113 protein-coding genes and 2 pseudogenes (2 of these 115 only partly in view) are annotated in these 111,484 nt (G+C 63.8%); 66 read left to right on the top strand and 49 right to left on the bottom strand.

Annotation, left to right across the window (positions count from 1 at the left end; genetic code table 11):
* The 3 genes from OOJ09_RS11175 to OOJ09_RS11165 form a co-directional block, all read left to right on the top strand.
* Positions 1–794 carry the 3' portion of a putative bifunctional diguanylate cyclase/phosphodiesterase gene (locus OOJ09_RS11175; protein WP_269905265.1) on the top strand. 736 nt of this gene lie to the left of the window's left edge, so 794 of the gene's 1,530 nt are visible here — the last part of the coding sequence; its start codon lies off the left edge, out of view; its stop codon occupies positions 792–794.
* Positions 795–995: 201 nt separating this feature from the next.
* A complete protein-coding gene (locus OOJ09_RS11170) occupies positions 996–3,047 on the top strand; it encodes an elongation factor G (protein WP_269905264.1) in 2,052 nt (683 codons plus the stop codon).
* An 836-nt stretch (positions 3,048–3,883) separates the two neighbouring features.
* Positions 3,884–4,381 carry a methyltransferase family protein gene (locus OOJ09_RS11165; RefSeq protein WP_269905263.1) on the top strand — a complete coding sequence of 166 codons (498 nt, stop codon included), beginning with the start codon at positions 3,884–3,886 and terminating at the stop codon, positions 4,379–4,381.
* An 81-nt stretch (positions 4,382–4,462) separates the two neighbouring features.
* On the opposite strand, the gene OOJ09_RS11160 is transcribed toward OOJ09_RS11165, so the two are convergent.
* Together OOJ09_RS11160 and trxB are read right to left on the bottom strand one after the other, a co-directional pair.
* Positions 4,463–5,359, bottom strand: coding sequence for a LysR family transcriptional regulator (locus tag OOJ09_RS11160; protein ID WP_269905262.1), 897 nt, complete (start codon positions 5,357–5,359; stop codon positions 4,463–4,465).
* An 80-nt stretch (positions 5,360–5,439) separates the two neighbouring features.
* Positions 5,440–6,414: a thioredoxin-disulfide reductase gene (trxB, locus tag OOJ09_RS11155; RefSeq protein ID WP_269905261.1), complete on the bottom strand. Its 975-nt coding sequence runs from the start codon at positions 6,412–6,414 to the stop codon at positions 5,440–5,442.
* A gap of 252 nt (positions 6,415–6,666) precedes the next feature.
* Here trxB and OOJ09_RS11150 point away from each other — a divergent pair, with 252 nt between their 5' ends.
* On the top strand, positions 6,667–7,146 hold the full coding sequence (locus OOJ09_RS11150) for an Lrp/AsnC family transcriptional regulator (protein ID WP_269905260.1): 480 nt from the start codon (positions 6,667–6,669) through the stop codon (positions 7,144–7,146).
* A gap of 243 nt (positions 7,147–7,389) precedes the next feature.
* On the top strand, positions 7,390–8,184 hold the full coding sequence (locus OOJ09_RS11145; protein WP_269905259.1) for a glycosyltransferase family 2 protein: 795 nt from the start codon (positions 7,390–7,392) through the stop codon (positions 8,182–8,184).
* A 24-nt stretch (positions 8,185–8,208) separates the two neighbouring features.
* On the opposite strand, the gene gmhB is transcribed toward OOJ09_RS11145, so the two are convergent.
* The 4 genes from gmhB to OOJ09_RS11125 all read right to left on the bottom strand — a co-directional run bounded on the left by gmhB (position 8,209) and on the right by OOJ09_RS11125 (position 11,680).
* Positions 8,209–8,859, bottom strand: a complete 651-nt coding sequence (gmhB, locus tag OOJ09_RS11140; protein WP_269905258.1) for a D-glycero-beta-D-manno-heptose 1,7-bisphosphate 7-phosphatase — start codon at positions 8,857–8,859, stop codon at positions 8,209–8,211.
* Positions 8,852–9,424 (bottom strand): D-sedoheptulose-7-phosphate isomerase, encoded by a 573-nt coding sequence (locus OOJ09_RS11135; protein ID WP_269905257.1) that lies wholly within the window; start codon positions 9,422–9,424, stop codon positions 8,852–8,854. Before OOJ09_RS11135 ends, gmhB begins: the two co-directional genes overlap by 8 nt.
* Positions 9,425–9,431: 7 nt before the next feature.
* Entirely contained in the window at positions 9,432–10,925 is a 1,494-nt protein-coding gene (gene rfaE1, locus OOJ09_RS11130) for a D-glycero-beta-D-manno-heptose-7-phosphate kinase (RefSeq protein ID WP_269905256.1), read from the bottom strand.
* A gap of 122 nt (positions 10,926–11,047) precedes the next feature.
* Positions 11,048–11,680 (bottom strand): LysE family translocator, encoded by a 633-nt coding sequence (locus OOJ09_RS11125; protein ID WP_269905255.1) that lies wholly within the window; start codon positions 11,678–11,680, stop codon positions 11,048–11,050.
* 157 nt (positions 11,681–11,837) lie between these two features.
* Between OOJ09_RS11125 and rfaD the strand changes: the two genes are divergently transcribed.
* Genes rfaD through waaC form a run of 3 tightly spaced genes read left to right on the top strand, consistent with a single transcriptional unit; the run spans position 11,838 to position 14,745 of the window.
* Entirely contained in the window at positions 11,838–12,788 is a 951-nt protein-coding gene (gene rfaD / locus OOJ09_RS11120; protein WP_269905254.1) for an ADP-glyceromanno-heptose 6-epimerase, read from the top strand.
* A complete protein-coding gene (gene waaF / locus OOJ09_RS11115) occupies positions 12,761–13,768 on the top strand; it encodes a lipopolysaccharide heptosyltransferase II (RefSeq protein ID WP_269905253.1) in 1,008 nt (335 codons plus the stop codon). The genes rfaD and waaF overlap by 28 nt, the downstream gene beginning before the upstream one ends.
* Positions 13,765–14,745, top strand: a complete 981-nt coding sequence (gene waaC / locus OOJ09_RS11110) for a lipopolysaccharide heptosyltransferase I (protein WP_269905252.1) — start codon at positions 13,765–13,767, stop codon at positions 14,743–14,745. Before waaF ends, waaC begins: the two co-directional genes overlap by 4 nt.
* Before the next feature lie 245 nt (positions 14,746–14,990).
* Here the strand turns inward: waaC and greA are convergent, their stop codons facing one another.
* Positions 14,991–15,464 carry a transcription elongation factor GreA gene (gene greA / locus OOJ09_RS11105; protein WP_091579255.1) on the bottom strand — a complete coding sequence of 158 codons (474 nt, stop codon included), beginning with the start codon at positions 15,462–15,464 and terminating at the stop codon, positions 14,991–14,993.
* A gap of 283 nt (positions 15,465–15,747) precedes the next feature.
* Positions 15,748–16,287 carry a tetratricopeptide repeat protein gene (locus OOJ09_RS11100; RefSeq protein ID WP_269905251.1) on the bottom strand — a complete coding sequence of 180 codons (540 nt, stop codon included), beginning with the start codon at positions 16,285–16,287 and terminating at the stop codon, positions 15,748–15,750.
* Positions 16,288–16,433: 146 nt separating this feature from the next.
* Here OOJ09_RS11100 and OOJ09_RS11095 point away from each other — a divergent pair, with 146 nt between their 5' ends.
* The 5 genes from OOJ09_RS11095 to OOJ09_RS11075 all read left to right on the top strand — a co-directional run bounded on the left by OOJ09_RS11095 (position 16,434) and on the right by OOJ09_RS11075 (position 21,292).
* Positions 16,434–16,859, top strand: a complete 426-nt coding sequence (locus OOJ09_RS11095; RefSeq protein WP_269905250.1) for a DUF3775 domain-containing protein — start codon at positions 16,434–16,436, stop codon at positions 16,857–16,859.
* Between the two features lie 186 nt (positions 16,860–17,045).
* Positions 17,046–18,071, top strand: coding sequence for an extensin family protein (locus OOJ09_RS11090; RefSeq protein WP_269905286.1), 1,026 nt, complete (start codon positions 17,046–17,048; stop codon positions 18,069–18,071).
* Positions 18,072–18,270: 199 nt separating this feature from the next.
* Complete coding sequence (locus OOJ09_RS11085; protein WP_269905249.1) at positions 18,271–19,077, top strand: extensin family protein; 807 nt, start codon at positions 18,271–18,273, stop codon at positions 19,075–19,077.
* An 85-nt stretch (positions 19,078–19,162) separates the two neighbouring features.
* Positions 19,163–19,870, top strand: coding sequence for an LssY C-terminal domain-containing protein (locus OOJ09_RS11080; protein WP_269905248.1), 708 nt, complete (start codon positions 19,163–19,165; stop codon positions 19,868–19,870).
* A gap of 111 nt (positions 19,871–19,981) precedes the next feature.
* The gene (locus tag OOJ09_RS11075) at positions 19,982–21,292 is read left to right on the top strand and encodes a hemolysin family protein (protein ID WP_269905247.1); all 1,311 of its coding nucleotides are present in this window, start codon (positions 19,982–19,984) and stop codon (positions 21,290–21,292) included.
* 230 nt (positions 21,293–21,522) lie between these two features.
* Here OOJ09_RS11075 and OOJ09_RS11070 read toward each other — a convergent pair whose 3' ends face one another.
* Positions 21,523–22,128, bottom strand: a complete 606-nt coding sequence (locus OOJ09_RS11070) for an NADPH-dependent FMN reductase (RefSeq protein WP_269905246.1) — start codon at positions 22,126–22,128, stop codon at positions 21,523–21,525.
* Positions 22,129–22,218: 90 nt separating this feature from the next.
* Between OOJ09_RS11070 and OOJ09_RS11065 the strand changes: the two genes are divergently transcribed.
* Positions 22,219–22,587, top strand: a complete 369-nt coding sequence (locus tag OOJ09_RS11065) for a winged helix-turn-helix transcriptional regulator (protein ID WP_269905245.1) — start codon at positions 22,219–22,221, stop codon at positions 22,585–22,587.
* Between the two features lie 49 nt (positions 22,588–22,636).
* On the opposite strand, the gene OOJ09_RS11060 is transcribed toward OOJ09_RS11065, so the two are convergent.
* Positions 22,637–22,951, bottom strand: a complete 315-nt coding sequence (locus OOJ09_RS11060; protein ID WP_269905244.1) for a hypothetical protein — start codon at positions 22,949–22,951, stop codon at positions 22,637–22,639.
* 133 nt (positions 22,952–23,084) lie between these two features.
* Positions 23,085–23,480: an acyl-CoA thioesterase gene (locus tag OOJ09_RS11055; protein WP_192361753.1), complete on the bottom strand. Its 396-nt coding sequence runs from the start codon at positions 23,478–23,480 to the stop codon at positions 23,085–23,087.
* Positions 23,481–23,614: 134 nt separating this feature from the next.
* Between OOJ09_RS11055 and OOJ09_RS11050 the strand changes: the two genes are divergently transcribed.
* The 4 genes from OOJ09_RS11050 (at position 23,615) to OOJ09_RS11035 (ending at position 28,560) form a co-directional block, all read left to right on the top strand.
* The gene (locus OOJ09_RS11050; RefSeq protein WP_269905243.1) at positions 23,615–24,610 is read left to right on the top strand and encodes an alpha/beta hydrolase; all 996 of its coding nucleotides are present in this window, start codon (positions 23,615–23,617) and stop codon (positions 24,608–24,610) included.
* A 211-nt stretch (positions 24,611–24,821) separates the two neighbouring features.
* Positions 24,822–26,438, top strand: coding sequence for a GMC family oxidoreductase (locus OOJ09_RS11045; protein ID WP_269905242.1), 1,617 nt, complete (start codon positions 24,822–24,824; stop codon positions 26,436–26,438).
* Entirely contained in the window at positions 26,435–27,646 is a 1,212-nt protein-coding gene (locus tag OOJ09_RS11040) for a mandelate racemase/muconate lactonizing enzyme family protein (RefSeq protein ID WP_091579219.1), read from the top strand. The genes OOJ09_RS11045 and OOJ09_RS11040 overlap by 4 nt, the downstream gene beginning before the upstream one ends.
* Positions 27,643–28,560 carry an NAD(P)-dependent oxidoreductase gene (locus tag OOJ09_RS11035; protein ID WP_269905241.1) on the top strand — a complete coding sequence of 306 codons (918 nt, stop codon included), beginning with the start codon at positions 27,643–27,645 and terminating at the stop codon, positions 28,558–28,560. The genes OOJ09_RS11040 and OOJ09_RS11035 overlap by 4 nt, the downstream gene beginning before the upstream one ends.
* A 90-nt stretch (positions 28,561–28,650) precedes the next feature.
* Here the strand turns inward: OOJ09_RS11035 and OOJ09_RS11030 are convergent, their stop codons facing one another.
* Complete coding sequence (locus tag OOJ09_RS11030; RefSeq protein WP_269905240.1) at positions 28,651–29,589, bottom strand: diacylglycerol/lipid kinase family protein; 939 nt, start codon at positions 29,587–29,589, stop codon at positions 28,651–28,653.
* A 680-nt stretch (positions 29,590–30,269) separates the two neighbouring features.
* On the opposite strand from OOJ09_RS11030, the gene OOJ09_RS11025 reads away from it, so the two are divergent.
* The 4 genes from OOJ09_RS11025 to OOJ09_RS11010 all read left to right on the top strand — a co-directional run bounded on the left by OOJ09_RS11025 (position 30,270) and on the right by OOJ09_RS11010 (position 33,567).
* Positions 30,270–30,704: a hypothetical protein gene (locus tag OOJ09_RS11025; RefSeq protein WP_269905239.1), complete on the top strand. Its 435-nt coding sequence runs from the start codon at positions 30,270–30,272 to the stop codon at positions 30,702–30,704.
* 6 nt (positions 30,705–30,710) lie between these two features.
* Positions 30,711–31,841, top strand: a complete 1,131-nt coding sequence (locus OOJ09_RS11020) for a hypothetical protein (RefSeq protein ID WP_269905238.1) — start codon at positions 30,711–30,713, stop codon at positions 31,839–31,841.
* 15 nt (positions 31,842–31,856) lie between these two features.
* Complete coding sequence (locus OOJ09_RS11015; protein WP_269905237.1) at positions 31,857–32,855, top strand: alpha/beta fold hydrolase; 999 nt, start codon at positions 31,857–31,859, stop codon at positions 32,853–32,855.
* Between the two features lie 190 nt (positions 32,856–33,045).
* The gene (locus OOJ09_RS11010) at positions 33,046–33,567 is read left to right on the top strand and encodes a hypothetical protein (protein ID WP_269905236.1); all 522 of its coding nucleotides are present in this window, start codon (positions 33,046–33,048) and stop codon (positions 33,565–33,567) included.
* 95 nt (positions 33,568–33,662) lie between these two features.
* Here OOJ09_RS11010 and OOJ09_RS11005 read toward each other — a convergent pair whose 3' ends face one another.
* The 3 genes from OOJ09_RS11005 to OOJ09_RS10995 form a co-directional block, all read right to left on the bottom strand.
* The gene (locus tag OOJ09_RS11005) at positions 33,663–34,286 is read right to left on the bottom strand and encodes a hypothetical protein (protein ID WP_269905235.1); all 624 of its coding nucleotides are present in this window, start codon (positions 34,284–34,286) and stop codon (positions 33,663–33,665) included.
* Positions 34,287–34,304: 18 nt separating this feature from the next.
* A complete protein-coding gene (locus OOJ09_RS11000) occupies positions 34,305–35,927 on the bottom strand; it encodes an FAD-binding oxidoreductase (protein ID WP_269905234.1) in 1,623 nt (540 codons plus the stop codon).
* 304 nt (positions 35,928–36,231) lie between these two features.
* Positions 36,232–36,474: a DUF1344 domain-containing protein gene (locus OOJ09_RS10995; RefSeq protein ID WP_135898295.1), complete on the bottom strand. Its 243-nt coding sequence runs from the start codon at positions 36,472–36,474 to the stop codon at positions 36,232–36,234.
* A 565-nt stretch (positions 36,475–37,039) separates the two neighbouring features.
* Between OOJ09_RS10995 and OOJ09_RS10990 the strand changes: the two genes are divergently transcribed.
* The gene (locus OOJ09_RS10990; protein WP_269905233.1) at positions 37,040–37,411 is read left to right on the top strand and encodes a YegJ family protein; all 372 of its coding nucleotides are present in this window, start codon (positions 37,040–37,042) and stop codon (positions 37,409–37,411) included.
* A gap of 16 nt (positions 37,412–37,427) precedes the next feature.
* Here the strand turns inward: OOJ09_RS10990 and OOJ09_RS10985 are convergent, their stop codons facing one another.
* Positions 37,428–38,399 (bottom strand): hypothetical protein, encoded by a 972-nt coding sequence (locus OOJ09_RS10985; protein ID WP_269905232.1) that lies wholly within the window; start codon positions 38,397–38,399, stop codon positions 37,428–37,430.
* A 66-nt stretch (positions 38,400–38,465) separates the two neighbouring features.
* Positions 38,466–39,527 (bottom strand): CapA family protein, encoded by a 1,062-nt coding sequence (locus OOJ09_RS10980; protein ID WP_269905231.1) that lies wholly within the window; start codon positions 39,525–39,527, stop codon positions 38,466–38,468.
* A gap of 205 nt (positions 39,528–39,732) precedes the next feature.
* On the opposite strand from OOJ09_RS10980, the gene OOJ09_RS10975 reads away from it, so the two are divergent.
* Both OOJ09_RS10975 and OOJ09_RS31995 read left to right on the top strand, forming a co-directional pair.
* Positions 39,733–42,309, top strand: a complete 2,577-nt coding sequence (locus tag OOJ09_RS10975; protein WP_269905230.1) for a caspase family protein — start codon at positions 39,733–39,735, stop codon at positions 42,307–42,309.
* Between the two features lie 60 nt (positions 42,310–42,369).
* Positions 42,370–43,604 (top strand): annotated as a pseudogene (locus tag OOJ09_RS31995) (hypothetical protein).
* A 69-nt stretch (positions 43,605–43,673) separates the two neighbouring features.
* Here OOJ09_RS31995 and OOJ09_RS10960 read toward each other — a convergent pair.
* Genes OOJ09_RS10960 through OOJ09_RS10950 form a run of 3 tightly spaced genes read right to left on the bottom strand, consistent with a single transcriptional unit; the run spans position 43,674 to position 48,234 of the window.
* A complete protein-coding gene (locus tag OOJ09_RS10960; protein ID WP_269905227.1) occupies positions 43,674–44,606 on the bottom strand; it encodes a hypothetical protein in 933 nt (310 codons plus the stop codon).
* Positions 44,606–47,311 carry a hypothetical protein gene (locus OOJ09_RS10955; RefSeq protein ID WP_269905226.1) on the bottom strand — a complete coding sequence of 902 codons (2,706 nt, stop codon included), beginning with the start codon at positions 47,309–47,311 and terminating at the stop codon, positions 44,606–44,608. The genes OOJ09_RS10960 and OOJ09_RS10955 overlap by 1 nt, the downstream gene beginning before the upstream one ends.
* Before the next feature lie 53 nt (positions 47,312–47,364).
* On the bottom strand, positions 47,365–48,234 hold the full coding sequence (locus OOJ09_RS10950; RefSeq protein ID WP_269905225.1) for a protein-L-isoaspartate O-methyltransferase family protein: 870 nt from the start codon (positions 48,232–48,234) through the stop codon (positions 47,365–47,367).
* A 513-nt stretch (positions 48,235–48,747) separates the two neighbouring features.
* Between OOJ09_RS10950 and OOJ09_RS10945 the strand changes: the two genes are divergently transcribed.
* The 9 genes and pseudogenes from OOJ09_RS10945 to OOJ09_RS10905 all read left to right on the top strand — a co-directional run bounded on the left by OOJ09_RS10945 (position 48,748) and on the right by OOJ09_RS10905 (position 58,935).
* Positions 48,748–50,385: a DUF2778 domain-containing protein gene (locus OOJ09_RS10945; protein ID WP_269905224.1), complete on the top strand. Its 1,638-nt coding sequence runs from the start codon at positions 48,748–48,750 to the stop codon at positions 50,383–50,385.
* A gap of 132 nt (positions 50,386–50,517) precedes the next feature.
* Positions 50,518–53,625 carry an excinuclease ABC subunit UvrB gene (gene uvrB, locus OOJ09_RS10940; RefSeq protein ID WP_269905223.1) on the top strand — a complete coding sequence of 1,036 codons (3,108 nt, stop codon included), beginning with the start codon at positions 50,518–50,520 and terminating at the stop codon, positions 53,623–53,625.
* 168 nt (positions 53,626–53,793) lie between these two features.
* The gene (locus OOJ09_RS10935) at positions 53,794–54,699 is read left to right on the top strand and encodes a DMT family transporter (protein WP_269905222.1); all 906 of its coding nucleotides are present in this window, start codon (positions 53,794–53,796) and stop codon (positions 54,697–54,699) included.
* A gap of 253 nt (positions 54,700–54,952) precedes the next feature.
* Positions 54,953–56,478 (top strand): annotated as a pseudogene (locus OOJ09_RS10930) (ABC-F family ATP-binding cassette domain-containing protein).
* Between the two features lie 108 nt (positions 56,479–56,586).
* Positions 56,587–56,973, top strand: a complete 387-nt coding sequence (locus OOJ09_RS10925; protein ID WP_269905221.1) for a nuclear transport factor 2 family protein — start codon at positions 56,587–56,589, stop codon at positions 56,971–56,973.
* 91 nt (positions 56,974–57,064) lie between these two features.
* Positions 57,065–57,247, top strand: coding sequence for a hypothetical protein (locus OOJ09_RS10920; RefSeq protein WP_269905220.1), 183 nt, complete (start codon positions 57,065–57,067; stop codon positions 57,245–57,247).
* A 149-nt stretch (positions 57,248–57,396) separates the two neighbouring features.
* A complete protein-coding gene (locus OOJ09_RS10915) occupies positions 57,397–57,819 on the top strand; it encodes a VOC family protein (RefSeq protein WP_269905219.1) in 423 nt (140 codons plus the stop codon).
* A 110-nt stretch (positions 57,820–57,929) separates the two neighbouring features.
* Positions 57,930–58,283 (top strand): DUF1428 domain-containing protein, encoded by a 354-nt coding sequence (locus OOJ09_RS10910; protein ID WP_256754323.1) that lies wholly within the window; start codon positions 57,930–57,932, stop codon positions 58,281–58,283.
* An 88-nt stretch (positions 58,284–58,371) separates the two neighbouring features.
* Positions 58,372–58,935, top strand: a complete 564-nt coding sequence (locus OOJ09_RS10905) for a dihydrofolate reductase family protein (RefSeq protein WP_269905218.1) — start codon at positions 58,372–58,374, stop codon at positions 58,933–58,935.
* 78 nt (positions 58,936–59,013) lie between these two features.
* On the opposite strand, the gene OOJ09_RS10900 is transcribed toward OOJ09_RS10905, so the two are convergent.
* Positions 59,014–60,648, bottom strand: coding sequence for a tetratricopeptide repeat-containing sulfotransferase family protein (locus tag OOJ09_RS10900; RefSeq protein WP_269905217.1), 1,635 nt, complete (start codon positions 60,646–60,648; stop codon positions 59,014–59,016).
* Between the two features lie 287 nt (positions 60,649–60,935).
* Entirely contained in the window at positions 60,936–61,160 is a 225-nt protein-coding gene (locus OOJ09_RS10895; RefSeq protein WP_269905216.1) for a hypothetical protein, read from the bottom strand.
* Between the two features lie 334 nt (positions 61,161–61,494).
* Here OOJ09_RS10895 and OOJ09_RS10890 point away from each other — a divergent pair, with 334 nt between their 5' ends.
* From OOJ09_RS10890 to OOJ09_RS10870, 5 genes are all read left to right on the top strand, one after another.
* Positions 61,495–61,701: a cold-shock protein gene (locus tag OOJ09_RS10890; protein WP_023809797.1), complete on the top strand. Its 207-nt coding sequence runs from the start codon at positions 61,495–61,497 to the stop codon at positions 61,699–61,701.
* A 209-nt stretch (positions 61,702–61,910) separates the two neighbouring features.
* A complete protein-coding gene (locus tag OOJ09_RS10885; protein ID WP_269905215.1) occupies positions 61,911–62,180 on the top strand; it encodes a hypothetical protein in 270 nt (89 codons plus the stop codon).
* On the top strand, positions 62,177–62,425 hold the full coding sequence (locus OOJ09_RS10880) for a hypothetical protein (RefSeq protein ID WP_269905214.1): 249 nt from the start codon (positions 62,177–62,179) through the stop codon (positions 62,423–62,425). Before OOJ09_RS10885 ends, OOJ09_RS10880 begins: the two co-directional genes overlap by 4 nt.
* Positions 62,426–62,609: 184 nt before the next feature.
* Positions 62,610–62,747: a hypothetical protein gene (locus OOJ09_RS10875; protein ID WP_167365109.1), complete on the top strand. Its 138-nt coding sequence runs from the start codon at positions 62,610–62,612 to the stop codon at positions 62,745–62,747.
* An 88-nt stretch (positions 62,748–62,835) separates the two neighbouring features.
* Entirely contained in the window at positions 62,836–63,057 is a 222-nt protein-coding gene (locus OOJ09_RS10870; protein WP_269905213.1) for a hypothetical protein, read from the top strand.
* Between the two features lie 90 nt (positions 63,058–63,147).
* On the opposite strand, the gene OOJ09_RS10865 is transcribed toward OOJ09_RS10870, so the two are convergent.
* A complete protein-coding gene (locus tag OOJ09_RS10865; RefSeq protein ID WP_269905212.1) occupies positions 63,148–63,561 on the bottom strand; it encodes a Kazal-type serine protease inhibitor family protein in 414 nt (137 codons plus the stop codon).
* Between the two features lie 505 nt (positions 63,562–64,066).
* On the opposite strand from OOJ09_RS10865, the gene OOJ09_RS10860 reads away from it, so the two are divergent.
* The 3 genes from OOJ09_RS10860 (at position 64,067) to OOJ09_RS10850 (ending at position 65,443) form a co-directional block, all read left to right on the top strand.
* On the top strand, positions 64,067–64,279 hold the full coding sequence (locus OOJ09_RS10860; protein WP_006202520.1) for a cold-shock protein: 213 nt from the start codon (positions 64,067–64,069) through the stop codon (positions 64,277–64,279).
* Positions 64,280–64,618: 339 nt separating this feature from the next.
* Positions 64,619–64,831, top strand: a complete 213-nt coding sequence (locus tag OOJ09_RS10855) for a cold-shock protein (RefSeq protein WP_008877668.1) — start codon at positions 64,619–64,621, stop codon at positions 64,829–64,831.
* 192 nt (positions 64,832–65,023) lie between these two features.
* Complete coding sequence (locus OOJ09_RS10850; protein ID WP_269905211.1) at positions 65,024–65,443, top strand: BA14K family protein; 420 nt, start codon at positions 65,024–65,026, stop codon at positions 65,441–65,443.
* 93 nt (positions 65,444–65,536) lie between these two features.
* On the opposite strand, the gene OOJ09_RS10845 is transcribed toward OOJ09_RS10850, so the two are convergent.
* The 3 genes from OOJ09_RS10845 to OOJ09_RS10835 form a co-directional block, all read right to left on the bottom strand.
* Positions 65,537–66,175: an MBL fold metallo-hydrolase gene (locus tag OOJ09_RS10845; RefSeq protein WP_269905210.1), complete on the bottom strand. Its 639-nt coding sequence runs from the start codon at positions 66,173–66,175 to the stop codon at positions 65,537–65,539.
* Positions 66,176–66,442: 267 nt separating this feature from the next.
* A complete protein-coding gene (locus tag OOJ09_RS10840; protein WP_269905209.1) occupies positions 66,443–66,760 on the bottom strand; it encodes a hypothetical protein in 318 nt (105 codons plus the stop codon).
* A 144-nt stretch (positions 66,761–66,904) separates the two neighbouring features.
* Positions 66,905–67,798 carry a branched-chain amino acid aminotransferase gene (locus tag OOJ09_RS10835; RefSeq protein WP_269905208.1) on the bottom strand — a complete coding sequence of 298 codons (894 nt, stop codon included), beginning with the start codon at positions 67,796–67,798 and terminating at the stop codon, positions 66,905–66,907.
* Between the two features lie 261 nt (positions 67,799–68,059).
* Here OOJ09_RS10835 and OOJ09_RS10830 point away from each other — a divergent pair, with 261 nt between their 5' ends.
* The 4 genes from OOJ09_RS10830 to OOJ09_RS10815 all read left to right on the top strand — a co-directional run bounded on the left by OOJ09_RS10830 (position 68,060) and on the right by OOJ09_RS10815 (position 71,995).
* Complete coding sequence (locus tag OOJ09_RS10830; protein ID WP_269905207.1) at positions 68,060–68,593, top strand: MarR family winged helix-turn-helix transcriptional regulator; 534 nt, start codon at positions 68,060–68,062, stop codon at positions 68,591–68,593.
* Positions 68,580–69,299, top strand: coding sequence for a response regulator (locus OOJ09_RS10825; protein ID WP_269905206.1), 720 nt, complete (start codon positions 68,580–68,582; stop codon positions 69,297–69,299). Before OOJ09_RS10830 ends, OOJ09_RS10825 begins: the two co-directional genes overlap by 14 nt.
* Positions 69,300–69,348: 49 nt before the next feature.
* Positions 69,349–70,764 carry an ATP-binding protein gene (locus OOJ09_RS10820; protein WP_269905205.1) on the top strand — a complete coding sequence of 472 codons (1,416 nt, stop codon included), beginning with the start codon at positions 69,349–69,351 and terminating at the stop codon, positions 70,762–70,764.
* 208 nt (positions 70,765–70,972) lie between these two features.
* On the top strand, positions 70,973–71,995 hold the full coding sequence (locus OOJ09_RS10815; protein WP_269905204.1) for a glycosyltransferase family 4 protein: 1,023 nt from the start codon (positions 70,973–70,975) through the stop codon (positions 71,993–71,995).
* Here the strand turns inward: OOJ09_RS10815 and OOJ09_RS10810 are convergent.
* The 3 genes from OOJ09_RS10810 to OOJ09_RS10800 form a co-directional block, all read right to left on the bottom strand.
* The gene (locus OOJ09_RS10810) at positions 71,992–72,351 is read right to left on the bottom strand and encodes a tRNA-binding protein (RefSeq protein ID WP_269905203.1); all 360 of its coding nucleotides are present in this window, start codon (positions 72,349–72,351) and stop codon (positions 71,992–71,994) included. The genes OOJ09_RS10815 and OOJ09_RS10810 overlap by 4 nt on opposite strands.
* Before the next feature lie 16 nt (positions 72,352–72,367).
* Positions 72,368–72,868 (bottom strand): YbjN domain-containing protein, encoded by a 501-nt coding sequence (locus OOJ09_RS10805; RefSeq protein WP_269905202.1) that lies wholly within the window; start codon positions 72,866–72,868, stop codon positions 72,368–72,370.
* Between the two features lie 323 nt (positions 72,869–73,191).
* Positions 73,192–73,494, bottom strand: coding sequence for an accessory factor UbiK family protein (locus OOJ09_RS10800; RefSeq protein ID WP_256753083.1), 303 nt, complete (start codon positions 73,492–73,494; stop codon positions 73,192–73,194).
* A gap of 255 nt (positions 73,495–73,749) precedes the next feature.
* Between OOJ09_RS10800 and OOJ09_RS10795 the strand changes: the two genes are divergently transcribed.
* From OOJ09_RS10795 to OOJ09_RS10765, 7 genes are all read left to right on the top strand, one after another.
* The gene (locus OOJ09_RS10795) at positions 73,750–73,986 is read left to right on the top strand and encodes a BrnA antitoxin family protein (RefSeq protein WP_269905201.1); all 237 of its coding nucleotides are present in this window, start codon (positions 73,750–73,752) and stop codon (positions 73,984–73,986) included.
* A gap of 172 nt (positions 73,987–74,158) precedes the next feature.
* The gene (gene lgt, locus OOJ09_RS10790) at positions 74,159–75,013 is read left to right on the top strand and encodes a prolipoprotein diacylglyceryl transferase (protein WP_269905200.1); all 855 of its coding nucleotides are present in this window, start codon (positions 74,159–74,161) and stop codon (positions 75,011–75,013) included.
* Positions 75,010–76,098: a class I SAM-dependent methyltransferase gene (locus OOJ09_RS10785; protein ID WP_269905199.1), complete on the top strand. Its 1,089-nt coding sequence runs from the start codon at positions 75,010–75,012 to the stop codon at positions 76,096–76,098. The genes lgt and OOJ09_RS10785 overlap by 4 nt, the downstream gene beginning before the upstream one ends.
* 116 nt (positions 76,099–76,214) lie before the next feature.
* Positions 76,215–77,009 carry a peptidoglycan editing factor PgeF gene (gene pgeF, locus OOJ09_RS10780; protein ID WP_269905198.1) on the top strand — a complete coding sequence of 265 codons (795 nt, stop codon included), beginning with the start codon at positions 76,215–76,217 and terminating at the stop codon, positions 77,007–77,009.
* On the top strand, positions 77,009–78,160 hold the full coding sequence (locus OOJ09_RS10775) for a M24 family metallopeptidase (RefSeq protein ID WP_091579128.1): 1,152 nt from the start codon (positions 77,009–77,011) through the stop codon (positions 78,158–78,160). Before pgeF ends, OOJ09_RS10775 begins: the two co-directional genes overlap by 1 nt.
* Positions 78,161–78,203: 43 nt before the next feature.
* Positions 78,204–78,794 carry a hypothetical protein gene (locus tag OOJ09_RS10770; RefSeq protein WP_269905197.1) on the top strand — a complete coding sequence of 197 codons (591 nt, stop codon included), beginning with the start codon at positions 78,204–78,206 and terminating at the stop codon, positions 78,792–78,794.
* A 206-nt stretch (positions 78,795–79,000) separates the two neighbouring features.
* Positions 79,001–79,936, top strand: coding sequence for a ribose-phosphate pyrophosphokinase (locus tag OOJ09_RS10765; protein ID WP_019860650.1), 936 nt, complete (start codon positions 79,001–79,003; stop codon positions 79,934–79,936).
* Between the two features lie 13 nt (positions 79,937–79,949).
* Here the strand turns inward: OOJ09_RS10765 and OOJ09_RS10760 are convergent, their stop codons facing one another.
* Positions 79,950–80,843: an SDR family oxidoreductase gene (locus OOJ09_RS10760; protein WP_269905196.1), complete on the bottom strand. Its 894-nt coding sequence runs from the start codon at positions 80,841–80,843 to the stop codon at positions 79,950–79,952.
* Between the two features lie 126 nt (positions 80,844–80,969).
* Here OOJ09_RS10760 and OOJ09_RS10755 point away from each other — a divergent pair, with 126 nt between their 5' ends.
* Positions 80,970–81,938 carry an AraC family transcriptional regulator gene (locus OOJ09_RS10755; protein WP_269905195.1) on the top strand — a complete coding sequence of 323 codons (969 nt, stop codon included), beginning with the start codon at positions 80,970–80,972 and terminating at the stop codon, positions 81,936–81,938.
* Positions 81,939–81,964: 26 nt separating this feature from the next.
* Here OOJ09_RS10755 and OOJ09_RS10750 read toward each other — a convergent pair whose 3' ends face one another.
* Entirely contained in the window at positions 81,965–82,843 is an 879-nt protein-coding gene (locus OOJ09_RS10750) for an AraC family transcriptional regulator (protein ID WP_269905194.1), read from the bottom strand.
* 136 nt (positions 82,844–82,979) lie between these two features.
* On the opposite strand from OOJ09_RS10750, the gene OOJ09_RS10745 reads away from it, so the two are divergent.
* On the top strand, positions 82,980–84,224 hold the full coding sequence (locus OOJ09_RS10745) for an MFS transporter (RefSeq protein WP_269905193.1): 1,245 nt from the start codon (positions 82,980–82,982) through the stop codon (positions 84,222–84,224).
* Between the two features lie 211 nt (positions 84,225–84,435).
* Positions 84,436–85,185, top strand: coding sequence for an SDR family oxidoreductase (locus OOJ09_RS10740; protein WP_269905192.1), 750 nt, complete (start codon positions 84,436–84,438; stop codon positions 85,183–85,185).
* 62 nt (positions 85,186–85,247) lie between these two features.
* Here the strand turns inward: OOJ09_RS10740 and OOJ09_RS10735 are convergent, their stop codons facing one another.
* Positions 85,248–86,105, bottom strand: a complete 858-nt coding sequence (locus OOJ09_RS10735; RefSeq protein WP_269905191.1) for an alpha/beta fold hydrolase — start codon at positions 86,103–86,105, stop codon at positions 85,248–85,250.
* A gap of 151 nt (positions 86,106–86,256) precedes the next feature.
* Between OOJ09_RS10735 and OOJ09_RS10730 the strand changes: the two genes are divergently transcribed.
* Complete coding sequence (locus OOJ09_RS10730; protein WP_269905190.1) at positions 86,257–86,688, top strand: MarR family winged helix-turn-helix transcriptional regulator; 432 nt, start codon at positions 86,257–86,259, stop codon at positions 86,686–86,688.
* Positions 86,689–86,832: 144 nt separating this feature from the next.
* On the opposite strand, the gene OOJ09_RS10725 is transcribed toward OOJ09_RS10730, so the two are convergent.
* From OOJ09_RS10725 to OOJ09_RS10700, 6 genes are all read right to left on the bottom strand, one after another.
* The gene (locus OOJ09_RS10725; RefSeq protein ID WP_269905189.1) at positions 86,833–87,615 is read right to left on the bottom strand and encodes an ABC transporter ATP-binding protein; all 783 of its coding nucleotides are present in this window, start codon (positions 87,613–87,615) and stop codon (positions 86,833–86,835) included.
* An 80-nt stretch (positions 87,616–87,695) separates the two neighbouring features.
* A complete protein-coding gene (locus OOJ09_RS10720) occupies positions 87,696–88,982 on the bottom strand; it encodes an ABC transporter substrate-binding protein (protein WP_420107507.1) in 1,287 nt (428 codons plus the stop codon).
* 41 nt (positions 88,983–89,023) lie between these two features.
* Positions 89,024–90,094, bottom strand: coding sequence for a branched-chain amino acid ABC transporter permease (locus OOJ09_RS10715; protein WP_269905187.1), 1,071 nt, complete (start codon positions 90,092–90,094; stop codon positions 89,024–89,026).
* 3 nt (positions 90,095–90,097) lie between these two features.
* Positions 90,098–90,979 (bottom strand): branched-chain amino acid ABC transporter permease, encoded by an 882-nt coding sequence (locus tag OOJ09_RS10710; RefSeq protein ID WP_269905186.1) that lies wholly within the window; start codon positions 90,977–90,979, stop codon positions 90,098–90,100.
* Positions 90,976–91,770 (bottom strand): ABC transporter ATP-binding protein, encoded by a 795-nt coding sequence (locus tag OOJ09_RS10705; RefSeq protein ID WP_269905185.1) that lies wholly within the window; start codon positions 91,768–91,770, stop codon positions 90,976–90,978. Before OOJ09_RS10705 ends, OOJ09_RS10710 begins: the two co-directional genes overlap by 4 nt.
* 90 nt (positions 91,771–91,860) lie before the next feature.
* Entirely contained in the window at positions 91,861–93,303 is a 1,443-nt protein-coding gene (locus tag OOJ09_RS10700; RefSeq protein WP_269905184.1) for an LLM class flavin-dependent oxidoreductase, read from the bottom strand.
* A gap of 399 nt (positions 93,304–93,702) precedes the next feature.
* Between OOJ09_RS10700 and OOJ09_RS10695 the strand changes: the two genes are divergently transcribed.
* The 6 genes from OOJ09_RS10695 to OOJ09_RS10670 all read left to right on the top strand — a co-directional run bounded on the left by OOJ09_RS10695 (position 93,703) and on the right by OOJ09_RS10670 (position 98,622).
* Positions 93,703–94,341 carry a 50S ribosomal protein L25/general stress protein Ctc gene (locus OOJ09_RS10695; protein ID WP_256753105.1) on the top strand — a complete coding sequence of 213 codons (639 nt, stop codon included), beginning with the start codon at positions 93,703–93,705 and terminating at the stop codon, positions 94,339–94,341.
* A 23-nt stretch (positions 94,342–94,364) separates the two neighbouring features.
* A complete protein-coding gene (gene pth, locus OOJ09_RS10690) occupies positions 94,365–95,087 on the top strand; it encodes an aminoacyl-tRNA hydrolase (RefSeq protein ID WP_269905183.1) in 723 nt (240 codons plus the stop codon).
* Between the two features lie 145 nt (positions 95,088–95,232).
* Complete coding sequence (gene ychF, locus OOJ09_RS10685; protein ID WP_269905182.1) at positions 95,233–96,336, top strand: redox-regulated ATPase YchF; 1,104 nt, start codon at positions 95,233–95,235, stop codon at positions 96,334–96,336.
* Positions 96,337–96,592: 256 nt separating this feature from the next.
* Positions 96,593–97,567: a magnesium/cobalt transporter CorA gene (gene corA, locus OOJ09_RS10680; RefSeq protein WP_269905181.1), complete on the top strand. Its 975-nt coding sequence runs from the start codon at positions 96,593–96,595 to the stop codon at positions 97,565–97,567.
* Positions 97,568–97,693: 126 nt separating this feature from the next.
* Positions 97,694–98,155 carry a MaoC family dehydratase gene (locus OOJ09_RS10675; protein ID WP_269905180.1) on the top strand — a complete coding sequence of 154 codons (462 nt, stop codon included), beginning with the start codon at positions 97,694–97,696 and terminating at the stop codon, positions 98,153–98,155.
* Entirely contained in the window at positions 98,152–98,622 is a 471-nt protein-coding gene (locus OOJ09_RS10670) for a MaoC family dehydratase (protein WP_269905179.1), read from the top strand. Before OOJ09_RS10675 ends, OOJ09_RS10670 begins: the two co-directional genes overlap by 4 nt.
* A 162-nt stretch (positions 98,623–98,784) precedes the next feature.
* Here the strand turns inward: OOJ09_RS10670 and OOJ09_RS10665 are convergent, their stop codons facing one another.
* From OOJ09_RS10665 to petA, 6 genes are all read right to left on the bottom strand, one after another.
* On the bottom strand, positions 98,785–99,330 hold the full coding sequence (locus OOJ09_RS10665; protein ID WP_269905178.1) for an adenine phosphoribosyltransferase: 546 nt from the start codon (positions 99,328–99,330) through the stop codon (positions 98,785–98,787).
* 186 nt (positions 99,331–99,516) lie between these two features.
* Positions 99,517–100,662, bottom strand: a complete 1,146-nt coding sequence (locus tag OOJ09_RS10660) for an alpha-hydroxy acid oxidase (RefSeq protein WP_269905177.1) — start codon at positions 100,660–100,662, stop codon at positions 99,517–99,519.
* Between the two features lie 178 nt (positions 100,663–100,840).
* Positions 100,841–101,536 (bottom strand): acid phosphatase, encoded by a 696-nt coding sequence (locus OOJ09_RS10655; protein ID WP_269905176.1) that lies wholly within the window; start codon positions 101,534–101,536, stop codon positions 100,841–100,843.
* Between the two features lie 129 nt (positions 101,537–101,665).
* Positions 101,666–102,523, bottom strand: coding sequence for a cytochrome c1 (locus OOJ09_RS10650; protein ID WP_269905175.1), 858 nt, complete (start codon positions 102,521–102,523; stop codon positions 101,666–101,668).
* 27 nt (positions 102,524–102,550) lie between these two features.
* The gene (locus tag OOJ09_RS10645) at positions 102,551–103,852 is read right to left on the bottom strand and encodes a cytochrome b (RefSeq protein ID WP_269905174.1); all 1,302 of its coding nucleotides are present in this window, start codon (positions 103,850–103,852) and stop codon (positions 102,551–102,553) included.
* 16 nt (positions 103,853–103,868) lie between these two features.
* Entirely contained in the window at positions 103,869–104,429 is a 561-nt protein-coding gene (petA, locus tag OOJ09_RS10640; RefSeq protein WP_269905173.1) for a ubiquinol-cytochrome c reductase iron-sulfur subunit, read from the bottom strand.
* A 315-nt stretch (positions 104,430–104,744) separates the two neighbouring features.
* Between petA and OOJ09_RS10635 the strand changes: the two genes are divergently transcribed.
* The gene (locus OOJ09_RS10635; RefSeq protein ID WP_269905172.1) at positions 104,745–105,089 is read left to right on the top strand and encodes a cupin domain-containing protein; all 345 of its coding nucleotides are present in this window, start codon (positions 104,745–104,747) and stop codon (positions 105,087–105,089) included.
* Between the two features lie 60 nt (positions 105,090–105,149).
* Here the strand turns inward: OOJ09_RS10635 and OOJ09_RS10630 are convergent, their stop codons facing one another.
* From OOJ09_RS10630 to OOJ09_RS10610, 5 genes are read right to left on the bottom strand one after another with little or no spacing between them, the layout of a single operon-like run.
* Complete coding sequence (locus OOJ09_RS10630; protein ID WP_269905171.1) at positions 105,150–105,461, bottom strand: DUF6665 family protein; 312 nt, start codon at positions 105,459–105,461, stop codon at positions 105,150–105,152.
* Between the two features lies 1 nt (position 105,462).
* Positions 105,463–105,942 carry a GNAT family N-acetyltransferase gene (locus tag OOJ09_RS10625; RefSeq protein WP_269905170.1) on the bottom strand — a complete coding sequence of 160 codons (480 nt, stop codon included), beginning with the start codon at positions 105,940–105,942 and terminating at the stop codon, positions 105,463–105,465.
* A gap of 3 nt (positions 105,943–105,945) precedes the next feature.
* On the bottom strand, positions 105,946–107,829 hold the full coding sequence (locus OOJ09_RS10620) for an ABC transporter ATP-binding protein (protein WP_269905169.1): 1,884 nt from the start codon (positions 107,827–107,829) through the stop codon (positions 105,946–105,948).
* Complete coding sequence (locus OOJ09_RS10615) at positions 107,826–109,706, bottom strand: ABC transporter ATP-binding protein (RefSeq protein WP_269905168.1); 1,881 nt, start codon at positions 109,704–109,706, stop codon at positions 107,826–107,828. The genes OOJ09_RS10620 and OOJ09_RS10615 overlap by 4 nt, the downstream gene beginning before the upstream one ends.
* Positions 109,707–109,739: 33 nt before the next feature.
* Positions 109,740–110,279: a hypothetical protein gene (locus OOJ09_RS10610; RefSeq protein WP_269905167.1), complete on the bottom strand. Its 540-nt coding sequence runs from the start codon at positions 110,277–110,279 to the stop codon at positions 109,740–109,742.
* Positions 110,280–110,563: 284 nt separating this feature from the next.
* On the opposite strand from OOJ09_RS10610, the gene OOJ09_RS10605 reads away from it, so the two are divergent.
* Positions 110,564–111,022, top strand: coding sequence for a tRNA (cytidine(34)-2'-O)-methyltransferase (locus OOJ09_RS10605; RefSeq protein ID WP_269905166.1), 459 nt, complete (start codon positions 110,564–110,566; stop codon positions 111,020–111,022).
* Between the two features lie 115 nt (positions 111,023–111,137).
* A protein-coding gene (soxR, locus tag OOJ09_RS10600) for a redox-sensitive transcriptional activator SoxR (RefSeq protein WP_269905165.1) crosses the window boundary here: on the top strand, positions 111,138–111,484 show its 5' portion. Its footprint extends 97 nt past the window's final position; only the first 347 of its 444 coding nucleotides appear in the window; the start codon lies at positions 111,138–111,140; the stop codon falls past the right edge of the window.

Here is a 111,484-nt window from a genome sequence, read left to right as displayed (position 1 = left end):
AGATGCTGTCCGACAAGCGCTACCGCCGGCTGGTCGAGCGGGAATTGCGCGCCGCGGTCTATCTCGGTGAGTTGGAGCTGCACTACCAGCCGATCGTCAACCCGGACGGTTCCACCCATGGCTTCGAAGGGCTGATCCGCTGGCGCCATCCGGTTCGCGGCCTGATCTCGCCGGCCGAATTCATTCCGATCGCCGAGCGCTCGACGCTGATCGATATGCTCGGCGAATGGGTGTTCAAGCGGGCTTGCGCCGATATCGGCCATTTCCCCGGTCGCAGCATCTCGATCAACGTCTCCGGCGAACAGCTGAAGCGCGACGAGATCGTCACCATGTGCGACCGCGTGCTGAAGGAAACTGGCCGCTCCGCGGCGCAATTCGTCATCGAGATCACCGAGACGGTCGCGACCGCCGCCACGCCCGAAATCCTGCGGCGCCTCGAAGCATTGCGCGGCCTCGGCTTCCACATCGCGCTCGACGATTTCGGCACCGGCCATTGCGGCTTCAACTATCTGAAGACCTTGCCCATCGACTGCATCAAGATCGACCGTTCCTACATCCGCAGCCTCGCCCATGACCAGGTGGCGCAGATCTTCGTTTCGGCGCTCGCCCAGATCGCGCGCATCCAGGATGTCACCATCGTCGCCGAGGGTGTCGAGACGCAAGAAGAGTTCGCTCTCGCCAGAGCTGCCGGCTGCAATCGTTTCCAGGGCTATTTCATCGGCAGGCCGATGCCGCGCGACAAGGTTGGTCCCTTGCGCACAGCCAAGACAGGCCAGTTCGCACTGAGCGCCTGAGCCGCGTGGCACAGCGCCGTATTTTCTATTTTTCTTGCCCTGCCGGCAAACAAGTGGGACGATGCCTTCAGGTGGAGGCAATCAAAAAGAACCCCGCCCGCGACGGTCGAACAGGCCGGCCGCCGCTCAGGACCGATTGACCCCGCCTGAACCATGAAATGCCAGTCGGTCCCCAGGGAAACGCCTGAGTGGAGGTCAGTCATGGGTACTCGCGCCGGAGGACGACGCACGGGACCGAAATGCATTGCCATAGTCGGTCCCTTCGCAAGCGGTAAGACGACACTTCTCGAAGCCATATTGGCCCGCACGGGCGCCATTCCCCGCCAGAACCCGGTTTCCTCGGGCAACACCGTTTCAGACCATTCGCCGGAGGCGCGCGCCCACGCCATGAGCGTCGAGGCGACCTTCGCCACCACCGAATTCATGGGCGAGCAGATCACCTTCGTCGACTGTCCCGGCTCCATCGAATTCTCCTTCGAGGCCGAGCCGGTGCTGGCCGCATGCGACCTCGCGGTGGTCGTGGCCGAGGCCGACGAAAAGAAGATCCCGGCGCTGCAACTGATCATGCGCAAGCTCGACGATCTCGGCGTGCCGCGCATCCTGTTCCTCAACAAGGTCGACAAGGCGATCGCCGGCGTGCGCGACACGCTGAAGATGCTGCAGCCGGCAAGTGCGGTCCCTTTGCTGCTGCGCCAGATTCCGCTGCGCAAGGATGGCGTCGTCATCGGCTCGATCGATCTGGCGCTGGAGCGCGCCTATATCTATCGCGAATATGCCGAGAGCGAAATTGCGCAGATACCGGGCGACGACAAGGCGCGCGAGCTCGAAGCGCGCTTCTCCATGCTGGAAACCCTTGCCGACCATGACGACCAGCTGATGGAACAGCTGCTCGAAGAAATCGAGCCGCCCAAGGATGCGATCTTCGACGACCTCGCCGCCGATCTGCGCGACGGCGCGGTGACGCCGGTGCTGATCGGCACCGCCGAAAAGGGCAATGGCGTGCTGCGCCTCCTGAAGGCAATCCGCCACGACGCTCCCGACATCGAGGCGACCCGCAAGCGGCTCGGCGCACCGGATGGCAGCGCCACCGTGGTTCAGGTGATGAAGACCATTCACACACCGCATGGCGGCAAGCTGTCGGTGTCGCGCATCCTGTCCGGCCAGGTCGTCGACGGTTCCGAGCTCTGGCTGCCCAGCGGTGACACGGCGAAGGTCTCCGGCATCTACAGGATGCTCGGCAAGGACCAGTCCAAGCTCACCACCGCCAAGGCTGGCGATACGGTGGCGCTCGGCAAGCTGGATGAGGTCAAGACCGGCCAGACGCTGACCTCGGCCAAGGGCGGCACCAAACAGCTGTTCGATGCCGAGCCGCCGCAGCCGGTCTTCGCCTTCGCGCTGCGCCCCAAGGAGCGCAAGGATGAGGTGAAGATGTCCGCCGCCATCCAGCGGCTGGCCGAGGAAGACCCTTCGCTCAGTCTGCGCCACAACCAGGACTCGGCCGAGACCGTGCTGTCGGGCCATGGCGAGATGCATCTGCGTGTCGTGCGCGAGCGGCTGGAAGGCAAGAACCAGATTCCGGTCGAAGGCCACGCCCCGGCGGTGCCCTACCGCGAGACGATCCGCAAAACGGCGCAGCAGCGCGGGCGCCACAAGAAGCAGTCCGGCGGCCATGGCCAGTTCGGCGATGTGGTGATCGAGATCAAACCTCTGCCGCGCGGCTCCGGCTTCCAGTTCACCGACACCATCACCGGCGGCGTCGTGCCGAAGACCTATATCCAGTCGGTCGAGACTGGCGTGCGCGACTATTTGAAGTCCGGCCCGCTCGGCTTCCCGGTGGTCGATGTCGCCGTCAACCTGTCGGATGGCTCCTATCACGCGGTCGATTCCTCCGACATGGCCTTCCAGATGGCGGCCAGGCTGGCGATGAAGGAAGGCATGGCCGCCTGCTCGCCGGTGCTTCTGGAACCGGTGATGAAGGTCGAGATCGTCACCCCATCCGACGCGACCTCGAAGATCATCGCGCTGATCCCGCAGCGGCGCGGCCAGATCCTTGGCTATGACGCGCGGCCTGGCTGGCCGGGGTGGGATGTCGTCGAGGCAACCATGCCGCAAGCCGAGATCGGCGACCTGATCATCGAATTGCGCTCGGCGACAGCGGGCGTCGCCAGTTACCGCGCCGCCTTCGACCACATGGCAGAACTTACCGGTCGCCTTGCCGACGAGGCGATGAACGCCAGCGGCAAGGCTGCCTGATCCTGTCGCCACGCCGCCTGCCCCCTCGAACCTCGGTTCGAGGGGGCAACGCCTGTCGCCCCAAAGTGCGCAGCGGTCTTGCGACAACGAGATGCATGAAAACAAAAGTTTAAGGCGAGTCGACTGAACCTGTCTCGGCGCGACGCGCCTTGAATGAAAACGACGCCCAGCGGAAACCGGACGTCGTTTTATCGCGGACCGTTTTCCTGGGAGGTAAAAACGGCAGGTCCGCCGCACCTGGTGCCGCCAAGCTTCGGCGGAAGAATGGTTGGGACGCGGTAGCCGCCTGAGCCCGGGCCCGTCCGAGTGATGCCCCCATCTCCCGTCCGAACCACACCGCGTCCTATGATCTGCATAGCACGCGACCAGCGCCCGCGACATGTTACCAGAGGTTACATGTCACTGTTACGTGGCAATTCTGTTGGACTTTTCAGCGGTGCCGACAGGACGCAGGCAACAAAAAAGCCGGATCAACGAAGATCCGGCTGAGTTTGATTGGAAGTGCCTGTTAAGGCTAACCTCCAGAGGGGAACACTCAAGGGCGCTAATGGGAGGAGAACGCGCCCCAGAGATGATCTACATATGTGCTCATCATGCCCAAGAAACAAGCATCTATTTTGCAACACACGCATGCAAAAAGACGCAGGCTGTGGTCTAACCCAAAACTGGCGCCAATAGGACCAGCAAAAATCCCGAAACGGAGCGCTGGACAGGACGATCATCACTACAGAATCGCAAATCACGACCGGTTTTTGCCCCAAAATGCCAAAACTTCGCAATGGCGTTGAATCGGGCAGCAGGCGTTCATTTCTCAGGCAATCAGGGAGGAAGCCCCAATGCGGACTTTTTCGGCGATCGCCGGCAGTGCGGCCTTCTTCATCGCGGCGCCTGGCGTGGTTGCCGGTCTGGTACCTTGGCTGCTGACCGATCGCTGGAGGCTGCCATGGTCGAGGCTGCCGGGCCTTGTCCCGATTGGCGGGCTGCTGATCGTCGCGGCGGTAGCGGTGCTGCTCCACGCCTTCGCCCGCTTCGCGCTTGAGGGGCTGGGCACGCCCGCGCCGGTGGCGCCGACCGAGAAGCTGGTGATCGGCGGCATCTACCGCCATGTCCGCAACCCGATGTATATCGCTGTGCTGTCGATCATCCTGGGCCAGGCGCTGCTTTTCTTGAGCTGGACGCTCGCCGCCTATGCAGTCATTGCGGCTGCGGTCATGACCTCCTTCGTGAGGTTCTACGAAGAGCCGACGCTTGCCCGTCGCTACGGCTCCGAATACGAAACCTATCGCCGTGCCGTGCCCGGCTGGCTGCCACGCTTGACGCCATGGCGGGGCTGAGCTGAAGAAAAGCAGCAGCGCCGTTTGAGGGCATGTCGGGCTTTCAGGTCAGGCCGGCATCATCTGAACAGCGACACGCCCTCAGAACGACCAGCTTCTGGCCTTCGCAATGATAAAATCCCGGAACACATGCAGCTTGGCCTGGTTCTTCATCGCGTCGGGATAGGCGAAATAGGTGTCGAAGGACGGCACCTCGGTCTCCGGCAGCAACTGCACCAAGCCGGAATCCTTGCTGATCACATAGTCGGGCAGCATGGCGATGCCGGCTCCGCCCTCCACGGCACGCTTGATCGACAATATGTCGTTGATCTGCAGCGTCGGCACTCTTTGCCCGCCTTCGAAATCGCCGACCGTCTCCAGCCAGTTCAGCTCCGACAGATGCGACGGCACCGGCACGCCGAAGGTGACGATGCGATGGTTCTTCAGCTCGGCGACCGAAGCCGGCTTGCCGTATTTGGCCACATAGGAGGGAGCCGCGTAAAGGTGGAAATGCACGGTGAACAGGCGGCGCTGGATGAGGTCCGGCTGCTGCGGCTGGCGCAGCCGGATAGCGCAATCGGCCTGGCGCATGGTGAGGTCGAGTTCCTCATTGGCGAGGATCAGTTGCAGGCTGATTTCAGGATAGAGTTCGATGAATTCCTGCACGCGCTCGGTCAGCCAGCCAGCACCCAGCCCGACCGTCGTCGTCACCCTGAGCACGCCCGAGGGACGGTCCTTGGTCTCGGTCAGCCGCGACTTGATCGTTTCGAGCTTCATCAGCACGTCATGCGCCGTGCGGAACAGCATTTCGCCCTGTTCGGTCAGCACCAGGCCGCGGGCATGGCGGTTGAACAGCGGCACGCCGACATCATGCTCGAGCGCGCTGACCTGCCGCGAGATCGCCGATTGCGACAAATGCAAAGTCTCGGCCGCATGGGTAAACGACCCCGCTTCCGCCGCAGCGTGAAACACGCGTAGCTTGTCCCAATCCAACGCCATGATACCCCTCGTTCTGTTTTTGGCGTCTGAATGAAAAATCAGGCTTTTACACGGCGTCTCTCAGCCGTTTTCTGAACTCTCTACTCCGCCGCTTCGCGGTGCACCTCGATGCCGGCCAGATACTTTTCCGCCTCGAGCGCGGCCATGCAGCCGAGTCCCGCCGCCGTCACCGCCTGGCGGTAGACATCGTCGGTGACGTCGCCGGCCGCGAACACGCCGGGCACATCGGTGCGGGTCGAATCCGGTGCCGTCCACAGATAGCCGTTGGGCTTCTGCTTCAGCTTGCCGACGAACAGCTCGACCGCCGGCGCGTGGCCGATCGCCACGAACACGCCGTCGACCTTGAGATGCGTTTCGACGCCGGTCACCGCATTGCGCAGTTTCAGCCCTTCGACCGAGGGCGGCAGCGGCGCCTTGCCGGGGCGGCCGGTGATCTCGTCGACCACAGTGTCCCAGATGACGCGGACATTGTCCTTCTTCAGCAGCCGTTCGCGCAGGATGCGCTCGGCGCGGAAGTCGCTGCGCCGATGGATGACCGTGACGCTCCTGGCGAGATTCGACAGATAGAGCGCTTCTTCCACCGCCGAATTGCCGCCGCCGATCACGGCGACATCCTTGCCGCGATAGAAGAAACCGTCGCAGGTGGCGCAGGCCGAGACGCCGAAGCCCATGAAGGTCTGCTCGGTCGGGATGCCCAGCCATTTGGCTTGCGCGCCGGTGGCGATGATCAGCGCATCGGCGGTGTAGGTGGTGCCGGAATCGCCCTTGGCGCGGAACGGCCGTACGTTGAGGTCGACCTCGGTGATGATGTCGTTGATGATGTCGGTGCCGACATGCTCGGCCTGCTTCAGCATCTGCTCCATCAGCCAGGGACCCTGGATGGGGTCGGCGAAACCGGGATAGTTCTCGACGTCGGTGGTGATCATCAGCTGGCCGCCCTGCTGCAGGCCGGCCACCAGCATCGGCTTCAGCATGGCGCGGGCAGCATAGACCGCCGCCGTATAGCCGGCCGGGCCGGAACCGATGATGAGAACGGGCGCGTGCTTGGTGGTCATCTGGAAGCCTCTGCGGAGGACTGCCGGCAATTGCGGCATGGAAAACTCGTCGATATCGCGCGTAATGTAAGTGTTGCCTGCGACGCCAGCAAGGCAAGTTGGCGTTCGTCCCCGGAAAGCTTTGTCGCACCCTGTCTCCCGCCTTGATCCTCCGAAATATTCCGGGCGAGGGATGGAATGGACAGCGAAGTCGTTTAATTACAAAATCACGCAAGATTCTTTCGTGATGCTCCTGACTTCTCGAGAACCCTCATGCCGCTCAAGGCCGACCTCGACGCCATCGACTGGAAGATCCTGCGCGAGCTCCAGGCCGATGGGCGCATGACGAATGTCGAACTGTCGAACCGCGTCGGCATTTCGGCGCCGCCCTGCCTGCGCCGCGTCAAGCGACTGGAGGAAACCGGCATCATTCGCGGCTACCGCGCGCTGCTCAACGCGCCGGCGCTCGGCCTCGATGTCGTCGCCTTCTGCCTGGTCGGGCTGCATCACCAGTCCGATGCCGAGTTGCGCACCTTTGCCGAGCGCACGCGCGGCTGGCCGATCGTGCGCGACGCCTGGATGGTGTCGGGCGAATCCGATTTCCTGCTGCATTGCGTGGCAAGCGACCTCGGCGCCTTCCAGACCTTCGTCATCGAGGAACTGACTTCTACCCCGAATGTCGACACGGTGCGCACCGCGCTCACCATCCGCCGGGTCAAGGACGAAGGGCTGGTCTCGTTCGAGCGGCCTTGAGACCGGTCGAACCGCCGGCGCGCGAGCCGGTGTGAATTCCGGCGTTTCGCCACACCGGCGCCGCGTTGGTATCCGACAGACGCTCGTGTAGAAGGCTGGATGGCGCTGTCCGGCTTGCCGCCTGATCGGTTTCCTAAAGCAATTCCAGGAAAACTGTGTAACGGTTTTCCGTCCGGAATTGCGTAAGGATAGGTGGCGCAAGCAGCGTAGATTCCGCGGACAATCCGCCATGGGAAGGGGACCATGACTCGATTTGCAAGCCCGGTCTCGGCGCTTATTATCTGCGTGAACGAGGCCGACATGATCGGCCCATGCCTGGAAAGCATCGACTTCTGCGCCGAGATCATCATCGTCGATTCCGGTTCGACGGACGGCACCATCGAATGCGTGCAAAGCTACATCGCCAGGGGCTACCCGATAAGGCTGTTGCACAATGACTGGCCGGGTTTTCCTCGTCAGAGGCAATTCGCGCTCGAACACGCCACCCAGCCCTGGTGTCTTTCGATCGATCCCGACGAGCGGGTCGACGACCGGCTGCGGCAGTCAATCATCACCGCGACGCGGACAGCGAGCGACAGCATGGGCGGATGGTACATCCGCCGCCGCGATTGGCTGAAGGGCTACGGCTACGCGCATCGCTGGGTGCTGCACAACAGGCTGCTGCGACTTTTTCGCCGCGAAGGCGCCACCCTGGATCTGAGCGCTCGCGTGCATGAATCCTTCGGCGTGCCGGGCGAGACCAGCACGATCGAGAGCGGCGTCTTGCTGCATCGCCGCGAAATATCGGTCGAGGAGGACCTTGCCCGCGCCAACGCTTACTCCAGCCTCAAGGTTGCGACGCTGGTCGACAGGGGCAAGAAACCGGGCCTTGTACGGCTGGTCTTGTCGCCGCTCGGCAACTTCCTGAAGTTCTACCTGGCCAAGCGCTACTTCCTGTGCGGCCGGCATGGTTTCATCTACTCGATGTCGGTGATGATTTATTCCTATGCCACCGAGGCCAAACTGTATGAAGCTTCGCAAGGCAACGATCCGGCTTGAGCCGTCAGGCCGGGTCCTGATCGGTTAGTCCGGCGCCCGAACGAGCGTTTCGATGGCGGCAAGCAGGCCGCCGAGGTCGCTGCTGCCGCGCAAGGGCCTGATGGCAAAGCCGGACTGAACCGCCGCCTCGCCATCGACCAGCCAGCCTTGCGCGAGGCCGGCGCGCCGCCCTGCCTGCATGTCGGCCAGCTTGTCGCCGACGATCAGGGATCGCCGCAGATCGAGGTCTAGGCGCTTCGCCGCCTCGATCAGCATCCCCGGATTGGGCTTGCGCATCGGATGGTCGGCAAGGGCGAGCGGTCCGACGCCCGCCTCGTGGTAGGCACAGGCAAGCACCATGTCGACGAACACGCTCTGGTCGCGCAACAGTTCGAGCACGCGGCCGTTCACGTCGGCGAAGACACTCCAGCCGAAATAGCCGCGCGCAATGCCGGACTGGTTGGTGACCACGACAACCGGGATGCCGGCCCGGTTGGCGGCTGCGATCGTTGGCACGATATCGTCGCGCAGCACGATCTCATCCGGGTTGCTGGGGTAGTCGGTATCGACATTGATGGTGCCGTCACGGTCGAGGAACAGCGCCGGCAGGCGCCCCGGGAAAACCCGGTCACCGATCCGCTCGACCCATACGCCCGGCTCGGTCAGCGGGTGCGCCGTCCCGAACTTGTCAGCCATTGCTGAGGCGCGCTTCGACCACCTCGCATAGATGGTGGTAGAGGCACAGATGCCCTTGCTGGATGATCGGCGTCGAGGTCGACGGCACGTTGAGCAGGATGTCGCACAGCGGCTTGAGCTTGCCGCCGGTGTCGCCGGTCAGTCCGATAACCGTCATATCCATCATTCGCGCCTGTTCGGCGGCGGCCAGGATGCTCGGCGAATTGCCGCTGGTCGAGATCGCCAGCAACACGCCGCCCGCCGAGCCATGCGCCTCGACCTGGCGCGAAAACACGGTGTCGAAGCCGTAGTCATTGCCCCAGGCGGTCAGCACGGAGGCATTGGCCGGCAGCGCGATGACATTGTAGGCCTTGCGCTCCTTGAGAAAGCGGCCGACCAGTTCGCCGGCGATGTGGATGGCATCGCTGGCCGAGCCGCCATTGCCGCAGATCAGGAAGGCTTTCCCCGACGAAAGCGCCGTTACGACGGCGCTCACCGCCCGCTCCATCTCGCTGGTCAGGTCGCGCTCGACCATGGCGTCGATGGCAGCCGCCGAGCGGACCAGATAATCGTTCAGTTCAGACATGAAAACCTCAGTTTGTGGTGCCGCCGGCGCGCAGTTTGCCGATCGTGCTGGTGGTGCTCTTGCCGGCGACGAGATCGACCAGCACGACGCGCCCGCCGGCCTTCTGCACCACATCGGCGCCGACCACGGTGTCGATCGTATAGTCGGCGCCCTTGACCAGTATGTCGGGCAGCAAGGCTTCGATCAGCGCCAGCGGCGTGTCCTCATCGAACACCACGACCGCATCGACCGAGGCCAGGGCTGCAAGCACGCAGGCGCGATCATGCTGGTCGTTGACCGGCCGCCCCGCGCCCTTCAGCCGTCGTACCGAGGCATCGCTGTTGAGGCCGAGCACCAGCCGGTCGCACTGGCTGCGCGCCGCGTGCAGCAGGCTGACATGGCCGGCATGCAGGATGTCGAAGCAGCCATTGGTGAAGCCGACGCTCAGACCCTCTTCCTTCCATGCCGCCACCATGCGCGCGGCTGATGTGGCATCGAGGATGGCGTCCTTGTGGGCGGTCGGTCCGTGCGAGCGGAACAGCGCGCCGGTGAGTTCCTCGACCGTCAGCCGCGCGGTGCCGCGCTTTCCCACCACGACGCCGCCAGCGGCGTTAGCGATCGAGGCCGCCGCGACAGGATCGGCACCCGCCGCCAGCGCCAGCGCGAAGCTCGCGATCACCGTATCGCCGGCGCCCGAGACATCGAACACCTCACGCGCCTGGGTGGCGATGTGGCGCGCCTCGGTTGGGCCGATCACGCTCATGCCCTTTTCGCTGCGTGTCGCGACGACGAAGTCGAAGCCGTGCGCCGAAATCAGCTGGCGGGCCGCGGCCACGATCTCGTCGTCGGCAAACAGCGCATGGCCGACGGCCTCGCCAAGCTCCTTGCGATTGGGGGTGATGGCGGTTGCCCCGGCATAGCGCGCATAGTCGCGGCCTTTCGGGTCGACCAGCACCGGCTTGCCCGCCTCTCGGCAGATGGCGATCAGTTCGCCGGCGACGCCGTCGAGCAGGATGCCCTTGCCGTAGTCGGACAGGATGACAATGTCGGCACGCTTGAGTGCCGCGCGGAAATGGCCAACCAGGCCTGCCCGCTCCGCTTCGCCGAGCGGCTTGATCTCCTCCTCGTCGAAGCGCAGCACCTGCTGGTTGAGCGCGCTGAACCGGCTCTTCGACGACGTCATGCGGCCGCGCTCCTGCGCCAGGCCCGCCGTGTCGGCGCCAAGCTCGCCAAGCATTCGCATCAGGCTGTCGCCGGCCGCGTCGGTGCCGATCACCGACACCGGAATGGCACGAGCCCCAAGCGAGATGATGTTGGCCACGACATTGCCGGCGCCACCAATGGCCGAGGTTTCGCCGCGCCCGTGCAGCACGGGGATCGGCGCTTCCGGCGAGATCCGCTCGATCACGCCATTGACGAAACGGTCGAGGATCAGGTCACCGACCACCAGGACGGCGATATTGCCGAAGCGCGCAATGGCTCGGTGCAAGGGTTCGGGCGAAGGCGGATTGTGCTTGATCATGTCATCTGCAACGCGCTGGAAAACCCGTGTCTGGAATGTTTTGGGTCGGTTGGCGGGACCGGTCGTTTCATGGCGATGCCGATATACCGCAATTCAAGCCGGCGCAACGGCGGCTCGCCGCGTCAGCTCTTCTGCAAGGCGACGTGGACGCCGAGCCCGACCAGCACCGCGCCGCCGGCCCGCTGCATCAGGCGCTGTGCGCGGCTGGAGCGCCGCAGCCGGCCGATCACGGCGCCCGCCAGGAACACGCAGACGACATCCGCCGAGGAGAACATCAGATTGACGATGGTTCCGAGCACGACGAACTGCAGCCAGACCGGAAACGCCGCCGAGGCATCGATGAACTGCGGCAGGAATGCCATGAAGAAGATCGCTGTCTTCGGATTGAGCACCTCGACGGTGATGCTCTCGAAAAAGGCGCGACGGGCCGATTTCCGCTCGATCGCGGGCAGCGCCGCATCGCCATCCACGCGCTTGCGGAACAAGGAGATGCCGAGCCAGATCAGATAGAGCGCGCCGACCAGCTTGACCGCCATGTAGAGCGGCGGCACGGCGTGGAACAGCACCGACAACCCGGCGGCTGCCGCGAAGACATGCACATAGCCGCCGAGATGAATGCCAAGTGCTGCCGTCAGCCCCGACCAGCGGCCACGCGCCATCGTCTGCGCGGCGGCGTAGAGCATGGCCGGGCCAGGGATGTAGGCGAAGATCGCCGTGGTGGCGAAAAAAGCGATGAGCAGTTCGGTCGACGGCATTCTCTGTCCCTCACGATCGGCCGAGCCGGCGGGTCCCGACTGAGCGAAAGCTTTGCGGCGCCACTGTGGCGGCGGCTCCGGCGTTCGCGCCTGCTTTGTCGACAGCCCGGCCGGCGTCCCTTATAAGGACCGGAATCGCAGCCAACCAGAGGCCTTCATGATCATCGTCACGGGCGGCGCCGGCATGATCGGCTCAAACATCGTCGCCGCGCTCAATGCCGAAGGCCATGACGACATCCTGGTTGTCGACGACCTCACCGACGGCCACAAGATCGCCAATCTCGCTGATCTCAGCATCACCGACTATCTCGACAAGGACGATTTCCTGGCCCGTCTCGAAGCCGGCGAACTTGGCCGCATCGAGGCCGTCTTCCACCAGGGCGCCTGCTCGACCACCACCGAATGGAACGGCAAGTTCATGATGGAGGTGAATTACGCCTTCTCGAAGCGGCTGTTGCACGCCTGCCAGGCGTTGCGCGTACCCTTCCTCTACGCCTCCTCCGCTTCCGTCTACGGCGGCGGTTCCGAGTTTCGCGAGGACCCGGCGCTCGAGCGGCCGCTCAACGTCTACGCCTACTCCAAGAAGCTGTTCGACGACTATGTCAGGCGCACCGTCTTCGACACCGATCATTCGCAGGTCGCGGGCCTGCGCTATTTCAACGTCTATGGCCCGCGCGAGGCGCACAAGGGCGCCATGGCCTCGGTCGCCTTCCATCTGTTCAACCAGGTCGAACGGGGCGAGAATCCGAAACTGTTCGGTGCCTATGATGGCTTCGGACCGGGCGAGCAGAGCCGCGACTTCATCCATGTCGGCGATGTCGCCGACGTCAATCTGTGGCTGTGGAAACGCGGCTCGAACGGCATCTTCAATTGCGGCACCGGCCGCGCCCAGCCCTTCCGCGCCATCGCCGAGACGGTCATCGACACCCTCGGCAAAGGCGAGATCGAGTTCATCGAATTCCCCGATCACCTCAAGGGCAGCTACCAGAGCTTTACGCAAGCTGATATGTCCCGCTTGCGCGCGGCCGGTTACAATGGCCAATTTCGAACAGTGGAAACCGGCGTCAGAGACTATGTCGAATGGCTGAAAGCCCAACGATCCTCGTGATCGGCCCACGCTGGGTGGGCGACATGGTGATGGCGCAGTGCCTGTTCTCGGCGCTGAGAGAGCTGCATCCCAATGCCGCGATCGATGTGCTGGCGCCGGCCTGGGCCGCGCCGCTGGTCAAGCGCATGCCCGAAATACGCCAGCAGATCGATTTCCCGCTGAAACCCGGCGCGCTCGAATTCACCATTCGCCGTCGCTTCGGCCGCCTGCTGCGCGGCCGCTACGACATGGCCTATGTCCTGCCGGGAAGCTGGAAATCGGCGCTGATCCCGTTCTTTGCCCGCATTCCACGCCGTTTCGGCAATTTGCGCGAAATGCGCTATGGCCTGCTGACCGACATCGTGCCGCTGCCCGACAGCATCAAACGACGCACCGCGCAGGCCTATTTCGGCCTCGCCCAGGGCGGCAGTTTCCGGGCGCCCAGGCTAACCGTGGATACGAACAACCAGACCGCCTTGCTCGATCGTTTCGGACTGACGCCGCGGAAATTCGTGGCGCTTATGCCTGGTGCCGAGTTCGGCCCGGCCAAGCGCTGGCCGAGCGAAAGCTATGCCGGCCTTGCCCGCGGCTTCATGGCCAAGGGCTTCAAGGTCGCGCTGTTCGGCTCGAAGAACGACCGCGACGTGACGGCGGAGATCGCCGCACTCGCACCCGGAGTTGTCGACCTTGCCGGCCAGACGCGGCTGGAGGACGCCATCGACCTGATATCGGCGGCAAGGCTGGCGGTGTCCAACGACAGCGGGCTGATGCATGTCGCCGCCGCCGTTGGCACGCCGATCGTTGCCGTCTACGGCTCGACCTCGCCCAAAAATACGCCGCCGCTGGCGGAGCGCCGCGAACTGGTCTGGCTCGGCCTGTCCTGCTCTCCCTGCCACCAGAAGGTCTGCCCGCTCGGCCATCTCAACTGCCTGAAGACGCTTGAAGTCCGGCAGGTCGCGGCAGCGGCGGAACGCCTGCTGGAACTCCCGGCCGCGGCATGAAGGTCCTCATCGTCAAGACGTCGTCGATGGGCGATGTCATCCACACCTTTCCAGCCGTCGAGGATGCCCGCCTGAACCGGCCGGACGTGTCCTTCGACTGGTGTGTGGAAGAGGCATTCGCCGGCATCGTGGCGCTGCACCCGGCGATCGACAGGATTCATACGGTCGCCATCAGGCGCTGGCGCAAGGCCCTGTTCAGCGGCGGTACCTGGCGCGAGGCGGCCGCGCTGCGCCGATCCTTGCGCGAATGCCGCTACGACCTGGTCATCGATGCGCAGGGCCTGCTGAAATCGGCCCTGGTGGCGCGGCAGGCGGACGCGCCGATTGCCGGCTTCGACCGGTCGAGCGCGCGCGAACCTTCGGCCGCCTTGTTCTACGAATTCGGCTACGCCGTGCCGCGCGGCCTGCACGCCATCGAACGCACGAGGCGGTTGTTCGGGCTGGCGCTCGGCTATCAGGCTGATCTGTCGATGCTGGACTCCGGCATCGTACCACCGGCCGGCGACATCGCCGGCGTCAGCGGAAGAACCGCTTTCCTGCTGCACGGCACCAGCCGCGAGGACAAGAAATGGCCGGCCGGCGACTGGATCGAAATCGCACGCCTGCTGACTGGGAGGGGAATGATCCCGGTCACCACATGGTCGAACGAGCGTGAAAAAGCCGTGGCCGAAGCAATCGCCAAAGCCGTACCATCGACGATCGTGGTGCCGAAATCGCCGCTTGCCGAGATTGCCGGGATCATCGGACATTCGACGCTGGTGATCGGCGCCGACACCGGCCTCACCCACCTCGCCAGCGCCTTCGGCCTGCCGACGGTTGCGGTGTTCCTGGCGACGGAACCGGGTTTGACGGGTCCACGTGGGGCATACGCGTCGACGCTGCTGGCTTCGACAGCGGCGCGTGTGACGCCGGATGCGGTGGTGGCGGAAGTAGACAGACTACTGGAGCTTAAGGTCAGCGCCGCCGGCAACGATTAATTTATCCAATCAATTCAATCGGAAAGGTTAGCGCTGCCCCTCATCCGCCTGCCGGCATCTTCTCCCCGTATAGTGACGGGGAGAAGGGATCTGCGCGCTGCGCCAGCGCCCTTTTGCACCGTTGAAATTTGGCGAAACCATCGATGACAGCATCTTTCTCCCCGTCACTATACGGGGAGAAATGCCCGGCAGGGCAATGAGGGGCAGCGCAAACCTAGGCTTAAATAGCCCCCGCACGCAGTGCCCTAGATGAACTGCACCTGGACGATTTCGTAGCCCCTCGCACCACCGGGTGCGTTGACCTCGATGGCGTCGCCGACTTCCTTGCCGATGAGCGCCCGCGCGATCGGCGAGGAGATCGAGATGCGGCCTGACTTCACGTCTGCTTCCTGGTCGCCGACAATCCGGTAGGTCTTCTTTTCCTCGGTGTCCTCGTCGACGAGAACCACGGTGGCGCCGAACTTGACCTTGTCGCCGCTGAGCTTGCTGACGTCGATCACCTCGGCCCGCGCGATGAAATCCTCGAGCTCGTTGACGCGGCCTTCATTGAGGCTCTGCGCCTCCTTGGCGGCGTGGTATTCGGCATTTTCGGACAGGTCGCCATGCGAGCGCGCTTCGGAGATCGCCTCGATGATGCGCGGCCGCTCTTCCTGCTGGCGCCAACGCAGTTCTTCCTTCAATGACGCGAACCCCTCGCCTGTCATCGGGACCTTGTTCATGATGCCTGACCTTTCCTGCCGCCACCCCCGCGTTTCGGGGAAAGCCTTGTCGATGGGTACAAAAAGAAAACGGTCCGGCAGCCTCGGGCTAACGGAACCGTTTCACCGCAATTTTCCACAATATAGCAATCTTCGCGGGTTTTTCACGCCAAAAAATCAGTTTTGAAAAAATCGTCCGCTGCTTTCGCAAATGCCGTCACGGCGGATGCGGACCACGGACGGCCGGCAACAAAATTCCGGCCGCGAGCAATCGCGGCCGGATCAAGGAGCCCTGGGAGGCGAATCAGCCCCTCATGAAATGGTCGATCTGCTCAGCCAGCATGCCGTATTCGCGCGAACCCTTGCCGGTCCGCTTTTCGATCTCCGTCAACTGCTGCCGGGCGCCGGCGAGATCGCCGATCTGCAGATGCGCTTCACCGAGATACTCGCGCACCAGCGTGTAGTTGGGATCGATGCGCAGCGCTTCCTCGTAGTAGCCGAGGCCGACGGCAACGCGGCCGGAATGGCGGTGCGAATAGCCGAGATAGTTCAGGATGCGCGGATCCTGCTTGTTGGCGGCGAGGCTGAGCACGGCGATCGCCTCGTCATAGCGGCCGGCCATCGCCAGCGCATGTCCGGCATCATAGATGCTGTCGTCGTCCAGCATGCCTTCCTTGGGCGGCACGCATTTCTGCTTCTTCTTGTCCCAGACTTCCCCCTTTTTGCACTGGGTGGTGGTCTGGTCGCTGCCACCGCTGCTACTGCCAGCGGCGAATACGGGAACAGCAAGAAACTGTAGGGCGACGAGCGCGCTCGCCGCCTGGATGAGCATTCTTTTATGCATCGAAGCCTCCTGGAAGGTGTGACAATGCAACACTAACGCGGGGTGGCTTGCGTTTCATCCCGAAAAAAAATTCGTCCGGGAGAACACGAGGTGACGGATGCCGCAAATCCGCTATCATCCAGCAAACGACCCGACGGAGAAAACCCGTGCAGCAGCGGCTTGAAAAGGACTGGGAGCTTTCGATCGGCCCTGACACCGTGCGCCTGTTCATCCTCAAGGCCAAGGCGCTCAGCGCCGGCGTCAACGAAGACTATGCCGATGGTGCCGAACACGAGATCGAACTCGATGGCGAGGCGCATGCCAACCATCACCATGACGGCCTTGCCGAGGAAAGTTCGGAAAACCTCACCGAGGAAGAGTTGCGCGAGCTGATCAACGACCTCAATGTCGATGAAGCAGCCGAACTCGTCGCGCTCGCCTGGGTCGGTCGCGGCGACTATGACGCCTCCGAATGGACCGACGCCCTGGCAGCGGCGCGCGAGCGCGCCAACAGGCGCACGGCGAAATACCTGCTTGGCATGCCGCTGCTTGCCGACTGGCTGGAGGAAGGGCTGGAAGCAATCGGCGCGTAACGGCGCGGTTACCGTTCGTGATGGCGTGCAGGCAACCTCCGAGCGTTGGCGCCGTTGACGGCGATGGCGTCGCTTGTCTTTTCCCGAACATGCAGGATTGCACTGGTCATGGCCGTCACGGCTCTGCTGGTTGTGCCGGCCGACGCCAGACATCGTCACAGGCATCACAAGCCGCCGACACCGCGGGTGGAGCAGCCGCTGACACCGCGGGTCGACCAGCCGTTGAACCCGCGGGGCCGGCAGCCGCTGAAACCGCGACGCAACCAGCAGGTCACGCCGAACCGGATACCGCAGAAAACACAGGAACCGGTGGTATCGCCCGCCGCTATTCCCGTGCCCGAACCGCGCCCGGCGGATGCGGCAAAGGCTGATTCATCGACGCAGGATGAGCAAAAGACGGACGTTCCCAAGACCGCCGGCGCGTCCGATCGGTTCAATGAAGAAAAATCCCGTCAGAAAAAGCAGGCGCTTCCCGAACCGACGGCCGATAGCGAAGGTGAGCCAGAGCCGCCAGCCATCGCGCCGACGCCCACGCCGAAGCCGGCCAATGCCGGGCCTGACGTTGGGCCGCCGGCCGTCGCCCCGCAGCCGCAGCAAAAGCCAGCGGATGCGGGCGACAAGAAAATCCTCCCCGACCCGCGCTCGGCCGATCTGCCCGGCGAGAAGATGCCGCAGGAGGAAATCGCCTGCCGGGAGCGGCTGAAGACGCTCGGCGTCGAGTTCGAGGAGCACAAGGCTGAAAGCAACCCCGAAATCGGCTGCTCGATCCCCTATCCCCTGGTGCTGAAGACACTCGGCAGGTCGGTTGCCATCGCGCCTGGCACCGAGCTCAATTGCCCGATGGCCGAGGCGGCGGCACGCTTTGCCGCTGATGTCATCCAGCCGGCGGCGAAGGCCGAATTCGGCGCCGATCTGAAATCGATCGGCCAGGCATCGGCCTTTGTCTGCCGGCCGCGCCATGGCACCGGAAAACTGTCGGAGCACGCCTTTGGCAACGCGCTCGACATCGCCAGCTTCACGCTGTCGGATGGCAAGAACATCGAAGTCGGTCCGGCGCCGCCCGAGAAGGAAGGCAAATTCCTCGACGCCGTGCGCAAGGCCGCCTGCGGTCCCTTCAAGACCGTGCTGGGTCCGGGCGCCGACGCCGATCATTCCCTGCATTTCCATCTCGATCTCGAGCCGCGCCGGCATGGCGGCACGTTCTGCCAATGAGTACGGTCCGCGCAGACGGCTTGCCGCATTTTGGCCGCAGGCATGAACGCTGCCGCTGAGTTTTCCTTTACCCTTGACCGTTAAAATGCCGGACATCTGAACCATGATCCCGAAAAGCGGGAACCGGTTTCGGAAAAGACCATGGTCAGGCAAAAGGCAGAACCTGATCGGGATCAGGTTCGGGGATAGGATTCCGCCAATGACTGGCAAACTTCGCGCCGGGTTTTTCGCCGCCGCGCGCCAATCGAAACCTGCGGCGATGGTGGCGGCCGGCCTTGCCCTCGCGGCGGTTTCGGCCTGCAACACCGGCAGCGTGCTGTCGCTGGAGCCGGCCGTCGATGTCGGCTCCCAGACCGCTGCCGTGCCGCAATACACAGGCATGCAGAAGCTTGTTCCCTCCAATCCCTACATGACGCAGGCCGCCTATCCGCGCATGGATGAGCCGATGTCGCCGGTCGAGCAGATGCCGGCCAGCGAAACCGACTGCCGCCAGCAATTGAAGCGTCTCGACGTCGCCTACACCGACCTCGCGCCGATCCACGAGGGCCAGTGCGGCATCGACTTTCCCGTAAAGGTGTCCGCCATCGGCAGCATCCAGATGAAGCCCGCCGCGACGTTGACCTGCGACATGGCCGCCACCTTCGCCGGTTGGACGAGGAACGAACTCGTTCCCTCCGCCCGCTGGCGCTATTTCTCCGGTGTCAGAACCATCCACCAGGGCTCCAGCTACTCCTGCCGCAACATTGCCGGCGAAGGCGTGCTGTCGGAGCACGGCAAGGGCAATGCGCTCGACGTCATGAGCATCGAACTCAACAATGGCGACGACATCGACGTGCGCAAGCCTGGCCTGTTTGCCTTCCGCACCCGTGGCTTCCTCAACAATGTGCGCGCCGACGGCTGCCAGTATTTCACCACGGTGCTCGGCCCCGGCTACAATTACGACCACCGCAACCATTTCCATTTCGACATCAAGAACCGCAAGAACGGTTATCGCGCCTGCCGCTAGAGCATCGGACAACAGCATGCCGGTGCCCTTTGCCGGAGGGACAGGGCACCGCTTGGAGTGATGCCGGAACATTCGGACGGCAATGATGGGCCAACGAAGCCTTCGGCGACGCGTTGCAATCTGGGTGGCGGCCTTGCTCACCGCCTATCTGGCGCTCGCCTATTTCGCCGCGCCGGAATTCTGGACATTCAGGGATCGCGGCTTTCGCAACCAGCGCTTCGAGATGGTGACGCACACGCCGCAGGGCATCCCGGGTGACCCGATCAATGTCGGCCTTGTCGGCACCCGGAAGGAGGTTGTCCACGCCTTTGCCGTCGCCGGCTGGGACACCGCCGATGCCGTGACCTTGAAGACCGCGATCGATATCGGCGAAAGCGTGCTGTTCTCTCGCCCCTATCCCGACGCGCCGGTCAGCCGGCTGCTGTTCGAGGGCCGCGCCCAGGATCTCGCCTTCGAAAAGCCGGTCGGCGGCAGTGCCGACCGGCGTCATCATGTCCGCTTCTGGCAGACCGGCGCGACCGGCGATGACGGCCGGCCGCTGTGGCTGGGCTCGGCCAGCTTCGATCGAGGCGTCGGGCTGAGCCACGACACCGGCGCCATCACCCATCACATCGGACCCGACATCGATGCCGAACGCGATTTTCTGATGCACGACCTGGATGCCGCCGGCGAATTGGTCTCGACCAGCGCCATGGCGGGCATCGGCGCGACAACCACCGGCCGCAATGGCGGCGGCGATCCCTATTTCACCGACGGCAAGGCCATGGTCGGGGTGTTGCCGCAGCTGCCATAGAGCGATCGGCCAACTCAGGATTTGGCGATGCAGCCTGAATGGCCGTGTCTTGATCTTGAAAAATGCCGGCCGTCTATTTTCGAAAACCGCGCCGCAATGCTATTGAGCCTCATGCTATACGTCGAAATTGCTATCGTGGTCGTCCTCATCTGCGTGAACGGCCTTTTGTCGATGTCCGAACTCGCCATCGTTTCATCGCGCCCGGCCCGCCTCAAGGCGATGATCGACCGCGGCGTCAACGGCGCCGGCCGTGCCCTCGAGCTTGGCTCCAATCCCGGCAAGTTCCTGTCCTCGGTGCAGATCGGCATCACCTTGGTCGGCGTCCTCTCCGGCGCGTTTTCCGGTGCCACGCTGGGTGACAGGCTGGCGCAGTTCCTGGCCTCGACCGGCATACGAGAGACCGTCGCCGATCCGCTCGGCGTCGGCATCGTCGTTGCCATCATCACCTATTTTTCGCTGATCGTCGGCGAACTGGTGCCCAAGCAGATCGCGCTGCGCGATCCCGAGCGCGTTGCCGCGCGCGCTGCCCCGGCGATGACCATCCTTGCCACCGTTTCGGCGCCGCTGGTGTTCCTGCTCGACTTCTCCGGCCGCGCTTTCCTGTGGCTGCTTGGCCAGCGCGGCGAAAGCGAGGAGAAGGTCACCGACGAGGAGATCAAGATGCTGGTCGCCGAGGCGGAACACCACGGCACCATCGAATCCGACGAACGGCGCATGATCGCCGGCGTCATGCGGCTTGGCGACCGCGCCGTGCGCGCGGTGATGACGCCGCGCACCGAGGTCGACTGGATCAATTTGCAATCCGACGAGAGCACCATCCGCAAGCTGCTGATGGAAACCCAGCATTCGCGCCTGCCTGCCGGCGACGGCGGCGTCGATGTCATGGTCGGCGTCATCCAGACGCGCGACGTGCTGGCCGCGCTGCTTGCCGGCCGCGCCCTCGACCCGCGCAAGCATGCGCGCGTGGCCCCCATCGTCTACGACCAGGCCGATGCGCTGGACGTGCTGCAGAAGCTCAAGGAATCCGACGTGCCGATGGCGCTGGTGCATGACGAATACGGCCATTTCGAAGGCATCGTCACCCCGGCCGACATTCTCGAGGCCATCACCGGCGTGTTCCGGGCGGACACCGATGCCGGCGACGAGGAGAATGCCGTCAAGCGCGAGGACGGCTCATGGCTGCTCGCCGGCTACATGCAGGCCGACGAGATGGCCGACGTGCTCGGCATCGACCTGCCGGAAAACCGCGACTACGAGACCGTCGCGGGCTATGTGCTGGCGCACCTGCATCACCTGCCGGCGACCGGCGAATGCGTCGATGCGCAAGGCTGGCGCTTCGAGGTGGTCGACCTCGACGGCCGCCGCATCGACAAGCTGATCGCCACCCGCCTGCCCAGCGCTCATCGCGAGGCGGTGCGGTAGAACACCGCCTCAAGGTCAGGGCATCGGCACGACCTTCCCCGTCGAGCGGCGCTCGTCCAGCAGCGGTGCGCCTCGCTGGCCCGGTCGAGTGGGAAGCGGCCGCCGACCGCGACCTGCGGGCGGCCGCTCGCCGCCGAGGCTGGCGCAGCCAGACGCCATGGCTTCCGTGAATTGAAGAGGGCGGCGCAAGCGCCGCCCCGTATCCTTGGGAGGATAATTCGAACCGGCGGTCAGGCCGCCTTGACTTCCTCGGCGACGGCGTCGGCCTGACGCGCGGCCTTGAGCACCTTGGCCCACCAGGCAACGTCGTTGACCAGCGCCGTGGCCGCCTGGTTCAAGTGCTCGAGATCCTCGAGCTTCTTCTCGCCCTGACGGACGGCGAGGAAATCGCCCCAGGCGATATGGACAGCCGACTTGACCGGAGCCATCTGCAATTCGACCGCATGAAGGCGGAGCTGTTCGACGGCGCGAGCACCGCCGACGCTGCCATAGCCGACGAAGCCGGCCGGCTTCTTGTTCCATTCGTTGGCGGCGTAGTCGATGGCGTTCTTCAGCACAGCCGTCGGGCCGTGATTGTACTCGGCGGCGGTGAAGATGAAGCCGTCGAGTTCGGCGACCTTCTTCTGCCAGCGCTTGGCCACTTCGTTCTGCGACGGCGCCCAGGCGGAGGACGCAACCTCGTCGAAGAACGGCAGCGGGAAGTCACGCAGGTCGACGATTTCGACGTCGATGTCGGCATGCGACTTGGCGATCTTGGCGATCCACTGGGTCGGTACGTCGGCGAAGCGCGCGGCGCGCGTCGAACCGACGATGATGGCGATCTTGGGTTTTGACATGGGGGGCTCTCCTTGCAAGTAAAGCTGGTATCGTTTGGATACCGGCGCTATATGAGATACTGTCAACTCGAGGCGCAAGGAGGCACCTTTTTGTTACTGAGGCACCCGCATAACACCGAGGACTGCCGCGCCGTCTCGGAAATCCTGCAGCGCGTCGGCGACAAATGGACCGTTCTGGTGGTCGGCAAGCTGGGCGACGGGCCGCTGCGCTTCAACGAATTGCGCGCTGCCGTCGGCGGCATCTCGCAGAAGATGCTGACCACCACCTTGCGTGGACTGGAGCGCGACGGCTTCATCACCCGCACCGTGTTCCCGACCATTCCGCCGCGTGTCGATTACGAGCTGACCGAACTCGGCCATGAATTGCTGATCCCGGTCAGCGCGCTTGGCGAATGGGCGCGCAAGAACACCACCCGCGTCAAGGCGGCGCGCGAGAAATTCGACGGCGTGCATGCCTGAAACCCTTGCATGGCAAGGGTTTGCGCGCGCCACGTAGCGCGGAAATATCCTACGGCTGCATCTGCACCACGGCCCACTGACGGCTTTCGATCCGCTTCGATTTCGAGGCCCGATCGACGACCTTGCCGTCGATGGCGCAGGTCGCCCATCCACCGCAATTGCTGACGCTCACCGCGCAGGCGCCGTGCGTCGCGGCAAGGCAGTTTCCGCATCTGGCCGCTTGCTGCCTGAAGGTGTGGTTTGCGGAAGCGCAACGGGCCTCGGCATCGTCTTGTTTGACCTCGGTGTAGGCGGTTGCGGCCAGCAGGCAGAACAAGGCAGCAAGCGCGCCCGCCAATGCGCCGTTCAGCAATCGTTGACGCATTGTCTTCCCTCCAGGTCCGTTCGGACACGGTCACGGAAGTTTGCGAACGCGAATATGAAAAGCACCACACATGCGGGTGAAACAGGTGATGGACTGCTGTTGATCTAGGCCGGCTGCATCTGCATCGAGCCGTTCAGCTTTCCGCCGGAACGGCCTTTGGCTTGCCTTCGCCGTCCAGCGCCACCATGATGAAATCGGCGTGGGTGACCTTCTCCATCAGATCGGAGAGGTAGCGTTGCGCCCAGGCCTCGACCTTGAGCGTCATCGAGGTGCGGCCGACGCGCTCGACATGGGTGTAGATGCAGAGCGTGTCGCCGATCTTCATCGGCTTGGCGAACGACATTTCCTTCACCGCCGCCGTCACCACGCGGCCCTTGGCGCGTTCGGCGGCGCGGATGCCACAGGCAAGGTCCATCTGCGCCATCACCCAGCCACCGAAGATATCGCCCGCCGCATTGGCATCCGAGGGCATGGCCAGTGTCCGCAGCGTCAGATCGCCGATCGGCCGGCCGTCCGCGTAATGCACCATGCGAGACATCCCCTTGAGATCGATTGTCCCGATCCCGTAGCGTCATGGCACCGACGCGTCAACGCGCCAACAGCCAGGTAGTGTCGCAGTCCGGATTTTGACTTCCAGCTGACCGAGTGCAAAATGCCTTGGTCATGAAGCGATTTCTTCTCCTGCTTGTCGGCATCGTCCTTGGATTGATCGTAGTCATCGTCCTTGCTGTCAGGCTCAGCCCCTGGCCGTCCGTGGCCGTCATCTCCTACATGTTTTCGAAAGGGGATCAGTCGTCCGAGACCGCGCTTGAAAAGCACGTACCGCCTGGGATCGTGACGAAGCGCGGCATCCCCTATGGGGAGGGAAAGGACGAGGTCTTCGACATCAACTTCCCTTCGGGCACCGACCGGCCTTTGCCAACCATCGTGTGGATCCATGGCGGCGGATGGATCGGCGGCAGCAAGGAGGGCATCGCCAACTACTTGAAGGTGTTGTCGGGCCATGGCTATTCCACGGTCGGTGTCGAATATTCCACCGGCTTCGGTTCGACCTATCCGAAACCGGTCCAGCAGGTGAACAGGGCGCTCGGCTATCTCCAGCAGCATGCAGTGGAACTGAACGTCGATCCGGATGCGATGGTGCTCGCCGGAGATTCCGCGGGCGCTCAGATTGCGGCCCAGATCGCCATCATCACCACCGATCCGGGCTACGCTGAACGCATCGGCATCAGGCCGGCGCTGCCGCCCGCAAGGCTGCCGGCCGTCCTTCTCCTTTCCGGCGCCTACGACATCACTTCGGTCGACTACAAAGGCGACTATGCCTGGTTCCTGAAAACAGTGCTCTGGGCCTATTCGGGAACGAAGGATTTTCTCGATGACAAGCGCTTCGCTCTGGCATCGGTTACGCGCTATGTCACGGGCACATTTCCTCGCGCCTTCATCTCCAGCGGCAACGGCGATCCGCTCGCGCCGCAGGCTGTCTTGCTTGCACAAAGACTTCAGGGGCTGGGCGTCCAGGTCGACAGCCTGTTCTTTCAGGCCGACTACAGCCCGCCACTCCCGCACGAATACCAGTTCAATTTGGATATCCCCGCCGGGCAGGAGGCCCTGACGCGCATGCTCGCCTTCATCGGATCGGCCACGGCGCGAACCAAGTAAAGCTGGCCAAGGCCGGCGGGCGACCGCTCGCTCATGTGCTCTTGTCCGAGAGAGGATGGCGCCATCGTCCGCTTCGGGCGGCGGAAGCTGACATTCAGATCCAGGTGCCGCCGGTCGCTTTTTTCACAAGCCATGCCGGAAGGCCCGGCGACGTGGCGCGCTCGCGGCGTCTAGGGTACAGCCTGAAATTCCGGAGCCACCCAGACCAATCATGCAGACCTATGATTTCATCATCGTCGGCTCCGGCTCGGCAGGCTCGGTTCTGGCGGAAAAATTGTCGGCCTCGGGCCGCTTATCGGTGCTGGTGCTGGAAGCAGGCGGCACTGACCGCCGCTTCTATGTCCAGATGCCGCTTGGCTACGGCAAGACCTTCTTCGACCCGGCCGTCAACTGGAACTACAAGACCGAGCCGGACCCGGGCCTTGGCGGCAATGTCGATCATTGGCCGCGCGGCAAGCTGCTTGGCGGTTCGAGCTCGATCAATGCCATGGTCTGGATCAGGGGCGCACGCGAGGATTTCGACGACTGGCGGGACGCCGGCAATCCCGGCTGGGGTTTTGACGATCTCCTGCCCGCCTTCAAGGCGCTGGAGGACAACGAGGCCGGCGCCGACAAATGGCGTGGCGTCGGCGGCCCCCTGCACGTCACCGACTGCGCGAACGCCGTCCACCCCTTGACCCGGCGCTATCTCGCCGCCGGCCAGCAGGCAGGCTTGCCGTTGAACTCCGACTTCAACGGCGCTGCCCAGGAAGGCGTCGGCGTCTATCAGATCTCGACCCGCAACGGCCGCCGCATGTCGGCCGCACGCGCCTTCCTGCGTCCGGCCATGAAGCGCGGCAATGTCCGCGTCGAGACCGGGGCGCTGGCGACTCGCATCCTGTTCGACGGCAAGCGCGCCGTCGGCATCGAATATCAGCAGAACGGTGAGACCAAGACGGTGCGTGCCGGCCGCGAGGTCATCCTGTCCGCCGGCTCGATCAATTCGCCACAACTGCTGCAGCTCTCCGGCATCGGTCCCTTGGCGCTGCTCAACAAGCTCGGCATTCCCGTCATCCACGCCAACGAAAATGTCGGCGCGCATCTGCAGGACCATGTCGGCATCAACTACACGTTCAAGGGCCGGCTGCCGACGCTCAACCAGATCCTGCGTCCCTGGTGGGGCAAGCTGCTTGTCGGCATGCGGTACATCCTCACCCGCTCCGGCCCGCTGTCGCTGTCGATGAACCACGGCGGCGGCTTCTTCCGCACCGACCCGGCATTTTCGCGGCCCAACATGCAGCTCTATTTCCAGGCGTTCTCGACCGTCATTCCCAAAAGCGGCGAGCGCCCCATCCTGACCCCCGACCCATGGCCGGGCTTCTCCATCGGCCTGTCCAACTGCCGCCCGTCGAGCCGTGGCGAGATCATGATCCGCTCGGCCAACCCGCTGGATTATCCCAGAATCGTCGCCAATGCCTATTCCACCGAGGCCGATGTCGCCGAGATGCTCGACGCGGTGAAGTTCGTGCGCAAGATCGCCTCGATGCCCGCCATGGCCGAGATCATCGAGGAAGAGGTTCTGCCAGGTCCGTCGATCACGTCCGACGCCGACCTGATTACGGATTTCAGGAAGCGCTCGGGCACCGTCTATCACCCGGTCTCGACCTGCCGCATGGGGCCGGACGCGTCGCGCGCCGTCGTCGACCCACGTCTGAAGGTGCACGGCCTTGAAGGCCTGCGCATCATCGACGCCTCGATCTTTCCCGACAACATCACCGGCAACACCAACGCCGCCTCGGTCATGACCGGTTGGAAGGGCGCCGAACTGGTTCTGGAGGAACAAAAATGAAAATCACCGACGTCAAGACCTGGGTTGTCGGCAACCCGCCGCCCGGCATCGGCGGCAAGTATTTCATTTTCGTCAAGCTCACCACCGACGGCGGCGTCGTCGGCTATGGCGAGGCCTACAACGCCACCTTCTCCGCTCATGTCACCGCGAAGATGGTCGAAGACATGGCCGAGCGCTATCTCGTCGGCCGCGACCCGCACGACATCGAGAATTTCTTCCGCCGCGCCTATTCGTCCGGCTTCACCCAGCGCCCGGATGTTTCCGGCATGGGCTGCTTCTCGGCGCTGGAGATGGCCTGCTGGGACATCATCGGCAAGGAGGCCAACAAGCCGGTCTACAAACTGCTTGGCGGCCAGGTGCACGAGACGTTGCGCTCCTACACCTACCTCTATCCGCACACCGGCAGTGTCCATTCCGAGGATGCGCGCGGCAAGAACGTCTACAACGACCCCGACCTCGCCGCCGCCTGCGCGCTCGAATATGTCGAGCAGGGTTTCAACGCCGTCAAGCTCGACCCGGCCGGCCCCTACACCGCCTTCGACGGCCACCAGCCGCGCCTTGTCGACATCGATCTCTCCACCCGCATGATCAAGGCGATCCGCGAGGCGGTCGGCACCAGGGCCGATATACTGTTCGGCACGCACGGCCAGTTCACCGCGTCGGGCGCGTTGCGCATGGCACGCGCCATCGAACCTTACGACCCGCTGTGGTTCGAGGAGCCGGTGCCGCCTGATATGCCGGAAGTGATGGCGCAGGTCGCCCGCGGCACGTCGATCCCGATCGCCACCGGCGAGCGGCTGACGACCAAGTTCGAATTCGCCCGTGTCATCGAGAACCGTGCCGCGACCATCCTGCAACCCGACCTCGGCCGCTCCGGCGGCATTCTGGAGACCAAGAAGATCGCCGCCATGGCCGAGGCCTACCACATCCAGGTCGCCCCGCACTGCTATTGCGGGCCGATCGTCGGCGCCGCCAACATCCAGCTTGCGGTGACGCTGCCCAACTTCCTCATCCTGGAATCGCTGAAGCAATGGGACGGCTTCCACGCCACGCTGCTCACGAAGAAGATCGAGTGGCAGGACGGCAATGTCATCCCGTCGAAGGAGCCCGGCCTTGGCGTCGAGCTTAACGAGGCGGTCTGCGACGCACATCCCTGGACCGGCAAGGACCTGCATCTGCAGATGATGCAGACGCCGTTGATGCCGTGAGCGAGAGCTACGCCTTTATCGGTCTTGGCCATCTCGGCGGCAATCTTGCCGCCAGCCTGATCCGCAACGGTTTTGCCGTCACCGTCTTCGACCGCGATCCTGCAGCCGTCGAGCGCCTGGTGGCGCTCGGCGCCACCGCCGCCACGAGCCCGGCCGAGGCCGCGGCGGTGGCCGGCAATGCCATCACGTGCCTGCCCTCGCCGAAGGTCAGCGAAGCGGTGCTGGCCGGCCCCGGCGGGTTGCTCGAAGGCCTGCCCACAGGTGGCACCTGGATCGAGATGTCGACCAATGGCCGCGACGAGATCGTGCGTCTTGCCGCGCTCGCTTCGGCCAGGGGCATCGAGACCCTGGAATGCCCGGTCACTGGTGGCGTTCATCTGGCAGCGGTGGGAAAGATCACCGCGCTGGTCGGCGGCGATGCTGCGCTCTACGCGCGTCATCGTCCGGCGATCGAGGCGATGTGCGCGAAGTCGTTCCTGATGGGACCGATCGGCTCCGCGGCGGTGATCAAGGTGATCACCAACATGCTGGCCTTCATCCATCTCGTCGCCGCCGGCGAAGCGCTGATGCTGGCCAAGCAGGGCGGGCTCGACCTCGCCCAGTCCTACCACGCCATCGTTGCCTCCTCCGGCAACAGCTTCGTCCACGAGACCGAGAGCCAGCTTGTTCTCAACGGCTCCTACGACATCGGCTTCACCATGGACCTGGCGCTGAAGGACCTCGGCTTCGCGCTCGGCATGGGCAGGGATTTCGGCGTGCCGCTCGACCTGGCCTCGCGCGTCAACGCGATTTTCGAGCAAGGCAAAGAAGCCTATGGCGGCGCCGCCTGGTCGACCCAGATCGTCAAATTGCTCGAGGATGCCGTCGGCACCGACCTGCGCGCGCCCGGTTTTCCGGCCAGGCTTGAAATTTGAAGCCTGAAAAATCTCAAGCATTTCAGGGCATTGAATGATTGGCCGGAATCAAGGCCGGAGCGACCTGATTCAACGCCTCAACCACTTGATTCAATATCTGAGCGTCAGCGCGCCGGGCAGGATTTCGAAGGTCGCCGGTATGCGCCCCGGCGACTCACCGTCTATGTCGACCAGCGCGCCGTTCTTTTCCACATCGCCGAGTGGTTCGACAACCACTTTCTTGCCGCGCAGGATGGTGATCGCCGGATGGTTGCGGTGCCGGCCGCCATAGAGCAGGCGGATGTCCCAGATCAGCTTCAGCTTGCCGGCCGCGCGCAGGATGACGATGTCGAACTGCCCGTCGGTGAGTTCAGCGTCCGGCGCGATCATCATGCCGCCGCCGAAGAACTTGCCGTTGGCCACCGCCACGAGCGCCATGCGCGCTTCGACCGGAGCGCCGTCGTCGACGGTGATCCTGACATCCTGGAACCGGTAGCGGATGAACTCGACCACGGTGCGCCAGAGAAACAGCGCCTTGGCCGACATCCTGCCCTTGCGCTTGTCGGCATTGACCGCGCGGTCGGTGGCGCCGGAAAGCCCCAGGCTGGCGATATTGATGAAGTGGCGGCTGGCCAGCGCGCCATGGTCGTCGATGTAGCAGATGCGTCCGGCATCGACCTTGCGCCCCTTCGCCTCGGCGATCCGCTTCAGCGTCGCGTCCACCTCCTTCGGCAGGCCGAGCCCACGCGCGAAATCGATGCCGGTGCCGCAAGGAAGCAGGCCAAGCTCGGTCGTCCTGCCGCTTTCCTGCGATGCCTGCATCAGCCCGTCGGCCACTTCGCTGGCCGTGCCATCGCCGCCGGCCGCGATCACCAGATCGAAGCCGGTTGCCGCGAGATCGATCGCCAGCCTCTCGGCATCGCCCTCGGCTTGCGTTTCACGCAATTCGAAATCGCCGAAATGCTCTTTCAGCGAAGCCGCGACCTCCGGCCAATGTCGTTTCAGCCGGCCGCCACCGGCAATCGGATTGAGAACCACCCCGACTTTCAATACACACCCTCCCCGGCGCCGGGCATGTAACGCCCGATCCTTTGCCGGCATTGAAGCCCGCGCCCGCCAGCGGAGCAAGGGGCGAAACGCGCTGTCCCTGTTTTCGCCGTTGGCCGGCAAATGTCCGCGATGATCCCCGATAATCCCGCTATCCACAGGCCCGCGGCCATTCCCCAGAACCCTTGATCCCCCTACATTGAACCCATCTCAGGCGGCTGCCGATCGCCCAACCGAAAGGCAGAGCGAAAGCGGACTTCCTGAGGCCCGTACGGCCCGAAGCGAGAGCAGGCTTGCCTGTTTCGAGGGACGGAGCCGAGACCTACGGGGCCGCGGAAAGCGTGCCAACGCCGACGGCGGACCGATGCTGCCATGAAGGACGGCAAAAACCTTCGATGGCGCGCAGGGCGAAGCCCGCAAGGGTGGAGACCGGCGTGGTCTGGACGGACGCTGCCCTCGGGTGGCGGCTGGCAGGACCGTCAAAATCAAGGCCGGCAAGGCGCGACGACTTTACGGAAGTTGCTGCCGCGACCGTGTCCTGATCTGACAGGGAGGCGCTGGGAGAAATCCCGGCGCCGACTGTCTTTTGGCTATCCCCCACAATTTTTACGGTGTTTCCGGTTGGGGCTGCAACCGGCGGCAAAATAAGCTAACGTTCATCGTCACTTGAAGGGGGATACTTCATGACGTTGATCCAGAAGCTTGCCGTTGCCTATGCCTTCCTGTTCTTCGGCGTCGTCGCCATCGGCTACATACCGGCGTTCAACGACGCCAACGGCAATCTGTTCGGGCTGTTCTCGCTGCAATGGTATGACGACCTGCTGCATGCCTTCTCCGGCGTCTGGGCGCTGGCCGCCGCCTTCATCTCGCACCGCCAGGCGGTGTTCTATTTCAAGCTGTTCGGCTCGGTCTATCTGTTCGACGGCGTGCTTGGGCTGGTCACCGGTTCCGGCTGCCTCGACGCCGGCATCTTCATCAACGGCTTCCGTTCCCTCAACGATATCGAATTCCCGGCGCGTTTCTTCGCCAACCTGCCGCATATCGTCATCGGCGGCTTCGCCGTCTATGTCGGCTTCTGGCTGTCGAGGCGCATACACGACCACTTCGCCACGGCCTGACCGGCCATGTTCCTGTTCCGCTGGCTGAAGCGCATCATCAAGACGATCCTCTGGCTGATCGTCATCGTCATCCTGATCCCGATCGCCGGGCTGGCCTACGGCTTCCTGACGACGCCGTCGCTGGATACCACGCCCTTGCCCGGTATCGCCGATGGCGCGCCGCCCAAGGCGCTGGCCGACAAGGTCCGCGCCGAGATCCCCGGCTACCAGCGGCCGGAGGAATCGACCTTCCTCACCTATCCCGAATGGGCGATCGTCTATGCCGCGCGCGAATATGCCGGCTTCGTCGACAAGAACCAGCCGAGCGGCTTTCCCTACTGGTCCTATGTCGGCCGCTTCTGGCAGGACTACGCGACGGTGATCCGCGCCAGCTCTTCCTACAAGTTCAATCTGGCCAACCACCAGATGCTGGTCGTCATCGGCACCAGCCACTCGATCGAGCACATTTTGCAGTGGGCCTATGAGAACACGGTTGGCCGCGTCACCGAGGCGACCGCCAGCAAGCGCACCGCCGCCGACATCTATCAGGCCAAGGTGGCGGCCGACTATGCCGCCTTCCTCGATCAGGTGCCATGGTATCAGTTCCCCTATGCCGAGAAGCGCGCCGGCCTGTTTGCCGTGCAGCCGGCGCCGGGCGACAGCTCCATCCGCACCAGCGAGCGCAAGCTGGCCTTCGGCCTCGCCGACACCATAAAGCAGGGCTATGCCGACCTGATCACCAAGGCGCTTGCCGCCACCTCCGACCCCGCCTTCCTCGACATCCATGTCTGGGCCAAGGGGCCGGTCGGCGAAGCGACGCACAGCGAGCCCGATACCTTGCTCGAACGCGACCTCGGCGCGGACGGCACCATCTTCCTTACCAAGCGCTACCAGGTGTTTACCGAGATGATCCCGCGCCTGATCGACAAGGGCGTGTCCTTCGTCGAGATCGGCGGCAATGACGAAATCATGGTCACCGTGCTCTCCACCGCCTCGATCGCCGTCCCCGAAGGCATGCGCATCCTGTTCAGCTACCCCCTCCCGGCCGACCCGTCGACGCGTCGCACCGGCATGACCGTCGCCGTGCGCAAGCTGCATCTGGTGCTGCCGGCGCTGATCAAGTCGGGCGCCAGGCTCGAACATGTCTATGACTATTGAGGCGATAGCCCGGCCATGCGTCGACTGATCCGGATCGCCGGCTGGCTCGCGCTCACGCTGGTCGTGCTCATTGCGGTCACGCTGGTCGGCTTTCGCTGTGCGGCAGCCCTTCGAGAGAACCTGTCCCCCGAGGAGGCAGCCCCGGCGGGAGCGCTGTTTGCCAAGGTCGACGGGCTGAAGATGCACTATCAGGTCTGGGGCCCGCAGGACGGGCCGCCGCTGCTTCTGTTCCACGGCACGGCCTCCTGGGCCGAGACCTATCGTGACGTCGCCGCGCCATTGGGAGAACAGGGCTTTCGCGTGATCGCCGTTGACATGCCGCCCTTTGGCTATTCGGAACGACCGGCCGATCAGGATTATTCGCGCGCCGCCCACGCAAGACGCGTCCTCGGTTTTGCCGACGCGCTCGGCCTTCGCCATTTCAGCGTCGGTGTCCACTCCTATGGCGGCGGTGGGGTGATCGAAGCCGCCTTCTTGGCTCCCGCCCGGATCGACTCGCTGATCCTGCTCGACGTGGCGCTTGGCCTCGGCCAGACCGAGGCGCCGGCCTTTCCATTCGCATCTTTCCTCAGCAGGGACTGGCCACGCCAGTTGCTGACCGCCGCGACCTTCACCAACCCGCTGATGACCGGCGCCGGTCTGCGCCGGTTCATTGAAAACGACGATCTGGCCACTGCGGAGCGCATAGCGATCTACGCGCGCCCGCTGAACGTCAAAGGCACCACCGATGCCGTTGGCCATTGGCTGTTCAGCGGCCTCTTCAACGACGAGCGGAAATCGCTGGCCGCCGACCCGGCGAACTATCGCACCTTCGCGCCGCCTGTCCTCGTCATCTGGGGACGAGAGGATTCGACCACGCCTCTCAAACAGGGTGAAGAAATCGCCTCGCTGTTTCCGCACGCCGAATTGGCCGTTCTCGATGGCGTCAACCACATCCCGCAGATCGAACGCCCGCAAGACGTGGTGCGGCTGATCGCGAATTTCCTCAAACGAACCTCGCCTACCGCTCGATAGGCAGCCCTTCGGCGTGCCGCCACGCTCATTCCACAATCGCGGCCAAATCCCGCCTTGTTCGCGCGCGATGGATGGTTGCATGTCGCCCAAAAGCATGCCCACGGGTTCGACCTTTGGGGTGGAAACCGGTTTTGGGACCTCGACTTGCACGCAAGTGGGCTGCCGGCAGGCATCTCGAAGGGACAAGCCCGTGATCAAGACCGCCCTTGTCGCCATGACCATCGTTGGTTGCGACTGCGACGCCAAGCTTTGCGAATATATCGGCGAGACGCCGGCCAAGTGGTCGACCATCGCCGAGTGCGAAGCCGCGATGAAGAGCCAGATGCTGCACCAGCGCAATTTCAACTATCCGCTCGTTTCCGGCATCTGCCGCGCCAAGGGCTCGTCGTCCTCCTCGCAACTGGCCGCGACCGCGTCGCGCCCGGAACTGAAGCCCGTCAGCAGGGTCGTCAAGGTCGAAAGCCCGCTGCCGCCGGAACTGAGCCACCGGCCGAGCGCCCCCGTCGGCTCGCCGGCGACGGCCATGGACGCGGCCGCCGCCCGGCCCGTCGCCTATGAACAGGTGGTCGATGGCGGAACCGGCGCGCTCTACCGCACGAAGAACGGCTACGCCGTGGTCAAGACCGATCTTGGCCGCGCCGTCTCGGCAACCGCCGATATGGCGAAACGGTCGGCGAACTGGCTGGCTGGCCTGGTGCCGAGCAAGCTCTGAATGCATGTCGCCCGGAAGTGGTCCCGGTTTTAGGGAACGGCATGCATGAAACAAAGACCTGAAGCGCGTGCGCGACGCGCTTTCAACGCCGGCGTCTAAGGCTTCAGCTTGAGGCTCTGCCAGAACTTGTCGATCAGCGGCTTTTCGGTGGCCGCGTCCTCAGCGGCGACGCGCGTGATGAACAGAAGGCCCTGATCGGCGCGGCCGAAGCCGACGATCTCGAAGTCGGCGGTGTCGGTGCGCGTCTTCACCTGGGCGCGGATGCCGGTCAATTCCCTGCCATCGGCGAGCTTGCGCGTCGTCGGCTCCTGCGTCAGCGCAGCACCGGCCTGCACCGATTCCTTGGTCATCTCCTGCAGCATCAGCTGGTTGAGCGAGACCGGGTTCATCTTGCCGTATTCCTGCACGACGACGATCGTGCCCAGCGCCGAGGCCATCAGATACTGCGTGATATCTTCGCCGAGATCGGTCTTGGTCACCGAAATGTTGCTCGGATGGACGAAGGAGAAACTGCCGCCGGAAAAAGTGGCGAAGTCATTGCGTTCGAGCGTCACCTTGCTCTTTTTGCCGCCGGGCAGCGTCACATCGGCGCTCTCGCCGGGATCGATGTCGACCGTCACCCCGTCGATGGTCAGCCTGAAGGCCTTGAGATCCTCGGCCCCGGCTGGCCCGGCGCACAGCGCGATGAGGGTGAGTGCCGCCGCTGATACCGTCCGCATTGGTTGTTCTCCTGCCTGCTACGCCACCCCGCTCAGCGCCTTGATGGCACGGTAGAAGGTCGAGGAAAACAGTTCCGTCGGGTCATATTGCCGTTTTGCCGCCAGGAAGGCCGGCAGCTCGGGATAGGACGCCAGCAATTCCCTCGCCGTGTAATGCAGCTGATACGGCAGGAAGAAGCGCCCGCCATGCTTGATCGTCACGTCGATCAGCGCCCGGGTCAGCGCCCGCATCCTGGCATTGCCGTCGGCATCGGTCGGCTGGTTGATGTAGAGCACCAGCGAATAGGCCGGCTCCGGCGCGTAGGTCAGCGCCACATCCTCCTTGTGGACGATGCGCACGGAGGCATTGAGCACCGGCAGGTCCTGGTTGCGCAGGATCTCGCGGGCTTCCGCGATGAACTCGACGTAGGCGGCGCGCGGAATGAAATACTCGTGCAGGATGTCGGTCTCATCAGGCAGATCGTTGAACAGATACGGCACCGAATCGTGCATCGGGTTGTTGCGTGTGACGAGGCAGGCCTCGCCCTCGGCCATCGCTGCCGTGCGCGCCACCGTGCAGCTCTCGAATTTCGGCTCCAGCGTCTTTTCCGTGAACCATTTCAGTTCCTGGAACAGGCTGCCTTTCTTGGCGAGGTTCATGATCACCCGCTTCAGGCCGACGCCCTCCGGTTCGCCGATTTCAGGCTGATCGGCCGGCGGCTGCTCGGCCACCTTGTCGTAGCGGTAGACGATCATGTCCTCGAGGAAATTGCCCGGCGCCGTCGACAGATGGCCATAGAACAGACCGATATCATTGTTCGGCTCCAGCACCTCGGCAAAGAATTTCGGGAAATCGTCCGATTTGATGATCTCGCGCGAGGTCCGGTAGACGGCGTTGTCGACGATATCGAGCGTTGCCTCCACCACCACGCCGAACAGGCCGTAGCCGCCGACGACGTGGCGGAACAGGTCGGTATTTTCGGTCGACGAGCAGGTGGTCACCGAACCGTCGGCCAGCATCACCCGCATCGAGCGGATCGAGCCGGCCACCGAACCGGCCTGATGGTCCATGCCATGCGCGTTGACCGACAGCGAGCCGCCGACCGAGAAGATGTCGGTCGACTGCATCGCCTTCACCGCGAAGCGTGGATGCAAAAGGTTCTGGATATCGTGCCAGCGCGCGCCCGGCTGCAAGGTCATGGTCTTCGCCGCTGCGTCGACAGTGACCTTGCTGAACTTTCTGAGGTCGAGCACCAGCGCATTGTCGTCGAAGGCATGGCCGCCCATCGAATGACGGATGGCGGCCAGCGAGACTTTCAACCCGTTGGCGCGCGCGAAGGCCAGCGCCTTGGCGATGTGGTTCTCCTCGCTGACCTCGACCACGCCATAAACCGGCGTCCTCGACAGGCCGCTGGCATCGTTGATGTCGCCGCCCTTGGCCGACCACGGCAGCGAAGGGTCAAAAGCCGGCGGGCTGGCGATCGGCTTCAGCGGCAGGGCGATGCCGTCGATATCGGCGATGCGTCCGGCATTCTTGGGTCCGGAAGGCCCGCGCGCCAGCCGCGCCATGGTGGTGCCTCCCCACAGCACCGCGCCGCCGACAAGAGCCGCGCCGAGCAGCAGCCGTCGCGACAGGCGAAAACCTTTTTGTTCCTCGACCATGGATATCCCCCGTTGGCCAAGGGATAGCGCGGCTCTTTGGCAAAAACCATAGCGGTGCATGGCCGAGCCGAGGCGCGACTATGTCGTCACGGCGGCTGATGACGACGTCACAGGGGTAATCTCGAAAAATTGCGCTGCCCCTCACCCTTACCCTCTCCCCGTGAAGAACGGGGAGAGGGGGTCGCCGGCATCGCGACTAGCTCCCTTCTCCCCGTCACGATACGGGGAGAAGGTGCCGGCAGGCGGATGAGGGGCGGCGGCGACCTTGACGGTTCCAGCCAACGCCGGAACGCATGCTCGAACCTTACGAAGCCTTCTTGATCGACGTCACCATGCCGGTCTTGTCGTCGACCGTCACCGCCACTTTGGCGCCGACCTTCAGTTTCCCGACCGCCGCGTCCGGCGACAGCTGGTAGATCTTGCCGTCGTCGAGCGTGATCGATTTGGTCGTCGGGTCGACGGCCTGGATGGTGCCCTGGACGGTCGCGGCATAGGCCGTGCCGAGAAAGGCGAGCAGAGCGGCGGTGGTTGCGAGGGTCTTCTTCATGGGTAGCACTCCGTGCTGTTTCGATTTTCCGGGCCGCCGCCTTGGGAAACGACAGCACCGAACGAGCCGAGACTGGGCCGGAAGACCTGCTGTCCGCAAATCACGTTGGATGAATTTTCGCAACGGAATCATAGGCTTAATTCCGCCACATTGACTGATGATCCGGCTTTCCCTGCCAATCGGGCAACCGTTTGTGACAGCGCTTTGCCCACGGAAAGGGTGTGTTATCCAGCCGCACGGGCCGGCATGTGACCATCACAAGCCCGCCGCAATCCGCGTTGGCGGCATCACGAAACGGACTTCCGACCGTTCATCGGCACACATTTTGTTTCATGGATCAGCTCAGACCGCCGCTCCAAAGGGGGATGAAACTCGCGCTCCGGTTGCAAACCCGGAAGGGATGCAGGATGGTATCGACCGTTATGAAGGGGGACCACTATCCAATGAAACTTGCAGTCCGGACCATGATATCCCTGATGCTGGCGCTTGCTCCGGGATCGGCCGGCGCACAAGGCGCGGATCCAGGCGACGACAAAACGGTCATCTTTGCCCCGGCGATCCCGAGATGACAGCGGCGACCGCGCAGGCGCTCGCCAGGCTGGACGAATTCCTGGCATTGTCCGAGGCCCCTCCCCCCGGCACCGACAGGTTCAAATTGAAGGTCAAGGTGCGGGACGGGAACGTCACCGAACACTTCTGGGTCATACCGTTTCGTCGCACTGAAACCGGGTTTGTCGGCATATTGGCCAACGAGCCGGAGGAAGTGCACAACGTCGTCCTCGGCCAGAACATCGAATTCACCCGGGACGATGTTTCCGATTGGGGCTACACACGCGATGGGCGTCAGGTCGGCAGCTTCACCGTCTGCGTGATGTTCAAGAGAATCTCGAAGGAAGAAGCGGACACTATGCGCGACAAATACGGCTTCGACTGCTGATCGTGTGCCGGCCGGACTAACCTGCCTCGTCCTTCGCGCCGATCTTGCGCACCAGCGCTGCCGTCGCCAGCATGGCGCCCATGTCCGATATCATCGGCGCGACATGCCTGGTGTAGTCGAGCGGCACCGAGATGTCCGGCAGCTCGAAGAAATTCTTCGTCTGCGGCAAAAGCAGGAAACCGTCGCTGCCGTTGAGCGCGATGCGGGCCGGATCGTCCGGCCAGGTTTCACCCAGCCATTTCAGCGCTTGCGCCAGCCGGCCCGTCACCAGCGGCCGCGCCGCTTCGATGTTGTCGGTGCGGAATTCATAGGCGGCATCGAGTTCGGGAACGCCCGACGACAACGCCTGCATCCTTGCTGTGAACAAGCCTCGGAAGAAGCCCATGACCGCGGTGGCGCGCCGCGCCGCCACCAGTATGCCGGGGAACGGCTCAACCGTCTCGAAGGCGACAATGACGCCCTTGAAGGTTGTCGCCCTGTTCGTGGTTGCCGCCCCATCCCACAGGTCTGCCTCATAAAGCTCGAACGGAAACCCGTCGTAGCGTCCGGATATGATGTCGTCGAAGCGGCTCATGGTGAAGCCGCCGACCGTCTCGCGCGGCAACCGGTCGAAGGAATTCGGCGTCACGTCGTGCTGGTAGCGCATATCCCTTATGAAGCCGAAGACGATCGGCACCAGCGTCTCGCGGAACGATTGCCGCAGCCGCGTCGCCGGCCTGACCGCCCGGAAATAGAGCAGGATTGAAGCCGCGAAGCCGACGAGATAGAGAAACACATGTGGCGTCGAGAACCATTGCTCGTTGGGATCGGCGACCTTGTTGAACAGCCAGGCGACCAGCACGACGGACACAAGCACCAGGCCAACGAACAACGGCACCCGCCAGCGCACTTGCCGGACCGCCGAGGCCCTCGCCGCCTCATAGGTCTCGATGTCTTTCCGGATATTGGCGATGTCAGCTTCGCTTGGCATGAAATCCGCTGTTTCCATCGCCGCCCCCCGCAAGCCTGCCTGTGGCATCGCATGATAGTCGCTTTTGCGGGGGCCACCAGACGGTCAGACAGTGACATCCTCTTCCGTTGCAAGAGAGGGAAAGATCGCCCTCAGACGACCTTCGACCCTGCTGCGCACTCGACCCTCCAGCACCTCGACCGGCACCAGCCGCTCATGATCATCGGCCCGCAGCCGCATGAGCGGATGCAGACGGTAAGATACGATGGCACCGCGCGTGCCGGTATCGGCGCTGACATCGACGACGAGGATGCCACCAATGCGTCCGGGCCATGGCTGGCGGGCAAAGGCGGTGCCGAGGAAATCGCCGAGCCCATAAGCGACGATCGTCCCGTCAATCCGTTCCACCGGCTGCACGACATGGGCATGATGGCCGGCGATCAGCCCGATGCCCTGCCCGGCCAGCCGCCTGGCCAGCGCCCGCGTTTCCGCGCGCGGAAAATGTCGGAACTCCCAGTCCCAATGCGGCACTGCACAGGTGAGATCGAAACCTGCATCGCGCGGCCAGCGCGCCGGATCGCTCTCCATAGACACGCGGCTGGCAAACAGGTCAGCGCCGGCATTGCGCCACAGCGTGAAGGCGGCAAACCCGACATTCAGCGGTCCGACGGTAACGGGCTGCACCGGCCCATTGGCGGCCAGGCCGATGGTTCGGATGCCGAGCCGCTTCAGCGCCGCCACCGTCTCGTCGAAACCGGCGACGCCCTGGTCGAGCACATGATTATTGGCCAGCGAGAGCACCAGCTTGTCACGCGGGATGCCTGCCGCGGCAAGCGCCTCGTCAAGAAAGCGCTCGGTCATGGCATGATGCGTGCCGAGCTTCGTCCCCAGCACGGCACTCGGTCTGTCCACGATCGGGCTTTCGCAATTGCCGATCACCAGGTCGGCTGCGCCGAGCAGTGTCTTGATCGCCGGATCGCAGTCCGGCGCACCGCGATTGGCCACCGACGAGATGTCGCCAACGAAGGCGAGCCGCACCCTTCGCATTGGCGGTGGCGCCATCATCGTTGCGGCTATCGGCGCGAATTCTCCAACGTCACCGCCGAGCGACGGCTTCAGGAAACGCGGCAGCCAGGACAGTTTGTAGGAAAGCGGATAGTTCGACACGCGATGCCCAATCGTTTGCCTTGTGTAGACCGTCCGCCGGGCCGGTTGAAGCGCATCCGGCAACAATCAAGTGGCTTGAGCATGGCGTCGTCGCAACCGTTTTGCCGCCAGACATTCACCGCGCCGCCGCGACTGCGCCATTGAGCCGCCACGGTCAGCGCATTAGCATGGGCCGGGTTTGGATCTTTCGGGCGGAAAGATGGGGATGGTCGGCCGGCATTGCGGGACCAGGTTCGCGGCGTTGCTGCTGGCCCTTTGCTTCGCCTTGTTTCTCAACGCGCCTTCCGTCTGGGCCGACGACGCAAAGCCGATGCGCGGCGTGGCGCTGGTCATCGGCGAATCCCGCTACGAACATCTGACCGCCCTGCCCAACCCCGCCAACGACGCCCGCGCGGTCGACCGCCTGCTCGGTGAACTCGGCTTCGATGTCACCTCCGTCACCGATGGCGACAAGACCAGGCTCGACCGCGGCCTGCAACGTTTCGTCGAGGATGCGGCCGGCGCCGATGTGGCGCTGCTCTACTATTCGGGACATGGCATCGAGGCCGGCGGCGAGAACTATCTGGTGCCGGTCGGTGCCGACCCATCCTCGCTCGCCGATGCCGGCAAGAACCTCGTTCCGCTATCGGGCCTGCTGGCCGAACTGAAGGCCAAGGTTCCCGTCGCCATCGTGTTGCTGGACGCCTGCCGCACCAATCCGTTCCCCGCCGGGGCGACCATCGTCACCGCCTCCGGTCCTGCGCCCGTCGCCGCCGCCGGGCTGGACCTGACGCGCGGAGCCGCTCCTCTCGCCGATGCCGCCGACGCGCCGCAAAGCCTGGGCGAGGTGATCGGCTTTGCCGCCGAGCCCGGCCACGCCGCGCTCGATGGCGATGCCGGCGGCAACAGCCCCTATGCCGCCGCGCTGCTGAAACATCTGGCAGCCGGCGGTTTTGCCTTCGGCGACGTCATGACGATGGTGGCCGAGGAGGTCTATGTGCAGACCGGCGGGCGTCAGCGGCCATGGACCAATGCCAGCCTGCGCCGGCTGCTCTATTTCGGCCTGTCGCCGGAACAGGCGGCCGGTGACGACGCGGCGATCCGCGGCGAGCATCGCAAGCTGCTGCTGACCATCGCCACGACGCCCGCCGACACGCGCCGCCTTGTCGAGGCCGCCGCCAATTCAGAAGCCGTGCCGCTCGGAACGCTCTACGGCCTGCTCGCCGCGCTTGGCACCGATGTGCCCAGCGACCCGCGCGAACTGGACCGGCTGCTGCGCGGCCAGACCGAACATCTCAAGACCATCATTGCGGAAAGGCAGGCGCTGAAGAGCACGGACGTAGACATCGTCCGCCTGTCGGATCTCGCCGAAAAGGCGCTGGCCGACGGCGCGGTAACAGCGGCGATCCAGTTCCAGCAACAGGCCAAGGCGCGTGTCGCGCGACTGTCCAAAACCGTCGATCGGGCCGAGGCCGACGTGAAGGCCAGGCGGATCGAATTCGCCGAAGTCTACAGCCGCAGCGGCGATACCTATTTCCTCGCCTTCCAGCAGATGAAGGCGGCCGACGACTACCGCAAGGCGTTCGAGCAGGTGAAGAAATGGGACGCTGGCCTCGCCTGGCATTACAAGCTGGCTGAAGCCAATGCCATCCGCGCCTACGGTACGTTTCGCGGCGACAACAAGGCTCTGCAAGCCTCGATGCGAACATTTGCCGAAGCGGCCAAGCTGCTTCCCCAGGATCGCCTGACACCTCAATTGATAATGACCCAGAACGATTTCGGCCTGGCGATGTATATGTATGGACAGCGCCAGAGCGACTCCTCGTCGCTGGAGCAGGCGGTCGGCATTTTCTCTGGCATCGTCTCCAGCGGGATCAAGCAGGTCGATCCTTCGCTGTGGGCGGAGGCTCAGTCCAATCTTGGCACGGCGCTGGTAATGCTTGGGACGCGCAAGAGCGGCCCGGAGCAATACCAGCAGGCGGCGACTGCCTTCGCCGCCGCCCGGCAGGCGATTTCGCGGCAGGAGCAACCCGTCAAATGGGCATTGGCGCGCAAGGGCGAAGCCGATGCCATCGCCTGGACCGGCCTGCGCGGCAACCAGCCGGACCGGTTGCACGAAGCCGTCGATGCCTATGAGGATGTGCTGAAGACGCTGACCCGCGACCTCGACCCCCTGTCCTGGGCCGCCGCGCAGGATGGCTTGGGCAGCGCGCTATGGGCGATCGGCGACCGGCTCGACGGCAGCGACCTGCTGCAACAGGCAGTGGATGCCTACAATGCCGCGCTCCGTGAAAACACCCGCGAGCGCGTGCCGCTGCTGTGGGCGACGGAACAGAACAACCTGGCCAACGCCATGTTGTCCATCGGCCAGCGCGAGCAAGGCACCCGGAGCCTTGCGCTGGCGGCCAATGCCTACCGCAACGCACTGGAGGAATGGACGCGCGAGCGCGAGCCGTTCAGTTGGGCGACAGCGCACAACAATCTTGCCCGCGCCCTCGTCCTGACCGGTGAGCGGACGGGCGAGGACGCGACCATCCGGGCCGGTCTTGCCTCCTATGACGAAGCCTTGAAAGAGTGGACAAAAGAGAGCGCGCCGCTGCAATGGGCGTCCTTGCAAGGCGGGGTCGGCGCCGGGCTGCTTGTCCTCGGTCGCAAGAACGGCGATGCCAGGCTGCTCGGGGATGCCAGGCAGCGGATGCAACTGGCGTGGTCGTTTTACCACGACGCCGGCTATCCCCAATATGACGGCTACTTCCAGGGGCAGATGGCCGAAATCGACAAGGCGCTGGCGGCGCTGAAGTGACGGACGCGCGTTGCCGATTGTGTTTATGATCGCGATGGAACGGCAAACCGGAGGACCACGATGAACCGACTTTCGAGCCTGCTGGCATCCGCCTTCATTCTGCTCGTGCCATTGTCTTCGGCCCGTGCGGCAATGCCCGAAGCGGCAGCCGCCTTGTTCGAGGCGAAGACCGTGGCCGCGCGCGACAGCGCCCTGTCGACGCTGGAGACCGCCGCGCCCAAGGATCCGGCATCAGCCTATGCGGCCGGCGCCGGGGAATTCTTCACCGCGCTGGAGATCCTGGCCAGCGGCCTGCATCGTCATGGCTTCGAGAGCCCGCAATCGTTCATGCTGCCGCTGATGCGGCTGCCGGTGCCCGACAATCCCAACCCCGAGCCGCTGACCTACGAGCAGTTCCGCGCCATTCTGGCCGCCTTCCGCGACCGGCTGGAGAAATCCGCCGCCACGCTGGGTTCGGTGCCCTCCGATGCCGATATCGGCATGGTCATCGACCTCACCCATGTCGGCATCGACCTCAACGAGGACGGCACGATCGCGCCGGATGAAAGCATGGCCGCCATCATGGCGTCGCTGTCGCGCGGCGGCAGCGCGCCGGACGACGCGGCACCGGCGCTGACGGTTTCTGGCTGCAGGGCTATGCCGAGTTCCTGATGGCGCAGGCCGATTTCTGGCTGGCGCATGATTTTAAAAGCACATTCGACGGTTCGTTCCACATGCTGTTCCCACGCGCCAAACTGCCGCTGCAGGACATTCTCGTCCCGCCGAGCGGCGATATGGGCAGCAGCATCTTCTCCTCGGAATGGCGCATCGCCGATTTCATTTCGCTGGTGCATCTCATCAACTGGCCGGTGGTCGAACCGGAACGCCGGCAAGCGGCGCGCCGCGAACTGCTCGAAATGATCCGGCTGTCGCGCGAGGATTGGAAGGCAATCCGCGCCGAGACCGACAATGACCGCGAATGGCTGCCCGGTCCGCAACAGAAGGGAGAGAACCCGCTGACTGGCCTCGAAGTCGGCGAGGAACAGGTGCAAGCCTGGCTCGCCACCTTGACCATGGCCGAGGATTTGCTCGAAGGCCGGGCGCTGCTGCCGCACTTCCGCATCACCGGCAAGGGCATCAACATGAAGCGCTTCTTCGACGAGCCGAAGCCCTTCGACCTGGTGCTGTCGATCACCGGCCCCGGCATCGCGCCCTACCTCGAAAGCGGCAGGATCCTGACCAGCGAGGATTTCGACCAGATCCAGCGCGAGTTCGGCGGCGGCGGCTTCCTGACGTTTGCGCTTTGGTTCAACTGAAGGCGGGATCCCACGCTGAACAGACGTATTGCCTTTGGGTTGTGACGACGATGGCTTAGTTGAACTGGTCTAACGCGGAAACCCGTGCAGGCGGGCCAGCAGCCATTGCAGCGGGTTGCCGACGAAGGCGCGGGTGACAAAGCTGTCGTGGGCGGCATCCGAGGCGAGGAAGGCGACGCTGCCGGCTTCGAGCCGGCGCGGCGGATCCGAACTGGCGTCGATGCCCTGCCCTGCCAGCAACTGCCGGATCTGCGCATTGCCGGAGGCCGAGGACTGGCCATAGGCACTGACGAAGAAGCTCTTCCTGTGGCGTGCGGTCCAGTTGGCGAAAATATCTGCTTCGTCGAATACCGCGTCGAGCAGGATGACGCCGAGCAGGCGGCCGCCGATGTCGCCGTTCTTCAGCACGGAGGCCGCGGGGTTGTAGCCACCGCTATAGGCGACCAGCACCACCGGCATGGCGTCGAATTTCGCCGCCTTGGCGCCGGTCAGCCTGCCGAGGCCTTGGGCTGCCTCGGCCATGAAGCGGGCGAAGACGCCCGGCGTCCAGAAATTGCCGGCGCTGGAATCCTGCGCGTTGCTGGCGAATTGCGGCGCCACCAGCACGGTGTTGAGGCCGGACGCCTCGACCTGCGCGACCACCCGCTGGCGGCCGACCACATCGCGCTGCAAGGTGGCGCCATTGCCGTGGAAGAACACCACGATGACCGCCGGCTTGGCCGGATCGAACCCTTTCGGCATCGCCAGCAGCGTGCTGCGGTCGGAATAGGTCTCGTCTTCCCAGTAGATGCCGCCGCGCGGCGAGGTGTGGCCGTGCCGGCCATTGGCCGTCACGTCGAGAAAGGGCCCGGAACCATCGGGCAGCTTGCCCCGGTAGGGGAATGGCGATGTCTTGAACGGCACGATCGTCGATATGGCCTTGCGCAAGCGCGCCGCCTGGCTCGCCGCCGGGAAAGCCGCCGCGGCCAACAGTCCGGCGATGATGGCGCGCCGGTCGGGCATCAGGCCGTCACCAATCGGATGGACGGCATCTTCGATGGCAGCAGCACCGCGAAGAAAGCCGGGATGGCGATGAGATAGGCGATCGCCGCCCATTGCAGCACGGCGCTGAGGCCAAAACTGGTGGCGACGATCGGCACCGCCGCCGAGCCGATCACCGAAAAGCAGCCATTGATGCCCCAGGCCCAGACGAACAGGTGCTCCTTGCCGAGCCGCGCCAGCCAGGTCATGGCGGTGGCCATCGGCATGCCCATCAGGAAGGCCGGCGGCGACACCAGCAGGAAGCAGAGCAGCAGCCGCACGGTGTAGGGATAGGCGCCGATCCAGTCGAGCACCGGCGACAGATAGAAGCCGTAGGCCAGCAGCAGCACGCAGATCGCCAGCAACAAGACAGGCAGAAGCGTTCTGGCGCGGTCGAAGATGCGCTCGGCGAACAGGCTGCCAAGACCGGAAAACACCAGCATCGACGAGATCAGCACCGAGGCCGACACGGTCGGATTGGCGAGCGCCACGGTGAAACGGCTGATCAGCCCGACCTCGACCATAATGTAGCCAAGGCCGAGACAGGCGAAATAGAGGATGGTGCCGAGCTTGCCGCGCGAGCGTGAGAAGACGATGCGCCAGCCGAATATGACCGGCAGCAGCACCAGCGACGCCGCCGTGATGCAGGCAATGCCGAGCGTCGCCCAGATCAGCAGATAGCCCCAGTCGTCCTGGAACAGGTCGAGCCTGTCCAGCGTCCTCGGCAGGTCGGCGACCTTCACATAGGCGGCGAAATAGGGCTGGTCGTTGCTCAGCGCCCGCGCGTCGAAGACATAGTCGCTGGCGAGCTTTTCCCAGCCGCCGGTCAAAAGCGCGTGCCAGGCCATGCGCTGCAGCGCGGTGGCCGGCAGCACGTCGGGCCCGGCAGAGCCGCCAGCGTTGGCGCAGGCTTCGAGCGTTGGGTCGGCCGGCGCCGTCGGGTCGCAGTCGGGATTCCCAGGCGCGGAAGCGCCTGCTGGCGCGGTCGCATCGGCGGCGGGCTGGGTGAGCGTCGCATCCTCCCCGCTGCCGAAGATCGAGGCGCGATAATCGTCGAGGACCTTTTGCGCCGTCGAGCCGTCATAGGCCATGCCGGGATAGTAGACTTCCTCCCACGACATCGACTTGGTGTAGTCGCGCAAGGTCTTGATTTCCGCCTCGGTGAAGCCGCCGCGCTTGAACAGCACCGTCGTCGTCGACAGATAGCTCGACACGGCGAAGATGTCGTTGGCCGCGCCTTGGCGGTCGAAGGTACCGGCCGCCTCGGCGATGGTCGAATAGAGCTTCAGCACCGATTTCGGCGGCTCTTCCTTGTTCCACAAGGTCACCGACAGCACGCCGCCATCGGCGAGCGCGCGCATGTAGCTCAGCATCGCCTGGTGCGTGTAGGCGTATTTCTCCGAGATCGCGAAGCCGCCCGGATTGGACAGGCCAACGCTGTCGGCAAGGCTGAGATCGATGACGTCGTAGCGCTCTGTCGTGTTGGCGAGGAACAGGCGTCCGTCATAATCGATCACCTTGAGCCGCGGTTCGGCCAGGATATCGCCGGTAACGTCCTTCAGGACCGGGTCGCGGAACGCCCGCAATGTCATCGGGTTGCTCTCGGCGACAGTGACCGAGGTCGAGCCGGCATTGAGCGCGGCCTGCGTGGAGATGCCGCCGCCGAACTGCACGACGAAGGTCTTGGGCTTCTCCTTGATGACATAGGGGTAGTGCATCGGCAGATAGCGGAAATAGACCTGCTCGGCTGGCGCCAGGTTGCGCATGATGCCTTCCGGCCCGTCGCCGTCGCGATACATGCCGACATAGGTGTTGGCCGGAACTTCGGGCATGCCGAAGGCGGCATTGTCGCTCAGGCCGGGCGCGAAATGCATGTAGGAACTGGCATAGACCTGCAGGTCGCCGAACGGAGCGACGTTGCGGTAGATGCGCTTGCCGTCGGGGAAATTGCGCGCATAGGCGACGCCCTTGTACTGCGACACCGCGATGTCGGGGATGCCGAGCAGGTCAGGCAGCATGAGGTAACCGGCGATCGACAGCGCCGCCACGACCACGCCGGCGACGACACTCTTCCAGGCGCCGAAAGCGAGGAACCACAGGATCGAGCCGGCCGCCCACAAAAGCAGCGGTACGACGATGATGGTCTCCGGCGCGAACAGATACATCGACACCAGCACGGCGAGGCCGGCGAGCCCCGAGCCGGTGAGATCGGCGAAATAGACACGGCCGAAGGCGGTGCGGCTTTTCAGGAAGACGATGCCGAGGAAGAACGCACCCGCCAGGAACGGCAGGAGGTAGAGCAGGAAATTGGCCAGCAGCCGCCATTTCTGCTCGGGGTCGGAGACCAGGAAGATGGCGTTGAACGGCACCGTCTGGGCAACGAGGTTGGAAGCGACGGCAAGCGGGCCGATCAGCAGCAGGGCCGATGTGGCCGCCCCTTGCCAGTGCCGGTCGAACCAGTCCTTGCCGGCGAAGATGACGACGCTGGACAGCGAGAAGCCGAGCATGGCGAGGCTCACCACCAGCGAGCCGAAATGCGACCAGCTGCCGACGGCGAACACCCGCATGACCGATATCTGCAGCGCGATGATGGCGCCGGCTATCAGCCCGACCGCGAAGTAGTGCGCGAGCCGCGGCGCCTCCAGCGAGGCGATGCTTGGTCGAGAGGTCGATACGACAGCCGTCATTCAGGCCCCTTGATGCGGCGGTTTAGCTCGGCAGGCTTGGACCGGCGGGCAACTCAACCGTTGTGCGTGCCGACGATCTGGTCGCCTTCCAGCTTGGTGAAGGGCACGAAAGGCACCACCTTGCCGTTGTAGATGTCCGAGCGGACGATGTTGAACGTGCCGTCGGCGAGTTGCTGCTTGATCACCTTGAGCACGTGCTGTGCGCCCGGCGGCCCGACCGGAATGACCATGACGCCATTGGGCTTGAGCTGCTGCAACAGCGACGGCGGGATGTGGTCGATGCCGCAGGTGACGATGATCTTGTCGAATGGACCGACGCTTTCCCAGCCATAGTAGCCGTCGGCATTGCGGCTGGTGACCGAGCCGAACTCGCTGTAGCCGCGCTCGATCAGCGCGTCATAGGTGCGGCGGGTGCGCTGCGCCAGCGGATTGATGATCTCGATCGTGTGCACCTTGTCGGTGAGATTGGCCAGGTAGGCCGACTGGTAGCCGGAGCCGGTGCCGATCTCGAGCACGGCTTCGCCAAGCTGCACGTCGATGGCCGTCGTCATGCGTCCGACCAGGTGCGGACCGGATATCGTCACGCCATAGCCGATGTCGAGGAACGCGTGATCATAGGCGCGCCCCAGATTCTGCGGCAGCACGAACTCTTCGCGCGGTGTCAGCAGGAAGGCGCGCTTGTTGCGGTCGTCCAGCACATCCTTGTTGTAGACCATGATCTGGAAGCGATCGAATCGCTCCGCGAGAAACTTCGGATCCTCGCCGCGATTGGCCACCATCCACTCGGTGAACGCCTTCTTGTCGTTCACCGGCACCTCGGCGTTCCGGTCATAGGGCACCGGCACGTTCGCCTTGACGGCGCCTGGAAGAATGGAAAACGCCGCCGCACCCGCCGACAGCGCCAAGAAGTCCCGACGCTTCATGGAAAAAGCCTCCGAAAGTGGCCTTTGCCACCCAAAACCAAGCACTTACCCCGATTGCACGGCCTCCCAAAACGAGTCAATGGCCGTCGAGGGGCTGCCGCCCGGACGGAGAAATTGTGGCAGGAGAGCAACAGTTTCGCCGGTGCCGAGGCTTGTCCGGCAACACGCAACGGCGTGCGCCTTTGCCACAATGACTCGCTGAAAGAGCTTCCGCGTCAATTAGCAAGGGCTGTTTTGCTTGACTTGAAGGGCAAAAACAGGCAGCAAAAACGCATTGGAAGGGCTGCAATACCGCGTTCATGGTCGTGGACAAGCCTTCTTCGGCACAAAGTCCGCGTCCCTTGTTGGTTTTGAGAGGGATTGGTTAACCAACTTTGTCCATATTTTGAATCAATCGGCAACTAACGACAGGCGCGGAAAACGCGTCGGGGACCACCTGGGATCACTCACAGAATGGTCGTCGCGGCTATCACAGCCGCGGACGTGGGAGCCGGTTGGAGCAAGATTGGTCGCATGGCGTTCTTGAGTAGAAAAATTGTCGGGGACGAGCGTTGGGACGGCGAGACCGCCTGCGACGCGCCGCGTTCCTCCTCCTTCAACCCTGAACGGATCGTCCGCTGGGTCGCTGTGCCAGGTGTCAGCGCGGCGGTTGGTTTGTGGCTGGTCGGCACCATGGTCGGCCTGAGTTCCGTCGGCGCCTCGCTGTCGGCGACGTCCGGAGGCCTGCCGCAGACGCTGGCGATGCCGGGCTCGCTTGCCCTTGCCGATCCGCTGAAGCAGCATTTCCTCACATCTTCGGCGCCGTTCGTTCTGGCCAACGCCCATGGCGGCGCGCAGGCCCTGCACGATCATGCCGTGCAGTGCGGCGCGAGCTGCTTCAGGCTGGCCGGGGTGAGCCCCCTGGCTGAAAAATCCGGGCGCCTTGTGGCGCAAGCGAAGCCGACGGTCGTCCCGGCGGTCGCAAAGTCGAAATCGCAAGAGCGGTTCGAACGCATCGAAGCGTCGCTGTCGCCGACCCGGCTTGCGGCCGTCTTTGCCGATGCCGGAAAGCCTGCTGTCGCGGCCAACGCCCGTCCCGTGATTTCCAGCGTCGCGCCGCAGGTCGCCGAGGCGTCGCTGGTGCCGTCCGCCAGCGTGGTGGCCAGCCTGTCGGATGACATTCCGGCTCCGGCGGCGGAACGCTTCGCCCGCGTCGATACCGGCTCGGTCGTCGTGCAGACCGCGCCACAGCCGATGGGCTTTGCCCAGCCGGAGACGCCTGATAACGCGCAGCTGGCACTGGCCCTCGTCCAGTCGCTGCCGGTCGAGGACGAGGCATTCGCCTCGCCGCTGCCGATGACCGAATCCCCGGCCGACGTCGCGGTCGCGCCTGTCGAAACCCGGCAGGAACAGCCCGGCGATGCCGCCTCCTTGCCGGACGCGCTGACCGACGACGTGCCGCTGCCGACCCGCCGCCCGCAGTTCGACGCGCCGGAGCCACCCAAGTCGGTGGAGCAGGAAAAGCCGGCTCAATCACCCAAGATCGTGCAGCAGAAGCCGGCCCCACAGAAGCCGGCCTCACAGACAAAGCCAGCTCAGCTGGCCGGCAGACCAGCTCAGCCGGCCCGGCAAGGCCGGCCGGCCGATGGCGGCGACGTGCTGGCCTATGCCAAGCCCGACGTTCCCGCCGGCGGCCTCGGCCAGGCGTTCAAGAACCTGTTCGGCGCGCCGAACGCCAGGACCGGAGCCGGCGGCGGCGTTGCCGTCTACGATATCAGTGCAGGAACCGTCTACCTGCCGGACGGCCAGCGGCTCGAAGCGCATTCGGGGTATGGTGCCATGGTCGACCAGCCGCGCTATGTCGATAGGAAGGATCGCGGGCCGACACCCCCCAACACCTACAATCTGTCGCTGCGCGAATCGCGTTTCCACGGCGTTGAGGCCATTCGTCTCACGCCTGTCAGTGGCGGCAACAAATATGGCCGCAACGGCCTGCTCGCCCATAGCTACATGCTGCGCGGCGGCCGCGCCGAATCGAATGGCTGCGTCGTGTTCAGGGACTACGGCCGCTTCCTCGCCGCCTTCAAGAAGGGCAAGGTCACGCGCCTCGTCGTGGTGCCGCGCCTGAACGGATCGGCGACGCGGGTGGCATCAAACGGAAGCGGCGCCTGACCGGTAACGGGACGGGCGCGCTGACCCCGTCCCGCACGCTCCTGACAGCCTTCTGTCAGCAGCCGCGCCTGGCGGCGCGCCTCCCGCCATCCCACTCTTTCCATTTTGGCCAAGACCTCCCATATTCGGGACATGGCCAAATCCTCCGATAAAAGAACGCCGCCGACGGCGAATGACGACCGCGCCGCGCCGAAGCGGCGCAGTCCGCTGACTGATTTCCTCGACGCGTCGGAGCCGCTGCACAGGGGCGGCTTCGCCGAAATGCCGCAGCCCGGGCTGTCGGGCACGCCGCTGACCGGTTCGATCGCCGATTGGGCCGAGCAGATCGAGCAGGAGGCCGAGAAGGAAGGACGCCTGATCGGCAAGCGTGACGGCGGCAAATCGCCGAAGCCATCGAAAAAGATCCCCGAGCGCTCGTCTTCGCCCGGCCGCACCGCGCGCGGCACCTCGATGGGTGGCGCGGCGACAGCCAGGGAGCGCACAGCGGCCGGCCTCAATCCGGTCGCCGGCCTCGACATCTCGCTGGAAGACGCCGAGACCATGGCCTCCGGCAGCGTCACCGCCACGGTGGCCGCGCTGTCGGCGCTGATCGAATCCGGCAATCCGCTGCACAAGGACGGCGTGCTGTGGACGCCGCACCGCCCTGCCCGGCCCGAAAAATCGGAAGGCGGCATCGCCATCAAGATGGTGTCGGACTTCGAGCCGGCCGGCGACCAGCCCACCGCCATCAAGGACCTTGTCGAAGGCGTCGACAACAACGACCGCACCCAGGTGCTGCTCGGCGTCACCGGCTCGGGCAAGACCTTCACCATGGCCAAGGTGATCGAGGAGACGCAGCGCCCGGCCTTGATCCTGGCGCCCAACAAGACGCTGGCCGCGCAACTCTATTCCGAGTTCAAGAAGTTCTTCCCGGAAAACGCCGTCGAGTATTTCGTCTCCTACTACGACTATTACCAGCCGGAAGCCTACGTCCCGCGCACCGACACCTTCATCGAGAAGGAATCCTCGATCAACGAGCAGATCGACCGCATGCGCCATTCGGCGACGCGTTCGCTGCTCGAGCGCGACGACGTCATCATCGTCGCCTCGGTGTCCTGCATCTACGGTATCGGCTCGGTCGAGACCTATACGGCGATGACCTTCCAGATGCAGATCGGCGACCGGCTCGACCAGCGCGCCCTGCTCGCCGATCTCGTTGCCCAGCAATACAAGCGCCAGGACATCAACTTCGTCCGCGGCTCGTTCCGCGTGCGTGGCGACACGATCGAGATCTTTCCCGCCCACTTGGAAGATCGCGCCTGGCGCATCTCGATGTTCGGCGACGAGATCGAGCAGATCACCGAGTTCGACCCGCTGACCGGCCAGAAGACAGGCGAGCTGAAAAGCGTCAAGATCTACGCCAACTCGCACTATGTGACGCCGCGCCCGACCCTGAACCAGGCCATCAAGTCGATCAAGGAAGAGCTCAAGCACCGGCTGGCCGAGCTTGAGCGCGCCGGCCGCCTGCTGGAAGCGCAGCGGCTGGAGCAGCGCACCCGTTTCGACCTCGAGATGCTGGAAGCCACCGGCTCCTGCGCCGGCATCGAGAACTATTCGCGCTACCTGACCGGCCGCCAGCCCGGCGATCCGCCGCCGACACTGTTCGAATACATTCCCGACAACGCGCTGGTCTTCATCGACGAAAGCCACGTCACCGTCCCGCAGATCGGCGGCATGTATCGCGGCGACTTCAGGCGCAAGGCGACGCTGGCCGAATATGGCTTCCGCCTGCCGTCCTGCATGGACAACCGGCCACTGCGCTTCGAGGAATGGGACGCCATGCGCCCGCTCTCCGTCGCGGTTTCGGCAACGCCGGGCGGCTGGGAAATGGAGCAGGCCGGCGGCGTCTTCGCCGAGCAGGTGATCCGCCCGACCGGCCTGATAGACCCGCCGGTCGAGGTGCGCCCGGCGAAAAGCCAGGTCGACGATGTCGTCGGCGAGATCCGCGAGACCACCAAGGCCGGCTACCGCACGCTGGTGACCGTGCTGACCAAGCGCATGGCCGAGGACCTGACCGAATACCTGCACGAACAGGGCGTGCGCGTGCGCTACATGCACTCCGACATCGACACGCTGGAGCGCATCGAGATCCTGCGCGATTTGCGCCTTGGCGCCTTCGACGTGCTGGTCGGCATCAACCTTTTGCGCGAAGGCCTCGACATCCCCGAATGCGGCTTCGTCGCCATTCTCGACGCCGACAAGGAAGGGTTCCTGCGCTCGGAAACCTCGCTGATCCAGACCATCGGCCGCGCCGCCCGCAACGTCGACGGCAAGGTCATCCTCTATGCCGACCAGGTCACCGGCTCGATGGAACGGGCGATGGCCGAGACCAGCCGCCGCCGCGAAAAGCAGATGGAGTGGAACGCGGCCAACGGCATCACGCCGGAATCGGTCAAGTCGCGCATCTCGGACATTCTCGACTCGGTCTACGAAAAGGACCACGTCCGCGCCGACATCTCGCAGTTCACCGACAGCGCCGGCGCCATGATGGGCAACAATCTCAAGGCCCATCTCGACGCCATGGACAAGCAGATGCGCGACGCGGCCGCCAATCTCGATTTCGAGAAGGCCGCCCGCATCCGCGACGAGATCAAGCGGTTGCGCGAGATGGAGCTGTCGATCTCCGAAGACCCGCTGGCCAAATACGCCGACATGGAAAGCCCGGTTTCGGGCCGGGAAAAGGGCAAGCACAACAAGGGCCGCGCCATCCACCGCACGGCCGACGACAACGGAAACATCCCTGTCGTGGCGGCCAGCAAGCCGAAGGATAGCGCGCAGGTTCGTGTCAAATCCGCCCTCTTCCGCAAGCCATCGCTCGACGCCATGGGCCCGGGCACCGACATGCCGACACCCGCCGGCGCGGTGTCACGCTCTTTGTTCAAGAAACAGTCTGCGGAGGAAGCGCACGGCTCCGACTTCGGCATTCCCGGAGAGCCGGTCAAACCGCTGTTCAAGAAGAACTCACTGGACGAGATGACGGTGCGGCGCACGGAAAAACCGGTCGAGGGAAAAGTGCCGGCCAAGCCCCAGCCGATCTCTCCCCTTGTGGGGGCCGGCGGGACAGAGGGGGGCGCGAAGCAACACGGCGATCCCAACAAGCCCATCGTCCGCCAGCGCGCCGGCATCGGCTCCTACGAGGATCCCGGCGACGCCCGCCGCGAAAAGCGCCGGCCGGGGAAAACGGGCAGGCCAGGACGGTAGCGATCCTTCGCCCCCCTCTCCAACATAAAAGCTCTTCTTCGGCCAACTTCACCGGCGACTCGCTTCTGGACTATGCACCCGTCCTTGCCAGTCGCCGGTGGAATCTATACGGGCCTTGCCATCCTGCCCTTCCGCTCCGGAAACAAACCACCCGCCGGCCGCCCATTCATGAAACCCAGGGACATCGCCTCCTACGTCTTCCTTGCCATCACCTGGGGCCTGTCGTTCCTGGTGCTGCTCAAGGTGGTGCATGCGTTTGGCTGGATCGGCGCGGTCACCTTGCGGTCGCTGATCGCCGGCATCACGCTTCTGCTGTTGGCCGCGGTGACTCGGCGCCGGCTCGATTTCAGCGCCGGCTGGCGGCGTTTCACGATGGTCGGCGCGACGACCGTCGCCGCACAACTGATCGGCCTGTCCTATGCCACGCCGCGCATCGGCACGGCGATGGCGGCCATCCTCGTTGCCGCGATCCCGCTGTTCTCGATGATCATCGGCCAGTTGTGGGGGCTCGAGCGCATCACCGTTCGCGGGCTGGCCGGGCTGCTCCTCGGCGCCGCCGGCATCATCGTTCTGGTCGGCTTCCCTTCGGTGCCGATCACGCCGTCCTTCGCATTCGGCTGCGCCGCCTCGCTGTTCAGCTCCTTCTCGGCCGCGTTCGGCAGCAACTATGCCAACCGCCATCTGCGCGCGGTCGGCTCGCTCGAACTCACCAGCGCCGCTTTCCTGTTCGGTGGGCTGATGACGCTGCCGCTGCTTCTGGCCGTGCCGGTGCCGGCGATGCCGCGCGCCATCGACTTCCTCTATCTCGCGATCCTCGCCTGCGTGATGAGCGCGATGACCTATGTCGTCTACTTCCGGCTGGTGGCCAGCATCGGCGCCACCAGGACGATCAGCGTCGAATTCGCCGTGACCACGGTCGCGGTGCTGGTCGGCACGGCTCTGCTTGGCGAGTCTCTGACTATCATCCAGGCCTTCGGCGCGGTGGCGATCATCGGCGGTTGCATACTGGTGCTGGACCCGTTCCCGCGCCGGGTGAAAGCGGCGGCCTTGCCATCGGCCCCGCCTTTGGTGTAATCGCTTCTCACACTCGAACGTCTTGAAAGGAGGGCTCACGTGTTCACGTTTCATCGTCACCATCGTCAGCGTGGCCCGATCTCTGCCCTGCGAGCCAGCTTGCAGGGCTGACCAGGGACGGTCCGGGTTTTTCCCGCTTCGATTTTTTGGTCTGCCCTTCGTGGTGTTGCAACGCCGAGCCTGATGGCCAGCACGCGCACCGTCAAAGTGCATTGAACCGGAGTTTTCCTCCGGCAAGACCAGAGAAATCAAAATGGCCCTGATCAGCCTCAAATCTCTTGGCGTCACCATGAGTGCGCCGCTGTTTCGCAACCTCGACCTCACCATCGGCACCGGCGACCGGCTCGGCATCGTCGCCGCCAACGGCCGTGGCAAGTCGACCTTGCTCAAATGCCTGACCGGCGACATGGAACCGACCTCCGGCGACATCACCCGCACGCGCGGCCTGCGCGTCGGCCATGTCGAACAGTCCGTTGCCCCGGCTCTTCTTGATCGCAGCTTCCATCAGGTGGTGGCCGACGCCTTGCCGCCCGAGCAGGCCGAAAGCGAGATGTGGCGCGTCGATGTGGTTCTCGATTCACTCGACGTGCCGGAACAGATGCGCGAACGGCAAATGCAGGCGCTGAGCGGCGGCTGGCAGAGGCTGGCGCTGATCGCCCGCGTCTGGGTCACCGATCCCGACGTGCTGCTGCTCGACGAGCCGACCAACCATCTCGACCTTGCCCGCATCAGCCAGCTGGAGACCTGGCTGAACACGCTGCCGCGCGAAGTGCCGGTCGTCATCGCCAGCCACGACCGCGCCTTCCTCGACGCCACAACCAACCGGACGCTGTTCCTGCGCCCGGAACAGTCGCCGGTGTTTGCCCTGCCCTATTCCCGCGCCCGGCAGGCGCTCGACGACGTCGACGCTTCGACGGAGCGCAAGTTCCAGCGCGACATGAAGGTGGCGCAGCAACTGCGCCGGCAGGCGGCCAAGCTCAACAACATCGGCATCAATTCGGGCAGCGACCTGCTGACGGTCAAGACCAAGCAGCTCAACCAGCGCGCCGAGCGGCTGGAAGAGGCAGCGGCCCCGGCGCATCGCGAGAAATCGGCGGGTGCGATCAGGCTCGCCAATCGCGGCACGCATGCCAAGGTGCTGATCACGCTCGACGACGCGGCGGTGGAAACACCCGACGGCACGCTGCTGTTCAGGACCGGCAAGCGCCACATATGCCAGGGCGACCGCATCGTCCTGCTCGGCCGCAATGGCGTCGGCAAGTCGCGCTTCGTCACCTTGATCCGCAACGCCATCCTCGAGCCGGATACCGTGTGGAACGTGAAGGTGACGCCGTCGACGGTGCTCGGCTACAGCGACCAGGCGCTGTCCGGCATCAGCGGCGACGACACGCCGCTGGCGATGGTCTCGCGCCGCCACGATGTCGGCGAGCAACGCGCCCGCTCGCTGCTCGCCGGTGCCGGCGTCGGCATCGACATGCAGGAGCGCAGGATCGGCGTGCTGTCCGGCGGCCAGAAGGCGCGGCTGATGATGCTGGCACTCAGGCTCGCCAACCCCAACTTCTACCTGCTCGACGAGCCGACCAACCATCTCGACATCGACGGCCAGGAGGCACTGGAAGGCGAACTGCTCGCCCATCAGGCAAGCTGCGTGCTCGCCTCGCACGACCGCTCCTCATCCGCGCCATCGGCAACCGCTTCTGGCTGATCGAGAAGCGGAAGCTGACCGAAGTCGAGGATCCCGAGGATTTCTTCCGCTCCGTGGCCGACGCTGGCGGTTGAAAAGCCATGCCTCCGCCGGGCCGGCATTCGAGGGTTGCCGGCCCGCACTTTCCCGCCGACCGAAAAAGGCGCATCCTGAGGGTTCGCAAAACGAGGGAGGAAACGGTCATGCGCGGGGTAGACGTCGTCAAGAACCTCTATGATGCCTATGCAGAACGCGACATCGTGGGCGCACTGGCCCACTGCTCCGACGATGTCGTCTTCTCCTGGGTCGCCGAACCGCAGGCACCTTTCATCAGCTCAGGCAACGGCAAGCAGGAGTTCCTTGCCCGCCTCATGTCGCTGGACAATGATTTCGAATTCCGGAGCTTCGTCCCGGTGGACATCATCGACGGCGGCGACAAGATCGCGGCGCAGGTCGAGATCCATTTGACGCGCAAAACCACCGGCCAGGAGCTTGTCATGCGTACCGCTGATTTCTGGACGGTCCGCGACGGCAAGATCATCGGGCTGGTGGAATATTACGATACCGCGCTTGCCGCGTCGGTCATCTGAAATAATTCGACGATCTGTCGGATCGCCTGAACCTGCCTCGTCCTTGGGATGCCGACACGATGATGCCGGCACCAACCGGGGAGAATTTGTCATGTTGGTCCTGTCATCCATCGGTCGCATCGCAACCCGCTATGCGGCAGCGCGTGCCCGCCACCGCGGCGAACGCATCCTGCTTTCGCTGCCAGCCGGATTGCGCAAGGACATCGGCTTTTCGGAAGTCTTCGATGCGCGGAACAGCCGTCGCGCGGCCACCTTCTCGGCCAAGGTCATATGACCGCGACCATCCGGCCGGTGCAGCCGCAGCTCAATCCGGAGGCTGTCCGGACCCGGCCTTCATAGAAAAGTTCGCGGCCATGTAGGATCACCGTCACCTCATGCGTCCTATGATCGGCAAGGCCAGACCAACGCAAAGAGGAGCAAGACATGACTGACCAGACCCCCGTTCAGCCCAGGGCAGAAGTGCTCGGCGGATTGACCCCCTACCTGCAGGTGGATGGCGCCTTCAAGGCCGCCGAATTCTACAAGAAGGCCTTCGGCGCCGAGCAGGTCTTTGCCTATCCGGCGGACGAAAAAGGCCGCACCATGCATATCCATCTCCACATCAACGGCTCGACGCTGATGCTGGGCGATGCCTATCCCGAACACGGCCATCCGCATAAGGCGGCGCAGGGCTACACGCTGCAACTCCATCTCGACGATGGCGACATCGACAGCTGGTGGCAGCGCGCCGTCGATGCCGGCTGCGAAGTGGCCACGCCGTTGCAGGTGATGTTCTGGGGCGACCGCTGGGGCCAGCTGAACGATCCGTTCGGCGTCGCCTGGGCGATGAACGCGCCGGTGAAGTAAGGCTTCCTAGCGAGCAGGCGTCGCCCGCCAATAGCTGGGCTGACACGCTCACCGCGCCGGGTCGTATCCCCGCCGACCCGGCGCTCGTTTTTCAGCAAAGGAGTTCCACCATGTCCTATGTCGATGGTTTCGTGCTTGCCGTGCCGAAGGCAAAACTCGACGACTACAAGAAGCTGGCCAACCTCACAGGCCCTATATGGATGGAACACGGCGCGCTCGCCTATGTCGAATGTATCGGCGACGACGTGCCCTATGGCGAGTTGACCTCGTTTCCGCGAGCCGTTCAGGCAAAGGACGACGAGATCGTCGTCTTCGCCTGGGTGGTCTATGAATCCAGACAGAGCCGCGACGCGGTCATGCCCAAGGTGATGGCCGACCCGCGTTTGACACCCGACTGGGGACCCATGCCCTTCGATATGAAGCGCATGATCTTCGGCGGCTTCCAGCCATTCATGGAACTGTAGGCAGAACATCCCGACCAATCGCCAGCTGCCGCATGCCGACGCCGACAGCAGGGCGCGAAAACTCCATCTCTCAAAATAGGATCGACTTATGCGCAAGCTAATCGTATTCAACAGCATATCGCTCGACGGCTATTTTACCGACGGGCACGGCGCTATGGATTGGGCGCACAGCCAGGATCCGGAATGGAACGCTTTCGTAGCCGATAATGCCAAGGGCGGCGGCATGCTGGTGCTGGGCCGGGTCACTTATGATCTGATGATCCAGTTCTGGCCGACGCCGATGGCCACCCAGATCGCGCCGGTGGTGGCCGAGCGCATGAATGCCATGCCGAAGGTCGTGTTTTCCCGCACGCTCGACACGGCGAGTTGGAACAACACCGAATTGGTTAAAAGCGGAGCGACCGCGAAGCTTCGGGAATTGAAGCAGCAGCCAGGCAATCACATGACCATCCTGGGAAGCGGCAATCTCGTCGCTCAATTGGCCGAGGAGAGCTTGATCGACGAATACCAGTTCGTCATCGTCCCGATCATGCTTGGCGCCGGCAGGACGATGTTCGAAGGCATCGGCAACCGGCTTAACGTCAAGCTGGCCCGGTCGCAGGCCTTTGGCAACGGCAACGTTTTCCTGCGCTACGAGGCGCAGGCCGGCTAATGCATGTCGCCCAAAAAGATCAAGACGACGATTCAACCAACGTCATCCTGATCCAGCGCAGGGCATCGGGCTGACCGTTCAGTCCAGCTTGTCCAGCAACGGCTTCAGCCGGTCCCCATAGCGCTTCCACAAATCGACCGAGCCTTGATACATCGGCTGGCGCACCTGGGCCGCCGACGCCGTGCGCACCGGCCGGTCGGTCTCGTGGAACGACAGCACCGCATCGTCCCATGGCAGGCCGAGATAGTCGATGAGCGCCCGGCTTTGCCCTTCCTGATCGGCGACGAAATCCTCGTAGCGCACATCATGCACCACCCCCGGCAGCACCGCGCGCCAATGCGCCATGATGTCGGTGTAGAGATTGTGGAAGTCGGCCAGTTCGCCGAGGTCATAGCCATAGCGGTGGCTGTCGCCACGGAAATGCACCTTGTAGATCGACAGGCATGTCGCCGCCGCATCGCGGGTGCAGTGGATAATCCTGGCTTTCGGCAGCATCATGTGGATGAAGCCGATAAGCAGGAAGTTGCCTGGCATCTTGTCGGTGACATGGCTGATATGCGGATAGCGGGCATGCAGCATGTCGAGATAGGCCTGCCCCGCCTCGGCAAAATCCGCGTCGGGCACGTCCGATATTCCCCAGGGAAAGCCACCCGGCATGGTCGACGGAAACTGCTTGCCGACGGCGGTCTTCAAAATGCTGAGCTCGCCGGCGCCGTAGACCTTGGGATGGCTGGCGATGATCTGCTCGACCAGCGTCGTGCCGGAACGCGGCATGCCGACGACGAAGATCGGCGTGTCGTCGGTGATTGAGCTTGGCTTGTGCTTTCCGAAGAAGCCGGCATCGAACACCGTCTTCATCGCATCGAATTCGGCGCGCGTCCTCAGGGGATCGTAATCGATACCTTTGCGGCGGATGGCATTGCCTTCGGCGAAATAGTCGAAAGCACGCGGATAATCCTTCAAATCGTCATTGGCCTTGCCGAGACCGAACGACAGTTGCATGCGCGCCAGGCTGTCCTGCGGCGCCTTGGCATGCTGCGCTTCCATGCCGGCCAGTTCGGCGTCGCGCTCCTTCTGGCGCTTGACCTGCGTCAGCATCAGCCAGGCACGCGCCATGCCGGGGTTGACCGCCAGCGCCTGCCGGAACAGATCGGCGGCCTCATCGAGCTTGCCCTTTTCCATCAGCCCGACGCCGAGCCCGTGCAGCAGGTCGGCATCCTTCGGCCGGATGGCCAGCGCCTCGCGGAAGATGCCAAGCGCCTCGTCCAGCCGCCCCGCTTCCTGCAGCGTTTCGGCAAGTCCGATGCGCGCGCGGACGTGGAAGGGGTTGCGCACGATCGTGCCGCGATAGATCTCCTCGGCCTCCTCGAACTGGCCGAGCTGCTTCAGCGACGAGCCGAGGTTGTCGCGCGCCGCCAGCTGGTCTAGCCGGATATCCACCGCGCCGCGGAAGAAATCGACGGCCGCGGCGACACGGCCGAGATCGCGCATCACCGTGCCGAAATTGTTGAGGAAGTCGGGATTCGTCGGCTGCAGGCTCACCGACTGTTCGATGAGATCGAGCCCCTCGGCGCTGCGCCCTGTCTGGTGCAGCAGCAGTCCCAGGAAATGCGCCGCGGCCGCGTGCTTGGGCTGGCGCGCCAGCACCTGCCGGTAGATCGCCTCGGCCTCTTGCCGGCGCCCGGCCTGATGCAACTGCAGCGCCTGCTGCACGTACTGGTCGAGGCCCAGCGGTGGCTGTCCTCCAGCGCCAGATCTGGTTCCCGCGCCCGCCGCTCTTCTCTGATCTCTGTTAATGGGAAACCTGCCGTGTTTGTCCGCCTGCCGGACCTAAGGCATGGGAGGCGGAGATTCAAGAGCGGATCGAGGCAGGGTCCCGGCGAGGCTGTCGTGGCAAGCCACTTCGACACGAACGACGGCGGATCCGTGCTGGCAGGAGCCGCCGGAACCCGGACGCCGCGAGAACGAGGCTTTGCAGCGGATTCGAGCCGTCGCCTTTCTCAGATCAGGCGATTGCTCTCGGCAACCTGTCTGGCCCGCCGCACGGTTCCATCGGTGTCGGCGATCGTGCGCCTCGCCGCCTCGTCGCTTCTGATGGTGAGCCGTGCCGACTTGACGATCATCGGTTTGCCAGTCGGGCCAACGGCAATGGCGTGCATGCTGGCTGGCTTGATGATCGGGTTGATCGCCAGGGTCGTGCCTTTCGGGGTTCTGACGGAAACCATGATTTTTGTCCTTTCGGGAATAAATAAAATGCAAGTGCCGGGACAATCGCCCCAGCATGGATTCAAGAATTTTTTCAGAAAGCTTCCAACCTCTATCAGAATTTTCCAAATAATTATAGCGTTCTATTTTTTTGCCAACGTGAGGGATTTTCGGAAATCTTCTTGAACAATCGGACCAGCTGGTCTATATAACCAAGATCGTTTGGGGCCAGAATTGGCATCTCGCGGCGTCAGAGGTTCTCGACCCGCCAATCTCATTCCAAATCATCGATACCGGGCGAGCGGCACATTCGCTCCGCGACCATTTCTCATTCTTCGAAAGACACCCACACCTATGAATACCGGAACCGTGAAGTTCTACAACGGCCAGAAGGGCTTTGGCTTCATTCAGCCGACCGATGGCGGCAAGGACGTTTTCGTCCATGTCAGCGCGCTGGAGCGCGCCGGCTTTCCAGGCCTCGCCGAAGGCCAGAAGCTGCAATTCGAGTTGGAGCGCGACACCAAGGGCCGCGAGTCGGCCGCCAATCTGCAACTGATCTGATCCGGCCTAATTCGATGAACGCTGACCACGGATGTACTGGCAGCTCTCGAAATCGGCTTATTTCCAGCGATTGCCGGAGATAGGAAAGCGGGGCTCGTCCCCGCTTTTTTGCTTTCAGGACCGCTGCCTGCATGGCGCCGCGAGGCGCAAGACGCTTCCCGGTCGCTGCCGGAAAACTTCAGGGCCCGGAAGGTATCAAGGTTAAGGCTATGTCGGACCGCACCACCCGCTCCATCGCGCATTTCGCGGCACCTTTCGCGCTCGGCGGATTGGAAGGATTGCTGCCGGCCGGCGACTACGACATCGATCACGACGAAGAGGTGATCGAAGGCATGTCGCGTCTTGCCTGGCGCCGCGTCGCCACCTTCATCCATCTGCCGGCAAGGGCGGTGAAGAACCCGCCCACCAGCCAGCTTGTCGCCATCGATTACCTCGAACTCGAAACAGCGCTGAAGCGCGACCGGGAGAACGCAGCATGATCCGTTTCCAGCAGAATGCGCGCCCGCGCACCGACACGCCCGCGCACCTCTTCGCCATCGGCCAGACCGTGCGCATGAAGAGCCGCACCGGCCTCGTCCAGAAGACGGCGGAACTGTTCGAGATCAAGAGCAGGCTGCCGGTCAAGGACGGTTCGCCGCAATACCGTATCCGCAGCGAGCAGGAGACCTACGAACGGGTCACCACGGAAGACAATCTCGAACCGGTCGACAATCCCGCGATCTGAGACTGTTTCGAGATTCGCTCTGGCGAGTCCCATGGTGGCGGTTTCGAGAACCGTAGCGCGGCGGACATTGGTCCGTCAGCAACGGAAGCGCGGAAAACGCCATCGGATCGCCGGCAGAGTGGAATTTCCAGACAGTCTCCGAGACCGCGCCGCAAGCCAAGCCAACAAGCACCAGGAGCAGAACATGTCCAAGGGACAACAGCGAAGCAACCGCGAAGCGCGCAAACCGAAGAAGGACAAGGTCGTGGCCAAGCCCGCCTCGCCGTTCGGCTCGTCGGTCAAGCAGGCGGAGAGCAGCCTGAAGCCGAAATCGAAGGGCTGACACCCGGCACGCCTCTTCGGCGCCTGTCGGCGCCGAAGATTCTCCCTCGCGAGACAGCGCAACGCCCGCCCGCGTCACGGAGGCGTCCTTGAACTTCGTCATCGAGTTTTACCGGTCGCGCGATGCCGACGAAGCCACGCTCGCCAAGGTGTCGCTGGAAGCGCCGAACCTGCGCGCCGCCCTGCAGGGCGCCACCGCGCTGTTCCACACGCTCACCATGCCGCAAATCCCCGACCGCCTGCGCATTTCCGACGAGGATGGCGGCGAGCTCTATGCCGGCCCGGCAGACGGAGCCTATCCGGCACCGTGACGGGCAGCGCGCGCTTCAATCCCCACGCACCGCCCCGATCTTCTCATCCCTGCGGACATCCCATCGCGGAGAGACGAGGTAAATAATCTCTCAGCACGGCCCATCATCAACGACGCGGTAGTCCGCGGCGCGGGCTTCGCAGGCGTTGGGGAAGGTGCGCATCTCGCCATGCCGGCGGGCGCACACGGGAGCATATTCGCGGGTGCAGAACGTCTGCTCTCCGCCACCGCCACCGCCACCACCACCATCGCCGTCGCGGCAGGGACCGTCGCGCACGATGCGGTAGCCGGCACGGTCGGCAAGGCAGGCATTGGCGAAGGTCTGGCGGTCGCCGCCGCGCCTGGCGCAGACCGGTTCGTACTGCCTGCTGCAGAATTGCGGCTCGGGCCGTGGCGGACGCGGCCCCGGTCCCTCATCAACGACGACGGTGCAGGCGGCGAGAATTGCCGACAAGAACAGGATGGCAAAGCCTTGCCGTGACAGGATTGCCGCCAAAAATCTCATGCTGCTCTCTCCCACAGTCCCGTCCCCGGATCACGATACTCGCCATTCCCTGGCCGAATGCAACCTCGTTTGCAGCCGTCCGCACCGCAAACGGCGGCGGGAGCCGTGGCGATCCCCAGCTCGCGGCGCTGCCATCCCTGGCCCAGCCGTGGCCCCACCCTGGTCCGATGACCCGGCCGGCAACCAGGCCTATCTCGGGGCCCGTCGACGCTCGGAACGGTCGATTTATGCGTCGGGACGCGCCCATGGAGGCGGCCCGCGGCGCTATCTTGCAACCTTCACGTTTCCGTGCGATAAATTCCGTGTTCGGGCATTTGCGACCCGGAGAGCGGAACGTTTTGGACGACCTTTCCCCGATACTGTGAATCTCTGACGGCCCCGTTTTTCGGCGGGGGGTTTGACCATGCGCCAATGCATGACTGCCGAAGCAACCACCGGGACTTGCCCTCGACGACAGGTGGCGGGCAGGACCATCAAAGACTGAACGGGTGAAGGAGTTTCCCCAATGGCCCAGACCGGCACCGTTAAATTCTTCAACGCGACCAAAGGCTTCGGCTTCATCACGCCCGATGGCGGCGCCAAGGACGTGTTCGTCCATATTTCCGCGATCGAGGCTTCGGGCCTGCGCACGCTCGTCGACGGCCAGAAGGTCACCTTTGACGTCGAGCCGGACCGCATGGGCAAGGGCCCCAAGGCGGTCAATCTCCGCGCTGCCTGAGCCATCGGCGCGCCGCGCGCCCTCCGGGTGCGCGAAGGAAGCTCCAATGCCTTGAGCTTGGAGAGGGATTTGAGTTTTGAAAGGCGCGGCGTTTTTCGCCGCGCCTTTTTCATGACGCCATTACGGACCCATCCATGTCGCCCAAAAGTGACCCGGTTTTGGAACAACGACATGCATAAAAACAAAGACCTGAAGCGCGTCGCCTGAATCCGCCCAAGCGCGACGCGCTCAGGTGCCCGCAAAACTTTCTCTTGCCGATGGCGCTAAAATAAAGGACAAATTTCCGCTCGGGCATTTGCCGGCCCGAGACTGGACTTTATGGGATCAAAGGAGCTTCCCATGCCGCAGACCGGCACCGTCAAATTCTTCAACCATGCCAAGGGCTTCGGCTTCATCACACCGGATGATGGCGCGAAGGATGTCTTCGTCCATATTTCGGCCGTGCAGGCGTCGGGTCTTCCCGGTCTGGAGGACGGGCAGAAGGTGACATTCGATACCGAGCCGGACAAGCGCGGCAAGGGTCCCAAGGCCGTCAACCTGTCGGTCGGCTGAGCCGGCTTCGGATCGACGCCACCGCCGGCAAGGCAGATCCGCTCCGCGGAGCGTGCGATGCCTGACGTTCGCGTCGGTTCGGTCAGCTTAAATCCGTTCAGCCCCCGTTCAGCCACGGTCTCATATTAGTCTTGGGTAACGCCGGACCGCACTCCTCCGAAAACGACACGGGCCGGCACGAAGGAGACTTACATGAACCGAATTTTCAAGACCGCCGTCCTGTCCGCCGCCGTGGTCGCCACCACGCTCGCGACCTTGCCCGCGGCCAGCGCCGATGAATGGCGTCATCACCGTCACCACGGCAATGGCGATGCAATCGCCGCCGGCGTGCTCGGCCTCGCCGCCGGCGCCCTGATCGTTGGCGCGTTGGCCAATGACCAGCCGCCGCCCGACGATTACGGCGACAGCTACTACTATCGTGATGTGCGGCCGCGCCCTGCCCCGGTCCGCCGCTACTATGAGGAGCCGAGGGTCGTCTACAACGATAGTTATGCCGAGCCGTGGACACGTGACTGGTACGAGTACTGCTCGGACCGTTACCGGACGTTCAACTCCCGCACCGGCACGTTCACCGGCAATGACGGCGAACAGCATTTCTGCACTGCCAACTGAGGCTTACTGCCCCAAACCAAAAGGCGCTGACCGCAAGGCCAGCGCCTTTTTTGTTGTTCGGCTTGACCGCCTCGGATTTTCCAAACCAGGAATTCAAGTCAGGAACGGGTTTGTCCGTCGTTCCTCACCAAAACGGCCGCCTGGGCCGTGGCCGCAGATGAAGCCGATGTCGTCGCCGAGCGGCAGGAGCTTGTCCTTGATCGAGGCGATCAGCGCCGCATGGTCGCCGCCCGGCAGATCGGTGCGACCGACCGAGCCGCGAAACAGCACATCGCCGACATGGGCGAATTTCGCCGCGCGGTTGTAATAGACCACATGACCGGGCGCATGGCCGGGGCAATGCAACACCTCGAACACATGCGAGCCGAACGACACGGTGTCGCCTTCGCTGAGGAACCGGTCGGGCACGCAGTCGCGTGCACCGGCAATGCCGTAGCGCCTGCCCTGGTTCTCCAGATTGTCGAGCAACGGCTTGTCGGCCTCATGCGGGCCGATGATCTCGACACCGAGCGCCTCCTTCAACTCCATGGCGCCGCCGGCGTGGTCGATATGGCCGTGCGTGATCCAGATCGCTTCGGCGATGATCGCGTTGTCCTTCAGCACCGCCAGCACCTTGTCGATGTCGCCGCCCGGATCGACCACAACACCGTGTTTGTCGTCCATGTCGAACAGGATGGTGCAGTTTTGCTGGAATGGTGTCACCGGCACGATGCCGGCATTGAGCTGACCCATGATCGTCCTTTCGCTATCTCAGCCGTGATGTAGAGCAATTCCAGGAAAAGTGTGAAACGGTTTTCCCGGGCAAGGCGCACAGCGCTTTCCCTTGGGAATTGCGTCAGACCAAGGGACAGGGCGGTTCGGCGTCTCCATGAAGCGATGAACCGCTCTGGAGGCGCGGGCGAAGGGCGTCCACCCTTCGAAAGACGAACAGCCAGTCGTTCCAAAAACGGAAATGGGCGGCCGAAGCCGCCCATTTGAACAAACCTGAGACCGTCAGGCTTACTTCTTCATGGCGCCCATGACCGCGCCGATGATGCCGGTCAGGATCGCTCCGCCGCCGGCGCCGCCGACGATGTTGTTGAGGTTGAGTGCGCTGCCGAGACCGCTCGTTGCCGCGGCGGCTGCCGCCGGGTCGATCGTGCCACCGCCAAGCAGGCTGCCGAGGATCGCCGCGCCGCCGACGCCGCCAATGGCTCCGCCCAGGATCTTGGGAAGCTGACCCATCGCCGCTGTCTTGATCGCTGCGCCGACCGCCTGACCACCGATGATGCCTGTAATGATCTGAACGATGATCGGAAGAAGCGTGTTCATGTCCATATGATTAGTCCCTCCATAGCTGCCAGCCTCCGGGCCGACACCATCATGAGACGCCGAATTTGATGAAAGTCAAATGCAGAAACGCTGAAATAAAAGGGGCGGCCCGAAAACCGCCCCTGCTTGCTTGAAAAGCTGTGACTTTCGTTATTCTGCGGCGATCGCGTGCTTGGGCTGAACCGCGGCAGAATAGTCGTTCATAAGGTTCTTGGCGATTTCGCCGACCTCGAATCGGTAAGGGCCTATCTCCGAAACAGGCGTTACTTCCGCCGCTGTTCCGGTCAGGAAACATTGTTCGAAGCCTTCGAGTTCTTCCGGCATGATGGCGCGTTCGATCACCTCCAGACCGCGATCCTTGGCCAGCCCAATGACCGTGCGGCGGGTGATGCCGTCGAGGAAGCAGTCGGGCTTTGGCGTGTGGATCTTGCCGTCCTTGACGAAGAAGATGTTGGCGCCGGTCGCTTCCGCGACCTGGCCACGCCAGTCGAGCATCATGGCGTCGGCATAACCCTTGGCCTCGGCGGCATGCTTGGACATGGTGCAGATCATGTAGAGGCCGGCGGCCTTCGATTTGGAGGGCGCGGTGCGCGGGTCGTGCCGGCGCCATTCCGCCACGTCCAGGCGGATGCCTTTCAGCTTCTGCGCCGGGTCGAAATAGCTCGGCCATTGCCAGATGGCGATGGCGCAGTTGATGCGGTTGTTCTGCGCCGAAACGCCCATCTGCTCACTGCCGCGCCAGGCGATCGGCCGGACATAGGCGTCCTGGAAACCCTGCTTCTTCAAGAGCGTGGCGGAGGCATCGTTGAGCTCGGCCACCGAATAGGGAATCTTGAAGCCGAGCAGGCGCGCCGATTCATGCAGGCGCTCGGTGTGTTCGTTCAGCTTGAAGATCTCGCCGCCATAGGCGCGCTCGCCCTCGAAGACCGCACTGGCGTAGTGCAGGCCATGGGTCAGCACATGGATCTTGGCGTCACCCCATTGGACGAACGCGCCATTCATCCAGATAAAGCCGTCCAGTTGATCGAAGGGAACGGATGCCATGGTAACCTCCCGCGGGCCGCGGCCCGCACATCGTTGTAGCGTTGCGTGTTTCTCGTCAGCCGCGTCACAAGGTTGGGAACGTCGGCTGCTGGCTCGAAGCGTAGGCGGATAATTGAGCTCTGGCAAACTCAGGAAGTTCCGGAAAAAGCGGCTTCCCTTGCCTTTTTGTTCGCATTCCGCCCAAAAGCTTGTCAAAAATTACCATTGCAGGGAAATTACGTCAATAGTACTGACATAATCTCTCTTTTCAGCGGAGAAATGATGACGGATCGAAGCCACACAGCCGGGAAACCGATCAGGACCGCGATGTCAGTCGAGGACGGCATCGACTTCGCCATCATCGAACTGTTCTTCTTCGCCTATCGCGACTTCACCTCCGATCCGGATCAGATCCTCGCCGACTACGGTTTCGGCCGCGCCCATCACCGGGTGCTGCATTTTGTGAGCCGCAGGCCCGGCCTGACGGTCGCCGAACTGCTCGACGTGCTGAAGATCACCAAGCAGAGCCTGGCGCGGGTGCTCAAGCAATTGATCGACACCGACCATGTCGTGCAGCTGCAGGGTCCGCGCGACCGCCGCCAGCGCGAGCTCTATCCGACAGCCAAGGGCCGCGCGCTGGCGCTGGCGCTGGCGCGGCCACAGTCACGCCGCATCCATGCTGCATTGGGAGATTCCGGAATCACCGAACGGACCTTGGTGGAACGGTTCCTCGAAGCGATGGTCAACCCGGAACTGAGAGCACAGATCGACGTTGGGTCCGCAAAAATGTCAGGGAAAAGCCATGGAGAGCACTGAGAGGATCGATCAGGCGGCCGCACCTGATGACGACGCGCCACATCTGCTCGTGGTCGACGACGACACCCGCATCCGCAATCTTCTCAAACAGTATCTGACCGAAAACGGCTTTCGCGTGACCGTCGCCGGCAATGCCGGCGAAGCCAGGCGCAAACTTGCCGGCCTCGATTTCGACCTTCTGGTGCTCGACGTCATGATGCCGGGGGAAAGCGGCGTCGACCTGACAAAGTCGCTGCGGGCCGAAAAGAACGTACCGATCCTGATGCTGACGGCGCTGTCGGAGACCGACAGCCGCATCTCCGGGCTCGAGGCTGGCGCCGATGACTATCTGCCGAAGCCTTTCGATCCGCGCGAGCTGATCCTGCGCATCAACAACATCCTGCGCCGCGGCGGCCCGACGACCACGCCGAAGGTCGAACAGCTGGTCTTCGGTCCCTACACCTTCCAGATCGCCAGGCGCGAATTGAAGCGCGGCGGCGAGGCCCTGAAGCTGACCGACCGCGAGCAGGAGATCCTGGCGATCTTCGCGGCACGGGCCGGCGAAACCATCCCGCGCCACGAGCTTGTCGGCGACGATTCGGAAGTCGGCGAGCGCACCATCGACGTCCAGATCAACCGGCTGCGCCGCAAGATCGAGCGCGATCCGTCCAACCCGGTCTGGCTGCAGACCGTGCGCGGTATTGGGTATCGGCTCAGCGTGGAATAGAATGCCGCCCGCGGCCGGCTGAGCGGCCGCGGTTGAGCGAAAAGATCGAATGGCAACCACGGAACTGGAACAGCCGGGGAATGGCGGCTTGAGCGCCCGCGCCACGCGGACGCTGAAGACGGTGCCGCGCGTCTGGAACCGGTTCTGGCGCCTCGTTTCGCTTTACATGCCCAAGCGGCTCTATGCCCGCTCGCTGATCATCGTCATCGCGCCGATGATCCTGCTGCAATCGGTCGTCGCCTTCGTCTTCATGGAGCGCCATTGGGCAACCGTGACGCAGCGCCTGTCGCAGGCCACCGTGCGCGACATCGCCGCCATCATCGACATGATCGAGACCTATCCGCACGACGCCGACTACGCCAACATCATCCGCATTGCCCAGGACCGCATGCAGCTGAAGGTCGACCTGCTGCCGCCCGATCCGTTGCCGCCGCCCGGACCCAAACCATTCTTCTCGATCCTCGACGACGTTCTCTCGTCCGAGATCACCCGCCAGATCAACCGGCCGTTCTGGATCGATACGGTCGGCAATTCCAACATCGTCGAGGTGCGCGTCCAGCTCGAGAACAAGGTGCTGCGCGTCTTCGTGCGCCGCAGCCAGGCCTATGCCTCGAACACCCACATCTTCCTGATCTGGATGGTCGGCACCTCGCTGGTGCTTCTGATGATCGCCATCCCCTTCCTGCGCAACCAGATCCGGCCGATCCTGACGCTTGCTGAAGCCGCCGAAAGCTTTGGCAAGGGCCGGCCGATGCCGCGCGACTTCCGGCCACGCGGCGCCGAGGAGGTTCGCCGCGCCGGCTTCGCCTTCATCCAGATGCGCGAGCGCATCGAACGCCAGATCGAACAGCGCACCGCCATGCTGACTGGCGTCAGCCACGACCTCAGGACCATCCTCACCCGCTTCAAGCTGCAGTTGGCGCTGGCCGGCGGCAAGGCAGAGACCAAGGCAGCCCTCAATCAGGACATCGACGACATGCAGTCGATGCTCGAAGGCTATCTCGCCTTTGCCCGCGGCGAGGCTTCGGAAGACGCTGGACGTTTCGACCTCGAAGCCTATTTCCAGAAGCTCGACGAGGAGGCCAGGCTGCGCAAGCGCAAGCTGTCGACGACGCTCACAGGCGACCGCGATGTGCATGTGCGGCCGAACGCCTTTGCCCGCCTGATGTCCAACGTCATCGGCAACGCCTTCCGCTATGCCAGGACGGTGGAGGTCAACGCCACGCATGGCCGCGGCTCGCTGCTGGTCACCATCGACGACGATGGGCCGGGCATTCCCGCCGACCGGCGCGAGGATGTGTTCAAACCGTTCGTGCGGCTCGACGAGGCCCGCAATCTCGATGCCAGCGGCACCGGGCTCGGCCTGTCGATCGCCCGCGACATCGCCCGCAGCCATGGCGGCGACATCACCCTCGACGACAGCCCGCTCGGCGGATTGCGCGCCGTGATCAAGGTTCCCGCCTAGGCGGGCCAGGTGCGAGGCTTCATCCGCCCGTCATGAAACCATGGTGAAGAGCGCGCATGAAGCGCGCGACCACCCTTGATTCGGCCCTGCCGCCTCACTTCGACCCCGTGCCCGCCCGGGTGCGCTGGAGCGAAGCGAGGGCGGCAAGCTGGTCGCCGTTCCGGCATCGCCTCAAGGCAAACGTCGACCTTTCAAGCAAAGGGCCGCCATGCGCATATTGATGGTCACCGACGCCTGGCGCCCGCAGGTCAATGGCGTCGTCCACACGCTGGAGCGGCTTGCCGAAACGCTGAAATCCTTCGACGTCACGGTGGATTTCCTGACGCCCAACATCTTTCGCACGCTGCCCTTGCCTACCTACCCAGACATAAGGCTGGCGCTGACCACGCCCGGCCACGTCGCGCGGCTGATCGAAGCCGGCAAGGCCGACCACATCCACATCGTCACCGAGGGCCCGCTCGGCATCATGGCGCGGCGCTATTGCCGCAATGCCGGCCGTCCGTTCACCACCAGCTATCACACGCGCTTTCCCGAATATCTCAGCGCCCGCCTGCCGGTGCCGGAAAGCTGGGCCTATCGCTGGCTGCGCGACTTCCACAATTCCGGCCAGGGCACGCTGGTCGCCACCCAATCGCTCGCCGACGACCTGTCGGCGCGCGGCTTCACCAAGCTGCGGCCATGGACGCGCGGCGTCGACACCGACCATTTCCGGCCGGACAAGAAGAAGGACCTCGGCTTCCCCGGCCCGATCTTCCTCTGCGTCGGCCGCGTCGCCATCGAGAAGAACCTCCCCGCCTTCCTCGATCTCGACCTGCCCGGCAGCAAGGTGATCGTCGGCGAGGGTCCCGAACTTGCCAGGCTCAAGGCGAAGTACCCGCAGGCCCACTTCCTGGGCCACCGCCCCAACGACGAACTGGCCGAGATCTATGCCTCGGCCGATGTCTTCGTCTTCCCCAGCCGCACCGACACCTTCGGCAACGTCATCATCGAGGCGCTGGCCAGCGGCACGCCGGTCGCCGCCTATCCGGTGACCGGACCGATCGACATCGTCGGCGACGGCTTTGGCGGCGCGGTTTCGAACGATCTGCGCCAGGCCTCACTCGCCGCCCTCAATGTCGACCGCGCCGACGCGCGCGAACGCGCCATGCGCTACAGCTGGAAAGCCTGCGCGGAGATGTTTCTCGATACGGTCGAGGAAGCGCTCGGCACGACGCGCAAGCTGGCGGCCTAGAACAATCTGCCGCCGTCCGGCACCTTGCGCTCGATGGCGCCAAGCACCACGGCGCCCTCCTCGTCGGGAAAGCCGAGCGTCAGCACCTCCGACATGAACGGCCCGATCTGGCGTGGCGGGAAATTGACCACCGCGAACACCTGCCGGCCTACAAGCGTCTCCGGCGCATAATATTTGGTGATCTGCGCCGATGATTTCTTGATGCCGATGTCGGCGCCGAAATCGATCTTCAGCTTGAATGCCGGCTTGCGCGCTTGCGGAAACGGCTCTGCCTCGACGATCGTGCCGGCTCGGATGTCGACACGATCGAAATCGGCAAAACTGATCTCGGGCTTGCGCTCGCTGCTCGAACTCATCTCTGTCTTGCTTGGTTCAGGCGTTGCCGTAGGTTTCGAACAGCACGCCGGCCAGCGCGTCCTTGGCCGAGGTTCCCGACCAGACGACGAACTGGAACGCCTGGAAATAGCATTCGCAGGCTTCCAGCGCCGACGACAACAGCACCTCGACCTGCTGGCTCGACGGCTCGACCCCGCCGGCCAGGAGCAGCGACTGGCGGAACATGATCGCGCCCTCCTGCTCCCAGAGGTCGAAATGGCCAAACAGCATCTGTTCGTTGATCAGCGACAAAAGCCGCATCACTTCCAGCGCACGGGTCTCCGGCACCTTGATGTCGAAGGCACAGGCCAGATGCAGCGCCTCGAAATCCTCCATCCAGGAGAAGGAGACGTGATAGTCGGTCCAGCTGCCGGCAACCGAGATCGAGATCTCGTCGTCGCCAGCCCGCTCGAAGGACCAGTCATTGTTGTGGGCCACCTGCTCGATAACATCCACCGGATGGATTTCGCGGGACAATTCGAGTTCGAGAAGTTCCATGGAATGCTTCCTGTCGTTCTGAGGAGCGCCGCCACACGCTCCGCGGGAGGGCACACACAACGAACAATCTTGTCTAGAACTCGGACGGCCAGGACTTCTCGACACAAAGACCCCGGACCGGACCCCACCGCCCGGCCGCATGACCCTGCTCCGAATCATGCAACAAATTCAGTCTATTGATCGGGAGTCGCGTGAACAGCCCAATTTTTCGCACTGCGTCATTCGCATGTGGAAAGCCGCTGTCACAAAGATTCATGCAATGCCGTTAAGCGATTCACGGCAAAGCGCTTTTCAGGATTGTGCTTTGTGGAAAAGTTTAACGATTATTTTTTTGCGCGGGGCTTTGCTGCGGCCGCTGGTGCGGCCTGTCCGGTCAATTCGGCAAGCTTCGCTTCGAGCGCCTCGATGCGGGCGGCAAGCCGGGTATTCTCGTCCCTTGCCTTGGCGGCCATCTCGCGCGCGGCCTCGAACTCCTCGCGCTGCACCACATCCATCGAGTTGAGGATGCGTTCGGCCTGGCCCTTGAAGGCGGTCTCCACCTCACGGCGCACGCCTTGCGCCGCGCCCGCGGCGTCGGTCATCAGCTTGGCGAATTCATCGAGAATGCGGTTCGGTCCGGTCGACATGGCAAATCCTCGCTTGCTCGAAATGACGTAGTGGTGCCGCGCGTCGAATGCAAGAACGTTGCACGCCTCTGTAGCATCGGCGGTCGATCCCGTGGCCTGTCTGCGCTGCTATAACGCATGTCCGCAGGGTGATTGTCACGCCTGCAGGGAGCTTTCGAGCGGCTCCTTCCAGACTATACGTGATGGCGCCAAGTCGCCTATTGTTGTGCTTTCATCTCGTCTTGCGTCAAGCACGCTCCAGTCAGGGTCAACCAAATGGCAACGCCTCCGCGCCGACCGACAAATCCGATGGCAGCCGCCGAGGCTGCCTTCAAGCCGGTCAAGAAACCGGCGACACCAATTCGCGAACCCTCGGCCGCACCAAATGTCAGGGAGCTTGTTTCGATCAGGATCGATCGCGCCGTGCTGGACTATTTCCAGGAAGACGGTCCCGGCTGGCAGGACAGGATCAACGACGCCTTGCGGCGGATGGTCGTCAAGCCTCAGGATTGAAACCCAGCCATCCGGCCGCTGCCACGGCAGAGTTGCAGCATATCCCTGCACGGCGCAATGGCCCTCGTGGCGATCCGGTTCCCGACCCTTGACGGCAACCACCTTGCCTTGACCCCGCCAAAACCCTGCCGCATGGTCCGCGCCCAACGCGACCGCAACCGAGAGCTCCCCGTTGAACGAATATTTCCTGCTGCCGCTGGCCTCGCTGCCCTTTCCCAACATCAATCCGATCCTCATCCAGATCGGTCCGCTGGCGGTGCACTGGTACGGCGTCGGCTACATCGTCGGCATCCTGTTCGCCTGGTGGTACGCCAAGCGGCTCGCCGCCAATGCCAGGCTGTGGCCGAACGGCGTCTCGCCGATGAAGCCGGAAGACCTCGACGATTTCATCGTCTGGGCGGCCATCGGCGTCGTGCTGGGCGGCCGCACCGGCTACGTGTTGTTCTACGATCTGGCGCGCTACATCGCGCACCCGCTCGACATCTTCGCTGTCTGGCAAGGCGGCATGTCGTTCCATGGCGGCCTGCTCGGCGTCACCCTCGCCATGACGCTGTTCTCCATCAGGCGCGGCATCCGCACCTGGTCGCTGTTCGATGTCGTGGCGGCCGGCGTGCCGGTCGGCCTCGGCCTGGTGCGCGTCGCCAACTTCATCAATTCCGAACTCTGGGGCCGGCCGACCGATGTGCCGTGGGCGATCGAGTTCCCCAATGGCGGGCCGTTTGCCCGCCATCCGAGCCAGCTCTATGAGGCCCTGCTCGAGGGCGTCGTGCTGTTTCTCGTGCTGCGCATCCTCACCCATTCGCGCCTCAAGCTGAAGACGCCGCGCTTCGTCGGCGGCGCCTTCATCTGCGGCTATGGCCTGTCGCGCATCTTTGTCGAATTCTTCCGCGAGCCCGACCAGCAGCTCGGCTATCTCCTTGGCACCAACTGGCTGACCATGGGCATGATCCTGTCGACCCCGATGGTGCTGATCGGCATCTGGGCGATGGCGACCGCCAAGCCGGTGCCCCATTCACAGCCGGCATGACACGGCTGAAGGCCCGCATCGTCGGCCTGATCGAGGCGCTGGGGCCGATCCCGGTCAACGAATACATGGCGCTGTGCCTGTTCGACCCCGAGGACGGCTACTACACGACGCGCGAGCCCTTCGGTGCCGCCGGCGACTTCATCACCGCCCCGGAAATCAGCCAGATGTTCGGCGAACTCGTCGCCGTCTGGCTCTACCAGGCATGGCTGGCGGCCGGCCGGCCGATGCCGGTCACCATCGCCGAGATCGGTCCCGGACGCGGCACGCTGATGAAGGATATGCTGCGCACCCTGTCGCGGCTTGATCCGGAGCTGACAAATGGCGCCGCCTTCGCCATGATCGAGACCAGCCCGCGCCTAGCCGAGGTCCAGAAACAGACGCTTGCCGCGACACCTTTCGCGGTTCGCTGGCACGAGACCATCGACACGCTGCCGCAACAGCCGCTTCTCATCGTCGGCAACGAATTGTTCGACGCCGTGCCCATCCGTCAATTCGTCCGCGCCGGCGCCGGCTGGCGCGAGCGCATGGTCGGCCTGGACGATGGGGACAACCTTGGCTTCTTCGCCGGCGCCGGCTCGGTCGACCCGACGCTGCTGCCTGAGGATGCCGCCAGCGCGCCGCGGGGCGCCATCGTCGAGGTCGCGCCGGCCCGCGCCGCATTGATGGCGGCCATCGCCGGACGCATAGCCGCCCAAGGCGGCGCCGGCCTGTTCCTCGACTATGGCCACCTCCAGCCGGGTGTCGGCGACACGCTGCAGGCCTTGCGCAGGCACGATCACGAAGATGTGCTGGCCAATCCGGGCGAAGCCGACCTGACGACCCATGTCGATTTCGCCGCCCTTGCCGCGATCGTGCACGCGCACGGCCTCGACGCCCATCTGTCGACGCAGGGCGACTTCCTGCTCGGCATGGGTATTCTCGAGCGCGCCGGCCGGCTCGGCGCCGATGCCTCCCAGGAGGCCCGCCAAGGGATCGCCGACGACGTCGAACGCCTCGCCGGCCCGCAAGCCATGGGCGAGCTGTTCAAGGTGCTTGCCGTGCTGCCGCGTGGCGTGGCCGTCCGCCCCTTTGCCGCGGCGGATTGACTTTTCGTCGCCGCCCCTCCCAATCTCCCGTCCGGTAAAAGAACGGTCGAACCCCCGGCCGCGCTTTGTCCTGACTTTTTCTTGACGAAACCGCCCACACGGACAACAACGCCCGCATGCTGAATCAGACCAAACCGGATCCCGTTCGGTCGCCCCTGCTGGACAAGGCGCAGGCGCAAGGCATCCGCCACGGCTATTTCACCCGCACGGGCGGCGTCTCCAGCGGCATCTACCGGGGCCTCAACATCGGCACCGGATCGAATGACGACCAGGCGCTTGTCGCCGAGAACCGCGGCCGTGTCGCCGCCTGGATGGGGGTACCGGCGAGCCATCTGTTGACCGCCCACCAGATCCACTCGCCCGATGTCGTGATTGCCAGGGAGCCTTTTGCCGGCCAACGGCCCAAGGCCGACGCCATCGTCACCGACCAGCCGGGCATTGCCATTGGCGCCTCTACCGCCGACTGCGGCCCGGTGCTGTTCGCCGATGCCGAGGCGCGCATCATCGGCGCGGCACATGCCGGCTGGAAAGGCGCCTTGTCAGGTGTGCTGGAGAACACGGTTCTCGCCATGGAAAGCCTCGGCGCCCGGCGCGAACGCATCGTTGCCGTGCTCGGCCCCTCGATCGGCCCCGAGAACTACGAGGTCGGACCGGAATTTGTCGCCCGCTTCGTCGAGACCGACGCCGAAAACATCGGCTATTTCACGCCTTCCGCCAAAGCCGGCCATGCGATGTTCGACCTCAACCGCTACACGGTCGACCGGCTTGCGAAGGCCGGCGTGACGGCCGAGGGTCTCGGCCGCTGCACCTATGCCGAGGCGGATCTGTTTTACTCCTACCGGCGCACCACGCACCGCGGGGAGCCCGATTACGGCCGGCAGGTTTCGGCAATCGTTTTGGAGAGGGAATAATGGCGCTGCATTTTGAACGATCCGAATTCGACGCGCGGCGCGACCGGTTGATGATCGAGATGGCCGAGAAGAAGCTCGACGCCATCCTGCTGTTCGCACAGGAGAGCATGTACTGGCTGACCGGCTACGACACGTTCGGCTTCTGCTTCTTCCAGTGCCTGGTGGTGAAGGCCGACGGTTCGATGGTGCTTTTGACCCGTTCGGCCGACCTGCGCCAGGCGCGCCACACCTCGATCATCGACAACATCGTGTTGTGGACCGACCGCAATGGCGCCAATCCGGCGGTCGACCTGCGCAATCTGCTCAACGAGCTCGACCTGCTCGGCGCCCGCATCGGCGTCGAATACGACACCCACGGGCTGACCGCCTACAATGGCCGCCGGCTGGACGAGCAGCTGCAGACTTTTGGCCAGATCGCCGACGCGTCCGGCATTGTCGGCCGGCTGCGCCTGTTCAAGAGCCCGGCCGAGGTCGCCAAGGCCGAGAAGGCCGCCAATCTCTCCGACGACGCGCTCGACGCGGCCCTGCCGCTGATCAAGCAGGGCGGCGACGAAGCCCTGATCCTCGCCGCCATGCAGGGCGCGATCTTTGCCGGCGGCGGCGACTATCCGGCCAACGAGTTCATCATCGGCTCCGGCGTCGACGCGCTGCTGTGCCGCTACAAGGCCGGCCGCCGCAAGCTCACCAAGAACGACCAGCTGACGCTCGAATGGGCCGGCGTCTTCAACCACTACCATGCGCCGATGATGCGCACGGTGCTGACCGGCAAGGTCTCGAAGCGCCATCAGGAGCTTTTCGACGCCGCCCGCGCCGCCCTCCTGGCCGTCGAGAAGGCGATGACGCCGGGCAACAGCTTCGGCGACGTGTTCGATGCCCATGCCCGCACCATGGAAGCGCACGGCCTGACCAAGCACCGGCTGAACGCCTGCGGCTACTCGGTCGGCGCCCGTTTCACGCCGTCCTGGATGGACATGCCGATGTTCTACCAGGGCAATCCCGAGCCGATCGCGCCCAACATGACGCTGTTCGCCCACATGATCATCATGGATTCCGACACCGAGACGGCGATGACGCTTGGCCGCACCTACCTGACCACCGAATCCCAGCCGAAGCCGCTCTCCCGCCATGATCTCGACTTGATCGTACAGTGAATCCATAATGGGAGGCGTTCTTCGCCAAGGAGTTATCAGGCAAATGAGACGATCGCATGTGACGACCGTGTCATTGCTCGTGGCGCTCGCGCTGGCCGCCTGCACCAACGCCAAGGATGTCCTCGAGCCTTCGGCGATCACCCCGCCGGCGACCTCGACGCAGGCGCTGCCCGCCACGCAAGGCAACACGGCAGCCGCGGCTCCCGCGCCGGCCGTGCCCGCCACCACGCCGCTCACGCCTGCCCAGAGCGCCGCCATCCTTTCCAAGACCCGCCTGCAGATCGCGCCGATCGTCGGCGCCTCGGTTGAAGCCGCGACGCCGCTGACGGCGGAACTGCAGACGCGCGCCAGACAGCGCGGCATCACGCTTGCCGGCAGCGCCGACCAGACCGCGACGCATGTGCTCAAAGGCTATTTCTCGGCGATTTCGGAAGGCAAGGACACCACCGTCATCTATGTCTGGGACGTCTACGACCCGACCGGCAACCGCCTGCACCGCATCAACGGCCAGCTGAAAGCGCCTTCGGCCAACGGCGGCGACAGCTGGAAGGCGGTCGCGCCGGCCACCATGCAGGCGATCGCCGACCAGACCATCGACCAGTTCGCGGCCTGGCTGGGCGGCAAGGCAGGCTAGGCCTCGGACCCAAAAGTGGAAACGGTTTTGGGAAAATCCGAGGCTCAAACGAGAAGAGGGAGCAGCGGGAGTCCGCTGCTTCCTGTTGCCGGCTGGCGATGGTGCGAAGCTTTCTTGAGATTAGCCGGCGGATTCCCGATCTCGGCGCTTGCAATACCGGCGCGGGCCGCTAAAAGCCCGATGAAATCCCTCACCAGGAACGGTGCATGAAACTCTTCGCAGGCAATTCCAACAGGGTGTTGGCCGAAGCGGTCGCCCGCTATCTCAACATCCCGCTGGGCAAGGCCAGTGTCAGGCGCTTCGCCGATCAGGAGATCTTCGTCGAAATCCAGGAAAACGTGCGCGGCGAGGACGTCTTCATCCTGCAGTCGACCTCATTCCCGACCAACGATCACCTGATGGAACTGCTCATCATGATCGATGCCTTCATGCGCTCGTCGGCGAAACGCATCACGGCGGTGATTCCCTATTTCGGCTATGCAAGGCAGGATCGCCGTGCTTCCGGCCGCACCCCGATCTCGGCCAAGCTGGTCGCCAACATGATCACCCGCGCCGGTGTCGACCGCGTTTTGACGCTCGACCTGCATGCCGGCCAGATCCAGGGCTTCTTCGACATCCCGACCGACAATCTGTTCTCCGTGCCGGTGATGGCTCGCGACGTGAAGGCGAAGTACAAGCAGCTCGGCAATGTCGTGGTGGTATCGCCCGATATCGGCGGCGTGGTGCGGGCGCGTGCGCTGGCCAAGCGCTTCGACGCGCAACTCGCCATCGTCGACAAACGCCGTGAGCGTCCCGGTGAATCGGAAGTCATGAACATCATCGGCGCGGTCGCCGGCAAAGATTGCCTGCTGATCGACGACATCGTCGATTCCGGCGGCACGCTCTGCAACGCCGCCGATGCGCTGCTGGCCAACGGCGCCACCAGCGTCACCGCCTACATCACCCACGGCGTGTTGTCGGGCGGCGCCGTCGCCCGCATCAGCGGTTCGAAGCTGCAGGAACTGGTGATTACCGATTCCATCCAGCCGACGCAGGGCGTGCTCGACGCTCCCAACATCCGCGTCATCTCGATCGCCGACCTGATGGGCGAAGCCATCTCGCGCACGGCGACCGAGGAATCGGTGTCCAGCCTGTTCGACTAGGTCAGAGCAGCCTTTAGCTTTCGAAATAGCTGGGCCGGTCGAGGTCGGCAATCAGCCCCGGCTGCTTAGGCTGCCACCCAAGCACATCCCGCGTCTGCTGACTGGAAGCTGGCCAGTCCACGCCAAAGAAGTGCGCTAGGAAGCCGAAATGGCCGGCCGCTTCCTCCTGGGTCTTGGACACGACCGGCAGGCTCAGGCGCCGGCCGATGATCTCGGCGATCTCCCGCGTCGCGACACCCTGATCGGCGACGCCATGGTAGCGGGCCCCGCCGGCCCCTTTCTCCAGCGCCAGCCTGAAGAGCGTGGCGGCATCGAGCCGGTGCACCGCCGGCCAGCGGTTGGTCCCATCACCGATATAGGCCGAAACGCCCTTCTGGCGGGCGATGCCGATCAGCATCGGCACGAAGCCGTGATCGCCGTCGCCGTGGACGGAGGGGGAAAGACGCACCGCCGAGGCGCGCACGCCGCGCGCCGCCAGCGCCACGGCCGTCACTTCCGAAGCGCGGGGATAGGAAGCAGACGGAGGAACAGGCGCATCGTCCTCTGTCGCCATGCTGCCTTGCGTCAACACCGCGAGCCCGGACGTGACGAGCAATGGCCTTTCGGAACCTTCGAGTTCCGCGCCAAGCGTCTCTATGGCGCGCCGGTCCGCCTCGCAATTCGCCGCGAATTTCGAGAAGTCGTGGTTGAAGGCGGTATGGATGACGCCATCCGACTGGGCGGCCCCGCTGCGCAGGCTTTCCAGATCCTCGATATCGCCGCGATGCGCCACCGCGCCCGCGGCGACAACCGACCTGGCGCCAGCATCCGAGCGGGCAAGACCGAGCACCTGATGACCCGCTCCGACAAGCTCCCGCACGACGGCGGAACCGACAAAACCGGTGGCACCGGTCACAAATACACGCATGGTGATATCTCCTTTGGCTCGTTCGAGGCCGCACAGACAGCCCGTTGCCAATGGAGATACGGGATTGAGATAATACGATCTATGCTGTAAAGTCCGTATTATCTTCGCGATCGTCCGGGAATGCTCATGGATCCGCTTTCAGACGTGCTGGCGCTGCTGAAGCCGCGCAACTACCTGTCCGCCGGGCTGGAGGCCGGTGGCGACTGGTCGATCCAGTTCCCCGACCAGCAGGCGGCCATCAAATGCGGTGCCGTGGTGTCCGGCCAGTGCTGGCTGTCCGTGGAGGGCGTCGCCGACGCGGTGCGCCTCGATACAGGCGACTGCTTCCTGCTGCCGCGTGGCCGGCCCTTCCGCCTTGCCAGCGATATGGACCTGCCGGCGGTCGATGCCCGCGCGATCTTTTCGCCGGCCCGCACCGGTGGCGTCACCTCGCACAATGGCGGCGGCGATTTCCTTCTGGTCAGCAGCCGCTTCGCCCTTTCCGGCGACCATGCCGGCATCCTGCTGCGGATGCTGCCGCCCATCGTCCACATCCGCAGCGACGCCGACCATTCGGCACTGCGCTGGCCAGTGGAGCGGATGATGCAGGAATTGCGTGAGCGCCAGCCCGGTGGCTTCCTCATCGTCGAGCACCTCGCCCACATGATCCTGATCGAGGCCTTGCGCCTGCATATGGCCGAAGGGTTGCGAGGCGGCGTCGGCTGGCTGTTCGCCCTGGCCGACAAGCAGATCGGCGCGGCGATCGGCGCCATGCACGACAATCCGGCGCATGGCTGGACATTGCAGGCGCTGGCGGAACGCGCCGGCATGTCGCGGTCGACCTTTGCCCTGAAGTTCAAGGCGACGGTCGGCGCCTCGCCGATGGATTACCTGACGCGCTGGCGCATGTTGCTGGCGGGCGACCGGCTGGCGAGTTCCAGCGACCCTGTTTCGGCAATCGCGCTGTCGCTCGGCTACGAATCCGAAAGCGCCTTCAGCACCGCGTTCAAGCGGGTGATGGGCTGTTCGCCACGGCAGCACGGCCGTGGCCGCGCACCGGCTTCCGCTCCCCATGGCGAGGAGATCATCCGCCTGGCGGAGCCGGTCGCGGGCTGAAGACGAAGCCGGGCATCAGCCTGAAATCAGGGGCTCTCCAGCCGAACCGGACCGGGTTGGCGGCGCGCACCTTCGCCGCTGTCGCGCGCGCCGCGCATATAGCCGCGTGGCGACGCGCCCAGCATGCGCTTGAACATGGTGATGAAGGCCGGCACGCTGTCATAGCCGAGATCGAGCGCCACCCTGGTGATCGGCTCGCCGTCGGCGAGCCGCGGCAACGCCGCGAACAGGCACGCCTGCTGGCGCCATGTCGACAGCGACAATCCGGTCTGACGCTGGAAGGCGCGGGTGAAGGAACGGCGGCTCATGCCGGCGGCATCCGCCCATTCGTCGATCGTCGCATGCGGCGAAGGCGCCGCCACGAACCGCCGGCAGAGTGTCGCCAGCCGGGGGTCGGACGGGAACGGCAGGCCGAGCGGCCGCTCCGGCAGGGTCGGAATTTCATACAGCAAAAGCTTCATGATCAGCCCGCTGCGCCCTTCCAGTTCGCCGCCTTGCGGCAGCTTTTCCGATTCCACGATCAGGCTGTGCATCAGGTCGGTGACGCCGACCACGCGCAGCCCCTCCGGCAGCCCGGGAATAGCCTGCGGCATCACATAGACCGAACGCATCGAGACATCGCCCAGCATCTCGACGGAATGCTCGGTGCCGGCCGGAATCCACATCGCGTGATCGGGCGGCACCATCCAGCGTCCGTGCCGCGTCGTCACCAGCACGACGCCGACCAGCGCATGCAGCAGCTGGCTACGGCTGTGGCGGTGTCGCGGCACATGGTACCCGTCGGGATATTCGGTCGGCAAAGCCACCGCCGGACCGGCCACTTGCTCCAGCCATTGCCAGCGACGCTCGTGCAATTGCTGGAGATCGGCATTGCCGGCGTGAAAGATTTCCCTGCCGTGCGGCATCGGCTATGGCCCACTTGCGAAACTATTGGACCAAACCACGAAAGAAGTCGCCTGGCAACCGGCCTATAAGGCGGCCTGCGGGAGCGCCTGCCAAGCTGCCTGCCGGCGTGCCCACCAAAAGACCACGGAGCCTGTCTTGACCGATACAACAGCCACCGCCGTCGCGTCGCCCGCGGCCGCCAGCCACGCTTCAGCCCAGGCGGCGGCCTTTACCGTCATCCTGGCGGTGAGCTTCTGCCATTGCATCAACGACATCATGCAGTCGCTGCTATCGGCCATCTATCCCTTGCTGAAAGAGAATTACGGTCTCGATTTCTGGCAGATCGGCCTCCTGACCTTCACGTTCCAGGTGACCGCGTCACTGCTGCAGCCGGTGATCGGCATGGTCACCGACAAGCGGCCGATGCCTTATTCGCTGCCCTACGGCATGGCCTCCTCGCTGATCGGCCTGATCGTGCTGGCCTATGCCGGGCACTACGCGCTGCTTCTGCTCGGCGCCTCGCTGATCGGCATCGGTTCGGCGATCTTCCATCCGGAATCCTCGCGCATAGCCCGCTTCGCCTCCGGCGGCCGCTTCGGCCTGGCGCAGTCGCTGTTCCAGGTCGGCGGCAATTTCGGCCAGTCCATGGGGCCCCTGCTGGCCGCCTTCATCGTCGTGCCGTTCGGCCAGACCAGCATCGCCTGGTTCGCCATCGGCTCGCTGATCGGCATTTTCGTGTTGTGGCGGGTCGGCGGCTGGTACAGCCGTCTGCGTGCCACGCAGGGCACCCGCAAGGCGGTCAGCTTCGTCTCGCCCTTCCCGCGCCGCAAGGTTATGGGCGCGTTGCTGGTTCTGACGCTGCTGGTGCTGACCAAGAACGCCTACATCTCCAGCCTGGCCAGCTACTATACCTTCTATTCCATCCATAAGTTCGGCGTTTCGGTGCAGATGTCCCAGGTCATGCTGTTCCTGTTCCTCGGCGCCTCGGCGCTGGGCATCCTGCTCGGCGGCCCGTTCGGCGACCGCTACGGACAGAAGGCGATGATCTGGTTCTCGATCGTCGGCGTGCTGCCCTTCACGCTGGCACTGCCCTACGCCAACTTCGAATGGACGATGGTCCTGACGGTGCTGATCGGGCTGATCCTGTCGTCGGCCTTCTCCAACATCGTCGTCTTCGCGCAGGAGCTGGTGCCGGGGCGCGTCGGCATGATCGCCGGTATCTTCTTCGGCTTCGCCTTCGGCGTGGGCGGCATCGCCGCCGCCGTGCTCGGCGTCGTCGCCGACATCAAGGGCATCGATTACGTCTTCCAGATCTGCTCGTACCTGCCGCTGCTTGGGCTGCTGACCGTGTTCCTGCCGAACATGAGGGAGGCCAGGACTGCGCAGGCAGCTACCAGCTGAAAATCAACCAATCTTCGGATTTGACACGAGGGCGGGGCAGCTGCCGCGCCCTCAACGATTCCTTCACCATCCGCCGGGTGAAAAAAACCCGTTAGGACATCCTCATCCCTGACGGCAGGGCTTGGGTCGGCGAACGCCTTCAAGCTAAACATAAGGTACCGGGCCCAGCGTTGATCCATGCGCAGCGCTCCGGGTCAGGAAAGGCAATCTCATGTCCAGGCTTACGGGCAAGGTCGCATTGATTACGGGCGGCACCAGCGGCATCGGTCTGGTGACAGCGCAACGTTTCATCGAGGAGGGCGCACGCGTCGCTATCACCGGCACCAATGCGGGCCGTCTCGAGGAAGCGCGCAATATCTTGGGCGGAGATGTGCTGATCATAGCCGCCGATGCCGGAGATGCAGCAGCCCAGAACGACATCGCACGGCAGATTGGGGAGACCTTCGGCAAGCTCGACGCTCTCTTCCTCAACGCCGGCATCGCCGATCTGCGTCCGCTTGGCGACTGGACGGAGGCGGCGTTCGACAGGAGCATCGATGTCGACCTCAAGGGGCCGTACTTCCTGGTCAAGGCGCTTGTTCCGCTGTTTTCGAATCCGTCGTCGATCATCCTCAGCGGCTCGGTCAACGCGCATATGGGAATGGCCGGAACGCACGTCTATGCGCTGGCCAAGGCCGGTATGATTTCGCTGGCGCGAACACTCTCGGGCGAACTGATAGGGCGCGGCATTCGCGCCAATGTGATCAGCCCAGGTCCGATCGACACGCCGCTCAACGACAAACTTGGGCTGGACCCCGAAGCGGCGAAGGCCCGCGCGAAAGCGGTGGTCGGCCTGGTCCCTGCCGGCCGTTTCGGAACCGCCGGGGAAATTGCCAACGCAGTGGTGTTTCTGGCCTCGGACGAATGCCCGTTCATGGTCGGTGCGGAAATGCTGATCGACGGCGGCCTGAGCATAGCCTGAAACCCTGGCACGAAAACACCCGCCTGATTGCGGGTGCTCTCGTTCTTGCCAAGTGGACGATTCTAGGCCTTGAAGAAGGCCAAAAGGTCGGCGTTGATGATGTCGGCATGGGTCGTGGCCATGCCATGCGGGAAGCCCTTGTAGATCTTGAGCTCGCCCTTCTTGAGCAGCTTGATCGTCAGCAGCGCCGAGTCGGCGATCGGGACGATCTGGTCGTCGTCGCCGTGCATGACCAGCACCGGCACGTCGATCTTCTTGAGGTCCTCGGTGAAGTCGGTTTCCGAGAAGGCCTTGATGCAGTCATAGTGCGCCTTGGTGCCGCCCATCATGCCCTGGCGCCACCAATTGTCGATGATCCCCTGCGATACGGCCGCGCCCGGACGGTTGAAACCGTAGAACGGGCCGGCCGGAACGTCGCGGAAGAACTGGGCGCGGTTGGCGGCCTGGGCGGAGCGGAAACCGTCGAAGACTTCGATCGGCAGGCCGCCGGGATTGGCCGGAGTCTTGAGCATGATTGGCGGCACCGCGCCGATCAGCACCGCCTTGGCGACGCGGCCCTCGGCGCCGTACCGGGCGACGTAGCGCGCCACTTCGCCGCCACCGGTGGAATGGCCGACATGGATGGCGCTCGTGAGGTCCAGATGCGCCGCGAGTGCCGCGACATCGGCGGCATAGGTGTCCATCTCGTTGCCGATGTCGGTCTGGGTCGAACGGCCGTGACCGCGCCGGTCATGGGCAATGACACGGTAGCCTTGCGCCAGGAAGAACAGCATCTGCGCGTCCCAGTCGTCGCTGCTCAATGGCCAGCCGTGATGGAAGACGATCGGCTGACCGGTTCCCCAGTCCTTGTAGAAGATTTCAGTCCCGTCCTTGGTGGTGATCGTGCCGCTGCCGGAGCGGGGCTTGGATTGCGAGCTCATCTCAATCTCCTTTAATTGATTGTCGCGACAAACAGTATCGCGATAACTATATGCCTAACGCAGCTTAGAGCTTGTGTCCACGAAAATATGTATCGCGATATCATTTTTCGTGGTATGGAATTGTGCCGATGTCGGCAAGAAGGAATGTACCGTGCCTCTCCCGTTGGACAATCAGCTCTGTTTCACGCTCTACGCCACGAGCATGGCGATCAATCGCACCTACAAGCCGATGCTGGACGAGATGGGGATCACCTATCCGCAGTATTTGGTGCTCAATGCGCTGGGAGAAGCCGATGGCATGTCGGTTGGCACCATCGCGCACAGGCTTGCCCTGGAATCGAGCACCGTCACGCCGCTGGTGAAGCGAATGGAGCAGGCCGGGCTGGTGACCCGGCAGCGCAGCCAGATCGACGAGCGCCAGGTGCAGGTCGACCTGACCGCCGCCGGGCGCGCGCTGCTTGTCCAGTGCAACTGTCTGAACGAGACCTTGATCGAACGCTCGGGCATGACGCTGGCACAGCTCGATGCCCTGAACCGCCAGATCCAGGCGCTGCGCGATGCGCTGAGTGGCAATCAGCAGTAACCAACGAGCCCGCGCCGACATTTCATTTGTCTGTGAGGAGAGGCAAGCTCATCGCGCGGTCCCTGCGGGATGGCGGCGTCCTCGGGCCGAAGAAGCAGCGAAGCGAAGGTGTTTCGCCCCAAGCAAGATCGATTAGTCGCGCAGTCAGGGCCCGTCGCCCAGATAGATGCGGTGAAGATCGTCGCGGGCGGCAAGGTCGGCCGCCGGCCCTTCAAGCGCCACGCGGCCGGTGTCGAGCACATAGGCACGCCGCGCGTAGGCAAGGGAGAGAGCCGCGTTCTGTTCGGCCAGCAGAAAGGCGGTGCCTTTTTCCCGGTTGAGGCGCACGATGATCTCGAAGATCTCCTGTACGATGCGCGGTGCCAGCCCCATGGAGGGCTCGTCGAGCAGAACGAGCCTGGGCTGCGTCAAAAAAGCCCGGCCGATGGCCAGCATCTGCTGTTCGCCGCCGGATGTAAGGCCGGCTTGCGTGCTTTGCTTGTCGCGCAGACGCGGAAACCAGGCGTAGACATCGTCGAGCTGACGCTTCAGCTCCTTTCGGCTGGGCCGGTGCAGGAATGCGCCGGTCAGGAGGTTCTCCTTGACCGTCAGATGCGGGAAGACATGCCGCCCCTCCATGACATGGACGATGCCCCGCGCGGCCAGCTTGTTGGCCGCAAGCCCCAGAATATCCTCGCCGCCAAGGCGGATATGCCCACGGCGCACCTTGGCCCGGTCGGCGCTGGCAAGACCCGAAATGGCCTTCAGCACCGTGCTCTTGCCCGCACCATTGGCACCGAGCAGTGCAACGATTTCGCCGTTGCCGATCGTCAGCGACACATCAGCGACGGCCAGGATTGCGCCGCCATAAACAACCTCGATATTCGAGACTTCGAGAAGCGTCCCCTGATCAGCTACCGGGGCGGCGGATGTCGATCTCGTGGTCATGACGCTCTCCATGCGGGAGGAGGCCGCCAAAAGCGGCCTCCTGGATCAGGCAACAGGGGACGGCCACTCCCCAACGGACATCAATTGGTTTCTGTATCCGGGGTACGCGGTGTGATGCCATGTTCCTTGGCATAGGCGGCAGCTTGCTGCTCGATCAATGGCCGCAGCGCTTCGTGGTCAGCCTTGATCCAGTCGGTCTGCAGAACCCACTTCTGGCCGTCCCAGCTCTGGATGCGGGCAGCACCGCCGCCCTCATGGTCAAGCGGGGTGATCTGGATCGGCTGCAGCAGGCCGACGAAGCCAATCTCCTTGAGACGGTTTTCGTCGATGGTCAGATGCTCGAAGGCCCAGCGGCCTTCCTCGCCATCGAGCGGACGAGCACCAAACTTCTTGTAGCCGGTGCGCAACGCCTCGACGGCAAGCGCGGCATTGACCAGACCGACATTGTAGTTGACGGCGCCGAAATATTTCTGATCGCGCAGATCGGACTTGCCGGCGTCGAGAATGAATTTCTTGAGCCGCTTGTGTATCTCGAAGTCGGCCCCTCCCGGATAGGGCGCAAGGGCGGAATAGCCAATCGCCGCCTTCCCAGCCGGGATGACGTCGGATTCGGAGCCTGCCCAGACGTCGCCGATGATGTGATCGGCGGGAAAGCCGAAGCGGGCCGCCGTCTTGATGCCCACCACCGTCGAGACGCCCCAGGTGCGCAGGAACACCCAATCCGGCTTCAGCTCATGGATCTGGCGCCATTGCGGTGACTGTTCGTTGCCCGGATCGGCGACAGGGATCTGGATGTTCTCAAAGCCGTACTTCTTGGCGAGAAGCTCGACAGCGGGCTGGGTGGCACGCCCGTAGGCGCTGTCGTGATAGACGGTTGCTATCTTCAGGCCCTTGAGCTTCTCGAAACCGCCGACCTTGGACGCGATATAGTTGATGCCGGTCGATGCCTGGCTGTAATAGCTGAACAGCAGCGGGAAGGCGTAAGGGAATACCCTGCCGTCGATGGACTCGGTGCGCCCACCGGCCGGGTCGATCAGCGGGATTTTGTCGGCGGCGGCCTTCTCGAGCAGCGCATAGGTCGCGGGTGTGCCATGCGTGAAGAAGAATGCGATCGGCGAACCGTCCTTGCCGGCCTTGACCCGCTCGTAGACCTCCACGGTTCGGTCCGGACTCCATTCGGTCTCGAACTCTTCGTAGTTGAGTTTTACCCCGTCGATGCCGCCCTCGACCTCATTGATGTAGCGGAAATAGTCCCTTTCGCCAGCCCACCAGAGTTCGCCGGAAGAGGCGTAGGCGCCGACACGATAGGTCGGCAGCGGGATGTATTGCGTCACGTCCGCGGCGTTGAGCGTGGCGGTGGTCGCCATGAAGGCGCCGCCTGCCAAAAGCGTGGCGATAATCAGTTTTCTCACGTCTGTCTCCTGATCTTGAGCCGCGGAAAGCGGCGAGTGTTGAAATTCCCGCTCTGTCTGCGCAGCAAGCGGGCTAGTCCTTCCGGTTCCTTGATCAGGAACCAGAGGATGAGGATCCCGAAGATCACCTTCTGGATGTTTTGCAGCAGTCCGGCATCGGCATGGCCGCCGAGCAGCTGCTGGAACAGCCAATCGAGTGCCAGCGGCAGCAGGCTGACGAAGGCGGCTCCGAGATAGGCGCCGCGAATAGTGCCCATGCCGCCGATTATGATGATGAACAATATCTGGTAGGACCGAGTCAGGCCAAAGCTCTGCACGCTGGCCGACCCGAGATAGCCAAACGCCCAGAGCGCGCCGGCAATGCCCAGGATGAAACTCGAGACCGCGAAGGCCTGGAGTTTCGCGCGCAGGATTGGCACGCCGATCACCGCCGCCGCCGTGTCCATGTCGCGGATGGCCATCCAGTTGCGGCCGGTCTGGCTGCGCACGAGATTGTAGGAAAGCCAAGTCAGCAAGGCGACGCTTGCGAGCGTCAGGTAATAGCGTCCATGCGGACTGTTGAGATCGATGCCGAAGGCCCAAAGGCCCGCCGGAAGCGAGATCGTGGCGGACGGATCACCGTTGTAGAACCACGGAAACTTGAGAAACAGCCATTCGAAGAAGAACTGCGCGGCAAGCGTGCTGACGATCAGGTAGAAGCCCTTGATGCGGGTCGACGGAAACCCGAAGGCGAACCCGACCGCGCCGGCGACGATGCCGGAGGCTATCAACGCGAATGGCAGCGGCAGTTCAGGCAGCCGCAACTGGAAGGCAAATGTCGCATAGGCACCCACCATCATGAACGCTCCCGCACCAAGCGAGAGCTGACCGGCATAGCCGGTCAGAAGATTGAGGCCGACGCCCGCCAGCGACAGGATGAGAAACGGCACGATGATCGCATTGATCCAGTATTCCGTGGCGAGGAAAGGCAACGAGACGACGAGGGCCGCGACGGCGATGCCGGTCAGCTTCCGGGTGCTTACGCCCTCGCCTATGCCGCCGGTAAGCCGGAGTTCGATTTCGGACATGGTTCAGACTCTTTCGATCTTCTGTTCGCCAAACAGGCCGGCGGGGCGGATGAAGAGGAAAGCGAGCGCCAACGCATAGGCGAACCAGGGCGTGATGCCGCCGCCAAGGAAAGGGCCGATATAGGTTTCGCCGAGGCTTTCCGCCGCGCCGACGACCAGCCCTCCAATGATGGCGCCGGTGATGGAAGTGAAGCCGCCAATGATGAGAACCGGCAGCGCCTTGAGCACGACTAGCGACAGCGAGAACTGAACGCCCTGACGGGCGCCCCAGAGCAGACCCGCCACCAGCCCGACGAGCCCGGCAATGGTCCATACGATCTGCCAGATACGGTTGATGTCGATGCCGATGGAGAGAGCCGCGCTTGTGTCGTCGGCCACGCCCCTGAGCGCAACCCCGAGGCGGGTCTTGTTGAACAGGAGCGACAGAGCCACGACCAGGATGAGGGCGACCGCGGCGGCGGTGAGGTCGAACTGGCTGATCATGATGTCGCCGAGGAAGATCGGCAGATCCTCGATGCCGAGGTCGAGCGCCTTGACCTGCGATCCCATGAGCCCCTGGGCTGTCCCTTCGACGATGTAGGCCAGCCCGAGCGTCGCCATGAACAACGTCATCGGGCCGCGGTTGACGAGCGGGCGCAGGATCAGCCGCTCGATCCCGACTGCCATCAGCGCCAGCACGACGATCGTGATCACCAATGCAACCAGCACCGGCACACCCTGATCGGTCAGGGACACGAAGGTCAGCGCTGCAAACAGCAGCATGGACCCTTGCGCGTAGTTGAAGACGCCGGAGGCCTTGTAGATCAGCACGAAACCGATGGCGACGAGCGAGTACATCGTGCCCGCCAGGAGGCCGCCGATGAGGGTTTCGAGAAACATGTTCACGCGGCGATCTCCACCTTGTCGCCGCCCAGATACGCGGCGATGACCTCGGGATTGTCGCGAATGCCGTCCGGCGCGCCGTCGGCGAGCTTGCGCCCGTAATCGAGCACGACGACGTGATGGGCGAGCTTGAGCACGATGCCGATATCGTGTTCGATCAGCACGATCGTGAGCTTCAGCTCGCGGTTCAGCGTGGCGATGATGTCAGCGATTTCCTGTTTTTCGGCAGCGTTCATGCCTGCCAGAGGCTCATCGAGAAGCAGCAGACGGGGAGCCGCGACAATGGCGCGCGCCAGTTCAACCTTCTTCTGCACCCCGTAGGGCAGCGTGGCGACGATGGTCTCGGCATGGTGTTCCAGGTTGAAAAGGCCCAGCACTTCATGGGCGCGCTCGCGGAAACGGCGCGTCTCGGCGCGCGCGCGCGGCAAGAGCAGCGCTTCTTCCAGGAGCGTTGCGCGGGCATGCCGGGACAGGCCGGCAATGACATTGTCGGCGACACTCATCCCGGAAAACAGCGCGTTGTTCTGGAAGCCGCGGCCGATGCCGCGGCGAGCGGCCTCCAGCGGCTGCATCCGGTGGAAATGTTCGCCCTCGAAGATGATCTCGCCGGAATTCGGGACATAGACGCCGTTCAGAATGTTCAGCAGCGAGCTTTTTCCCGCTCCATTCGGACCGATCAGGGCGCAGATTTCCCGAGGTGCCACCTCGAAGCTGAGATCGGAGATCGCCTTCACGCCTTTGAAAGCGAGAGAGATATTCCTGACTTCCAGTGCCGGTGGGGAAGGCGTTGTCATGAATTCAGCGCTCCATTGCGGCTGACACAGGTGAAGGCCGACAGGCAGGCGGCGCGGCCGCTTCCCATCGGGACCGTGGCTCGGGTGATGTCAGGCCGGTTCCGACTGGCGGGCGGCGCCTGCGCGCCCTTCACTCAAGGCCGATTGCGCGGCAGCCTCGTCGCGCTTGACCCGCTCGATGTCGCGGAAACGATGCGCGGGATGGTTTGTCGGCAAATAAGGCCCCTCGCCGAACAGCTTTTCGCGCAGCGTGCCTTCGCGATACTGCGTCGCGTAGACCCCGCGCTTCTGCAGTTCCGGCACGACATAACCGATGACGTCGGCAAAAGTGTCGTGTGCCAGCGCGTAGGCGAGGTTGAAGCCGTCGATATCGGTTTCCTCGACCCATTCCTGCAGCAGATCGGCGATTGTCGACGGCGACCCGACGAAGAGCGGCCCGAGACCGCCAATGCCGCCCCACTTCGCGAGTTCCTCGATGGACCAGACCTTGTCGCCTTCGGCCAGATGCTCGACAGCGGAGATGATGGCGTTTGTCTTGACCTTCTTGACCGTGTCCGTCGGCTTATAGTGTCCGAAATCGATGCCGGTCCAGCCGGACATCAGCACCAGGGCGCCGTCATAGGAGGCATGGTTCGCGTAGTCGCGATATTTGGCCTGCGCCTTTTCGTCGGTGTCGTCGACGATGATGGTTGCCATCGCGTAGATCAGCACTTTCTTCGGGTCGCGACCCTGCTCGGCGGCGCGCTTGCGTATCTCCGCGACATAGGCGCGGGTGGCGTCCTTCAGCGGCGTCGAGATGAACACGCATTCGGCGTGGCCGGCGGCAAACTGCTTGCCGGCACCCGAAGCGCCTGCCTGGAAGAGAACGGGCGTGCGCTGCGGCGAGGGCTCGGACAGATGATAGCCCGGCACATCGAAATACTTTCCCTTGTGGCCGATCTCGTGGATTTTCGCCGGATCGGCAAAGACCCCGCGCTCCTTGTCGCGCAGCACGGCGCCCTCTTCCCAACTGCCTTCGAACAGCTTGTAGAGAACTTCGACATATTCGGTTGCGACGTCGTAACGATTGTCATGGCTGCGCAACCCGCCCTGGCTGATGTTCTTGGCCCCGCTCTCCAGATAGGAGGTGACGATGTTCCAGCCGATCCGCCCCTTGGTGTGGTGGTCGGCGGTAGAGAGGCGCCTGGCGAAGGTGTAGGGATGTTCGAAACTCGTCGAGGCCGTGATGCCGATGCCAAGATGTTTGGTGGCGAGCGCGATCGGGTTGGCGAGCTGCAGCGGATCGTTCACCGGGATCTGCACGCCTTGCCGCAGGGCGTTGTCGAGATTGCCCTTGTAGACGTCGTAATAGCCGATCACATCGGCAATGAAGACGGACTCGAAAAATCCGGTTTCCAAAAGCCGGGCGAGGTCGGTCCAATATTCCAGATCCTTGTACTCCCAGGACCTGTCGCGTGGATGGCGCCAGAGGCCGGGCGACTGGTGGCCGACGCAGTTCATTTCAAAGGCATTAAAGCGGATGGTCTTGCTCATCAGGGGTCCTGCAGCGCTGGCAATTCAGTCCGCAGGATAGGACCAGCACCTCATTGAACCCAGTTAATATATAGTTTTAATAGACTAATTGGAGGAATAGCATTCCTCGAGCTGGCCATTTTGCGGAAGCAAGCCGGCAGGTACGATAAGCCTTGCCGTCCGTGTCATCCCCAGTCTCCCTTTGGCTGGCTATGAAAACCGGACAACTCATCTGCTTTCGACATGCGCCCGGCCCCACGGCTTGCACCGCCAGCCGCCTTCCGCTATAGAGCCGCCACCCGCGTAGACACCCTTGGAGGCAACGCGGCGGAAGGCCGCCTCACCCGGCGGCTTTCGACGTTTACGGTCCAGGCACGTTGCCAGCCGCGAACGCTCCAGAACAAACCGAAAGGAAATGCCATGAGCCACGACACTTACGAGCTCAAGGCCGAAGCGCGCGAACAGGTCGGTAAGGGGTCCGCCCGTGCAGTTCGCCGCAACGGTAAAGTGCCTGCAGTAATCTATGGTGACAAGCAGCCTCCCCTGGCGATCGCCCTCACCTACAAGGACATCTACTACAAGATCCATGGCGGCGGGTTCCTGACCACGGTCGCCACGATCGATGTCGACGGCAAGAAGATCCAGGTCCTGCCGAAGGACTTCCAGCTCGACCCGGTCAAGGATTTCCCTGTCCATGTCGACTTCCTGCGCATCGGCAAGGACACCGAAGTCAATGTCGACGTGCCTGTCCACTTCATCAATGAGGACAAGTCGCCCGGCATCAAGCGCGGCGGCGTGCTCAACATCGTGCGTCACGAAGTCGAGTTCCACTGCCCGGCCAATGCGATCCCGGAATTCATCACCGTCGATCTCACCGGCGCCGACATCGGCGACTCGATCCACATCTCGGCGGTCAAGCTGCCGGCCGGTGTCAAGCCGGTGATCTCCGACCGCGACTTCACCATCGCGACCGTTGCCGGTTCGTCGGCGATGAAGCCGGAGACGGAAGAGACGGTCGAGGCCGCACCTGAAGCGGCGCCTGCCGCCGAAGAGAAGTAACTCTTTCCCGCCCGGAGCAGACGATGCTTGTCTTTGCAGGCCTCGGCAATCCGGGCGCGAAATACGCTGACAACCGACACAATGTCGGTTTCATGGCGGCGGACGCTATCGCCCGCCGCCATTCCTTTTCGCCCTGGTCGAAGAAATTCCAGGGTCTGATTTCCGAAGGCACGCTTGGCGGTGAAAAGATCGTCCTGATCAAGCCGCAGACCTTCATGAACCTGTCCGGCCAGTCGGTCGGCGAAGCGCTGCGCTTCTACAAGCTCGGCCCTTCAGCGCTCACCGTCTTCTATGACGAGATCGATCTTGCCGAAGGCAAGCTGCGCATCAAGACCGGCGGCGGCGCCGGCGGCCATAACGGCATCCGCTCGATCGACGGCCATGTCGGCAACGCCTATCGCCGCGTGCGCATCGGCGTCGGCCATCCCGGCATCAAGGAAATGGTCCAGCATCATGTGCTCGGCGATTTCGCCAAGGCCGACCGCGAATGGCTCGAACCCCTGCTCGCGGCAATCGCCGACAACGCCGCCATGATCGTCAAGGGCGACGAATCCGGCTTCATGAACAAGGCCAGCCTCGCCGTCCAGGGCAAGGCAGCACTTGAGCCGGAGAAGCCGGCGCAGAAGCAGCAGGGCCCAAAACAGCAGAGCCACATCCGCCAGGCGCGCCCGCAGCAGGCGCCCGCCAAACTGCCGGAATCCGGCCCGATGGCCGCCATGCTGAAGAAACTGTTCGGCAAGGATTGAGCAAAGCCAGGCGCGTGACAGGGCCGATGCTTCGTGTGGCGAGCCGGCGTGGCGAACCCGCTGCAAGCAGCTAGGGCTTGACGTTCGTCACCCCTATCGCCCATAGCCCTCATCAAATTTCGATTTCCCGATAGGACCGGACAAAATGGGTTTCAAATGCGGCATCGTTGGCTTGCCCAACGTCGGCAAGTCCACGCTCTTCAATGCGTTGACCAGGACGGCGGCGGCGCAGGCCGCCAACTATCCGTTCTGCACCATCGAACCGAACACCGGCGAGGTGGCGGTGCCCGACCCGCGCCTGCAGAAGATCGCCGCGATCGGCAAATCGAAGGAGATCATCCCGACCCGCATCTCCTTCGTCGACATCGCCGGCCTGGTGCGCGGCGCCTCGAAGGGCGAAGGGCTGGGCAACCAGTTCCTCGCCAACATCCGCGAGGTGGACGCCATCGTGCATGTGCTGCGCTGCTTCGAGGATGACGACATCACCCATGTCGAGGGCCGCATCGACCCCGTCGCCGATGCCGAGACCGTCGAGACCGAGCTGATGCTCGCCGACCTCGACAGCCTCGAGCGCCGCATCGTGCAGTTCCGCAAGCGCGCCGGCAGCAAGGACAAGGAGGCGACGGCCGTGCTGCCGATGATGGAGGCAGCGCTCGAACTGCTGCAAGCCGGCAAGCCGACCCGCGTCCTGCTCAACGGCATTTCGGCGAAAGACCTGCGCATCCTGCAGGGCCTGAACCTTTTGACCTCGCATCCCGTGCTCTACGTCTGCAACGTCGCCGAGGCCGATGCCGCCACCGGCAACGAGCACACCAGGGCCGTGGAAAAGATGGCCGCGGCGCAAGGCGCCCGCACCGTCGTCATCTCGGCCGCGATCGAGGCTGAAGTCGCGCAACTTTCGGACGAGGAAGAGATGGAATTCCTGTCCTCGCTCGGCCTCGACGAGCCCGGCCTGAACAAGGTGATCCGCGCCGGCTACGAGCTGTTGCACCTCATCACCTATTTTACCGTAGGGCCGAAGGAGACGCGCGCCTGGACCGTGCACAAGGGCGACAAGGCACCGCAGGCGGCCGGCGTCATCCACACCGATTTCGAGCGCGGCTTCATCCGCGCCCAGACCATCGCCTACAACGACTTCATCACGCTGGGCGGCGAAGTGGCGGCCAAGGAAGCCGGCAAGGCCCGCGATGAAGGCAAGGAGTATGTCGTCCAGGACGGCGACATCATGCTGTTCAAGTTCAACACCTGACAGCCCGGGCGGCCGACCACGTCAGCCGCCCTCCGCAAATCGACCAGCCGCATCGGCTGCGCCAGCTGGGTTCCGGCTATCGACGCGTATTTCGAGCGGCCGGCGGCCATCCGCCGGGCGGTTGCTCGTCTTGATTTTGTCATCTCACAGGTCTAAGCGGCAGGCGCACGGTCGGCGCGCGCGACGCGCAATCGTGCAATCCGACACGACGCGTCAATCCGAACGCACCCTTTAATCCGGCAAGGGAGACCCGGCGATGATCAAGGCCTTCGTCGTCGACAATGATCGTCTGCGCGTCGTCGATGATCTTCTGGCAAACGGCGACACCGTCGTCTGGGCGGATCTCCTCAACCCGACCAAGGAAGAGGAAGCGACGATCGAGAGCTGGCTCGGCGTGGCCATTCCGACGCGTGAGGAGATGGAGGAGATCGAGATTTCGAGCCGCCTCTATGTCGAGGACGGCGCCTACTTCATGACCGCCACTCTGCCTGCCCAGACCGAAGTCGACGATCCGCTGATGTCGCCGGTCACCTTCGTGCTCGCCGGCACGAGGCTGATCACCGTGCGCTACCATGAGCCGAAGGCGTTCAAGACCTTTCCGCAGCGCGCCGAGAAGGTGGCGACCGGCTGCACCAGCGGCGACACCATCCTGATCGGCCTGCTGGAGGCGATCGTCGACCGCCTCGCCGATATCCTGGAACGCGCCGGCCGCGACATCGAGGCGATCTCGCGTGACATCTTCCAGGCAACCTCGACCAAGGTGTCCAAGCGCAACCGCGATTTCCAGGAACTCCTGAAGGCCATCGGCCGCAAGGAGGATATCGCCTCCTCGATCCGCGACAGCCTGATTTCACTGCAGCGCCTCGCCGGTTTCTTCGCCCATGCCTCGACCCGGACCAAGATGAGCAAGGACACCAAGGCGCGCATCAAGACGCTGTCGCGCGATGTGCTGTCGCTTGCCGACCATGCCACCTTCCTGTCGCAGAAGATTTCCTTCCTGCTCGACGCCACGCTCGGCATGATCTCGATCGAGCAGAATGCCATCATCAAGATCTTCTCGGTCGCCGCCGTCATCTTCCTGCCGCCGACGCTGGTCGCCTCGATCTACGGCATGAATTTCGACATCATCCCCGAGCTGAAGTGGGAACTTGGCTACCCCTTCGCCATTGCCATGATGGTGCTGTCGGCGATCCTGCCTTTCTGGTATTTCCGCCGCCGCGGCTGGCTCTGATCACGCCGTTGGCGGTTGGGCGCCGACAAACTGGCGCAGCAGAAATCGCTTGACCAAATGCCCTCCGGCCTGCATCCGGAAACCCCGATCCTGGGGATCGCGGGTTGCTGAGCCGGATTTCAGACCATGACTGCAAAAACCTGGGCCTACGAGGATTTCGCCGAGGGCACGTCGCTCGACCTCGGCACCAAGCTGGTGAGCGCCGCCGAGATCATCGAATTCGCGCAGGAGTTCGATGCGCAACCGATGCATCTCGACGAGGAAGCCGGCAAGGCCAGCATCCTCGGCGGACTTGCGGCCTCCGGCTGGCACACCTGCGCCATGTTCATGCGCATGCTGTGCGATGCGTTCCTGCTGGACTCGACCTCGCAAGGCGCGCCCGGCGTCGACTACGTCAAATGGAAGAAGCCGGTGCTGGCCGGCGATACGCTGTCCGGCAACACCACCGTGCTTGCCAGGCGCGTGTCCAGGTCCAAGCCGCAGATCGGACTGGTCACCATGCGCAGCGAACTGTTCAACCAGCGCGGCGAAAGCGTCTTCGAATTCGAGAACACCTGCATGTTCCTGACCCGTGAGGCCATCGCGTGACCCTCGACGAGTTCTTCTGCATCGGCACCACCGTCACGCTCGGCTCGCACAAATTCGAACCCGAGGCGATCAAGGCATTCGCCAGGAAATACGATCCGCAGGTTTTCCACGTCGACGAGGAGGCCGCGAGGGACAGCGTCCTTGGCAGCCTGTGCGCCTCCGGCTGGCACACCGCCGCAACCTGGATGAAGTACAATCTCGAAAAGCGCATGGACGCCGAGGGCGCTGAATGGAACGGTCCTGGCCCGATGCCCGAATTCGGCCCCTCGCCCGGTTTCAAGAACCTCAAATGGCCGAAGCCCGTCTATGCCGGCGAAACCGTGACGTTTACCCGGACAGCGCTTTCCCACCGCCCGATCGCCTCACGTCCCGGCTGGCGGCTGCTGGCGCTGCGTTCGGAAGCTTTCGATTCGACCGGCGACAAGGTGCTCGAATTCGAGAGCGCCGTGCTGGTGAAGACGGAGTAGTCTCTTCCTTCACCCGTCTACAGGGTACCCGAAGGGCGGATGAGGGGCGGCACCAGCGCTGGTGCCTCAAATTCGACCGCCGCGCTGCCCCTCACCCTGCTTCGCTCACGTTGCTCGCCTCGCTTCCCTCTCCGCGTACAAAGACGGGGCGAGGGAAGGCACTCAATGCCCCTCGAACCCGATCAGCGTCCTCACCGGCACGCCGAGCGCCTCCAGCTTGGCACGGCCGCCGAGATCCGGCAGGTCGATGACGAAACAGGCGGCAAGGATATCGGCGCCGATCTGGCGCAGCAGCTTGACCGCAGCCTCCGCCGTGCCGCCAGTGGCGATCAGATCGTCGACCAGGATCACCTTCTCGCCCGGTGAAACGCCGTCCTTGTGCATCTCCATCTCGTCCAGCCCGTACTCCAGGCTGTAGGCGACGCGCACCGTTTCGAAAGGCAATTTGCCCTTCTTGCGGATCGGCACGAAACCGGCCGAGAGCTGATGGGCGACGGCGCCGCCAAGGATGAAGCCGCGCGCTTCGATACCGGCGATCTTGTCGACCTTCTGGCCGGCATAGGGATGCACCAGCTCGTCGATGGCGCGGCGGAAAGCGCGCGCATTGCCGAGCAGCGTGGTGATGTCGCGAAACAGGATGCCGGGCCGGGGATAGTCGGGAATGGTGCGGATCGCGGCAAGCAGCGTGTCTTCGAGCGAAGGTTTCATGAGGCGGCTCCGGATGATCCAGGTTCGGCTGACAGGGACGAGGTGCCGTAGAGGTCGATCGTGACCCCTCGCGACCGACAACGGCTAGCGCGATGTGGCCGTCGAGACAAGCGCATCCGGCAAAGGATTGGCCTCGCCGGCGCAGCGATCTTCCGCATTCGCCATGGCGGGCCCCTTTCCGGCCGGCTACCGGAAACGCAGGTTCTTGCGTGACAATTGTTCGATCGAACTGCAGCCCATCAGCTTCATGCCGCGTTCGATCTCGACCCGCATCTGTTCGAGCGCCCGTTCGACGCCCGGCTGGCCAGCCGCCGCGAGCGGAAACAGATAGTAGCGCCCGACACCGACAGCCTTGGCGCCGAGCGACAGCGCCTTCAGCACATGCGTGCCGCGCTGCACGCCGCCATCCATGATGACGTCGATCCGGTCGCCGACCGCATCGACGATCTCGGCAAGCTGGTCGAAAGCCGCCCGCGAGCCATCCAGTTGCCGGCCGCCGTGGTTCGACAGCACGATGCCGCTGCAGCCGATCTCGACGGCGCGCCTGGCGTCCTCCACCGACATGATGCCCTTGAGGCAGAAGGGACCCGACCACAGCCTGACCATCTCGGCGACATCGTCCCACGTCATCGACGGGTCGAGCATCTCGGTGAAGTAACGGCTGATCGACATCGTGCCGCCGCCCATGTCGACATGCTCGTCCAGTTGCGGCAGCTTGAACCCCTCATGGGTGAAATAGTTGATCGCCCAGGCCGGCTTGAGCGCGAACTGCAGCATCCCGGCGAGGTTGAGCTTGAAGGGAATGGCAAAGCCGGTGCGTTTGTCCCGTTCGCGGTTCCCCCCGGTGATGCTGTCGACGGTCAGCATCATCACTTCGACGCCGACCTCCTTTGCCCGCTGCATCATTGCCCTGTTGAGGCCGCGGTCCTTGTGGAAATAGAACTGGTAGACCTGCGGGCCGCTGCTGATCCCGCGCGCCTCCTCGAGGCTGACGGTGCCAAGCGAGGAGACGCCGAACATCGTCCCGTATTTGGCGGCAGCCCTGGCGACCGCGCGCTCGCCCTGATGATGGAACAGCCGCTGCAAGGCGGTCGGCGAGCAATAGACCGGCATCGCCAGCCTCTGGCCCATGACCGTCACCGACATGTCGATCTCGCTCACCCCGCGCAGGACATTGGGAACCAGGTCGCACGTCTCGAAGCTCTCGGTGTTGCGGCGATAGGTGACCTCGTCGTCGGCCGCGCCGTCGATATAGTTGAAGATCGGCCCCGGCAGCCGCGATTGTGCCATGTGCCGAAAATCGGAGAAGTTGTGACAGTCGTTGAGCCGCATCATCGAATTCCAAACGCCATGTCGGGGCAAGCCCTTCGCCGCCGTCTGGTGCGTCGAATATCAACCTGACGTCTCCGTGCCAACGGACTATTTGCCGGGCGGCTTCACGGGCATGGCCGCGAGCACAAAAGGGACGCCTGAAGCGCCCCTCTCGTCGAGAACCAACTGCCGACGAAGATTACATGCCGAGATCGGAACGAAGCTCTGCCCTGGCCGCTTCGTATTCTGCCTTGAAGTCGTCCCGGTTGAGCAGGACCGCGGCGATGACGCTGCCGGAAATCTTGCCCATTTCGACATCGGAGGCATAGTGGATGCCGCCGACCTCGCGGTTGTGGGCGTATTCGGCCGCGCGCGCCATGATCTCGGCGCGCTTTTCCGGAACCATGTCGGACAGGATGATGCCCATCATGGTGCCGACGGTGGCGTGGCCGGACGGCCAGGAGCCGGAGCTCGACAGCTTGACGGCCGGCTTGACGAGGTCGCTGAGCTTGTGCGGACGCGGGCGCTTCCAGACATCCTTGGCCGGGTCGACGACGGCGCCTTCGGTGGCCACCACGCGATCGAAGAAGGCGCTGAATTTCGGCAGCGTCTCCTTGTTGAACTTAGGTCCCATGACGTTGGCAAAGCGCCAGACATTCTCGTCGGCGTCGGCGACGGCACTGGCCACCATCTCGGGCGTGCGCGTCACCTGCAGCGTCAGCACCTCGCCGAGTTCGGCTTTCGTCTGGGCGGAATCGTTCGCCGGCGGCGGCGGCAGGATCATCGTCAGGTCGACATCCTTGTTGGTGATGAAGGGCTGGGCGTCTTCCGCCTGGGCGGCCGAGCCGACGATGAGCAGCAGCAGGCCTGCCGCGAGCGATGCATATTTTTTCATGGCTGCGATCCTTTGATGAGAGCAGCACAGGATCGCCAGATGCGATGACGGCCATGTGACACCACCGGCCTGTGGAAATGCAAAAGGGCGCCTTTCGGCGCCCTTTCTTGATCATTGGCTGCGCGCGGTCTAGTGCGCCACGCCTTCCCATACCTTGCGCTTGGTGAGATAGACCAGCGCGCCGAACAGCAGCAGGAACACCAGCACGCGGAAGCCGGTCTTCTTGCGGTCTTCCATGTGCGGCTCGGCCGCCCACATCAGGAAAGCCGCCACGTCGCGGGAATACTGATCGACCGTCTGCGGCGAACCGTCGTCATAGGTCACCTGGCCGTCGGAGAGCGGCTTGGGCATCTTCAGCGACACGCCGGACATGAAGTAAGGGTTGTAGTGCGTGCCTTCCGGGATGACCATTCCGGCTGGCGGCGTCTGGTCGTAGCCGGTCAGCAGCGAATGGATGTAGTCGGGGCCACCCTGGGCATACTGGGTGAAGATGTCGAAGACGAATTGCGGAAAGCCGCGCTCGACGCCGCGCGCCTTGGCCAGCAGCGACATGTCGGGCGGAGCAGCGCCACCATTGGAGGCGGCTGCGGCCTGCTCGTTGGCGAATGGCGCCGGGAAATGGTCGGACGGCTTGCCGGGACGGTCGAACATGTCGCCGGCATCGTTGGGACCGTCATGGATCGTGTACCCGGCCGCCAGCGTCTTGATCTGGGCGTCGGAATAGCCAAGGTCCGAAAGCGTGCGGAACGCCACCAGATTCATCGAATGGCAGGCCGAGCAGACTTCCTTGTAGACCTTCAGGCCGCGCTGCAGCTGCGCCTTGTCATAGGTGCCGAACGGGCCGGCGAAGCTCCAGCTCATCTCCTTCGGCTCGTTGATCGGGAAACGTGTCGGCGCGGCCGCGTTGTGTGCCTCTTCGGCCGCGATCGCTCCGGTGCCTGCGGCCACAAGGCCGATCAGCGCCAGCGAGGTGAGAATCTTTTTCATGCCAAATCCCCTTAGATTCTCTACCGCTCAGCCCTTGGTCTCTGGCGCGGCCGTGGCGCCCGCCGGATGTCCGCTGCCGCCCTTGTTCTTCTCGAGCACAGCCTCGGTGATCGAGTTCGGCAGCCTTCGCGGCGTCTCGATCAGGCCGAGCACCGGCAGCGCGATCAGGAAGAAGGCGAAGTAGAACAGCGTCGCCATCTGCGCCATGAACACAAAGCTGCCTTCCGCCGGCTGCGAGCCCAGCCAGCCAAGCAGGATGGCATCGGCAACGAACAGCCAGAAGAACAGCTTGTACCAGGGCCGGTAGACCGCCGAGCGCACCTTCGAGGTGTCGAGCCACGGCACCAGGAACAGCATGGCGATGGCGCCGAACATGCACAGCACGCCGCCGAGCTTGGAGTTGATCGGCCCGACGTTGAAGGTGATGGCGCGCAGGATCGCGTAGAACGGCAGGAAGTACCATTCCGGCACGATGTGGGCCGGGGTCTTCAGCGGGTTGGCGACCGTGTAGTTGTCCGGGTGGCCGAGATAGTTCGGCAGGTAGAACACGAAATAGGCGAAGAAGAACAGGAACACGATCATGCCGAACGCGTCCTTGATGGTCGCGTAGGGAGTGAAGGCGACGGTGTCGGTCTTCGACTTGACCTCGATGCCGGTCGGGTTCGACTGGCCCACGACATGCAGCGCCCAGACGTGCAGCACGACGACGCCGGCGATCATGAACGGCAGCAGGTAGTGCAGCGAGAAGAAGCGGTTGAGCGTCGGATTGTCGACGGCGAAGCCGCCGAGCAGCAGCTGCTGGATCCAGTCGCCAACCAGCGGAATGGCGCTGAAGAAGCCGGTGATGACGGTGGCGCCCCAGAAGCTCATCTGGCCCCATGGCAGCACGTAGCCCATGAAGCCGGTAGCCATCATCAGGAGGTAGATGATGCAGCCGAGTATCCAAAGCAGCTCGCGCGGCGCCTTGTAGGAGCCGTAATAGAGGCCACGGAAGATGTGGATGTAGACGGCGACGAAGAAGAACGAGGCGCCGTTCGAATGCAGGTAGCGCAGCAGCCAGCCCGAATTCACGTCGCGCATGATCTTCTCGACCGAGTCGAAGGCGAGATTGGTGTCGGCCGTGTAGTGCATGGCCAGCACGATGCCGGTCAGGATCTGCGCCACCAGCATGATCGACAGGATACCGCCGAAGGTCCACGCATAGTTGAGGTTGCGCGGCACCGGATAGGCGACGAAGCTGTCATAGACCAGCCGCGGCAGCGGCATGCGGGCGTCGAACCAGCGTCCGAGACCGGTCTTGGGCGTATAGGTCGAGTGTCCCTCGCTCATCGAAATATCCCCTGCCTCAACCGATAAGGATCTTGGTATCGGAAACGAACTTGAATACCGGCACTGCCATGTTCTCGGGCGCCGGACCTTTGCGGATGCGGCCGGCCGTATCGTATTGCGAGCCGTGGCACGGGCAGAACCAGCCGCCGAAATCGCCTTCCTGGCCGAGTGGGATGCAGCCCAGATGGGTGCAGACCTGAACCATCACCATCCAGGCCTCCTTGCCGGGCGTGGTGCGGTTGGCGTCGGTCGCCGGGGCATCGGCCGGCAGATTGGCGTTGCGCGCGATCGGATCCTTGAGATCTGAGAGCTTGACCGCCTCGCCGTCCTTCATTTCCTGTTCGGTGCGGTTGCGCACCACGACCGGCCTGCCGCGCCACTTGACGATCAGCGACATGCCCGGCGTCAGCGAAGAGACATCGACCTCGACCGAGGCGAGCGCCAGCGTCGAGGCATCGGGGCGCATCTGGTCGATGAACGGCCATGCGAACGCACCCGCGCCGACCACCGCGGCCGTGCCGGTGGCGACGTAGAGAAAGTCTCGACGGTTGGGATCGTGGATGTCGGTTGCGCTCACGGGTGCCTGATCCTTTCGCCTCTTCCGCGCCGGTGGCCGAGCCTTGTTCCCCGCTCATTCACGCCAACCCGACAGCGCATGGCGAACAGGCTAGCGAATTCCTCCGGCATTTGGACTTCGGTTTATGCGTGAAGCCCGTTTTTGTCCAGACGGGTGAAGGCACATGGGCAGATTGTCGCGGGGACAAAATCCGCCACCGGGCAAAGTGACGTCGGATAGCCGCCGAACATCGCTAAACAACCGGGAAATATCAGCAAAATCCGGTGTTGTTGTTTGCCTCGACACAAGACGCCGGTGTGATCTATCCTTGGCCGCATGTCGCATCTCATCGATCGCGAGGAATGGGCTGTTCGCTCCGACCGCTGGAAGGGCGAGCTGCAATGCGGCGCCTACGGCTCCAACTCCTGCCTGATCTTCAACTATCTGCCCGACATGGGCGGCGGCCCGCGGCTGCACACGCATCCCTACGCGGAGATCTTCATCATCCGCCAGGGAACCGGCCGGTTCACGGTCGGCGACCAGGAGATCGAGGCCTCCGCCGGCCAGATCCTGATCGTTCCGCCCAACACGCCACACAAATTCACCAATCTCGGCCCCGGTCCGCTGGAAACGACCGACATCCACGAGAACGGCACGTTCGTCACCGAATGGCTGGAATGACCATGATCCCGAAAAGGGGAACCCGGTTTCCGGCAAGGATCATGGTCAAACAAAATAGACCTATTTCGCCCCAAGCCTGACCAGCACCGCCTTCGGGATGTTGTATTCGCGGATGACGGCATCGTGCTTTCGAAGGCCACACAGCTCGCGCTGGATGAAATAGCCATGAACCGCCTCGGCGGCCTCCTTGAGAAGCCGGGGGCGCAGGTGCTCGTCGGCATTGTCGCGCAGCCGCGCCAGCGTTTCCTCGACCCGCTGGCCGGCGCGGCCCAGTGCCGCCGCCTTCTCGGCCAGGATTTCATGGCCAAGCGCGTCAAACGCGGCTTCGGCGGCCGAGGTGCCGGCAAGATGAGATGGCGGACGCAAGGACATTTCAGCTCCCTTTCCCGAAAATCATGCGGTGTGTGACGAATTCTTCGCCTTCCACGCGATGAAAGCCAAGCCGTTCATAGAAGACGAAGGCTTCTCGCGGGGCGCGGGTGTTCAGCACGGCAAAATGGCGACGTGCCCTGTCGATGACGGTCTCGACCAGCATGCGGCCCAAGCCGTTGCGGCGGTGAGGCACACTGACGAACAGATGCCGGACCCGGCCGTGGTCCCTGCCCTCGAAATAAGGATCGATGTTCAGCCCGCACACGCCGGCGAGGTCCCGGCCATGCCAGGCCCCGAACAGCGCCTCGCCCCGCTTCAGGAACTTGTTTCTGCCGCTTGCCCAGCCATCCGCCAGTCGCACCAGCATCCAGTAGCCTTCCGACCGGCTTTCTCGCCTCAGCGCGTCGAAGGCCGGCATGGTTGGCCGGAGCCGCTTGATCACGTAGCCGATCTCAGGGGCGGCCTCTGACGATGCACCCATGCCCTACTCCGCCGGCCGCGTCTCTTCCAGCACGCTGTCCCCGTGATAGAGGAAGCCGCCGGACTGCCTCTTCCACAGCCGCGCATAGAGCCCGTCGAGCGCCACCAGCTGGTCATGCGTGCCTTGTTCGACGATGCGGCCGCCGTCGAGCACCACCAGGCGGTCGAGTGCGGCGATCGTCGACAGCCTGTGGGCTATGGCGATGACCGTCTTGTTCTCCATCAGCCGGGTGAGATTCTCCTGGATCGCCGCCTCGATGTCGGAATCGAGCGCCGAGGTCGCCTCGTCGAGGATCAGGATCGGCGCGTCCTTGAGGAAGACGCGGGCGATCGCCACGCGCTGACGCTGGCCGCCCGACAGCTTGACACCACGTTCGCCGACAAAGGCCTCGTAGCCGGCACGGTCCCTGTTGTCGCGCAAGCTCAGGATGAAGTCGTGCGCCTCGGCCTTCCTGGCCGCGGCGATCACCTCGGCGTCGGTCGCATCGGGCATGCCGAGCTTGATGTTGTCGCGCAGCGAGCGGTGGAACAGTGCGGTGTCCTGGCTGACGACGCCGATATTGGCGCGCAGCGAATTCTGCGTGACAGTGGAGACGTCCTGGCCATCGATGGCGATGGACCCGCCTTCCAGATCGTAAAGCCGCAGGATCAGGTTGGCGAGCGTCGTCTTGCCGGCGCCGGACGGTCCGACCAGTCCGACCTTTTCGCCGGGCCGCACCACGAGGTCGATGCCGTTGAGCACGCCGAACCCCTTGCCGTAGTGGAACTCGACCTTCTTCACGTCGATGCGTCCGCCGGCCACGACAAGCTCCTTCGCGTCGGGCGTATCGGTGAGGCCGAGCGGCTGCGAGATCAGTGCCTTGGAATTTTCCAGCACGCCGAGGTTCCGCAGGATGCTGTTGAGCTGCATCATCAGCCGGCCGAGCAGCATGTTGAGCCGCAGCACCAGCGACAGCGTGAAGGCGACCGCGCCCACTGTGATCGAGCCCTCGACCCAGAGATAGACGGCAAAGCAGCCGATCGCCGTGATCATGATGCCCGACAACGTCGTCAGCGCCATGCGCACGCCGGTCAGCCGGCGAGTGAACGGGCGCAGCGCGTCGAGATAGATGTCGAAGCCGTTCCTGATGTAGCGGTCGTCGCCGTCGGCCGAAAACAGCTTCAGCGTCTGCACGTTGGAATAGGAATCGACGATGCGGCCGTTGATCATCGAGCCCGCCTCGGCGGTTGCCTCGGCATGCTTGCGGATTGCCGGCAGATAGAGCTTGGCCAGCCAGCCGAACGCGACGATCCAGATCACCACCAGTACCGCAAGCCTGAGATCCAGCCCGGCGACCAGCGCCAGCGTCGTCACCGTGTAGACGACCATGAACCAGACGACCTCGATGAAGCTTTCCATCAGGTCGCCGGTGGCTTGCCCGGCCTGCCAGACCTTGGTGGCGATACGGCCGGCGAAATCGTTCTGGAAGAAGGCGTAGGACTGACGCGACACATGGCGATGAGCCTGCCAGCGCACCAGATTGTAGAAACCGGGCGTGATCGTCTGTTCGTCGACCAGCGCCGACAGCCCGACGACGATGGTGCGGATGACCAGCACCACCGCGATCATGAACACCAGTTCAGGACCGGCGGCGTTCCACAGCGCGTGCCAGCTGCGTTCGCCGGGAAGCTGGTCGAGAATATCGACCAGCCGCCCGACGAAGTAGAACAGGCCGGCCTCGACCAGCGGCGCGATGCCGCCGATGACCAGCATGGCGAAGAAGGCGAACTTCGCCTGGCCGACATAGTGCCAGAGAAAGCCGCCAACGCCCGATGGTGGCCGAAGGTTCGCCGGCTCCCTGAACGGATAGACCCAGTTCTCGAACCAGCGATAGACGGCAGTCATCATTCGGCAGCTTGGCCCTTTGCAAGTGCGTCATTGGCGGCGTCGACGGGGCCGTCCTCGAGCAGGAACCCGCCAGACTGGCGCTGCCAGAGCTGCGCATAGAGCCCGCCCCTGGCGACGAGTTCCTCGTGCGAACCTTCCTCGATGACACGGCCCTTGTCCATCACCACCAGCCTGTCCATCGCCGCGATGGTCGATAGCCGGTGCGCGATGGCGATGACGGTCTTGCCTTGCATGAGCTTGTAGAGGTTCTCCTGGATGGCCGCCTCGGCTTCCGAATCGAGCGCCGAGGTCGCCTCGTCGAGAATGAGGATCGGCGCGTCCTTCAGCATGACGCGGGCGATGGCGACGCGTTGCCGCTGGCCGCCGGACAATTTGACGCCGCGATCGCCGACATGGGCATCGAACCCCTTGCGGTCATTGGCATCCGAAAGCCCGGCGATGAAATCCAGCGCCTCGGCGCGCCGCGCTGCCTCGACAAGCAGCTCTTCGCTGGCGTCGGGCCGGCCATAGAGGATGTTCTCGCGCACCGAACGATGCAGCAGCGAGGTGTCCTGCGTGACCATGCCGATCTGGGCGCGCAGCGAATCCTGCGTCACCTCAGCGATCTCCTGGCCGTCGATCAGGATCCTTCCGCTTTCAAGATCGTAGAAACGCAGGAGAAGGTTGACCAGCGTCGACTTGCCGGCGCCCGAGCGGCCGACGATGCCGACCTTCTCGCCCGGTTTCACCGCCAGCGACAGGTTCTCGATCACACCCTTCTGCTTGCCGTAGTGGAAGCGGATGTCCTCGAAGCGGATCTCGCCCCTGGTGACGGCAATGTCCTTCGCCCCCGGCCGGTCCTCGACCAGGCGCGGCAGCGAGATCGAGCCGATGCCGTCCTGCACCGTGCCGATATTCTCGAACAGGCCGGACATTTCCCACATGATCCACTGCGACATGCCCCAGAGCCTGAGCACCAGCCCGATGACAACGGCGACCGCGCCGATCGTCACCGCTTGCCCCAGCCACAGCCACAGCGAGATGGCGGTGACCGAAAACAGCAGCAGCGAATTCATGACGTAGAGCAGGCCGTAAAGCACCGTCACCAGCCGCATCGACCGGTAGACCGTCAGGAGGAAGCCGGCCATGCCTTCCCTCGCGAAGGACGCTTCGCGGCGCGCATGGCTGAACAGCTTGACCGTCTGGATGTTGGTGTAGCTGTCGACGACGCGGCCGGTCATGGTCGAGCGCGCATTGGCCTGCTCCTCGCCGACCTTGCCCAGCCGGGGGATGAAATAGCGCAGCAACAGGATGTAGCCGACCAGCCAGACGCCGAGCGGCGCGGCCAGCCGCCAGTCGGCCGAGCCGACGATGAACAGCATGCCGAGGAAATAGACGATGACGTAGTTCAAGACGTCGATCAGCTTGATGACGCACTCGCGCACGGCGAGCGCCGTCTGCATCAGCTTGGTGGCGATGCGGCCGGCGAACTCGTCCTGGTAGAAGCTCATCGACTGCTTGAGCAGGTAGCGATGCACCTGCCAGCGGATGCGCATGGGATAGTTGCCCATCAGCGTCTGCTGGTTGAGCAGCGAATGGAACCACACCGTGCCGGGCAGCGCGAACAGCACGATGAAGGCCATGCCGGCGAGCTTCCAGGCTTCCGTCTGCAGGAAGGTTTCGCGATTCTGCCCCGACAGCCAGTCGACGATGCGGCCGAGGAAGCCGAACATCCACACTTCCGCGATGGCGATAGCCGTCACCAGCACCGCATCGAGAAGGATATAGGGCCAGGCGCCGCGCGTATAATGCACGCAGAAGGCAACCAGCGTCTTGGGCGGCTCGACCGGTTCCGCTGCCGGGAACGGATCGAGCCTTTTTTCAAACCAGGCAAACATCGTCTTGGTACTCTTTGACAGGCGTGTGTGCGCTCACGCGGCGCGGGATCGCACGGAGACGAAGTCTGGCGCCTCGGATTCACCCGAGTCGCCAGCTTCGTTCCGCGCAATATAGGGTGTCGAACGCATTTCGCCGACTGGCTCCGTCGACGATCCTGACGGCGCACTGTCCACGATCCGGATTTTCGGATCGGGCCGGACCAGCCGGATGATCCGGCGCACCAGCGACGGCCGGCTCCGGTCGGGAACCGCGCGCGAGAAATCGACATCTGGCAGCATGCCGCGATGCGGGCGGCGGCGTGTCTCGGCGTGAACCGCCGACGAATAGGTTTCGCCGATCAGCAGCGCCCAGGTCGCCATCTTTTGCTCGTGCAGGCTTCTTGAGCCGGGTATTCTGTAGGGATCGAACATCGGTCCGTCCTCCGTGTGAAAATAGAGATAAAAAGGCGAAGCAACATCGTCCGCCGGCATTCGGCCGGAGGCGTGGATCGCATCGGTCTGGACACAACGGTAGGTGTCGGTCCGGACACGTTCAGGCGGGGCGTTCAGCCCCTTTGACAGTTTGAAAAACATCGCGGGATTCCTTCGGGTGCCGAAAAAGCGTCTCGGCGGGAATCGGTGCGATCAAGTCTTAGAGAGTCAGGAGAATCGTCGTACCGAAACCGCCGGCAGGCAGGTAAGCCCACGAGAGGGGCGCTGGATGTGCATGGTCATCATGAATTACCCCTCCATCGGTTCGGGTTGACAATGGACCTGACATACCCGACTTCGCAGAAAATGGCCACCCGCAGGTCCAGGAATTTCCAAAACCGCGAAGCCGCTGTGGCCGATCTGCCACTTATTAGAAGGACGCGGAAATGAACGATCGTCTCCGCATCGCGCTCTACCAGCCTGATATCGCCGGCAATACCGGCACAATCCTGCGGTTCGCCGCTTGCCTCGGTCTCGGCGTCGATATCATCGAACCGGCCGGATTTCCGCTCTCCGACCGGGCGCTCAAGCGAGCCGGCATGGATTACCTCGAAATGGCTGACCTGACCCGGCATGTCGACTGGCACGCCTTCGAGGACTGGCGCAAGACGAGCTCGCGCCGGCTGGTGCTGTTGTCGACCAAAGCCTCGACCGCTTATACGAGCTTCGCCTTCGCCAAAGGGGACATTCTCCTTTTCGGCCGCGAATCCGCAGGCGTGCCGGATCCTGTCCATCAGGCCGCGGATGCGCGGCTGACCATCCCCATGCAGGGCGCGGCGCGCAGCATCAACGTCGCGTTGTCCGTCGCCATGGTGGCGGGCGAAGCCATCCGACAGCTCGGATAGGCGTTCGCCACCCGTCATCTTCACCCAGGCGCACATCGCCTTCTCCTTCGTTTGCACATCCAGGCTTTCTTCGCTACAAGCTCAACTTAACTTGAGGTCAAGCGGAAAATCAGGGATGGCGCCAGTAACGGAATTGACGGTCGGCCAGGTGGCCGCGCGCAGCGGAGTGGCGGTGTCGGCGCTGCATTTCTACGAGGCCCGCGGCCTGATCCGCAGCCACCGCACATCGGGCAACCAGCGCCGCTACGGCCGCGACGTGCTGCGGCGGGTGGCGGTCATCAAGGTCGCGCAGGAGGTCGGCATCTCGCTGGCCGAGATCGGCGCGGCACTGGCTTCGCTGCCCGAGGGCCGCACGCCGACGCGCGACGACTGGAGCCTGCTGTCGACCGCCTGGCGAGACGGGCTCGACCACAAGATCGCCCAATTGAAGAAACTGCGCGACGGGCTGACCGACTGCATCGG

The organism is Mesorhizobium qingshengii, assembly GCF_027563465.1.
GTDB lineage: Bacteria > Pseudomonadota > Alphaproteobacteria > Rhizobiales > Rhizobiaceae > Mesorhizobium > Mesorhizobium qingshengii_A.
The sequence above is the reverse complement of the archived record's forward strand: the minus strand, read 5'-3'. Positions and strand labels throughout refer to the sequence as shown.

Coding starts and splice junctions, on each gene's coding strand:
- OOJ09_RS11070 (WP_269905246.1), bottom strand. CDS start 22,128: ATGTCAAAACCCAAGATCGCCATCATCGTCGGTTCGACGCGCGCCGCG.
- OOJ09_RS10815 (WP_269905204.1), top strand. CDS start 70,973: ATGCGCATATTGATGGTCACCGACGCCTGGCGCCCGCAGGTCAATGGC.
- OOJ09_RS10700 (WP_269905184.1), bottom strand. CDS start 93,303: ATGAGCAAGACCATCCGCTTTAATGCCTTTGAAATGAACTGCGTCGGC.
- OOJ09_RS10995 (WP_135898295.1), bottom strand. CDS start 36,474: ATGAAGAAGACCCTCGCAACCACCGCCGCTCTGCTCGCCTTTCTCGGC.
- OOJ09_RS10630 (WP_269905171.1), bottom strand. CDS start 105,461: ATGTCCTTGCGTCCGCCATCTCATCTTGCCGGCACCTCGGCCGCCGAA.
- OOJ09_RS11125 (WP_269905255.1), bottom strand. CDS start 11,680: ATGCCGTCGACCGAACTGCTCATCGCTTTTTTCGCCACCACGGCGATC.
- OOJ09_RS10800 (WP_256753083.1), bottom strand. CDS start 73,494: ATGTCGACCGGACCGAACCGCATTCTCGATGAATTCGCCAAGCTGATG.
- OOJ09_RS10645 (WP_269905174.1), bottom strand. CDS start 103,852: ATGAGCGAGGGACACTCGACCTATACGCCCAAGACCGGTCTCGGACGC.
- OOJ09_RS10610 (WP_269905167.1), bottom strand. CDS start 110,279: ATGTTTTTCAAACTGTCAAAGGGGCTGAACGCCCCGCCTGAACGTGTC.
- OOJ09_RS10885 (WP_269905215.1), top strand. CDS start 61,911: ATGTCGGACCGCACCACCCGCTCCATCGCGCATTTCGCGGCACCTTTC.
- OOJ09_RS10825 (WP_269905206.1), top strand. CDS start 68,580: ATGGAGAGCACTGAGAGGATCGATCAGGCGGCCGCACCTGATGACGAC.
- OOJ09_RS11055 (WP_192361753.1), bottom strand. CDS start 23,480: ATGGTGCATTACGCGGACGGCCGGCCGATCGGCGATCTGACGCTGCGG.
- OOJ09_RS10650 (WP_269905175.1), bottom strand. CDS start 102,523: ATGAAAAAGATTCTCACCTCGCTGGCGCTGATCGGCCTTGTGGCCGCA.
- OOJ09_RS11060 (WP_269905244.1), bottom strand. CDS start 22,951: ATGCGTCAACGATTGCTGAACGGCGCATTGGCGGGCGCGCTTGCTGCC.
- OOJ09_RS10890 (WP_023809797.1), top strand. CDS start 61,495: ATGAATACCGGAACCGTGAAGTTCTACAACGGCCAGAAGGGCTTTGGC.
- OOJ09_RS10820 (WP_269905205.1), top strand. CDS start 69,349: ATGGCAACCACGGAACTGGAACAGCCGGGGAATGGCGGCTTGAGCGCC.
- OOJ09_RS10750 (WP_269905194.1), bottom strand. CDS start 82,843: ATGCCGCACGGCAGGGAAATCTTTCACGCCGGCAATGCCGATCTCCAG.
- OOJ09_RS11045 (WP_269905242.1), top strand. CDS start 24,822: ATGCAGACCTATGATTTCATCATCGTCGGCTCCGGCTCGGCAGGCTCG.
- pth (WP_269905183.1), top strand. CDS start 94,365: ATGCTTGTCTTTGCAGGCCTCGGCAATCCGGGCGCGAAATACGCTGAC.
- OOJ09_RS11150 (WP_269905260.1), top strand. CDS start 6,667: ATGCCGCTCAAGGCCGACCTCGACGCCATCGACTGGAAGATCCTGCGC.
- OOJ09_RS10665 (WP_269905178.1), bottom strand. CDS start 99,330: ATGAAACCTTCGCTCGAAGACACGCTGCTTGCCGCGATCCGCACCATT.
- OOJ09_RS10765 (WP_019860650.1), top strand. CDS start 79,001: ATGAAACTCTTCGCAGGCAATTCCAACAGGGTGTTGGCCGAAGCGGTC.
- OOJ09_RS10785 (WP_269905199.1), top strand. CDS start 75,010: ATGACACGGCTGAAGGCCCGCATCGTCGGCCTGATCGAGGCGCTGGGG.
- OOJ09_RS10855 (WP_008877668.1), top strand. CDS start 64,619: ATGCCGCAGACCGGCACCGTCAAATTCTTCAACCATGCCAAGGGCTTC.
- OOJ09_RS10740 (WP_269905192.1), top strand. CDS start 84,436: ATGTCCAGGCTTACGGGCAAGGTCGCATTGATTACGGGCGGCACCAGC.
- OOJ09_RS10635 (WP_269905172.1), top strand. CDS start 104,745: ATGTCGCATCTCATCGATCGCGAGGAATGGGCTGTTCGCTCCGACCGC.
- OOJ09_RS11170 (WP_269905264.1), top strand. CDS start 996: ATGGGTACTCGCGCCGGAGGACGACGCACGGGACCGAAATGCATTGCC.
- OOJ09_RS10840 (WP_269905209.1), bottom strand. CDS start 66,760: ATGGACATGAACACGCTTCTTCCGATCATCGTTCAGATCATTACAGGC.
- OOJ09_RS10955 (WP_269905226.1), bottom strand. CDS start 47,311: ATGACGGCTGTCGTATCGACCTCTCGACCAAGCATCGCCTCGCTGGAG.
- OOJ09_RS10675 (WP_269905180.1), top strand. CDS start 97,694: ATGACTGCAAAAACCTGGGCCTACGAGGATTTCGCCGAGGGCACGTCG.
- OOJ09_RS11085 (WP_269905249.1), top strand. CDS start 18,271: ATGACTGGCAAACTTCGCGCCGGGTTTTTCGCCGCCGCGCGCCAATCG.
- OOJ09_RS10775 (WP_091579128.1), top strand. CDS start 77,009: ATGGCGCTGCATTTTGAACGATCCGAATTCGACGCGCGGCGCGACCGG.
- OOJ09_RS10705 (WP_269905185.1), bottom strand. CDS start 91,770: ATGACAACGCCTTCCCCACCGGCACTGGAAGTCAGGAATATCTCTCTC.
- OOJ09_RS10960 (WP_269905227.1), bottom strand. CDS start 44,606: ATGCCCGACCGGCGCGCCATCATCGCCGGACTGTTGGCCGCGGCGGCT.
- pgeF (WP_269905198.1), top strand. CDS start 76,215: ATGCTGAATCAGACCAAACCGGATCCCGTTCGGTCGCCCCTGCTGGAC.
- OOJ09_RS11000 (WP_269905234.1), bottom strand. CDS start 35,927: ATGGTCGAGGAACAAAAAGGTTTTCGCCTGTCGCGACGGCTGCTGCTC.
- OOJ09_RS10720 (WP_420107507.1), bottom strand. CDS start 88,982: ATGGCGACCACCGCCACGCTCAACGCCGCGGACGTGACGCAATACATC.
- OOJ09_RS11145 (WP_269905259.1), top strand. CDS start 7,390: ATGACTCGATTTGCAAGCCCGGTCTCGGCGCTTATTATCTGCGTGAAC.
- OOJ09_RS10715 (WP_269905187.1), bottom strand. CDS start 90,094: ATGTCCGAAATCGAACTCCGGCTTACCGGCGGCATAGGCGAGGGCGTA.
- OOJ09_RS11165 (WP_269905263.1), top strand. CDS start 3,884: ATGCGGACTTTTTCGGCGATCGCCGGCAGTGCGGCCTTCTTCATCGCG.
- OOJ09_RS10845 (WP_269905210.1), bottom strand. CDS start 66,175: ATGGGTCAGCTCAATGCCGGCATCGTGCCGGTGACACCATTCCAGCAA.
- corA (WP_269905181.1), top strand. CDS start 96,593: ATGATCAAGGCCTTCGTCGTCGACAATGATCGTCTGCGCGTCGTCGAT.
- OOJ09_RS10915 (WP_269905219.1), top strand. CDS start 57,397: ATGACTGACCAGACCCCCGTTCAGCCCAGGGCAGAAGTGCTCGGCGGA.
- trxB (WP_269905261.1), bottom strand. CDS start 6,414: ATGACCACCAAGCACGCGCCCGTTCTCATCATCGGTTCCGGCCCGGCC.
- OOJ09_RS11100 (WP_269905251.1), bottom strand. CDS start 16,287: ATGCATAAAAGAATGCTCATCCAGGCGGCGAGCGCGCTCGTCGCCCTA.
- OOJ09_RS10755 (WP_269905195.1), top strand. CDS start 80,970: ATGGATCCGCTTTCAGACGTGCTGGCGCTGCTGAAGCCGCGCAACTAC.
- OOJ09_RS10795 (WP_269905201.1), top strand. CDS start 73,750: ATGGCAACGCCTCCGCGCCGACCGACAAATCCGATGGCAGCCGCCGAG.
- OOJ09_RS10880 (WP_269905214.1), top strand. CDS start 62,177: ATGATCCGTTTCCAGCAGAATGCGCGCCCGCGCACCGACACGCCCGCG.
- rfaE1 (WP_269905256.1), bottom strand. CDS start 10,925: ATGATCAAGCACAATCCGCCTTCGCCCGAACCCTTGCACCGAGCCATT.
- OOJ09_RS10985 (WP_269905232.1), bottom strand. CDS start 38,399: ATGGAAACAGCGGATTTCATGCCAAGCGAAGCTGACATCGCCAATATC.
- OOJ09_RS10655 (WP_269905176.1), bottom strand. CDS start 101,536: ATGAAAAAATATGCATCGCTCGCGGCAGGCCTGCTGCTGCTCATCGTC.
- OOJ09_RS10760 (WP_269905196.1), bottom strand. CDS start 80,843: ATGCGTGTATTTGTGACCGGTGCCACCGGTTTTGTCGGTTCCGCCGTC.
- OOJ09_RS10830 (WP_269905207.1), top strand. CDS start 68,060: ATGACGGATCGAAGCCACACAGCCGGGAAACCGATCAGGACCGCGATG.
- OOJ09_RS10910 (WP_256754323.1), top strand. CDS start 57,930: ATGTCCTATGTCGATGGTTTCGTGCTTGCCGTGCCGAAGGCAAAACTC.
- ychF (WP_269905182.1), top strand. CDS start 95,233: ATGGGTTTCAAATGCGGCATCGTTGGCTTGCCCAACGTCGGCAAGTCC.
- OOJ09_RS10620 (WP_269905169.1), bottom strand. CDS start 107,829: ATGATGACTGCCGTCTATCGCTGGTTCGAGAACTGGGTCTATCCGTTC.
- OOJ09_RS10905 (WP_269905218.1), top strand. CDS start 58,372: ATGCGCAAGCTAATCGTATTCAACAGCATATCGCTCGACGGCTATTTT.
- OOJ09_RS10860 (WP_006202520.1), top strand. CDS start 64,067: ATGGCCCAGACCGGCACCGTTAAATTCTTCAACGCGACCAAAGGCTTC.
- OOJ09_RS11135 (WP_269905257.1), bottom strand. CDS start 9,424: ATGTCTGAACTGAACGATTATCTGGTCCGCTCGGCGGCTGCCATCGAC.
- rfaD (WP_269905254.1), top strand. CDS start 11,838: ATGATCATCGTCACGGGCGGCGCCGGCATGATCGGCTCAAACATCGTC.
- OOJ09_RS10605 (WP_269905166.1), top strand. CDS start 110,564: ATGAACGATCGTCTCCGCATCGCGCTCTACCAGCCTGATATCGCCGGC.
- OOJ09_RS11075 (WP_269905247.1), top strand. CDS start 19,982: ATGCTATACGTCGAAATTGCTATCGTGGTCGTCCTCATCTGCGTGAAC.
- waaF (WP_269905253.1), top strand. CDS start 12,761: ATGGCTGAAAGCCCAACGATCCTCGTGATCGGCCCACGCTGGGTGGGC.
- OOJ09_RS10925 (WP_269905221.1), top strand. CDS start 56,587: ATGCGCGGGGTAGACGTCGTCAAGAACCTCTATGATGCCTATGCAGAA.
- OOJ09_RS10770 (WP_269905197.1), top strand. CDS start 78,204: ATGAGACGATCGCATGTGACGACCGTGTCATTGCTCGTGGCGCTCGCG.
- OOJ09_RS10935 (WP_269905222.1), top strand. CDS start 53,794: ATGAAACCCAGGGACATCGCCTCCTACGTCTTCCTTGCCATCACCTGG.
- OOJ09_RS10975 (WP_269905230.1), top strand. CDS start 39,733: ATGGTCGGCCGGCATTGCGGGACCAGGTTCGCGGCGTTGCTGCTGGCC.
- OOJ09_RS10895 (WP_269905216.1), bottom strand. CDS start 61,160: ATGGTTTCCGTCAGAACCCCGAAAGGCACGACCCTGGCGATCAACCCG.
- OOJ09_RS10945 (WP_269905224.1), top strand. CDS start 48,748: ATGGCGTTCTTGAGTAGAAAAATTGTCGGGGACGAGCGTTGGGACGGC.
- OOJ09_RS10810 (WP_269905203.1), bottom strand. CDS start 72,351: ATGAGTTCGAGCAGCGAGCGCAAGCCCGAGATCAGTTTTGCCGATTTC.
- OOJ09_RS11080 (WP_269905248.1), top strand. CDS start 19,163: ATGGGCCAACGAAGCCTTCGGCGACGCGTTGCAATCTGGGTGGCGGCC.
- OOJ09_RS10920 (WP_269905220.1), top strand. CDS start 57,065: ATGTTGGTCCTGTCATCCATCGGTCGCATCGCAACCCGCTATGCGGCA.
- OOJ09_RS10725 (WP_269905189.1), bottom strand. CDS start 87,615: ATGACCACGAGATCGACATCCGCCGCCCCGGTAGCTGATCAGGGGACG.
- OOJ09_RS11040 (WP_091579219.1), top strand. CDS start 26,435: ATGAAAATCACCGACGTCAAGACCTGGGTTGTCGGCAACCCGCCGCCC.
- OOJ09_RS10865 (WP_269905212.1), bottom strand. CDS start 63,561: ATGAGATTTTTGGCGGCAATCCTGTCACGGCAAGGCTTTGCCATCCTG.
- OOJ09_RS10805 (WP_269905202.1), bottom strand. CDS start 72,868: ATGGAACTTCTCGAACTCGAATTGTCCCGCGAAATCCATCCGGTGGAT.
- waaC (WP_269905252.1), top strand. CDS start 13,765: ATGAAGGTCCTCATCGTCAAGACGTCGTCGATGGGCGATGTCATCCAC.
- OOJ09_RS10990 (WP_269905233.1), top strand. CDS start 37,040: ATGACAGCGGCGACCGCGCAGGCGCTCGCCAGGCTGGACGAATTCCTG.
- OOJ09_RS10615 (WP_269905168.1), bottom strand. CDS start 109,706: ATGTTTGCCTGGTTTGAAAAAAGGCTCGATCCGTTCCCGGCAGCGGAA.
- OOJ09_RS11020 (WP_269905238.1), top strand. CDS start 30,711: ATGTTCCTGTTCCGCTGGCTGAAGCGCATCATCAAGACGATCCTCTGG.
- greA (WP_091579255.1), bottom strand. CDS start 15,464: ATGAACAAGGTCCCGATGACAGGCGAGGGGTTCGCGTCATTGAAGGAA.
- OOJ09_RS11050 (WP_269905243.1), top strand. CDS start 23,615: ATGAAGCGATTTCTTCTCCTGCTTGTCGGCATCGTCCTTGGATTGATC.
- OOJ09_RS11015 (WP_269905237.1), top strand. CDS start 31,857: ATGCGTCGACTGATCCGGATCGCCGGCTGGCTCGCGCTCACGCTGGTC.
- uvrB (WP_269905223.1), top strand. CDS start 50,518: ATGGCCAAATCCTCCGATAAAAGAACGCCGCCGACGGCGAATGACGAC.
- OOJ09_RS11160 (WP_269905262.1), bottom strand. CDS start 5,359: ATGGCGTTGGATTGGGACAAGCTACGCGTGTTTCACGCTGCGGCGGAA.
- OOJ09_RS11005 (WP_269905235.1), bottom strand. CDS start 34,286: ATGCGGACGGTATCAGCGGCGGCACTCACCCTCATCGCGCTGTGCGCC.
- OOJ09_RS10835 (WP_269905208.1), bottom strand. CDS start 67,798: ATGGCATCCGTTCCCTTCGATCAACTGGACGGCTTTATCTGGATGAAT.
- OOJ09_RS10695 (WP_256753105.1), top strand. CDS start 93,703: ATGAGCCACGACACTTACGAGCTCAAGGCCGAAGCGCGCGAACAGGTC.
- OOJ09_RS10625 (WP_269905170.1), bottom strand. CDS start 105,942: ATGGGTGCATCGTCAGAGGCCGCCCCTGAGATCGGCTACGTGATCAAG.
- OOJ09_RS10660 (WP_269905177.1), bottom strand. CDS start 100,662: ATGCGGCTCAACGACTGTCACAACTTCTCCGATTTTCGGCACATGGCA.
- OOJ09_RS10850 (WP_269905211.1), top strand. CDS start 65,024: ATGAACCGAATTTTCAAGACCGCCGTCCTGTCCGCCGCCGTGGTCGCC.
- OOJ09_RS10735 (WP_269905191.1), bottom strand. CDS start 86,105: ATGAGCTCGCAATCCAAGCCCCGCTCCGGCAGCGGCACGATCACCACC.
- OOJ09_RS11025 (WP_269905239.1), top strand. CDS start 30,270: ATGACGTTGATCCAGAAGCTTGCCGTTGCCTATGCCTTCCTGTTCTTC.
- OOJ09_RS10875 (WP_167365109.1), top strand. CDS start 62,610: ATGTCCAAGGGACAACAGCGAAGCAACCGCGAAGCGCGCAAACCGAAG.
- gmhB (WP_269905258.1), bottom strand. CDS start 8,859: ATGGCTGACAAGTTCGGGACGGCGCACCCGCTGACCGAGCCGGGCGTA.
- OOJ09_RS10950 (WP_269905225.1), bottom strand. CDS start 48,234: ATGAAGCGTCGGGACTTCTTGGCGCTGTCGGCGGGTGCGGCGGCGTTT.